90 protein-coding genes and 1 tRNA gene (2 of these 91 cut by a window edge) are annotated in these 115343 nt (G+C 36.9%); 35 read left to right on the top strand and 56 right to left on the bottom strand.

Translation table 11 applies throughout. The features are described from left to right. Positions 1-1667 carry the 3' portion of a M3 family metallopeptidase gene (locus tag FJA49_RS09715; protein WP_140000785.1) on the top strand. The gene continues 475 nt to the left of window position 1, outside the view, so 1667 of the gene's 2142 nt are visible here — the last part of the coding sequence; its start codon lies beyond the left edge, outside the window; the stop codon is at positions 1665-1667. 33 nt (positions 1668-1700) lie between these two features. Here FJA49_RS09715 and FJA49_RS09710 read toward each other — a convergent pair whose 3' ends face one another. The 5 genes from FJA49_RS09710 to FJA49_RS09690 all read right to left on the bottom strand — a co-directional run bounded on the left by FJA49_RS09710 (position 1701) and on the right by FJA49_RS09690 (position 6191). Further along, the gene (locus FJA49_RS09710; protein ID WP_140000784.1) at positions 1701-2063 is read right to left on the bottom strand and encodes a nuclear transport factor 2 family protein; all 363 of its coding nucleotides are present in this window, start codon (positions 2061-2063) and stop codon (positions 1701-1703) included. 73 nt (positions 2064-2136) lie between these two features. Beyond that, entirely contained in the window at positions 2137-3036 is a 900-nt protein-coding gene (locus FJA49_RS09705; RefSeq protein WP_140000783.1) for a pseudouridine synthase, read from the bottom strand. A gap of 62 nt (positions 3037-3098) precedes the next feature. Then, positions 3099-4058, bottom strand: coding sequence for a geranylgeranylglycerol-phosphate geranylgeranyltransferase (locus FJA49_RS09700; protein ID WP_140000782.1), 960 nt, complete (start codon positions 4056-4058; stop codon positions 3099-3101). Positions 4059-4145: 87 nt separating this feature from the next. Beyond that, on the bottom strand, positions 4146-5084 hold the full coding sequence (locus FJA49_RS09695; RefSeq protein WP_140000781.1) for a mevalonate kinase family protein: 939 nt from the start codon (positions 5082-5084) through the stop codon (positions 4146-4148). 24 nt (positions 5085-5108) lie between these two features. Continuing rightward, a complete protein-coding gene (locus tag FJA49_RS09690; RefSeq protein ID WP_140000780.1) occupies positions 5109-6191 on the bottom strand; it encodes a diphosphomevalonate/mevalonate 3,5-bisphosphate decarboxylase family protein in 1083 nt (360 codons plus the stop codon). 97 nt (positions 6192-6288) lie between these two features. On the opposite strand from FJA49_RS09690, the gene FJA49_RS09685 reads away from it, so the two are divergent. Further along, positions 6289-6768, top strand: a complete 480-nt coding sequence (locus FJA49_RS09685) for a TspO/MBR family protein (RefSeq protein WP_140000779.1) — start codon at positions 6289-6291, stop codon at positions 6766-6768. 16 nt (positions 6769-6784) lie between these two features. On the opposite strand, the gene FJA49_RS09680 is transcribed toward FJA49_RS09685, so the two are convergent. The 9 genes from FJA49_RS09680 to FJA49_RS09640 form a co-directional block, all read right to left on the bottom strand. After that, positions 6785-8011: a BaiN/RdsA family NAD(P)/FAD-dependent oxidoreductase gene (locus FJA49_RS09680; RefSeq protein WP_140000778.1), complete on the bottom strand. Its 1227-nt coding sequence runs from the start codon at positions 8009-8011 to the stop codon at positions 6785-6787. After that, on the bottom strand, positions 8008-8694 hold the full coding sequence (locus tag FJA49_RS09675) for a glycerophosphodiester phosphodiesterase (protein ID WP_233590117.1): 687 nt from the start codon (positions 8692-8694) through the stop codon (positions 8008-8010). Before FJA49_RS09675 ends, FJA49_RS09680 begins: the two co-directional genes overlap by 4 nt. 96 nt (positions 8695-8790) lie before the next feature. Next, entirely contained in the window at positions 8791-9657 is an 867-nt protein-coding gene (locus tag FJA49_RS09670; protein ID WP_140000777.1) for a cupin-like domain-containing protein, read from the bottom strand. Between the two features lie 77 nt (positions 9658-9734). Beyond that, the gene (locus FJA49_RS09665; RefSeq protein ID WP_140000776.1) at positions 9735-11171 is read right to left on the bottom strand and encodes an alpha-amylase family glycosyl hydrolase; all 1437 of its coding nucleotides are present in this window, start codon (positions 11169-11171) and stop codon (positions 9735-9737) included. A gap of 68 nt (positions 11172-11239) precedes the next feature. Beyond that, a complete protein-coding gene (locus tag FJA49_RS09660) occupies positions 11240-13084 on the bottom strand; it encodes a glycoside hydrolase family 13 protein (RefSeq protein ID WP_199758379.1) in 1845 nt (614 codons plus the stop codon). 62 nt (positions 13085-13146) lie between these two features. Next, positions 13147-15456 (bottom strand): glycoside hydrolase family 65 protein, encoded by a 2310-nt coding sequence (locus tag FJA49_RS09655; RefSeq protein WP_140000775.1) that lies wholly within the window; start codon positions 15454-15456, stop codon positions 13147-13149. 1 nt (position 15457) lies between these two features. After that, a complete protein-coding gene (pgmB, locus tag FJA49_RS09650; protein ID WP_140000774.1) occupies positions 15458-16114 on the bottom strand; it encodes a beta-phosphoglucomutase in 657 nt (218 codons plus the stop codon). Between the two features lie 4 nt (positions 16115-16118). Next, positions 16119-17465 (bottom strand): MFS transporter, encoded by a 1347-nt coding sequence (locus tag FJA49_RS09645; protein WP_140000773.1) that lies wholly within the window; start codon positions 17463-17465, stop codon positions 16119-16121. A 204-nt stretch (positions 17466-17669) separates the two neighbouring features. Continuing rightward, positions 17670-18695, bottom strand: a complete 1026-nt coding sequence (locus tag FJA49_RS09640) for a LacI family DNA-binding transcriptional regulator (protein ID WP_140000772.1) — start codon at positions 18693-18695, stop codon at positions 17670-17672. A gap of 226 nt (positions 18696-18921) precedes the next feature. Between FJA49_RS09640 and FJA49_RS09635 the strand changes: the two genes are divergently transcribed. The 5 genes from FJA49_RS09635 (at position 18922) to FJA49_RS09615 (ending at position 30473) form a co-directional block, all read left to right on the top strand. Continuing rightward, positions 18922-21870 carry a SusC/RagA family TonB-linked outer membrane protein gene (locus tag FJA49_RS09635; RefSeq protein WP_140000771.1) on the top strand — a complete coding sequence of 983 codons (2949 nt, stop codon included), beginning with the start codon at positions 18922-18924 and terminating at the stop codon, positions 21868-21870. Positions 21871-21883: 13 nt separating this feature from the next. Beyond that, positions 21884-23485 carry a RagB/SusD family nutrient uptake outer membrane protein gene (locus tag FJA49_RS09630; protein WP_140000770.1) on the top strand — a complete coding sequence of 534 codons (1602 nt, stop codon included), beginning with the start codon at positions 21884-21886 and terminating at the stop codon, positions 23483-23485. A 22-nt stretch (positions 23486-23507) separates the two neighbouring features. Next, complete coding sequence (locus FJA49_RS09625) at positions 23508-24632, top strand: SusE domain-containing protein (RefSeq protein WP_140000769.1); 1125 nt, start codon at positions 23508-23510, stop codon at positions 24630-24632. A 56-nt stretch (positions 24633-24688) separates the two neighbouring features. Beyond that, positions 24689-27589 carry an alpha-amylase family glycosyl hydrolase gene (locus FJA49_RS09620; protein WP_140000768.1) on the top strand — a complete coding sequence of 967 codons (2901 nt, stop codon included), beginning with the start codon at positions 24689-24691 and terminating at the stop codon, positions 27587-27589. Positions 27590-27716: 127 nt separating this feature from the next. Then, positions 27717-30473, top strand: coding sequence for an AsmA-like C-terminal region-containing protein (locus tag FJA49_RS09615; RefSeq protein ID WP_140000767.1), 2757 nt, complete (start codon positions 27717-27719; stop codon positions 30471-30473). Between the two features lie 100 nt (positions 30474-30573). On the opposite strand, the gene FJA49_RS09610 is transcribed toward FJA49_RS09615, so the two are convergent. From FJA49_RS09610 to FJA49_RS09570, 9 genes are all read right to left on the bottom strand, one after another. Next, positions 30574-32136 carry a hypothetical protein gene (locus tag FJA49_RS09610; RefSeq protein WP_140000766.1) on the bottom strand — a complete coding sequence of 521 codons (1563 nt, stop codon included), beginning with the start codon at positions 32134-32136 and terminating at the stop codon, positions 30574-30576. Between the two features lie 113 nt (positions 32137-32249). Beyond that, on the bottom strand, positions 32250-33155 hold the full coding sequence (locus tag FJA49_RS09605) for a hypothetical protein (protein WP_140000765.1): 906 nt from the start codon (positions 33153-33155) through the stop codon (positions 32250-32252). Continuing rightward, entirely contained in the window at positions 33142-34242 is a 1101-nt protein-coding gene (locus tag FJA49_RS09600; protein ID WP_140000764.1) for an RNA polymerase sigma factor, read from the bottom strand. Before FJA49_RS09600 ends, FJA49_RS09605 begins: the two co-directional genes overlap by 14 nt. 3 nt (positions 34243-34245) lie before the next feature. Beyond that, a complete protein-coding gene (locus FJA49_RS09595; protein WP_140000763.1) occupies positions 34246-35250 on the bottom strand; it encodes a hypothetical protein in 1005 nt (334 codons plus the stop codon). Between the two features lie 173 nt (positions 35251-35423). Further along, positions 35424-35990 (bottom strand): hypothetical protein, encoded by a 567-nt coding sequence (locus FJA49_RS09590; RefSeq protein WP_140000762.1) that lies wholly within the window; start codon positions 35988-35990, stop codon positions 35424-35426. An 81-nt stretch (positions 35991-36071) separates the two neighbouring features. Further along, positions 36072-36680 (bottom strand): MarR family winged helix-turn-helix transcriptional regulator, encoded by a 609-nt coding sequence (locus FJA49_RS09585; RefSeq protein WP_140000761.1) that lies wholly within the window; start codon positions 36678-36680, stop codon positions 36072-36074. Positions 36681-36834: 154 nt separating this feature from the next. Beyond that, complete coding sequence (locus tag FJA49_RS09580; protein WP_140000760.1) at positions 36835-37095, bottom strand: DUF2024 family protein; 261 nt, start codon at positions 37093-37095, stop codon at positions 36835-36837. 11 nt (positions 37096-37106) lie between these two features. Beyond that, positions 37107-37337: a thioredoxin domain-containing protein gene (locus FJA49_RS09575; RefSeq protein WP_140000759.1), complete on the bottom strand. Its 231-nt coding sequence runs from the start codon at positions 37335-37337 to the stop codon at positions 37107-37109. Between the two features lie 181 nt (positions 37338-37518). Further along, positions 37519-37591: transfer RNA gene (locus FJA49_RS09570), tRNA-Phe, on the bottom strand. A 99-nt stretch (positions 37592-37690) separates the two neighbouring features. Between FJA49_RS09570 and FJA49_RS09565 the strand changes: the two genes are divergently transcribed. The 6 genes from FJA49_RS09565 (at position 37691) to FJA49_RS09540 (ending at position 44061) form a co-directional block, all read left to right on the top strand. Next, positions 37691-38425: a type III pantothenate kinase gene (locus FJA49_RS09565; RefSeq protein ID WP_140000758.1), complete on the top strand. Its 735-nt coding sequence runs from the start codon at positions 37691-37693 to the stop codon at positions 38423-38425. Continuing rightward, positions 38418-39659, top strand: coding sequence for a hypothetical protein (locus FJA49_RS09560; RefSeq protein ID WP_140000757.1), 1242 nt, complete (start codon positions 38418-38420; stop codon positions 39657-39659). Before FJA49_RS09565 ends, FJA49_RS09560 begins: the two co-directional genes overlap by 8 nt. Continuing rightward, positions 39652-41043: a tetratricopeptide repeat protein gene (locus FJA49_RS09555; protein ID WP_140000756.1), complete on the top strand. Its 1392-nt coding sequence runs from the start codon at positions 39652-39654 to the stop codon at positions 41041-41043. The genes FJA49_RS09560 and FJA49_RS09555 overlap by 8 nt, the downstream gene beginning before the upstream one ends. Position 41044: 1 nt before the next feature. Next, positions 41045-41602, top strand: a complete 558-nt coding sequence (lptC, locus tag FJA49_RS09550; protein WP_140000755.1) for an LPS export ABC transporter periplasmic protein LptC — start codon at positions 41045-41047, stop codon at positions 41600-41602. Positions 41603-41619: 17 nt separating this feature from the next. Next, complete coding sequence (locus tag FJA49_RS09545) at positions 41620-41814, top strand: hypothetical protein (protein WP_140000754.1); 195 nt, start codon at positions 41620-41622, stop codon at positions 41812-41814. A gap of 153 nt (positions 41815-41967) precedes the next feature. Further along, entirely contained in the window at positions 41968-44061 is a 2094-nt protein-coding gene (locus FJA49_RS09540) for a peptidylprolyl isomerase (protein ID WP_140000753.1), read from the top strand. A 49-nt stretch (positions 44062-44110) separates the two neighbouring features. Here FJA49_RS09540 and FJA49_RS09535 read toward each other — a convergent pair whose 3' ends face one another. The 3 genes from FJA49_RS09535 to FJA49_RS09525 all read right to left on the bottom strand — a co-directional run bounded on the left by FJA49_RS09535 (position 44111) and on the right by FJA49_RS09525 (position 47594). Then, positions 44111-45025 carry a GYDIA family GHMP kinase gene (locus tag FJA49_RS09535; RefSeq protein WP_140000752.1) on the bottom strand — a complete coding sequence of 305 codons (915 nt, stop codon included), beginning with the start codon at positions 45023-45025 and terminating at the stop codon, positions 44111-44113. A 6-nt stretch (positions 45026-45031) separates the two neighbouring features. Then, on the bottom strand, positions 45032-46354 hold the full coding sequence (locus FJA49_RS09530) for a hydroxymethylglutaryl-CoA reductase, degradative (RefSeq protein ID WP_140000751.1): 1323 nt from the start codon (positions 46352-46354) through the stop codon (positions 45032-45034). Between the two features lie 286 nt (positions 46355-46640). Next, on the bottom strand, positions 46641-47594 hold the full coding sequence (locus FJA49_RS09525) for a YARHG domain-containing protein (protein ID WP_158629476.1): 954 nt from the start codon (positions 47592-47594) through the stop codon (positions 46641-46643). Positions 47595-47795: 201 nt separating this feature from the next. On the opposite strand from FJA49_RS09525, the gene FJA49_RS09520 reads away from it, so the two are divergent. Genes FJA49_RS09520 through FJA49_RS09500 form a run of 5 tightly spaced genes read left to right on the top strand, consistent with a single transcriptional unit; the run spans position 47796 to position 55888 of the window. Next, the gene (locus tag FJA49_RS09520; RefSeq protein ID WP_199758382.1) at positions 47796-49964 is read left to right on the top strand and encodes a S9 family peptidase; all 2169 of its coding nucleotides are present in this window, start codon (positions 47796-47798) and stop codon (positions 49962-49964) included. Continuing rightward, positions 49965-51476 carry a peptide MFS transporter gene (locus tag FJA49_RS09515; protein ID WP_233590115.1) on the top strand — a complete coding sequence of 504 codons (1512 nt, stop codon included), beginning with the start codon at positions 49965-49967 and terminating at the stop codon, positions 51474-51476. 18 nt (positions 51477-51494) lie between these two features. After that, the gene (locus FJA49_RS09510; RefSeq protein WP_140000748.1) at positions 51495-53639 is read left to right on the top strand and encodes a peptide MFS transporter; all 2145 of its coding nucleotides are present in this window, start codon (positions 51495-51497) and stop codon (positions 53637-53639) included. A 28-nt stretch (positions 53640-53667) separates the two neighbouring features. Continuing rightward, positions 53668-55383, top strand: coding sequence for a peptide MFS transporter (locus FJA49_RS09505; RefSeq protein WP_140000747.1), 1716 nt, complete (start codon positions 53668-53670; stop codon positions 55381-55383). Between the two features lie 43 nt (positions 55384-55426). Next, positions 55427-55888 (top strand): thioredoxin family protein, encoded by a 462-nt coding sequence (locus FJA49_RS09500; RefSeq protein WP_140000746.1) that lies wholly within the window; start codon positions 55427-55429, stop codon positions 55886-55888. Position 55889: 1 nt separating this feature from the next. Here FJA49_RS09500 and FJA49_RS09495 read toward each other — a convergent pair whose 3' ends face one another. From FJA49_RS09495 to surE, 4 genes are all read right to left on the bottom strand, one after another. Further along, positions 55890-57920 carry a ComEC/Rec2 family competence protein gene (locus FJA49_RS09495; RefSeq protein WP_140000745.1) on the bottom strand — a complete coding sequence of 677 codons (2031 nt, stop codon included), beginning with the start codon at positions 57918-57920 and terminating at the stop codon, positions 55890-55892. A gap of 36 nt (positions 57921-57956) precedes the next feature. Then, positions 57957-58643 (bottom strand): C40 family peptidase, encoded by a 687-nt coding sequence (locus tag FJA49_RS09490; protein ID WP_140000744.1) that lies wholly within the window; start codon positions 58641-58643, stop codon positions 57957-57959. 283 nt (positions 58644-58926) lie between these two features. Beyond that, positions 58927-60042 carry a lipid-A-disaccharide synthase gene (gene lpxB, locus FJA49_RS09485; protein ID WP_140000743.1) on the bottom strand — a complete coding sequence of 372 codons (1116 nt, stop codon included), beginning with the start codon at positions 60040-60042 and terminating at the stop codon, positions 58927-58929. A 27-nt stretch (positions 60043-60069) separates the two neighbouring features. Next, the gene (gene surE, locus FJA49_RS09480; RefSeq protein WP_140000742.1) at positions 60070-60852 is read right to left on the bottom strand and encodes a 5'/3'-nucleotidase SurE; all 783 of its coding nucleotides are present in this window, start codon (positions 60850-60852) and stop codon (positions 60070-60072) included. Positions 60853-61122: 270 nt separating this feature from the next. On the opposite strand from surE, the gene FJA49_RS09475 reads away from it, so the two are divergent. From FJA49_RS09475 to FJA49_RS09455, 5 genes are all read left to right on the top strand, one after another. Further along, positions 61123-63363, top strand: a complete 2241-nt coding sequence (locus tag FJA49_RS09475) for a carboxy terminal-processing peptidase (RefSeq protein WP_140000741.1) — start codon at positions 61123-61125, stop codon at positions 63361-63363. A 19-nt stretch (positions 63364-63382) separates the two neighbouring features. Next, positions 63383-64489 carry an ABC transporter permease gene (locus FJA49_RS09470; protein WP_140000740.1) on the top strand — a complete coding sequence of 369 codons (1107 nt, stop codon included), beginning with the start codon at positions 63383-63385 and terminating at the stop codon, positions 64487-64489. Positions 64490-64583: 94 nt separating this feature from the next. Further along, complete coding sequence (locus tag FJA49_RS09465; protein WP_140000739.1) at positions 64584-67226, top strand: gliding motility-associated C-terminal domain-containing protein; 2643 nt, start codon at positions 64584-64586, stop codon at positions 67224-67226. 29 nt (positions 67227-67255) lie between these two features. Beyond that, positions 67256-68191 carry a PorP/SprF family type IX secretion system membrane protein gene (locus tag FJA49_RS09460; protein ID WP_140000738.1) on the top strand — a complete coding sequence of 312 codons (936 nt, stop codon included), beginning with the start codon at positions 67256-67258 and terminating at the stop codon, positions 68189-68191. 10 nt (positions 68192-68201) lie between these two features. Further along, positions 68202-70250, top strand: a complete 2049-nt coding sequence (locus tag FJA49_RS09455; RefSeq protein ID WP_140000737.1) for an OmpA family protein — start codon at positions 68202-68204, stop codon at positions 70248-70250. A 29-nt stretch (positions 70251-70279) separates the two neighbouring features. Here FJA49_RS09455 and FJA49_RS09450 read toward each other — a convergent pair whose 3' ends face one another. After that, on the bottom strand, positions 70280-70804 hold the full coding sequence (locus tag FJA49_RS09450) for a hypothetical protein (RefSeq protein WP_140000736.1): 525 nt from the start codon (positions 70802-70804) through the stop codon (positions 70280-70282). A 91-nt stretch (positions 70805-70895) separates the two neighbouring features. Here FJA49_RS09450 and FJA49_RS09445 point away from each other — a divergent pair, with 91 nt between their 5' ends. Then, positions 70896-71732, top strand: coding sequence for a DNA/RNA non-specific endonuclease (locus FJA49_RS09445; protein ID WP_140000735.1), 837 nt, complete (start codon positions 70896-70898; stop codon positions 71730-71732). Positions 71733-71736: 4 nt separating this feature from the next. On the opposite strand, the gene rodA is transcribed toward FJA49_RS09445, so the two are convergent. Genes rodA through purH form a run of 6 tightly spaced genes read right to left on the bottom strand, consistent with a single transcriptional unit; the run spans position 71737 to position 78808 of the window. Next, a complete protein-coding gene (rodA, locus tag FJA49_RS09440) occupies positions 71737-72990 on the bottom strand; it encodes a rod shape-determining protein RodA (protein WP_140000734.1) in 1254 nt (417 codons plus the stop codon). Positions 72991-72997: 7 nt separating this feature from the next. Next, positions 72998-74854, bottom strand: a complete 1857-nt coding sequence (gene mrdA, locus FJA49_RS09435) for a penicillin-binding protein 2 (protein ID WP_140000733.1) — start codon at positions 74852-74854, stop codon at positions 72998-73000. Next, a complete protein-coding gene (locus FJA49_RS09430; protein ID WP_140000732.1) occupies positions 74851-75360 on the bottom strand; it encodes a rod shape-determining protein MreD in 510 nt (169 codons plus the stop codon). The genes mrdA and FJA49_RS09430 overlap by 4 nt, the downstream gene beginning before the upstream one ends. Beyond that, complete coding sequence (mreC, locus tag FJA49_RS09425; protein ID WP_140000731.1) at positions 75353-76183, bottom strand: rod shape-determining protein MreC; 831 nt, start codon at positions 76181-76183, stop codon at positions 75353-75355. Before mreC ends, FJA49_RS09430 begins: the two co-directional genes overlap by 8 nt. A 12-nt stretch (positions 76184-76195) precedes the next feature. Then, positions 76196-77224 (bottom strand): rod shape-determining protein, encoded by a 1029-nt coding sequence (locus FJA49_RS09420; RefSeq protein ID WP_056072239.1) that lies wholly within the window; start codon positions 77222-77224, stop codon positions 76196-76198. A 57-nt stretch (positions 77225-77281) separates the two neighbouring features. Next, positions 77282-78808 carry a bifunctional phosphoribosylaminoimidazolecarboxamide formyltransferase/IMP cyclohydrolase gene (gene purH / locus FJA49_RS09415; protein ID WP_140000730.1) on the bottom strand — a complete coding sequence of 509 codons (1527 nt, stop codon included), beginning with the start codon at positions 78806-78808 and terminating at the stop codon, positions 77282-77284. Between the two features lie 276 nt (positions 78809-79084). Here purH and FJA49_RS09410 point away from each other — a divergent pair, with 276 nt between their 5' ends. Next, complete coding sequence (locus FJA49_RS09410) at positions 79085-80335, top strand: ABC transporter permease (RefSeq protein WP_140000729.1); 1251 nt, start codon at positions 79085-79087, stop codon at positions 80333-80335. Between the two features lie 63 nt (positions 80336-80398). Here FJA49_RS09410 and accD read toward each other — a convergent pair whose 3' ends face one another. From accD to tamL, 3 genes are all read right to left on the bottom strand, one after another. Further along, positions 80399-81253: an acetyl-CoA carboxylase, carboxyltransferase subunit beta gene (gene accD, locus FJA49_RS09405; protein WP_140000728.1), complete on the bottom strand. Its 855-nt coding sequence runs from the start codon at positions 81251-81253 to the stop codon at positions 80399-80401. 70 nt (positions 81254-81323) lie between these two features. Beyond that, positions 81324-82391: a class II fructose-bisphosphate aldolase gene (fbaA, locus tag FJA49_RS09400; RefSeq protein WP_140000727.1), complete on the bottom strand. Its 1068-nt coding sequence runs from the start codon at positions 82389-82391 to the stop codon at positions 81324-81326. Between the two features lie 49 nt (positions 82392-82440). Then, the gene (gene tamL, locus FJA49_RS09395; RefSeq protein ID WP_140000726.1) at positions 82441-85008 is read right to left on the bottom strand and encodes a translocation and assembly module lipoprotein TamL; all 2568 of its coding nucleotides are present in this window, start codon (positions 85006-85008) and stop codon (positions 82441-82443) included. A 35-nt stretch (positions 85009-85043) separates the two neighbouring features. Between tamL and FJA49_RS09390 the strand changes: the two genes are divergently transcribed. Beyond that, a complete protein-coding gene (locus FJA49_RS09390; protein ID WP_140000725.1) occupies positions 85044-85769 on the top strand; it encodes a TrmH family RNA methyltransferase in 726 nt (241 codons plus the stop codon). 2 nt (positions 85770-85771) lie between these two features. On the opposite strand, the gene porT is transcribed toward FJA49_RS09390, so the two are convergent. The 9 genes from porT to FJA49_RS09340 all read right to left on the bottom strand — a co-directional run bounded on the left by porT (position 85772) and on the right by FJA49_RS09340 (position 93113). Continuing rightward, on the bottom strand, positions 85772-86476 hold the full coding sequence (gene porT, locus FJA49_RS09385; protein WP_140000724.1) for a type IX secretion/gliding motility protein PorT/SprT: 705 nt from the start codon (positions 86474-86476) through the stop codon (positions 85772-85774). A gap of 2 nt (positions 86477-86478) precedes the next feature. Further along, positions 86479-87210 (bottom strand): bifunctional demethylmenaquinone methyltransferase/2-methoxy-6-polyprenyl-1,4-benzoquinol methylase UbiE, encoded by a 732-nt coding sequence (gene ubiE, locus FJA49_RS09380; protein WP_140000723.1) that lies wholly within the window; start codon positions 87208-87210, stop codon positions 86479-86481. Positions 87211-87796: 586 nt separating this feature from the next. Beyond that, positions 87797-88279: a dihydrofolate reductase gene (locus FJA49_RS09370; RefSeq protein ID WP_140000722.1), complete on the bottom strand. Its 483-nt coding sequence runs from the start codon at positions 88277-88279 to the stop codon at positions 87797-87799. A 12-nt stretch (positions 88280-88291) separates the two neighbouring features. Further along, entirely contained in the window at positions 88292-88630 is a 339-nt protein-coding gene (locus FJA49_RS09365; RefSeq protein WP_140000721.1) for a 2TM domain-containing protein, read from the bottom strand. 71 nt (positions 88631-88701) lie between these two features. Next, the gene (locus FJA49_RS09360; protein ID WP_140000720.1) at positions 88702-89640 is read right to left on the bottom strand and encodes an energy transducer TonB; all 939 of its coding nucleotides are present in this window, start codon (positions 89638-89640) and stop codon (positions 88702-88704) included. A gap of 15 nt (positions 89641-89655) precedes the next feature. After that, a complete protein-coding gene (locus FJA49_RS09355) occupies positions 89656-90480 on the bottom strand; it encodes a thymidylate synthase (protein ID WP_140000719.1) in 825 nt (274 codons plus the stop codon). A gap of 45 nt (positions 90481-90525) precedes the next feature. Continuing rightward, positions 90526-91149, bottom strand: coding sequence for a bifunctional nuclease family protein (locus FJA49_RS09350; RefSeq protein ID WP_140000718.1), 624 nt, complete (start codon positions 91147-91149; stop codon positions 90526-90528). Positions 91150-91305: 156 nt separating this feature from the next. After that, on the bottom strand, positions 91306-92274 hold the full coding sequence (locus FJA49_RS09345; RefSeq protein ID WP_140000717.1) for an electron transfer flavoprotein subunit alpha/FixB family protein: 969 nt from the start codon (positions 92272-92274) through the stop codon (positions 91306-91308). Positions 92275-92366: 92 nt separating this feature from the next. Further along, positions 92367-93113, bottom strand: a complete 747-nt coding sequence (locus FJA49_RS09340; RefSeq protein WP_140000716.1) for an electron transfer flavoprotein subunit beta/FixA family protein — start codon at positions 93111-93113, stop codon at positions 92367-92369. Between the two features lie 209 nt (positions 93114-93322). On the opposite strand from FJA49_RS09340, the gene FJA49_RS09335 reads away from it, so the two are divergent. From FJA49_RS09335 to FJA49_RS09315, 5 genes are all read left to right on the top strand, one after another. Then, positions 93323-94507, top strand: coding sequence for an MFS transporter (locus FJA49_RS09335; protein ID WP_140000715.1), 1185 nt, complete (start codon positions 93323-93325; stop codon positions 94505-94507). Between the two features lie 154 nt (positions 94508-94661). Next, positions 94662-95639 (top strand): pyruvate dehydrogenase complex E1 component subunit beta, encoded by a 978-nt coding sequence (locus tag FJA49_RS09330; protein ID WP_140000714.1) that lies wholly within the window; start codon positions 94662-94664, stop codon positions 95637-95639. Positions 95640-95774: 135 nt separating this feature from the next. Beyond that, a complete protein-coding gene (locus FJA49_RS09325; protein WP_140000713.1) occupies positions 95775-98282 on the top strand; it encodes a DUF5686 and carboxypeptidase-like regulatory domain-containing protein in 2508 nt (835 codons plus the stop codon). Between the two features lie 103 nt (positions 98283-98385). Further along, positions 98386-98916 (top strand): inorganic diphosphatase, encoded by a 531-nt coding sequence (locus FJA49_RS09320; RefSeq protein ID WP_140000712.1) that lies wholly within the window; start codon positions 98386-98388, stop codon positions 98914-98916. 113 nt (positions 98917-99029) lie between these two features. Then, positions 99030-101474, top strand: a complete 2445-nt coding sequence (locus FJA49_RS09315) for a sodium-translocating pyrophosphatase (RefSeq protein WP_140000711.1) — start codon at positions 99030-99032, stop codon at positions 101472-101474. Positions 101475-101558: 84 nt separating this feature from the next. Here the strand turns inward: FJA49_RS09315 and FJA49_RS09310 are convergent, their stop codons facing one another. The 4 genes from FJA49_RS09310 to FJA49_RS09295 form a co-directional block, all read right to left on the bottom strand. Next, positions 101559-102137, bottom strand: coding sequence for a DUF6705 family protein (locus tag FJA49_RS09310; RefSeq protein ID WP_140000710.1), 579 nt, complete (start codon positions 102135-102137; stop codon positions 101559-101561). 11 nt (positions 102138-102148) lie between these two features. After that, a complete protein-coding gene (locus FJA49_RS09305) occupies positions 102149-103507 on the bottom strand; it encodes a hypothetical protein (RefSeq protein ID WP_140000709.1) in 1359 nt (452 codons plus the stop codon). A gap of 387 nt (positions 103508-103894) precedes the next feature. After that, complete coding sequence (locus FJA49_RS09300) at positions 103895-104509, bottom strand: deoxynucleoside kinase (RefSeq protein WP_140000708.1); 615 nt, start codon at positions 104507-104509, stop codon at positions 103895-103897. Further along, positions 104509-105300 carry a hypothetical protein gene (locus FJA49_RS09295; protein WP_140000707.1) on the bottom strand — a complete coding sequence of 264 codons (792 nt, stop codon included), beginning with the start codon at positions 105298-105300 and terminating at the stop codon, positions 104509-104511. Before FJA49_RS09295 ends, FJA49_RS09300 begins: the two co-directional genes overlap by 1 nt. Before the next feature lie 152 nt (positions 105301-105452). On the opposite strand from FJA49_RS09295, the gene FJA49_RS09290 reads away from it, so the two are divergent. Further along, positions 105453-106382 carry a GLPGLI family protein gene (locus FJA49_RS09290; protein WP_140000706.1) on the top strand — a complete coding sequence of 310 codons (930 nt, stop codon included), beginning with the start codon at positions 105453-105455 and terminating at the stop codon, positions 106380-106382. Positions 106383-106449: 67 nt separating this feature from the next. Here FJA49_RS09290 and FJA49_RS09285 read toward each other — a convergent pair whose 3' ends face one another. Together FJA49_RS09285 and FJA49_RS09280 are read right to left on the bottom strand one after the other, a co-directional pair. Then, positions 106450-107130, bottom strand: a complete 681-nt coding sequence (locus FJA49_RS09285; protein ID WP_140000705.1) for a response regulator transcription factor — start codon at positions 107128-107130, stop codon at positions 106450-106452. Beyond that, positions 107123-108715 (bottom strand): sensor histidine kinase, encoded by a 1593-nt coding sequence (locus FJA49_RS09280; RefSeq protein ID WP_140000704.1) that lies wholly within the window; start codon positions 108713-108715, stop codon positions 107123-107125. The genes FJA49_RS09285 and FJA49_RS09280 overlap by 8 nt, the downstream gene beginning before the upstream one ends. 122 nt (positions 108716-108837) lie before the next feature. On the opposite strand from FJA49_RS09280, the gene FJA49_RS09275 reads away from it, so the two are divergent. The 3 genes from FJA49_RS09275 to FJA49_RS09265 all read left to right on the top strand — a co-directional run bounded on the left by FJA49_RS09275 (position 108838) and on the right by FJA49_RS09265 (position 114829). Further along, positions 108838-109686: a GLPGLI family protein gene (locus FJA49_RS09275; RefSeq protein ID WP_140000703.1), complete on the top strand. Its 849-nt coding sequence runs from the start codon at positions 108838-108840 to the stop codon at positions 109684-109686. 34 nt (positions 109687-109720) lie between these two features. Then, positions 109721-112405: a carboxypeptidase-like regulatory domain-containing protein gene (locus tag FJA49_RS09270; protein WP_140000702.1), complete on the top strand. Its 2685-nt coding sequence runs from the start codon at positions 109721-109723 to the stop codon at positions 112403-112405. Between the two features lie 171 nt (positions 112406-112576). Next, positions 112577-114829 (top strand): hypothetical protein, encoded by a 2253-nt coding sequence (locus FJA49_RS09265; RefSeq protein ID WP_140000701.1) that lies wholly within the window; start codon positions 112577-112579, stop codon positions 114827-114829. Between the two features lie 51 nt (positions 114830-114880). Here FJA49_RS09265 and metK read toward each other — a convergent pair whose 3' ends face one another. Continuing rightward, positions 114881-115343, bottom strand: the final stretch of a protein-coding gene (gene metK, locus FJA49_RS09260; RefSeq protein WP_140000700.1) for a methionine adenosyltransferase. The gene runs 788 nt beyond the window's last position; 463 of the gene's 1251 nt are visible here — the last part of the coding sequence; the start codon falls outside the window, past its right edge; the stop codon is at positions 114881-114883.

Raw genomic sequence — 115343 nt, 5'->3', positions numbered from 1 at the left:
TGGAAAATCTGCATAAGGCTTTTGTCAGAAGTGGTGCAAATTTAGCAGCTGCTGATAAAGATAAGCTTCGTAAGATAAATGCAGAACTTTCGATGACCTCTTTAAAATACGGGCAAAATATATTGGCTGAAACCAACAAGTATGAGTTGGTAATCACAGACAAAAAAGATTTGGCCGGACTGCCTCAGGAATTGATAAATACAGCGGCAGACGATGCAAAAGCAAAAGGCAAGGAAGGAAAATGGGTTTTTACACTTTCAAATTCCAGTGTGATGCCGTTCCTTCAATACAGTTCGAACAGAAAGCTGCGTCAGGAAATCTGGAATGCCTACCAAACACGTGGCAACCACGATGATGCTTTAGATAATAAAGAAAATGCAATCAAGCTGGCCAATCTTCGAGGAGAAAAAGCAAGATTGCTAGGTTACAAATCCCATGCGGCTTATGTATTGGAAGAATCGATGGCTAAAAATCCTGGGAATGTTGCAAAACTTTTGAATGATTTATGGAAGCCTGCTTTGGCGATCGCTAAGACAGAGGCATCAGATATCCAAAAGATGATGGATAAGGATGGGGTTAAAGATAAAGTGAAGCCTTACGATTGGAGATATTATACTGAAAAAATCAGAAAGCAACGTTTTGATCTGGATGAGCAAGAGCTAAAACCTTATTTTAGCCTTGATAATGCCAGAAACGGTATTTTTCAAGTAACTGAAAAGTTATACGGTTTGAAGTTTAAACAACTGAATGATGTACCAAAATATCATGATGAAGTTACCGTATGGGAAGTTACAGAAGCAGACGGAACACACGTAGGTATCTTGTATATGGATTTCTTCCCAAGAGCTTCTAAAAGAGGCGGTGCATGGATGACATCGTACAGAAGCCAGAAAACAGTTGATGGGAAAAGAAAAGCTCCGGTGATTTCCATCGTATGTAATTTTACAAAACCAACAGGCGATACACCAGCATTGTTGACATTTGATGAGGTTACTACTTTCTTCCACGAATTTGGTCATGCTTTGCACGGATTACTTTCGAATGTTACCTATAAAAGTCTTGCAGGTACAAGCGTACCAAGAGATTTTGTAGAGTTACCATCACAGATTATGGAAAACTGGGCTGCCGAGCCAGAAGTTTTAAAAATGTATGCGAAACATTATAAAACAGGTGAAGTTATTCCTGATGCACTGATTCAGAAATTACAGAAGTCAGGAACTTTTGACCAAGGATTTGCAACAGTTGAATATCTTGCAGCTTCTTTCTTAGATATGGATTATCATACACAAACAGCTCCAATCCAATTGGATGCCAATACATTTGAGAAAAACTCTATGAAAAAGATTGGTTTGATTGATGCAATTATTCCAAGATATAGAAGTACGTATTTCAGCCATATTTTTTCTGGAGGCTATTCTTCGGGTTACTATAGCTATATCTGGTCGGGAGTTTTGGATACGGATGCTTTTGAAGCCTTTAAGACGACAAATCTTTTCAATCCGGAGAAAGCAAAATTATTCCGCAAAAATGTACTTGAAAAAGGAGGGACTGAAGATCCGATGGTTTTGTATAAGCGATTCCGTGGTGCAGAACCAAGTGTAGAGCCGCTATTAAGAAAACGTGGACTCGATAAAAAAGAAGAACCTGCTAAAAAGATTAGAGGTTAATAAAAAAAAGCCCTTGACAACAAGGGCTTTTTTTTATCCGTGATATACTCGTGAAGCGATAATCTTTCCGTTTTTTACTTCCAAAACTTCTGCTACCAGCATATCGTCTTCGCCATCAACGGTCCTTACATATTCCATAAAAACACGGTCGTTGTTAGGTGTCAGAGAAGTGACTTTATAATGCAAAGAAGGCAAGCGTTCAAAAGCATCTTTCCACCATTCACGAAGTGCTTGTTTCCCGGTTACATACCCATTGGTTTCAGGTTTCCTGATTTTTAGCTTCGGACTGAAATGTTTTGCTTCATCATCATATAGATCTAAAAGTTTTTCAAGTTGGTGTGAGTTGAACGCATCAAACCATTTAAATGCGATAGATTGCAATATTTCAGGTGTCATAGTGTTTTTTTTGATAGAGGAGCAAAGCTACAAAAACAAAAAATCCCAAACTTGATTTTGGGATTTAGTTGCATTATATATTTTTCAAATTGATAATTTCCTGTTCTGTCAGGAATCTCCAATTTCCTCTCGGGAGATTTTTCTTAGTAAGTCCTGCAAAAACCACACGGTCAATTCTTAGAACGTCATAGCCAAGATGTTCAAAAATATGGCGTACTACTTTCACATTAGCCGTACGTAATTTTAATCCGATTTCACTTTTTGGCTCATCGTCAATATAGCTGATTTCCTCAACATTAACACGATGGTTATCTATAGTCAAGCCTTTCCCGATTTTTTCCAAATCCTCGAATTTCAGGTTCTTGTCTAATGATACCTGATAGATTTTTGAAGATTTTTGATTTGGAATCGTGAATTTTCTGATCATGTCTGTATCGTTTGTAAACAATAACAAACCTGTTGTGTTTTTATCCATACGGCCTACAGGCGACAAGACAGCTTTTGTAGCACCTTTAACCAATTCCGAAACATTTCTGTGTTCAAAACCTTCATCTAAAGAGGTTGTGAAGTTTTTTGGCTTGTTTAGCAAAATGTATTCTTTCTTTTCTGGTGTCAGTAAGGCACCGTCAAAATTTACTACATCAGTTGCTTTGACAAGATATCCCATTTCAGTAACGGTAACACCGTTTACTTTTACATTTCCGGATTGTATATAGATATCAGCATCACGACGTGAACATACTCCCGAATTTGAGATGTATTTGTTCAAGCGCATTTCATCTGCTGCTTTTTGTCTTTTTGGAGCCTGGTTTGGTTTTTTCTCAGTTTTTTCAGCAGCTGCATCAACAGCTGGCTTATTTTTTTTAGGTCCTTGGGCTCTTTTTGGCAATGGCGGTTTTGATTTTCCAAAACTGCTTTTTCCTCCTGGTCTGTTTGAGGCATTGCGTCTGTTGCCTCCTTCATTCTTGTTCATTCGCGTCTAAATTTGTGCAAAGATAGCGAATTGGAGGCTTTAAAAGCCCATGGAAGTGAAAGTTAGCAAAAATTGATAGCTAAAAGGATTTTCTTTCCGTGCCAAAGTACAGCCGGTTCAATTAATACGATACAGAAAACACCTGCTACGATAATGAATTTTAATAGATTGTGAAGTTTTAGAAATTCATTACGGGTATTTGATTTCCAAAGTTTCAACAGGAAAAAAATTAGTGTCATCAGGCAGAAATAGAAATAGATGACCATATAGCCAACTTCATAAATGTCTACTAAAAGATAAACTGGAATAATGGTGAGGGTGGTCAATGCCGTAATGACTTTTTTTGATACGGATTCGCCATATACTACAGGGATTGTTTTGTAATCGCTTACAAAATCTCCTTTCATATTTTCAAGATCCTTAACCATTTCCCGAATTAGGATTAGTAAAAACAAAAAGCTTGCATGGCCAAAGATGATTCCTATTTTCTGCCAGTCGTATTCATAATATTGTCCTTTGAAAAAATACAAAAGGATTCCAAAGAACGGAAAGATGGCCAATATAGAAGCGGTAAGGTTTCCGATAATCGCATATTTTTTAAGCTTATGCGAATAGAACCAGATCAGGAAAATATAGGCTGAATAAAAAATGCTGACTCTCCAGGAAACAAAATAAGCCAGGAAAACAGCCAGGAAGTTTAATCCGAAATATACATATAGTTTAGTTTTTTGGCTCACCAGTCTATCCAACATGGATTTATTCGGCCGGTTGATTAAGTCTTTCTGCGCATCATAAAAGTTATTGATAATATAGCCTGAAGCAATACAGAAACTGGAAACTAAAACAAGAATAAAAAGATTGACATCTAAAATAACATCTAATGCTCTTGTGTTTTCCGGAGCCAATATGAATATCGCTGAAAGATACTGTGCAAGAACAATAACAGGAATATTATAGCCGCGTACTACAGAAAACAAACTGATAATTTTCATTACTAGAAGTTTGTTTTTTCTGCTTAACATGTCAGGTATACTATTTTGAGTTTGAGGTAAAAAATACTATGCCATATCCTAACGGCTTGCTTTTATGAATGGAGTGGGAGTTTTTTGTTAAAACTGATAGACTACTTCTAATTTGTAGTCTTTCAAAGCTTCTTTCGCTTTTTCATAATCATGCGTAAACCCAAGAATATAGCCTCCTCCGCCTGAACCGCAAAGTTTCAGGTAATAGTCATTCGAATCCAATCCTTTTTGCCAGATTCCGTGGAATTGTTCCGGAATCATAGGCTTGAAATTGTTTAGGACAACTTTGGAAAGCTTTTTAGTATTGGAAAGCAATGATTTGACATCGCCATGAAGGAAATCATCAATGCTGGCGTCAGTATATTTTACGAACTGGTTTTTAACCATAGCTCTAAAGCCTTTGTCTTTTAGGCTTTCCATGAAAATGCTAACCATAGGAGCAGTTTCTTTTACCATTCCGGAATCCAACAAAAATACGGCTCCTTTTCCTTCCAGACTTTGGGTAGGAATTCCGGTAGCCTCAATATTGTCGTGTGAATTGATAAGTATAGGAATGCTCAGGTAGCTGTTTAGTGGATCCAATCCAGAACTCGTTCCGTGGAAAAAAGATTCCATTTTTGAGAAAATCTGTTTCAGTTTCAGCAGCTTTTCACGTGTCAGGTTTTCAAGAACCGTGATTTTGTTTTCGGCATATTGGTCATAAACGGCTGCAACTAAAGCACCGCTGCTTCCAATTCCGTAGCCTTGTGGAATACTGGAATCAAAATACATTCCGGCTTCTACATTGCGCTTTAATAGCTCAATATTAAAAGTCACCAATTCCGGATTTTCTTGCTGCATGGTCTCAAGATAAGCCACAAAGCGCTTCAGGCTGGCATTGGATTTTTGGGCTTCATCAGTATGATTGTTATCTACTTTCAGTCCGCCATTGAAAAAATTATAAGGAATGGACAAACCTCGGGAACCTTTGTTGATAGCGTGTTCACCGAAGAGTAATATTTTTGAGTAAAATAATGGTCCTTTCATGTCTGCTTTTGAATTTTGTTAAAATTACAATTTTTTTGCGCCAAATCCAATTTCATCGCAAATATATTGCGAGTTTTGGCAAAAGCCAACTAATTCATTCTTAATTAATTCTAAAACTTCGTCTCTAACGTTTTCGGGATATAAAACGTGGACATTGGCTCCAGCATCTAACGTGAAACATACCGGAATATTGGTTTCATTTCTAAATTTCCATACTCGGTTAATGATTTCTAGCGTATTAGGCTTCATCAGTATATAATACGGCATAGAAGTCAGCATCATGGCGTGCAAGGTTAAGGCCTCACTTTCTACAATCTTGATGAATTCCTGCAAATCGCCAGATTCCAATATGGTTTTTATTTTAGACAGATTTACATGAGCCTGCTCAAATCGTTTTTCGGCATACGGATGATTGTGCATCAGGTCATGCCCAACGGTACTTGAAACTTGCTTTTCACCTTTATCAACCAATAAAATGGTATCCTGATAATTCTTGAAATTAGCATGAATGTTGCCAGAGAATTCTACTCCAAATAAGTCTGAACTTCCTTCGGTTTCTTCATGATTTCCCCAAATAACAATGTTTCCTTTTACGCTTCGACATGCACTACCCGAACCTAATCTTGCCAAGAAAGAAGCCTTTTGATTGAAGTAATCTTCAGTCATTCCAGGATTCAATTCCTTTTCAATACTCATCAGGTTTACGGCAAGAGCTGCCATTCCCGAAGCAGATGAGGCAATTCCAGAACTATGGGGAAACGTATTTTCAGTATTTATAGTGAAGTGATATTCTTTTAGAAACGGAAGATAAGTTTCGATTCTTTCAAAGAATTTCTGGATTTTTGGTTTGAAATCTTCTTTTGGTTTTCCTTCAAATGACAAGTCAAATGAAAAATTTCCATCCGGATCTTTTTTCTCAAACGACAAGGAAGTGATGGTTTTGCAATGGTTTAGCGTAAAGCTTATCGATGGGTTGGCAGGAATCTGATTGTCCTTTTTTCCCCAATATTTTACCAGAGCAATATTGCTTGGCGCACTCCATTTGAAATCTCCTTTTTCTATCGAATGGGTATATCCTGACGGAATAAAATCCTTTTCCGAAATCATAGTTTATGAATTTGTGCAAAGATACTTTTTTTGCCCAAATCGCAGTCTGCATTAGGGCTAATCTGTGAAAATAACTAATTTTGTTAAAAAAGCAAAAATGAACAGATACACGCGAATTTTAGTTTTGACAGCAACATGCCTGGCAATAGGTTATTTTTCAAGTCTGGTTACCCGACCAGCAGTAGAAAGCTGGTATCCGTTGATTGAAAAACCAAGCTTTAATCCGCCCAATTGGATTTTTGCTCCTGTCTGGACTATTCTTTATGTTATGATGGGAATAGCAGGCGGACTGGTTTGGCATGAAATTGATTCTCCCAGAAAAGAAGAAGTCAAAAAAGGCATGTTGTTTTTTGCCATCCAATTAGCGCTAAATGCGCTATGGTCGTATTTGTTTTTCGGACTCAAAAACCCGCTACTCGCCTTGTTTGAGATTGTCCTGCTTTGGCTGATGATTTATGAGACCTATGTCAAATTCGTCAAAATAAACCGGTTCTCAGGATATTTATTTATCCCGTATCTGCTTTGGGTAGGCTTTGCTATGGTATTGAATGCCAGTATATGGTGGTTAAATCAATAAAGATTGCTTTGTAGTATTATTGAGTAATCGAGTTGGCTACGATAAATCCACTAGTCCATGCATTTTGGAAATTAAATCCGCCAGTAATCGCATCAATATTGGTGATTTCTCCGGCAAAAAATAAATTTGGATGCATTTTGCTTTCCATTGTTTTGAAATTGATTTCTTTTAGGTCAATTCCTCCAGCGGTAACAAATTCTTCTTTAAAAGTACTTTTTCCATTGACCTGGAATTGTGCCTTTGTCAATTGATTTGCCAAGTTCTGCAATTGGTTTTTGGATAAATCAGCCCATTTTGTTTCTTCTGAAATTCCTGAAGCCAAAACAAGGCTTTCCCATAAACGGTTAGGGAAATCAAATGGAGACTTTTTTGATACTGCTTTTTTGGAATGTTCCAGTTTCAATTCCTTTAGGATTGATTCGGCTTCTTCTGAATCGACATCGTTGAGCCAATTGACGAAAATGGTGAACTGGTAGTTTTTCTCAAACAAGATTCGTGCTCCCCAAGCGGATAGTTTCAAAATTGCCGGGCCGCTCATTCCCCAATGCGTTACCAGTAAAGGTCCGGTTGAGGTCAGTTTGGTATCTTTGACTTTTACAGAGACTTGTGCCGAAACGCCAGGCAGTTCTTTGATGCGGGGATCTTTTATATTGAACGTAAATAAGGATGGCACCGGACTTACGATGGAATGCCCGAATTCTTGAAGCATATCCCACATTTTTGGATTACTTCCTGTTGCCAATACTAATTTTTCGCAGTAATACTGTTGGTTTTGGGTTTCAATCTTCCAGAAACTTTCTCCATCTGTTTCTGATTTATAGATGGACTGTACGCTTTGTCCGGTCAAAACCTGTATTCCTAATTTTTTTGTTGCGGTCGTAAAGCAATCAATAATGGTTTGCGATGAATTGGAAACAGGAAACATGCGTCCGTCATCTTCAATTTTTAATTCTACGCCGTGTTTTTCAAACCATTCAATTGTGTCGCCTGAACAGAATTGATGAAACGGACCACGAAGTTCCTTTTCACCACGAGGATAAAACTTTACCAATTCGTTGGGTACAAAACAGGCATGTGTCACATTGCATCTTCCACCGCCAGAAATACGGACTTTTGTCAGGACTTCTTTGCCTCGTTCCAATATGGCGATTTTCAGTTTCGGATTTTTCTCAGCACAATTAATAGCCGTAAAAAAACCTCCGGCACCTCCGCCAACGATGATTATGTCGAAATTAGTGTTCATATTCTTTCAGGGAAATCAGTAATGATTCCATCTACATTATACATTTTTACTCTCTCGATATCATCAATCTCATTGACTGTCCAGGTGTAGACCTTAAGACCTGATTTTTGTGCCTGCTGTACATTTTCTTCTGTCAAAAGACTGAAATGAGGATGTATTGCTTTTGCAGACAAAGCGGATGCCCATTCTAAGGCTTGCGCCACGCTTGCCTGAGACAATACGCCCAAATGTACTTTCGGGTTGATGATGTACATCATTTCGAGTTCTTCTCTTTGAAAGCTGGAAACAATAAAGTTTTCGTAGCCGTAGTCTTTTTCAAGAATATATTTTTCGATGAGATGCGATACAGGTTTTGCAGTTTGACGGCCTTTTAGCTCAATATTGATAAGACAGTTATTACCTGCCAATTCTATCACTTCTTCTAAAGTAGGGACTTCAATATGTTCGTTGATACGCAATGCTTTTATTTCGGAAAGCGTCAACTCAGAAATAGCTCCAGAACCATTGGTAGTCCTGTCTGCGGTAAAATCATGGATAACGACCAATTCGCCCGTCTTGCAGATATGGACATCCAATTCAATTCCGTCAGCATTTAGATCGAATGCTTTCTGAAATGAAGGAAGCGTATTTTCAGGTTCATGGCCTTTGGCGCCACGATGTCCGATATTGAGTATTTTTTTCAAGACTGACTTTTAATTGGTAAAAGTAAAGTTTTTGGCTCTGCCTGACAAAAGTTCTCTATCTTAAAAAAAATGCCCTGCGTGATACAGGGCATTTCATTATTTTTTCAACAGTTCATTGGTTCTGCGTATGGCTTCGGCATCTTTATAATCCAGCCAGGCTTGTCCTTTGCGTTTTCGCATCCAGTTGTCATAATAACGGATTACTGCAACATTCGCTAAACCTTTGAGCAGGTTGCTTGGTCTTCCAGCCAGCGAACGCAAACTTAACGAAAACCCAGGTGTTAGATATTTCATATAATGCCACCAACCTTCGGGCATATAAAGCATTTCGCCATGCTGCAGATTGGTTATGTAAGGCTTCACCATCTTGAGTGCCGGGAATTTTTCAAAATCGGGATTATCGAAATCAATATCTTCATTGCAAATCCAGGAATAAGGAAGACGGTACATGTATTTCGTTTCTTTTGGGTCAACAAGAACACATTGTTTTTTTCCTTCAAAATGGATATGGAAAATATTAGGGAAGTCGATGTCATAATGCATAAAAACTTTCGCATCTTGACCGCCAAAGAAAACCAATGGCAGGCTTTTTATCAATCGAAGTCCTAATTGAGGCCATCTCATGTCTGATTTCATAGAAGGCACATCTTTCATCAGGTTGTATAGAAAAATACGCAAGTCAGTCGGGCCTTTTTCAAGGATGTCGATATATTCTGACATCGTCATTTTGAAATCCGGCTCGTTTACTTTTTTCGTATAATCCGTTTTCCTGCTGTCATAAAGAGGTACTGTCTTATCGCCGGCTACTTCTCTCAGAAATTTGAAATTCCACTTGGAAAAAGCAGGCCAGTCTTCGATTTGGTTGGTAATTACTACAGGTTTTTGAGGCTTATAATAGTTCTCGATAAACTCTTTCTTTGTAAGTCTTTCAACCCTTTCTATTTCGATATATTCAAAGGCCATGTCTAAAAATGCTAAGTTATTTTACGGAAGTACTAAATTAGCATTTTTAAACATTCTAAATAATAATTATCACTTTTTTATTTAACCAAAATATAATATTGCCAAGGCTTGAAGTTGAACTTCTGGTCTTTGGCCAATGTTATTTTCTCACCGGTCATATAATTGGTAAATGTACCTTCGATTGGAGCCGTGAATTGTTGGTCTTTTTTAGATAGATTTCCGATAAATAAAACTTTCTGATTTTCTTTTTCTCTTTCAAAAGCAAGAACATTGATGTCGTTTGAAGTTGCCAAACGTTTGAAAGAAGCTGCGTTTTTTCCACCATTTAAGGCACTATTGTTGTTTTTCAATTCGCCTAGCTTTTCATAAATAGGGAACATTTTTGCCTTTGCTTTTGGGATTGAATCTTTTTCAAAGAATTTCAATCGGTGTTTAAGATCGTATTCCTGACCTGTATAGATAAGTGGCATTCCCGGCATCAGATAGGTAAGTGCTGTAAAAGCTTCTACACCATCGCCCATTCTTTCATATTCGGTTCCGTTCCATGAATTTTCATCATGATTTGACGTAAAGTTCATGAAAATATCATTCTTCTCGTATTCTTTCGCAATTTTATCAAATACGTTGTTCAGGTCTTTGACTGTTTTTGTTCCTTTATTAATGTCATTCATCACGTGGTGTGCTTCCCAGCCATATCCCATATCAAAAAGTCCGTCTTTTAAAAGATAATTTTTGTTGGATTCCATTAGCATAAAGACCGGTTTTGCTTTTCTTAGCTGAGGAATTGCTTTTTGCCAGAATTCGGCGGGAACATTATCGGCAACATCACAACGGAAACCGTCAATGTTTTCTTCTTTTATCCAGTATAACATTTCGTTTTCCATGGCTTTGTGAAGTTCCTTGTTGGCGTAATCCAAATGGGCAACATCAGTCCAACCCCATGATTTTCCTGTTTCCGGATTAAGCGGATCAGTTACTTCGCCTTTTGCATTTTTTTGGTAGTATTCCGGATGTTCCGTAATCCATTTATGATCCCATCCTGTGTGGTTAGCTACCCAGTCAAGGATAACATACATGCCGTTTTCATGGGCTGTTTTTACAAGATTTCTGAAATCTTCTTTGGTTCCGTAATCCGGATTGATCGCTGTATAATCTGATATAGCATAAGCGCTTCCTAAATATTTAGCCTTTTCTTTAGGATCTTTGATGTCTTCTACAGAAAGTTCTCCGGTAGCTTTCCTGTTTTTCATCGAAATAGGATAGATAGGCATCAGCCAGATGATTTTTACGCCCAATTTTTTCAATTCCGGAATGTCTTTCGTGAAAGCATTAAAAGTTCCTTCAGGGGAGTACTGGCGGATATTGGCTTCATAGATAACTGCATTTTCTGCTGTTGCATCCGTAATTGGGGCAAGAGTTTCTGTTTTTGCAGTTGTTGCGCTTTCCGTTTTTTTATCGTCTTTGCAGCTGATAAAAGCTGTTAGCGTTAGTGCTAGTAAGATTGTTTTTTTCATGGATATTTATTTTAGAGTCGCTGAGGTGCTAAGAAATAAAGGCTTTGCGTCTCTGCGTCTTTGTGAGATTATTTTAATTCTAAGATCAACACTGATTTACTATCGATAGTTACATCTTCTTTTACGTTAATCGATTTTCCAGTCAGCACATCTTTTCCTGTCGTAAAATTTTTAATGTTTTCCTGAAAACGACCTGTCTTGAATGTTTTTGCCTGAGCAGCATTGTTGATGACTACCATTACGGTTTCATTATCATCATATCTGAAATAAACATATACGTTGTCTTCCGGGATATAATGCGTCATCTTGCCGGAGTGGATAACTGATTTTCCTTTTCTCCATTGGAATAATTTTGAAGAAAAATCGAAAAACTTGGCTTGCTCTTCTGTTCTTCCTGCTTTGGTAAAGGCATTGTTTTTGTCGCCTGCCCATCCTCCTGGAAAATCCTGACGGATATCGGCATCACCTTTTGCTTTGTCTCCCGCCATTCCGATTTCTGATCCGTAATAAATTTGAGGAATTCCACGTACGGTAGCAATTATAGCCATTGCCATCTGGTATTTCTTAAAATCGTTTTTGTAGATATGGTTAAACCTTCCGGTATCGTGGTTTTCTACAAAAGTCAGAAGATTATTTACGTTAGGGTATAAGAAATCGTTAGCAAAATTATCGTAGACCTTAATCATTCCGTCATTCCATGTGGCTTTGTCTTCATTGAATACGTTCCCAAAAGCATCGTGCAATGTAAAATCCATAACGCTTGGTAGATAGGAATTATAGCTCTGTATCGCACTGATTGGGCTGTCTTTTTGCCAATACGACATTTGAGCCTGGTCGTGCATCCAGACTTCACCTACAATATTGAAATAAGGATATTCATCAGTAATGGCTTTTGTCCATTTTGCAATCCCAATTTTGTCGTTATAAGAATACGTATCAACTCTGAATCCATCCAGATCAGCATATTCAATCCACCAAATAGCGTTTTGTATCAGGTAGTTCAATACCAAAGGATTGGATTGATTCAAATCAGGCATGGAAGGAACAAACCATCCATCCATACAATTTTTGGTATCAATAGCAGAAGCATTGGTGTCAAACTGCGTTGTCATTCTATAATTGGACTGCGAAAATCCCGGGAATTGGTGAATCCAATCATAGGTTGGCAGGTCTTTATACATCCAGTGTTCTGCACCCCAATGGTTGGTCACATAATCCTTGATGAGTTTCATGTTACGCTTTTTCAATTCGGCTGAAAGGCGTACATACTCTTCATTGGTTCCATAACGAGGATCGATTCTGTATACATCAGACTGTCCGTAGGTATGATAGGAATGAACCTTATCATTGTCTTCGCAAAGCGGCGTACTCCAAAGAGCCGTTACGCCTAATTCTTCCAAATAGTCGAGGTGTTTTATGATTCCTTCGATATCTCCACCATGTCGTCCGCCTGGAAGGCTACGGTCTGCTTTTTCATTCAGCGATTTGTCGGTATCGTTGTTTGGATTTCCATTAGCAAAACGATCTGGCATGATGAGGTACATTAAATCGGAGGAATCGAAGCTTTTTCGCTGAGCCGAATTTTTACGTCTTGCTTTCAGCGAATATTTTTTTGTAAAGGCTACTTTGTTTTTGGTTTTGAATGAAAAGACAAAATCAGAAGCAGGAATATTTTTTGTGTCGATTGTAACGAAAATGTAGTTAGGATTTTCAGTTTTTACCACGTTTTTGATAACGATGTTATTAGAAACGGAGGTTTCATATTGTGCTATGTTTTTTCCGTAAAACATAATCTGAAGTTCAGGGTTATGCATTCCGGCGTACCAGAAAGGAGGCTCTATCTTATCAATTTGGGCGAAAGCCGAAACCGATAAAAGCAGCGCTAACAGGTTTAGTTTTTTTATAAAATTCATTATTTTGTTTTTAAAACCCTTTCAGAGTCGAACACTCTGAAAGGGAAGGTGGTGGTACTATATTATACGGTTACCAGAGTATTTGGTTCTACAAGGACTGCTTTTCCGTTGACATAAACGGTAAGTTCCTGAGTTCCTTCTAGTGTGAATTTTGTTTCGTTTGCATTTACGAAAACTTGCAATATCTGGTTTCTGAAATTGATTTTGAATGAATAGCCTTGCCATTGCTCCGGGATTTTTGGCTCAAAATGCAAGCTGTCATTTTTGACACGCAAACCTCCAAAACCTTCAACAATGCTCATCCAGGTTCCGGCCATACTTGTAATATGACAACCTTCTTCTACTTCTTTGTTATAATCGTCAAGATCCAGGCGAGAAGTTCTTAAGTAGAAAGTATACGCCTGTTCCATACGCCCTAAAGTAGCAGCCTGGATGGAGTGCACACATGGAGAAAGCGAAGATTCATGTACCGTAAAAGGCTCATAAAAATCGAAATGTCTTTCCAGTTGTTCTTTTGAGAAATGGTTTTCAAAAAAATAAAATCCTTGCAAAACATCGGCTTGTTTGATGTATGGAGAACGTAGGATTCTGTCCCATGACCATTTTTGGTTGATTGGTCTCTGGCTTTTATCCAAATCGTGGACTTTAACCAGTTCTTTGTCTAAAAATCCGTCCTGTTGCAGGTAAACATCGTGTTCTTCGGAATAAGGAAGATACATTTTGTCTGCTACTTTCTTCCAATTGATGATTTCTGCTGTTTCCAGTTTTGTTTTTGAAATGATTCTGGAGTAATCCGCAGCATATTCTTTCTCTACTTTTTCAATTTGTTCAACAGCATAATCAATACACCATTTTGCCAAATAGTTGGTATAGAAATTATTGTTTACGTTGTTTTCGTATTCATTCGGACCGGTAACGCCTAAGATCACAAATTGGTCTTTAAGCGTAGACAGCGTCGCTCTTTGATGCCAAAAACGGGCAATAGCAATTAATACTTCCAGACCTTTTTCAGGAATATAACTGTAATCTCCGGTAAATCGATGATAGTTGTAGATAGCAAAGGCAATGGCTCCGTTTCTGTGAATTTCTTCAAAGGTAATTTCCCATTCGTTATGGCATTCTTCGCCATTCATGGTTACCATCGGGAAAAGGGCGGCGCCGTTTGTAAAGCCTAATTTTTCACCATTCTCGATTGCCTTATCCAATTGGTTGTATCGGTAGGTTAGCAAATTTCGGGCAACCTGTTGGTCTTTTGTAGCCATATAAAACGGAATGCAATACGCTTCCGTATCCCAGTAGGTAGAACCACCGTATTTCTCTCCTGTAAAGCCTTTTGGTCCAATGTTCAGTCGAGAATCTTTGCCTAAATACGTTTGGTTTAATTGGAAGATATTAAAACGGATTCCCTGTTGTGCCTTAACGTCACCATCAATAGTAATATCCGACATTTCCCAGATTTTTGACCAAGCGTCAATCTGTTCTTGTAATAATACTTCATAACCTTTTGCATTAGCCTTAACAATGACACTTTGAGCTGCTGAGATTAATTGCGAGTTCTCATGGTTTAGTGACACGGTATAGCCACCAAATTTCTGGATAGACGATTTTTCTCCTTTTGCAGCTTCTGTCTCATAAACAAAAAGAATCTTTTCTGAAGTAGCTTCAACATTAACAGGAGTACTGTTTAGGTTCTTGCCATTCAAAAAGATGCTGTTTGACATATACGTTGCCACATTAAAATGGGTCTTGAATGTTCTGGCAACAACAAAAGCTTCATTGTCTGAATGTTTTGTGTCTAACGGTTCCCAGAATTTTTCTTCCCAGTTGGCGTCTTCGTTTTTTACTCCTGCATCAATGTATGGCTTGTAAACGATTTTTGCGTCTTTGTTTAAAGGCGTTATCTCATAATTGATGACACCTAATTCATCTGAATCCAGCGAAAGAAAACGACGGACATCAACTTTTATCTGAGTTCCGTTTTTTAGTGTGGCTTCAAAAGAACGATGGTACCATCCTTCTTTCATGTTTAATTCACGCTCAAAGTTTTTAACTTCTGTACATGTATTCAAATCGAGATTTTCACCATTGATTTCAATATCGATTCCGATCCAATTGGGTGCGTTCAGTACTTTGGCAAAATATTCCGGATAACCATTTTTCCACCAGCCCACTTTTGTTTTATCTGGGTAATAAATACCGGCAATATAGCTTCCCTGGAAAGTTTCTCCGGAGTAGCTTTCTTCGAAATTGGCACGCTGTCCCATGGCACCGTTTCCAATGCTGAATAAACTTTCGGAAGATTTTATTCTTTCTGCATCAAATCCTTCTTCTATGATTGACCAATTATTTGGTACTATATAATCTTGGTTCATTTTATCTATTCACTAAAGTTTCTATGAAATTTGTTTCTATATGGGTAAAGTCAGGAAAAATATAATCGGCTTCATGCAGAATTTTTGCTTCTCCAATCCCAATGCTAGTCATATTTGCAATGTTTGCCGCTTGTATGCCGGCTACAGAGTCTTCAAAAACGATAGCATTTTCAGGAGTGGTGTTTAATAATTCTGCTGCTCTTAGAAAAACTTCAGGATCGGGTTTGGCATTCGAAACATCATTGCCGTCGACTATAGCATCAAAATAGTGGATGATGCCTGTTTTCTCCAAGATTGGCCTTGCATTTTTGCTGGCTGAACCCAAAGCAATCAGTTGTTTTTTTTCTTTTAGGTAACGTAGGACGGGCAGAATTCCTGTAAGCAGTTCACTTTCGTCCATGTCGACTAAATAGGACAGATAGTCCTCATTTTTTTGTGTAAGCCATTTGTCTTTATCGTCTTGGCTGGCTTCTATTTTTCCTAATTGAAGGATAAGCTCTAACGAACGTACACGGCTTACGCCTTTAAGTTCTTCGTTATGTTCTGGAGTAAATTCTATACCTAGTTGGTTTGCTATTTTTTGCCAAGCCAAATAATGGTATTTAGCGGTATCGACGATTACTCCGTCTAAATCGAATATAAATGCTTTTGTTTTCAAAGTTTTATTGTTTTACGGTGTCGTCTTGATCTTTCACTCGCAACACAAAAAGTGAAGCGACAAGGAAAGCAACTCCGCTGGTTACAATGGCATAAATAGGGTTACCGCCATAGATGTATTTAACGATAGGTCCGCCAATGATGGCGTTGATGATTTGTGGAACTACAATGAAGAAGTTGAAAATTCCCATATAGACTCCCATTTTTTTAGCAGGAATTGATCCTGAAAGGATGGCATAAGGCATGGCAAGAATACTCGCCCATGCGATACCAACACCAATCATCGAAACGATTAGCCAGTTAGGGCTCGGAGCAAAATAAACTGAGATCAGTCCGATTCCTCCCACGATTAATGAAAAAGCATGTGTAGATTTTCGCCCTATTTTTTTAGCAATAGCTGGTAAAAAGAAAGCGAAGACAGCCGAAACGGCGTTGTAGACTCCAAAAATGATTCCAACCCAATCGCCAGCTTCCTGATAGGTTTTGCTGTGTGTGTCTTCTAGCGGAAGTCCGTAGATATGATGTGCTATGGCCGGAGTTGTAAAAACCCACATTCCAAATAAAGCAAACCAGGAAAAGAATTGTACCCATCCCAATTGTCTCATCGTCTTGGGCATGTTTTCGAAGTCCTTGAAAATATTCATCAAGCTTGCTTTTTCTTCTTCCTCATGAACAATTCCTTCTGCTTTATCAAATGCTTCCAGTTCTTCCGGAGAGTATTCCTTAGTAGTAGAAATGGTCCATAATACGGCTCCTACCAAAACGGCGGCACCAATAATAAAGGATAAGATCAGATGGTAAGGAACTTCGCCCGGTTCGGCTTCGCTAGAAACGCCAAACCATTTGTTTAAGGCATACGGAAGCCAGGAACCTATTACAGCACCAAATCCTATTAAAGCAGTTTGTACGCTAAAACCTAATGTTCTCTGATCGGCAGGAAGTAAGTCGGCTACTAAAGCACGGAAAGGTTCCATCGCAATATTAAACGAGGCATCCATAATCATGAGCATTCCGGCACCCACCCAAAGAGCAGGCATAAAAGCAGTCAACATAGCAGATTGTGGCATTAATATTAATCCCAGGGCCGCTAAAATTGATCCGATTAAAAAGTAAGGTTTTCTTCTGCCAAAACGTGTCCAGGTTCTGTCGCTGTAGTGGCCAATAATTGGCTGGACAATCAATCCCATTAATGGGGCAACAATCCAAAACCAGGACAGACTGTGTACGTCGGCTCCAAAGATTTGCAGAATTCTACTGGCATTTGCATTTTGCAAGGCAAATCCCATTTGTATTCCCAAATAGCCAAAACTCATGTTCCAGATATCCAGAAAACTTAATTTACGCTTTTTCATTATCGTAATTTGTTGATTGATATACGATAAGCGTTAGCAGCTTATCAAGACTTAATCTTTCGTTCGAAGTAAAAATATAAGCATTGATAATCGTTACAAATATATAGTTTTTTTATACCCGAAATTAAAATTTGAATATTTAACACTCGGTAAAAACGGAAAAATAAATTTTTATATATTTGATTTTCAGCGATTTGAATTCAACTACAACGTTGGCGTAGATTCTCGAACCACGAGGTGAGTTTCTATAACTTCTGTTTTGTAATGTTCATCTTCTTCCTCTTCTGATTCTAATCTTTCAATAAGCATTTTGGCTGCTTTTCCGCCCATTTTTATTCCGTTCTGGCTTACTGTGGTGATGCTAGGCGAAGAATATTTAGAAATAATACCATCCGTAAATCCGATGACTGATATGTCTTCCGGAACCTTAAGGTTTATTTTCTTTGCCGCTTTGATGGCAGTTACAGCGAATAATTCGTTTACAGCAAATACGGCGTCTATTTCATTAGTATTGATCAGTTCTTCAATTTGATGCTCACAGATGTCGATGTCCTCAATTTTTAATATCAGTTTAGGGTCTACGGCAATGTTGTTTGTTTTAAGCGCTTTGATGTATCCGTCTGTGCGGAGTTTCCCTACACTTACATAATCAACGGTAGTAATCAACGCAATTTTTTTGAATCCTTTGTCAATTAGATCCCGAACAGCTTCGTAGGCCGCCAGATTATCGTCAATAATAACCTTGTCACATAGTATGTCATTTGTCACGCGGTCAAACATAACGACTGGCATTCCCTGATTAATGACTTCAGTAATATGATGGAAGTCTTTTTTATGTTGGGTTTCTTTAGAAAGCGACATGATAAATCCATCAATGCTTCCGTTGGCAAGCATCTCCATGTTGATGACTTCCTTATCAAAAGATTCGTCAGATAATGTTACGATAACATTATAACCATGTTCGTTGGCTACATGCTCAATCCCGCTAATAACCGTTGCAAAAAAGTGGTGGACAATTTCAGGAATGATAACTCCGATTGTCTTGGTTTTTTTGTTCTTTAAACTTAAGGCAATCAGGTTGGGTTTGTAGTTATATAATTTGGCAAAAGCCTGCACTTTTTGGCGGGTGTCTTCACTAATTTCAGGACTATCTCTAAGCGATTTTGAAACAGTTGAAATCGATACATCTAATTCTTTGGCAATTTGCTTTAGCGTGACTTTTTTTCGCATAGTATTTAATGTCAGGTAAATATTTCTGAATAAAGATAAATTTAATTTTTATTAATAGCGATTTTCGGGTAAAAAATCTGCGTATTTACTAAAGTTTTCAACACGCAAACGTTTTCGGTTGGTGCTTTTACGAAAACGATTTTTTTCTCTAATTTATTTACATAGATTTAACATTCGAAGTAAAAATATAAGGTAAACAAACTCATTTTTAACCTAAACAAAATGTATGAAAACAATTTACAAAAAGTTGTTGCTTTTATTACTGATTCTTCCGTTTAGTGTGCTGGCACAGAACACATTAAATGGAAATGTCAGAGATGAGGTTTCAGGATTGCCCTTGCCGGGAGTCAGCGTGACTGTTCAAGGCAGCACGAATGGAGTCACAACCGATTTTGATGGAAATTTTTCACTTTCAGGAGTGAAATCCGGTGACGTAATTTCATTCTCTTTTTTGGGCTATAAATCGACCACTATAACCTATTCTTCTCAAAATACTATAAGTGTTATTTTACAGGAAGATGCTTCGCAATTGGATGAGGTTGTAGTAGTTGGATATGGTTCTGTTAAAAAGAAGGATGCTACAGGAGCTGTAGAAGTAATTTCTTCAAAAGATTTTAACCGAGGAATGAATGCAACTGCAGAAAACTTATTAAATGGTAGAGTGGCAGGTTTGAACATTACAACCGGAGGAGCACCAGGGTCAGGATCTACAATCAGGATTCGTGGAGGATCTTCTTTGAATGCTAAAAACGATCCGTTAATTGTAATTGACGGTCTTCCTTTAGATAATGAAGCAAGTGGTGGTTCAACCAGCGTACTGGCTTCTATAAACCCAAATGATATCGAATCTTTCTCTATCTTGAAAGATGCTTCTGCTACGGCAATCTACGGTTCCCGAGCTTCTAATGGTGTTATCATCATTACTACTAAAAAAGGTAGTCAGGGAGATATGCAGGTTAGCTTTAATTCGATAACTACCGTAAATACCTTGGCTAAAAAAGTAGATGTATTATCTGCTGACCAATTTAGAGCATTAGTAAATCAAGTAGGATCGCCAACACAAATAGGTTTGCTTGGTAATGCAAAAACAGATTGGCAAGATCAAATTTTCCAGACTAGTATGTCGGTTGATAATAACCTTTCTATTAGAGGAAACTTATTTGGAGTAATGCCGGCCAGATTGTCTATTGGTTATACTCAAATTCCAGGTCTTTTAAAAACAGGAGAATTTAAAAGAACAACAACGTCGTTGGCATTAAACCCATCATTCTTTGACGACCATTTGAAAATTAATTTAAATGCTAATATTTCTTGGCAAGATAACCGTTTTGCAGAAGAAGGAGCTATAGGTAATGCTTTGAGCTTTGACCCAACGCAATCTGTTTATGATCCTACTTCTTATTTTGGAGGTTATTTCGAATGGCTTGAGCCAGACGGGGACAGAGTTGTTACTGGAGCACAACAAAACCCGGTATCGCTATTGAACCAAAGAAGAAACGTTACAGACAACCGTAAAATGTATGGTAATTTCCAGGTTGACTATAAGCTGCATTTCTTTGAAGACATCAGAGCCGTAGTAAATGTTGGTTTTGATAAGCAGGACGGTAACGGAACTAATACATTGGCACCTTTTAGCCCTGCCGGTTTCCAAACAGGAAGCTATAGTGGTGGTACTTACCAAAATTTCGGTTCGCATACTTATTTTAATGAAAACAAAGAGAACAAATTGTTAGATGCCTACCTTGTATATTCTAAGGAAATAGGAAAATTCAATTTGGACGTAACAGGAGGTTATTCGTATCAAAATTTTAAATGGGTAGGTTTCTCTACAGGAAACGTTTACGACCCGAATGCACAACCAGACGTATTTACAAGACCTACAGTAAACTTGCAATCCTATTTTGGAAGAATGAATTTAGGATTTGACGACAAGTATTTACTTACTTTGAACTACAGAAGAGACGGTACTTCCCGATTCTCTAAAGAAAACAGATGGGGTAACTTCCCTGGAGCTGCTTTCGCATGGAAAATATCACAAGAAGGCTTCATGAAAAACGTAAGCTTCGTATCTGATCTTAAATTAAGATTAGGATGGGGTATCACAGGACAGCAGGATATTAATGACGGTTTCGCTTATATCGAAAGATATACTACAGGAACAACTCAGGCACAATACCAATTTGGAAACGTTTTTGTTCCGGTAGGAAGACCTGAAGGTTACAACAAAGGATTGAAATGGGAAGAGACAGAAACCAGAAACATTGGTATCGATTACGGCTTCTTTAACAACAGATTGAGAGGGTCTTTGGATTTATATGAGAAAAAATCATCTGATTTGTTAGCTATTGTTCCTTACCCTGACGGAGCAAATTTGTCTAACCAAGGATTTAGAAATTTCGGAGACTTTACTTCTAAAGGTGTAGAATTCAGCGTAAGCTATGACATCTTCCGTGGTGAAGGATTTAATTGGACTACAACATTTAATATGACCTATAATAAACAGGAAATTACAGATATTCCATCTGACAACCCTGTAGGTGATATTGACGGAGGTGGTGGAAACAAAATCCAAATCAATTCAGTTGGATACAGCCCAAATGCATTTTATGTATATGAACAAGTGTATGATGTAAATGGAAAGCCTGTTGAAGGTGTGTATGTTGATAGAAATCAAGATGGAATTATTTCGACAGCCGACCAATACAGATACAAAAAGCCAAATGCTGATTATACTTTTGGTATGATGAATAATATGACTTATAAGCAATTTGATCTTTCATTTGCATGGAGAGCCAGCTTAGGAAACTATATGTACAACAACGTTGCTTCTAATAAAGGAGTATTGCAGGCTGGTGTTCGTTACAATGATGTAATCAGTAACATCAATTCAGATTATTATAATTCAGGCTTCCAGTTAGAAGGAAACAACAGACTTTTCTCTGATTATTATATTCAAGATGCATCATGGTTCAAATTGGATAACATCACATTAGGATACACAATCCAAAACCCTTTTGCTACAAAGAAATCGAAATTTAGAGTCTATGGAGCCGTTCAGAACGTATTTACAATCACGGACTATGATGGAGTAGATCCTGAAATTTATGGAGGTATTGATAAAACTATTTATCCAAGACCGAGAATGTTTATGCTAGGATTTAATATAGATTTTTAAAAAAAATATGAAAATGAAAAAAATGTTAGACATATTAGGGAAGAAAGCGCTGCTATTGCTTGTCATTATGGCGATAGGCATTTCTTGTACGGACGATTTAGATGTAATGCCACAGGATGATGATGACTTTACAGCTGAAAAATTCTACGAAAACCCTCAAGCTTATAGAATGTTTTTGGCTAAGCTATACCTTGGGTTGGCTAAAGCAGGAAATGGTGAAGGTGACGGTGGTGAAGACTTGCAAGGAATTAGAAATGACTTCAGTCCATATTTGAGAGCATTCTATACGTTACAGCAGTTGCCAACGGATGAGTCAGTAATTGCATGGCAAGATGGTAACTTACCATCGATGAATACACAAACATGGACAAGTAACAACGAGTTCATTTACGTAATGTATTCAAGGACTTTTTACCAGATCAGTTTGGCTAATGAGTTCCTAAGACAATCAAGTCCTGATAAAGTAGGAAGCAGAAATGTGGATCCAGCTATCTTGAGTGATATGAAGTCTTATAGAGCAGAAGCCAGATTTTTGAGAGCATTGTCATTGTACCATGCTATGGATTTATTCGGGCGTGTGCCAATCGTTACAGAAAATGATCCTGTTGGATTCTTTTTTCCGCAACAGAGAGAAAAAATTGATGTTTTTAATTACATAAAAGATGAATTGATAGCTATTGATGCTGACTTGAAAGAATCAAGAACAAACGAATACGGAAGAGTTGACAAGATTGCTGCAAAAATGCTATTGTCTAAACTGTATTTAAATGCTGAGGTTTACATCGGACAGGCTAAATATGCTGAAGCTGCTGCCGCTTTAGAGCCGGTTTTAAACTCAAGCTACCAAATTGCAAACGTCCCTTACAAATATTTGTTCATGGCTGATAACGATGTGAATGGTGCTCAGAATGAGTTTATCTTTCCAGTACGTTTTGATGGCCAATATACAACCAGTGGAGGAACAAATTATTTAGTACACGCATCTATCTTAAGTTCAATGAATGCGAGTGACTTTGGAGTTGATGGTGGTTGGAAAGGACTAAGAACCAGAAGAGAATTTGTAAGCAAGTTTGCTGATGTGACAGGAGCTTCTGATAACAGAGCAATGTTCCATACAACAGGGCAGACTTTAGATATTGCAAGTATTGCTGACGAAACACAAGGATATGGAGTAACGAAATGGACCAACAAAAAATCTGATGGTTCTAACGGTTCAAACCCTTCAGGAGCTTTTGTTGATACAGATTTCCCATTATTCCGTTTGGGCGATGCTTATTTGATGTATGCTGAATTGGCTGTCAGAGGACAAGGTTCGCTTTCGCAAGCGGTAACTTATGTAAACGCTTTAAGAACCAGAGCAAATGCAGGTACTATATCTCAAGGAGATCTTACCTTGGATTTTATCTTGGCTGAAAGATCTAGAGAATTATATTGGGAATGCCACAGACGTCAGGATTTGATCCGTTTTGGGAAATTCACAGGCGGTTCTTACTTATGGCAATGGAAAGGCAACTCTGCTAATGGAGCGCCAATTTCAGATCATTTAAAATTGTTCCCAATTCCGGATAGAGCAAAGGCAGCAAACCCAACTTTACAACAAAACACAGGTTATTAATTAAAGTAAAAATCATATAGATATGAAAAATATAGCAAAATCAATAATTGCATTATTCGCAGTCCTGGCTGTTTCATGTAGCTCGGACGATGTTGAAGATAGACCAGTGATTAAAGCCATCGATGGACCAGCTTTAACAGCGCCAGATGGTGGATCTTATGTATTGAATATTGAAAGTGCCAATAATTTGGCAGAACGATTTGTTTGGACTCCTGCTAATTTTGGACAGAGTGTTGCAATCAATTATGAAATACAGCTTGATGCTGCAGATGGAGTAGATGAGTTTGCAGAGCCACGTTCATTAGGTTCAATAATTGGAGCAAATCAACTGGCAGTTTCAGTTGTATCCTTAAATACAGCTGCTATTGCTTTAGGTGGTGTGCCATTGGAAGAAAAACAATACGTAGTTAGAGTTAAAGCTAGTGTAAATGACTCTTTTGAGCCAATATATAGTAACCCTGTAACAATTTCAATAACTCCATACCAAGCTTTTGTTCCTTTACAAAACCTATATTTAGTTGGTAACGCTACCGAGTATGGATATGAAAATAATGCAGGTAACTCACCTTTGTTTAGAGATCCTGAAAATCAATATAAGTTTTATTATACAGGTTATTTTACAGGAGGGGACGGAAAAGGAATAAAAATATTGTCGGCTCTTGGCAATTGGCATCCGCAATACGGTTCAGCAGGAGATGGAATTTTGGCAGTAAGCGGCGCAGACGGAAGCAATGAGCCAGGTCCTATAGCAGTTCAGACTTCAGGATATTATGAATTAACTATCGATATTCAGGAGATGACATATACATTAGTGCCATTTACTTATGACCCTATTAGTATGCCGGTTTTTGGAAGCGTAGGAATTATTGGAGCTGGTACGCCAGGAGGCTGGGAAGCTGATACTGATATGACAAATAGCACGGCAAATCCACATTTATGGAAAATAAATGAGATTGTTATTACTCAGGCCGCTATAAAGTTCAGAGCTAATGATAGCTGGGATACACCTGGAAACTGGGGTGGAGGAACAGCTGTTTCAGGTCAGTTAGATGTTAATGGAGGAGATTTTGTTGGTGTTGAAGCTGAGGGATCCTACTCTGTTTGGTTTAATGATCTTGACAGACGTTATATTTTTATCCCGAGATAATTTAAAAAATAAAAAAGCTACCTGAATTTTCAGGTAGCTTTTTTTAATAATATGATATGAAAAAAATTACGCTATTATTTTTATTGATTGCTTCCTATGCGTGGTCGCAGCAGCAAACCGTAACCTATTCGGTCGCTCCAACGACTTTCGAAGAGAACCAATCCATTACCTTAACCTTCAACGGAAGCAGCATTAATGAAGCTACCTGGGGAGTTACAGGCAATGCGCTTTATATTTGGGCCTGGTCTCTCGATCTGAATGATCAAAATAATGCCGATTGTCCTACGAATGGAGATTGGGGAAATTCTAACGAAGCCAACCGTCTGACGTATAATTCTGCTAACGATACTTATTCGATAACTTTTGTTCCAACCGCTTTTTATGCAAGAACCGGAATAGGAAGAATAGGCTTTTTGATTAAGGCAAAAAACGGTAATGGAGACAAAAAATCCCAGGATATTCTGCTTAGAGTTGGGACTTTTCAGGTTAACCTGACAGCACCTGCTCAAAATAGCAGCACTATGCTTGCTTCGGGTTCTAACTTTACCATTACGGCTAACAATACTGGTGGAAATGCGAGTTATGTCTTAAAATCTAATGGCTCGACTATCAATACCAATGCCAGTACTGCAAGCTATTCTTATACCCATACAGCAATTACTTCAAATCAGAATTATTCGCTTGAAGTGACTCAGGGAGCTACCACAATCACAAAAAACTTTACGGTTATTATAAACCCGGGTAGTATTAGTGGAGCTTTACCAGCTGGGATGGGTGATGGTGTCAACTATAATTCGTCAGACCCAACAAAAGCAACATTGGTATTAAATGCACCAAACAAAGATTTTGTATACGTAGCAGGAAGTTTTAACAACTGGCAGCCAACAGGAGCGTATGCAATGAAAAAAGATCCGACTACAGGAAAATTTTGGATTGAATTATCTGGGTTAACTTCAGGTACTGTTTATACTTACCAATATTGGGTAGGTGACCAGACTAACCTTCCTGCTAATTCGCCTGCTTTGGTTAAAACTGCAGATCCGTTTTCAACATTGGTTCTAAGCCCGTTTGATGATCCGGAAATTGCTTCTTTAGGAGTTTATCCTAACTTGCCAGCTTATCCGGCAGGACAGGAAAGAGAAGTTTCAGTACTTCAGACCGGACCAAACGCATTTTATAATTATAACTGGAGTGCGGCGACAACTAACTTTGTGAAGCCAAGTAAAAAAGACCTGGTAATTTATGAAGTTCTGGTAAGAGACTTTGATGCGAACAGAACCTACCAGAATCTGATTGATCGTATCGATTATTTTAAAAACCTTAAGATAAACGCAATCCAGCTAATGCCGGTTATGGAATTTGAAGGCAATGAAAGCTGGGGTTATAACACGGCATATCATTTGGCCTTAGACAAAAGATACGGTACAGAAGCAAAACTGAAAGAATTTATCGATTTATGTCACCAAAATGGAATTGCTGTTATTTTTGACATTGCATTAAATCACGTTTATGGTCGCTCACCATTGGAAAGAATGTGGATGACGGATACCGACAACGACGGTTGGGCAAATGGTGTTACTTCTGAGAATCCGTATTGCAATCAAAATGCAATGCACTCTTACAGCGTAGGTCGAGATCTTAATCATTTCAACGAACCAAATAACCTTACGGGCTATTATGTACAAAGAACAATACAGCGTTGGATGAACGATTTCAAGATTGATGGCTTCCGTTGGGATTTGACAAAAGGATTTACGCAAAATTGCCCTTACACTGGAAGTGCTTCTGCCCAAGATGCCTGTACCAATAATTATCAGGCAGATCGTGTGGCTAAACTAAAATACTATGCCGATATGCAATGGGCAATCGATCCTAATTTCTATGTGATTTTTGAACATTTAGGAGCAGGTGGTTCTTATAATGAAGAAGTAGAATGGGCAAATTATAGAAAAACCGGTGATGCTGACGGAATTTCTAAAGGCATCATGCAATGGAGAAAAATGACAGATGCCTATGCAAACTTCTTAAAAGGAAACAGTGCTAACTTAGCAGGAGTTGCTGATGCAACCGACCGATTTATAGGATATGCAGAAAGCCATGATGAAGAAAGAGTAATCTACAAGGCACTTACTGAATCAGGGCAGACTAACGGTAATCTTCCAAAAACTTTGGCAAGAATGTCGGCAATGGGAGCATTGCATTTATTAGTTCCTGGTCCAAAAATGATTTATCATTTTGGAGATTTAGGCTACAACAGTTCTATTTTCACCTGTAATAACGGAACAGTCAATACACCAAATGATGCTATTTCTGGCGACTGTAAGTTAGATACAAAGCCGCAGCCACAATGGACAAACAATTGGCTTGGAGATGTTGCAAGAAAAAAAATATATGACGATTGGGCAAAAATGATCGACTTCAAAAAACGTGAAAATGTTTTTGAAAACGGAACCCATGCCTGGAATTTTTCTCAAACAGGAAGAACAAGATTGGATATCTGGACAAGTACATCACAAACAGCTGATTTGAGTTATGTTTTTGTACTGACTAATGCGACAAATACAGCTTACAATGCTCCAGCCGGTTTCCCATATGCTGGAACCTGGTATAATTTGATGGACGGTACACCAATAACAGTTACAGATGTAAACATGATTATCCCTATTGAAATTGATGGCTTCAGGATTTTTGGAAACAAGCAGGCATTGGAAAGAAATGATTTCAAGACAACGGCTATAGCTTTGTATCCAAATCCGGCTAAAGGAGTTTTCAATATCAGTAAGGACACAAAACAAGTGTCTGTTTATTCAATTACGGGTCAGCTGGTAAAAGAATTCAAGGGTGATTTTAGCAACGACTACCAATATTCAGTTGAAAATCTGAATCAAGGAATGTACATCGTGAAAGTGATAGATTCTGAAGGTCAGGAGACTACACTAAAACTGATGAAGCAATAAGATTTTTGAGTTAGTTTTAAAATTAGATTTTTAAAAAATGCCTTTTCGAGAAATTGAAAAGGCATTTTTGTTTGAAACAAGAAATTTCTTGTTAGGAAATGAAGTTTGATACTCTTATTTTTGCAGTATGAAAGTGTCGTTGAAAAAAATAGGAGTTAAAGTCCTCAAAATAACCGGAGTAACTATTGTAAGTATACTGCTGCTGATGTTTCTTTTGCCCATGATTTTTCCGGGGAAGATTGCAGAACAGGTAAAAGCATTTGCTAATAAAAAACTGGACGGTGAATTGAGCTTTACAGAATCAAACCTGTCTTTTTTTAAGCACTTTCCTTCATTGACAGTAACGTTGAACGATTTTGCATTGAAAGGTTCAGCTCCTTATAGAAATGATACACTCGTAGCAGCAAAAGATGTATCGTTTGGTATCAACCTAAAAAACCTGATTTTTGATGGAAACATAAATATTGATGAAATATATGTTTCTAAAGGTCTTATCAATGTCAAGGTAAATGAAATAGGACAAGCCAATTACAACGTATATATTTCAGATAAAGAAGAAACTCCAAAAGATACCACAGGAGCGTCCATTCGTCTTGAAAGAATCGATATCAGGAACGTAGCGCTTAAATACCAGGACATTTCTGCAAAGGTAAATCTCGAAGCCAGAGGTTTTAACTATCTGGGAAAAGGGAATCTTGACCAATCGATTTTTGACCTTTATACCGAAGCAAAAATTGAATCGCTGGATTTTGCGTTTGATGGGGAAAAATATCTGGAAAACAAAAAAATTGATGCTGATCTTATTACCAAAATCAATACCAACTCATTGTCGTTTGTCTTTCAGCAAAATGACCTGCGTATCAATAAACTGCCAGTAAGTTTTATCGGAAAGATGAACTTCCTGAAAGACGGGTATGATATTGATATAAAAATTGAATCCAAAGACAGCAAGTTGAACGATCTTTTTACAGCATTGCCACCTAAATATGTGACCTGGCTGGAAAAAACAAAAGTAAAAGGACAAACAGACCTCTTGCTTACCTTCAAAGGAAATTATAATGCATCACTCAATAGAAAACCTGATCTGGCATTTGGAATGAACATCAGAGAAGGTAATATTTCTTATAAAGATGCACCGTTTGAAACCTCAAATATTTCCTTGAAGTTTTATACCAAATTACCATCCTTAGAAACAGAAGAACTCGAGGTAAAATTAGATACGTTACATTTTAATGTTGGAAACGATTACCTGAGCGCTAAAATAAATTCAAAAGGTTTAAAAAACATTGACCTGACAGCCAATATAAAATCAAAACTGGATTTGGGCAAAGCAATGGGCGCTATGGGAATCAGCAATCTGGAACTGAAAGGAGTGCTTTTGGCCGACATCAATTCAAAAGGACAATACAATGCTGAGAAAAGACTTTTCCCGGTTACAGATGGAACAATTAATCTTCAGAACGGTTTCCTTAAAACAGAATATTACCCAAATCCAATCACGGATATTAAGTTTGTAGCTGCTGTCAAAAACACAACAGGACAATACAAAGACCTTAAAATCAATGTGACTCCGGCTTCTTTCGTATTTGAGCAAAATCCGATTTATGTAAAAGCAATCCTGTCTGATTTTGATGATGTCAATTATGATGTAGAAGCAAAAGGATCACTTGATATTGCAAAAATCTACAAGGTATTCAGACAAGAAGGTATTGATATTAGAGGTTATGCGAAAGCAGACCTGTCCTTGAAAGGAAAACAGAGCTATGCTACGACCGGACAATACAGTAAGCTAAACAACAAAGGCAGTTTGCTGCTACGTGATATAAAAGCAACTTGGGAGTTTTTTCCTAAACCGTTTTTTATTCAGGAAGGACTTTTTACTTTTCATCAGGACAAGCTGAATTTTGATAAGTTCAGTGCCAATTATGGGAAATCTGATTTTGCCATGAAAGGCCGTCTTGAAAACGCTATCAATTTCTTTTTTGAGAAAAATGCCATACTCAAAGGACATTTTGAGGTCAACTCAGGATACATTGCTGCCGATGAATTTATGGCTCAGGAACCGGTTGCTGAAAAAGGAAAAGAAGCTGAGAAAAAATCAACTCCGGAAACTAAAACTGCAGAAGCCACAGGAGTAATTCTGTTGCCGGAAAACCTAAGAGTATCGTTGTTAGCAAATGTGAAAAAGCTGGAATATGACGGACTTGTTTTGGATAATGTTACCGGAAGTACTTCTTTAGACAGAGGAAAGCTGCTTTTCCAAAAAATAGGTTTCGGAATTATTGGATGCAGAGTTGGAATTAATGGTTTTTACGACGACATTAATGCTAAAAAAGCAAACTTCGATATTCACTTCGTAGCTAAAAATTTCAATGTCAAAAAAGCATATAACGAAATAGAGATGTTCCGAAAACTGGCTTCATCAGCTGAAAAGGCAGAAGGTATTATTTCTTTGGATTATAGCGTAAAAGGCCAGTTAAATGAAGAAATGAAACCGGTTTATCCTACGTTGGTTGGAAAAGGAGTTGTTTCATTGAGCAAAGTAAAAGTTAACGGACTGAAATTGTTTAACCAGCTTAGTAGCAAAACCGATTTTGAAAGTATTGACAATCCTGATTTGAGCCAGGTAGACATCAAATCAACAATTAAAAATAATATTATAAAAATCGAGCAGACCAAGATGAAGGTAGCTCTTTTCAGATTGCGCCTGCAAGGAGAAACGAGCTTTGACGGAAAACTAAATCTTAGAATACGTGTTGGTTTGCCGCCATTTGGACTAATCGGAATCCCTGTTGTAGTAGCCGGAACACAAGACAATCCTAAAATCAAGGTATTCAGCAAGACTGGTGAGGCGATAGAAGAAACCAAACCGGAAGGTCAATAAAGGGTAATAACTTATAACAAATAACTTTGCGCCTTAGCGTCTTTGCGAACAACTATTTTCTCGCAAAGACGCTAAGGCGCAAAGCATTATAGTCAAAAAATTATAAAAGAGTCTTTTTCAATCCTTCACCTATATTTCTCCAGAAGAAATTATAGAATGATTTCTCCTGAATTCTTTCGACTTCAACTTCAGCCTCTACAACTTTTTCATCAGAATCGTTTTTTACGAATAAGTTGCCCACGGCAGAAAGCAATTTGTTCTTTTTCTTCGGATTCTTTTTCTGGTAAAGGGTGACTTTTATATCATCATATTTAATAGCAAAATCTCCTTTGGATTTTACGTCATTCCCAGTGAAATTAAAATATACTTCGTTGAGTTTTCCTTCAACAGAAGCGTTCATATAGGGTTTTGTAAAAGGCTTCAGCTTATCGGCGGGAAACTGGAATATGGTTCCTTTGATGTTAAATCCGTCTGAGGCATCCAAGACATTAAAACGCCAGTTTACTTTCATTGGCGAAACATTCATAAACTTACAATTGACGGTGATTTTTACATCAGGAAGTTTTTTATGTCCATAACCGCTATTGATATCGGTTACAAACATGTTGAACTTATTAAAAGAAAGCAATCCGGCTCCTTTTTCAAAAGTCTTTTCTTCTTCATATTCCAGAGTAGATTCCCTAATGGCAAGTGTATCCACATGAAGCGGGAATTTGATATCACGCAAAAGCTTGTTGTACAGCGGTTTTTTTGAAAGATCATCTGCTGGCATTTTCGGACGGTAAATATTAGCAAAAACCTTTTCAAAAAAGATATTGGTCGTGTTGAAATAAAAAACACTGTCTTTAAATCCCCAGTCCATATTATTTATTTTTATTTCACTGGCATTAATAGTATAAATATCTTTTTCTTTAGGAATCCTCTTGACAAATTCATGGCGGTCATATTCCGGAATCATGCGAAAATCGGCTATTTTTAAATCCGATTTATCGGTATGTATCTGTTTTGCTGTTAGATGGTAAAACTCGTTTGCACGATAATAAATACTATCACAGTCGATTTCGAAATTTTTATAAGTAAAAGGGATTTTTTCTTTTAATGTAGCATCGTCAAGCATAATACCGTCAAGCTGCATAGACAGATTGTGGACAATCAACGACGCTTTATTATCGGTCGTTGAAATGATCTGAAGGCTGGAATTTAAAAGATAAATATCCGATACGGAAATCGTATTTTTGAACGGGGCAACCACTTTGTCCCGAATACTATTGGGATTGTTTAACGCCTTGTCGTTGTCTTTAAAAAGGATAATTTCAGGCTTGTTGATGATAATCTTGTCTGCAACAATTTTTTTGCCAAACAAAATCGACCAGGCGCTGATTCCTTCTACTTTTATGCTTTGTATGGTGGTGTAGATCCCGGCCTTGACATCGGTTTTCTTTAAAGACGATTTTGGAACGATAGTAATTTCCTTAGCGGTGGCATTTCCGTCAAATAAGGCAACCTCAAGAGTTTTGTAGGTAATCTGATAAGGCGAATTGTTATTTTCGTTGATAATAACTGGCAATTGCTTTCGTATCCAATAGTTCAGGCCAATGTTCAAAATCAAGGCCAGGACTATAAGAATCCCAATTCCAATCAATGTCTTTTTCCACCAAACCATAGGGTTTTCTTTCTGTTCTGCACTTAAATATAAAAATAAAAAAGCGGGTTCAGAAACCTCAAATGATTTATTATAAGAAAATTATGATTTGTTTAAAAACTATCCACTACCAACTATAAACTATACACTAACTGAACCATAAATCTCTTTTCAGAAAACTCATTCTTCGTCTTAAAAGATTGATCCTTATCTTGATTATTGGTAAAAAGCAGGTTGTTTGCTTTTCCGGAACTAAAATGAACGGCAACAGAAAACTGTTTTGAAATAGCATACTGTACTTCGGCCAAATATCCTATTTGGAAAGCCTCAGCTCTAAATGTTTGCGTTTCATCTAAGGTTCGAGGCAATCTTCCTGATGAGCCTAAAAATTGCGATTTATAGCTGCTTGTGCTAACAAACCCGCCAATGGAAGGCATAAACTTATTTATTCTATAATAAAATTGAATTGGGATTTGCAGTTGGAAATGTTTGCTTTCAATAGACTGGAATAATTTAGGTTCGTTGTTTTTTGTGAAATAATAACCATTGAGTTCACTGCTCTTTTTGGAGGCATTAAACGAAAACGGACTTGTCCAATATAGGGCATCTATCCCAATTCCTACAGAAAAATCAGAACTGAATAGTTCCTTTCGTGTCCAAATTCCCAATCCTAACCCGACGGGATTGGGAGCATCGACCTTTTTAAACAGGCTATTGCTGGCTAAACCGAGATGCAGTTTGCCACCAAAAAACCAGCTTTGTTTTTTGTCCTTATCAATCCTTTTTTTATCAGTAATAAGAACAAGTGTATCCACTGGAATTTGGGTTTTTTTTCCGTTCTGAGACAGTTCTAATTTGTCTTTTTTGTTGTTTTCTGAAGTAAAAACTGCCTTGTCTATTTTGATCAGAGGCTTTTCAATAAAGACGGTATCGTAAACGATAACTTCTTCATAAACATAAATCGTATCTACCTTTTTTTCTTGAGAAAAGGCAAATGTATAAATGAATAAAAAAGGGATTAAGATTTTATTCTGAAACATAAATAGTGTCTTTTTTTACGATTTGCCTTTTGATGATCACTACTTTCTGAGGTTCATTTTTTACAGAATCTTTCTGTGAAATAGTAGTTGCTACTTCTGTAATCTTTTGAGTATTGTTTTTTGAAAGAGTTGTTTTTTCTTGTGTTAAAGGGAGTTTATCGATGTCTTTTGACTCAATTGTATAATCTTCATTTTTTGCCGTATCTTCCACGTTTACTATCAATTGATTAGTAGGAGTAGTGTTGGCAGATTCGAAATTTAGTTTGGGATGGTTTTTTTGCGGAACATCTTTTACATCAAAGTTGTAGGCATAAAAAGCAATTCCTATTAAACTTAAGAAACAAATACCTAGAGTTATAAATTTAGGCATAGGATTAATCTTAACCAGGCCAATAAATTGACTGGGAATGATTGCTTTATTTGAAGCAGATTCAAAGGATTGTAATGGTTTTATTTCGAAATCCTGAAACTGTTTTTTGCAAAAATTAGCAAACATTTGATTTCCAAAACCTAAAAAAAGCAAGAGCGCAATGCGGCGTTTCTTTTTCTCATCTACTGGTTTTTCTTTTATTCTTTCCAATAGAAAAAGCTGAATTGCCTTTCTGGCTCGTGATAAATGCGATTTTGAAGTACCTGCCGATATATGAAGTATCTTGCTGATTTCGCTATGTGAAAACTGATCAATAACATACATATTAAAAACGGACTTATGGTGTTCTGGCAGGCGGTCTATAGCTTCTAATATGTCGTCTCTTTCTAAATCGGCAGACAGAAGTATGCTTTTAGCGTCTATTTCGATAGTATTCATAACTGTATTTGAATCAACAATTTCATGATCCTGATGCGTTGAAAAGTTTATTTTTTTTACTTCTTTTAAATGATGGATAGCCATGTTTATAACAATCCTGCTCAACCAACCCTGTAAGGCACTTTTATCTTTTAGGGTATCTTCTTTTTGGATGGCCACAATAAAAGAATCCTGGACGATATCTTCGGCTGTAGCAACATCCTTTATATATCTGCGACAAATCCCCAAGAGTTTTGGGGATGTCTTTGTATAAATATCATTCCAGTTAATGCTATTCATAATTTAGTTTTGAACTACAAAAAGCGATAAAAATGTGCCTTGAGAATCTGGTATTTGTGCTGCCTCAACTCCATTTACAGTCAGGTAGCTAATATAGCTATCAATCCCTACCTGAGTCACTTTATAGGTATTGTTGTTTAGAATTTTAAAATCCATAATTCCGCCCAATTGAGGTTGTCCTGCATCAAACATAACCCCGTTTTTATAAATGCTCGCTACATCTGTAAGATACAGATTGTTACTTTCAAAATACATTGATGAAATGGCAGCTACAGCTGGAAAAGTAGTTTCTGTACCAGTAGTAATGTTTTTATAATAGCCACCAAAGTTTGCCGTTCCGTAGGCATATACTTCGTTATTGTTTTTAGCTAAGCCAGTTATTGTAGCAAATGGAATTTCGGTAAAAACATTGTTTGTATAATAACCATTTAAGGTTAAAGCACCAGTGCTAGAAGCGGCTATATAAACAGTATTGTTTACTGCTTTTATTTTAGGATAGTTCTGAACGTAAGCACCATAATCACGAACTACTGTCTTGACGCCATTTTTCCAATAAGCAAGGCTGTAATCCTCAAAAGTGATAATCCTTCTCTTAGTATAGCCAACAAAATAGACGTCGCTGCCAACTACTTCAAAATCAGTTATAGTCATGACCTCCTCGTCTGCTGTGCTGAGACTAGTTTTTAAATTAGTCAATACACCATTTTTCCAAAACATTGGGAAAACTTCTAAAGTAGTTGTACCAGCGCCCATACCAAGAACATATACATCATTGTTTACTACTGTAATTTTGTTAGCTATAGGAGCCGTTATTCCTCCTGATTCCAATAATACAGGTTGATTGTTTTTCCAATAACAAGCCTGGTTGTCTTTCTGGCCTGCCACATAAACATCTACAGAGTTGTTAGTTGGTACATTTGTTGAATTTGAATCTGTAACCGAATCCTCACTACAAGAAATTTGTAACAAGCCAGTACATAGAGTCAGAATAAGTAAAATCTTTTTCATAAGTAAAAATAAATTGGAGTTAATATACTTTAATTTTATGATAAGAGTGAAAAATTTGAAATGGTTGCAGTAAAAAAGTAAAATAAATGCAGAAAGGATAAAATTGTTGCTTGTGATGTGGTTGCTAAGGTTTTGGTAACAGCTTAACTACCTATATAAAATGGCTTTTGAGGTTAGTAAGTATTTCTAAAATTAGATTGTCGAATTTTAGCGCTGATTATATTTGTTATCTCAGTGCCTAATTTTGTTGCGTCTTCTTTATATAAATTATCCATCTGAAATTTTAGAATAGTTATTTCTTTGTTTAAGTACTGCAAATAATGGGTAACAACAATAAAGTCCGAACCTATCGTTCCAACTCTCCTAATTTTAATTACTTCAGTTTTCATTTTTATTTTCATTTCTTCGCTTAAAGGAATTGTTGTCCATTTTAGATTATGTCGAAATGAGATACTGTTTTCAGTGATTTTTACTTTATCGGAAATTTGTCGAATGATTATCAAAAGTGATAAGGCAAACAATGAAAGTCCAATCACAACTCCTAACAATTTTGATGTTAAGTCTGATGTTTTAATGAAGGATACAACAACCAAAAATCCACCGCCGCCCGCAAAAAATAACACTCCCCAAATTGATTTATCATTCCACCTGAATTTGTGACTTATGTCCACAGTTCTATTGTTGTCTAAAATTTTTAAACTGGCTTGGTTTGCAATTTTTGTAATGTTATTATCGATCATTATCAATTATTTGTGGTACCTCCAGGAATCGAACCAGTGACACATGAAATTTTACAGTATTTAAAAAGATGATTTTTTAGGCTAGTAAGCCATAGACTTATCATGAAATTCAGGACAATCAATGCGGATGTCCCTATCTTCTAATTTCATCACGAGCAAGTCGCAAAAGTGTTCAGAGCCCACTTGAGAATAATATTTGCAGTTATAGCAAGTCCTCTGGACATCAATAATGTTCAATCGGTTCAGTCCAATAATAAGATCGGAAATGTTTTTCCAGATAATTTCCTTATCATCATCACTGGCCTGGGAAATGATTTTAGTGACTGGGTTTGGAAAATCTTCCGTTTCGGCTACTATTTTCTTTCCGATTTCGGTAAGCAGGATTGTATAGCTTCTGGTATCATTCAAATCGGTTGATTTCTCAATCATTTTTTTGGCTTCCAAAATCCTAACGGCATCGCTTATGGTCGGCTTGGTGACATTAAATTCTTTAGCCAGATAACTTACTGTCGATTTTTCCTGCGTATGGTTGAGGATAAAGATAAGCAGCTGGATTTGGATCGGGCTTAGCGAATGTTCCTTGGCTTTTTCCCATAAGAGGGCCTTAAAAACGTGCGATAGTCTTTCCAGGCCTGCAACTATTTTGTTGTCAAGATTTTCGTTTTGCGTATTAAGATTAAAAATTGACATATGATATATTCAAAATAGTTTGCAATATTCGCCTCTGCCAAAATTAATTATTTTTGATAAGGTAGGGCATATAAACTTTATCAGGCAGTAAAAGATTAAAGTTTCACACCCAAAATATCGGATGTGAAACTTTGAGGTTCGATGATGAGATTGCTTAGCATCCTTCCATTTCGATTATGAAGTATCCTTTTTGTTCTACGCTGGCAACAATTTCTTCTGTTGCACTTTCGATATGGCAAAAATTACATTCTTTGGCCGTGAGATGCGAATTTTCTTCATTTTTTGATTTCAGATAGTCTTTTCCAAAAGCATAAATCGTTTCTAAGTCGGATATCTCATCAGGTGCAAGAATGTCAAAATGCATGATACTTCCATCTTTTTTGGTTACATAAGTATCCCAAACTGCTACTTTCATACGATTTCAAGTTATTTTAGGTCAGATAAAGCCGCACCAAAATTAATATGCAGTACGTTTCCTGTTGGCGTTACCAAAGCTGGAACTGATTTCAAGCCCGCTTTTTCTGCTTCTGCTAGCCTATCTTTTGCCTCGCCTAAATTGACAATCTCTAAGTTTGAATTGTCCAATAACGATAGGATTTCTTGTTCTGCTGTTACACAAACCGGACAACCTGCATGGTAAAAAATTGATTTTTTCATTTTTAAACTATTTAAGATTAATGCATTATTGCGAGAACAAAATTAGTAAGGAATCCTAACTAATAAATATAAATTAACTTTTTATTGGGAAAACGGCAGGATTAATAAAAGAGGATGAAATAAAAATAGGGAGAATTATAGCAATAAAAAAGCCTAAACATCATTTGTTTAGGCTTTCTTGTGGTACCTCCAGGAATCGAACCAGGGACACATGGATTTTCAGTCCATTGCTCTACCAACTGAGCTAAGGTACCGTTGCTAATGCGGGTGCAAATATAGAACGATTTTTAATTTATCCAAAACAAATTTTAAAAAAAATCAATTCGTAACTTCGCAAAAACAAACAAAAGGATATGCTTTTAGCAATTGATGTTGGCAATACTCGTATTAAAGGTGCTGTCTTTGAGAATGATACTATTTTGGAACAATTTATTTTTCTCAAAAAAGATTTTAAAAAAAATATTGAAAATATTTTAAAAAAATTTCAAAGTGTGGCCTTTTTGACCGTTGCTTCGGTCGGAAGTCTGGACAAAAATGATTTTTTAGGCTTTGGAGAAAGGCTGAAAGTTCATTTTATATCCCATGAAGATTCTTTTCCGTTTATTAATTTATACGAAACTCCAAAAACACTCGGTATGGACAGGATGGTGCTGGCTGCCGGTGCGGTTTTGCAATTTCCTGAGCAGAATAGGCTCGTTATTGATGCCGGAACTTGCATCACTTATGATTTTGTTGATGAGAATGACAATTATCTGGGCGGAGCGATATCGCCGGGCTTGCGTCTACGCTATGAAGCATTGCATAATTTTACGGCCAGGCTTCCGTTATTAGAGTTGGATAGCCCAAAAAGCATCATTGGAAATTCGACCAGCCAATCGATACATTCAGGAGTCGTAAATGGAGCCATTAATGAAATAGATGGTTTTATAAATGATTATAAACAGCATTATTCAAAATTTACGATAATTTTAACGGGCGGTGACGCAGAATTTTTGGCTAAACGATTAAAAAATACCATATTTGCCAATTCAAATTTCCTTTTGGAGAGCTTGAGCCATTTATTTCAATACAAAATCAAAAATGATTAAAAAAATTATAGTAAGCTTAGGTTTGCTTTTTTCATTAGCGTCTGTAGCACAAGAAGGATCAGCATCGCCATATTCGTTTTATGGAATTGGAGATGCAAGATTTAAGGGTACAACCGAAAACAGGTCGATGGGTGGCTTAACGATCCTGCCTGACAGTATCCACATGAATTTGCAGAATCCGGCAACATTTGCTTCATTAAAACTGACAAGCTTTACCGCTGGAGGTAGCTTTAGTGTAAGCAATCTAAAAACAAGTGAAGCTACGGCAAAAGCACAAAGAAGCACGATTGATTATTTGGCGGTTGCTTTTCCGGCAGGAAAACTAGGAGTTGGATTTGGTTTGATGCCTTATACATCTGTTGGGTACAAAATAAATTCAATCTCTGATGTTGAAGGACAGCCTAGCAGATCCTATAGCGGAAAAGGAGGGATGAACAAGGTGTTTTTTGGAGCAGGATATCAAATAACATCCAAATTGAGCCTGGGTGCTGATTTCAGCTATAACTTTGGAAGTATCGAAACCAAGAGCCTTCTTTCGCAAGATGTGCAATATGGTACACGAGAATTGAATGTGTCTGATCTGAGCGGTGTTTCTTTTAATACAGGATTGGTATTTGCAACAAAAATTAAGAAATATGATTTCGTTACAAGTGTGACTTATAGTCCGCAAGCTAATCTGAAATCAGAGAATGAAAGAAAGATTGCTACGTTGATAGGCAGCAGCCAATCTGAAATTGTAGTAGAGGAAAAAGAAATTGATGTGGCAGATTCTAATTTGAAGTTGCCAAGTAAGCTTGCTTTTGGAGCAGGTTTTGGAAAAAAAACACAGTGGTTTGTTGGAGCAGAGGTAACGTTTCAAGAGAGCAGTAAATTTGGAAGCAGATATGATGACATAACAAATGTCAGCTATGAAAATGCTACAAGATATAGTGTGGGAGGTTATTTTGTTCCGAATTTTGATTCTTTTACAAGCTATTGGAAAAGAGTTACGTACAGAGCCGGACTTAAATATGAGAATACCGGATTGGTTGTAGGCGATACTTCAATCAAGGACTATGGAATGACATTAGGATTGGGATTGCCAGTAGGCGGAACAATCTCAAACCTGAATATTGGCTTTGAATACGGAAGAAAAGGAACAACTCATTTGGGCCTTGTTAAAGAAACATATGCCAATATATTTTTAAGCTTATCTTTGAATGATAGATGGTTTGTAAAAAGAAAGTATGAATAAAAAAATCTTGCGTAGTATTAGGTCCGGAGCATTTATTTTTGCTATGCTGAGTTTTAATTTTGCTGCAAAAGCTCAAAATTCAGAATGTAAAAACAAGCTAGTCGCATTTGAAGAATTCATTCGCGAAAACAGTTATGACCAGACAATTTACAACCGCTGGAAAGAATTAAAACAACAATGCCCAACAGAAAGTGAAACCATTTATCTGTTAGGCGAAAAAATACTTAGTCAGAAAGTTGACCAGGCCAATACCACAGAAGAAAAGAGCCCGCTGATTACGGAACTTTTGAATCTGTATGATGAGCACGATAAGGTTTTTCCAAATAATAAAAAGGGAAACAGGATTAATAAAGCGCTTCTGCTTTATGGCAACAAGGCTGGAGACTCCCGTGAAATTTTTGTCTTCCTGGATAAAGCCTTTCAATTAGACAATTCTGAGTTTACCAATCCTGAAGTTCTGAATATTTATTCAGAATTGTTGATGTCTCAATACGAGAAAAAAGAAATAGAACTTACTTTAGATCAGTTTTTAACCAAACTGGATCAGATTGCCGAAAAAGTACAATCGGAATTAAAAAAATTAAATCAGGTCAAAGACAATCTGACGTTGAAATCACAGACAGAAAAATTGACAGTAGCAGAGCAGAATAGCTTGCAACAGTCAAAATTAAGTGTTAGTGAATTGACTATTGTTACAGAAAATGTAAATGCTAGAATAGATAAGTTAACCAATTGTGAGGTGTTGCTTGCATTCTACCAGAAAAATTTCGACAAAAATTCTGAAAACGCATTATGGCTCGAAAGAGCTTCAGACCGTTTGGATGCTAAGAAATGCAAATCGGATTTCTTTATCAAAGTTTCTGAAAAACTATATGCTTTGAGTCCTACGGCAAAATCGGCCTATACAATGGGAATCATTGCCAGAGGTGAAAAGAACAGACTACAGTCAATTGAATATTTTACAAAATCGGCAGAATTACAGACTGATGTAAACAAAAAAGCGGAGCTGTACTATTTGATAGCGACTACTTATGGCTATCCTGAAAAAGAAAAAGCAAGAGAATTTGCTAAAAAAGCATTGGAAGTAAAGCCGAATTTTGGGAAGTCATACATTTTTATTTCCCAGCTTTATGTCAATAGCACAAGAGATTGCGCAGCCGACAATGCTTTTGAGAATAAGGCACTCTATTGGCTTGCGGCAGAAACGGCTAAAAAAGCAGGAGCTGTTGATCCAACAATGAAAAAAACGGCCGACGAACTTTTTGCTAATTATACAAAACAAGCACCATCCAAACAGGAGATTTCTATGGCCAAACGAAAGGCTGGAGAGCAAATTTCGTTTAAATGCTGGATTGGTGAATCGGTAAGCATTCCAAAATTATAATATGATTTCTACGAGCAAGATACTATTCCCTGCCGTTTTTATTGTACTGGCTGGCTTTTTGTTTTCCTGTGAAAGCAATTTCAAGGATGTCCAGAAAATCAATGTTTCTACCTATGCCCCAATCGGTGAGGCAGATACCATCAATTTGAAATATACCGATTCAGGAAAAATAAAAGCCATATTGGTCAGTCCTAAAATGTTGGATTTTTCCAATGCAGCATTCCCTTATACCGAATTTCCTAAAGGAATCGATGTGACGCTGTATGACAATGGTGGGAAAAAGAGTTTTGTTCGTTCAGATTATGCTATAACCTACAAAGGAACCGATATTATAGACTTGCAAGGAAATGTGAAGATTACATCCGAAGATGGCAAGATTCTCGAAACTACCCAGCTGTATTATGACCAAAAAAGAGAATGGTTCTTTACCGAGAAAAAATGCAAGCTTACGTTAGGGCCTGGCAATGAATTCTATACAAAAGGATTTGATGCAAGCCGTGATTTCAAAGATATCAACGGGCAGGTGTTCTTTGGCGAAGGACAAGCAAACGATTTTTAAATTTCAAATTAATTATAATGGTTTACCTAAAATACATCCAGTATTTCTATCTTGTTGCAGCAATCCTTTTTGCAGTCGATGGTTTTGTGCAGCTTAATGCTTCTGAAAGAAATCCTTGGCTAAGTTTTTTCTTTGCAGGAATTGCACTTTTCATGTTTTTCTTCCGTAGGAGATTTGCAAAGAAATATGAAAACCCAAATAAAAACAAATAATAGCAGTTTCCTTATTTTCTTGGCTTTTTGCGGATCTTTTACAAGTCATTCAAAAAAAACTTCATCTTTATCAGAAAATATAGGTTTACTCCTTTTATTATTAAATAGATAATTGTATTTTCGCCCTCTGAATTTAAAAATTAACAATAAAAAATGGCAGTTTTATCAAAAATTAGACAACGATCATTACTTCTTATATTTGTTATTGGTTTTTGTTTATTAGCATTTGTTGTTGGTGACCTTATCAACAGTGGTGGTTTCAAACAAACATCAAAATACGTTGGAAGTATCAACGGAGAAGACATTTCATTTGAAGATTTTAGAAGTAAAGTCGATGGAGTTGAAAAAGGCGGTCAAGGAATGTCCTCGTCTCAGGCAGCAAATCAGGTTTGGGAGCAGGAAGTTTCTATAGCTTTGCTAACAGAACAATTTGAGAAATTAGGAATCAGAGTAGGTGAGAGCCAAATTTTGGATGTGCTTAAGCAAAGCCAGGATATTGGTCAAAATCCTCAATTCCAAAATGCAGCTGGCCAGTTTGATTATCAAAAATTCAAAGAATTTTTCCAATCTAATCCAGAATTAGCTCCTCAATTACAGCAAAGAGAAACTCAAGCGGCTCTTTCTGCTAAATATCAAATCTACAGCACTATGCTAAAAGCAGGTTTGGGAACTACTGAGGCTGAAGGAAAATTACAATATGAGATGGAAACTGACAAAGTAACTTTTGACTATGTTGCTTTCCCATTCTCTAACATAAAAGATAGTGATGTTACAGTTTCTAACGACGAAATTGTGGCTTACATGAGAAAGAACGAGAAAAAATTCAAAGCTGATGAAAGTCGTGAATTGCAATTTGTTATAATTGAAGACAAGCCATCTAAAGAAGACGAAGAGGAGGTAAAGAAAAACATCACAGCTTTGCTTTCTCCTAGAGTTGTTTTTAATGAAACTACTGGTAAAAACGATACTGTTAAAGGTTTCAGAGACATCACAAACAACCAGGAATTTGTTGATGCTAATTCAGATGTTAAATTCGATTCAACTTATGTAACTAAAAATAACCTGCCTGCACAATATGCAGAACAGTTATATAACTTGCCAACAGGAGAAGTTTATGGTCCATACATCTTTAACGGATACTATGCAATTAGCAAATCGTTAGGTAAAAAAGCTGGGTCTAGCGCTAAAGCAAGCCACATCTTGGTTAGCTATGCTGGAAGCAAAATTCCTAACCCTGCAATTACAAGAACAAAAGAAGAGGCTAAAGCAAAAGCGGATGACTTATTAAAGCAAATCCAGGCAAATCCAGCTCTTTTGGAATCATTGGTTGCAACAAATTCTGATGATCAAGGTTCTGTTCAAAATAGAGGAGAATATGATAACATCGTTCCTGGACAAATGGTAAAACCTTTCAACGATTTCATATTCAATAGCCCAATCGGAAAAATTGGTCTTGTTGAAACAGAATTCGGTTACCACATTATTAAAGTAATTGATAAGCGTGATGCCATCCGTTTAGCAACTATCGCACAAAGAATTGAAGCATCTGAAGCAACTAGCGATGATATTTTCAAAAAAGCAACCAAGATCGAAATGGAAGCTAAAGACAAAGATTTTGCTGCAGTAGTTAAACCTCTTGGATTGACAGTAGCATCTGCTAATGTAAAAGCTCTTGACGAAAACTTTGGAAGTCTTACGAACCAAAGACAAGTAGTAAGATGGGCTTACGATAAGAAAACTTCTGAAAGCGATGTGAAGCGTTTCAATGTTCCAAACGGAAACTTGATCGTAAAACTTAAAAAAGTAAATGAAGAAGGATTAATGCCTATTTCTGATGCAAAAGCAATTGTTGAGCCAATCTTAAAAAATCAGAAAAAGACTGAAAAGATAAAACAAATCATGAAAGGAGCTACTTTGGAAGAAGCAGCTAAGGCAGCTAACGTTTCTGTTGTTACTGCTACTGATTTGACGCTTCAAAGTCCAAACCTATTAGGTTTCGGTTCTGAGCCTAAAGTTGTAGGTACTGCTTTTGCAACTGCACCAAACAAAGTTTCTGAATTGATCGAAGGAAGAGCTGGAGTTTTCAAATTGAAAACAAAGAGCGTAGCTAAGGCACCAGCAATTAAAAACTACGATGCTTACACTGCAAGACTTAAAGCAATGAGTGGAGCTTCAATGGGAAGAATTATTCCTGCATTAAAAGATAAAGCTAAAATCGAAGACAACCGATTAGATTTCGGATTCTAGTACAAGATTTAGAAGAATAAAAAAATCCCGACTGTTAAGTCGGGATTTTTTATTTTAGAATCATTTCTTCATAAGTAAGAATGGTTGGAAATCCTTTCTCTTTGAAATACTCTGATGGGTCGTTTTTTGACAGGACCAATACAAAATCACCTCCCCAAGCACCAAGGCTTTTTACTACGCCTTTAAAGTCGCTAAAATAGGTTTCCTGTATGGTTTGCATTTCCAGAACATCACTCATGATCATTTCATGCTTTTCAATCAAATAGGCAAATGTTTTTAAGTCTTCGGCTATAAGAAGAGATTCGGTAATCTGATTTATTTTTTTGGAGGCCTCGCCAATGTTATTCTGTTTGTTATAATAGGACGCAATCGCTGCTTTGCTGCTTTGTTTCTTGTTTAGGTATACGAAATACATGTTAGAAGCAAAAGGCGGATTAAAAACGGTTTTTTCAATCCTTGGTTTCCCATCTTCCAGCCAATACAAAATAGGAGTGTCTTTTTGGGCACAGGCAATATCATAACCGCTTCCCCCAAAACTTCTGCGAAGCAATTCAAAAGCATCGATATCGAGCCATTGGGCAATATTATTAATCAAAGTCGAAGAAGTACCAAGTCCCCAAAGTTTAGGAAAGGTAAGTTCGGTTGAAATAGTATAGCCTTCAGAGTCGCCAATAAATTTTGGATTTAAAACATAAGCCTCGTGCAGGATTTCAACCAATGTTGTCTTTATCTTGTCAGCGCCAAAAGATTCTTTATTAATAATGCTTTCAAAAGAGATGCTGTCTTCAAACCAGATGCTTCCATCTTTATCAAAGCTTTTCCAATCCATCTGATTGTTTTTGCCCTTTTCGATAATAAGATTCTGTCCAAATTTTGTTGGTAGTGCTAAAGCCTTAGCACCATCCAATACAACATATTCAGCAGTAATAAGAAGTTTTCCGTTGCTATAAAATGTCTTTTTCAAGAGTATTTAGGATTTAACTTTTCTCAAATCATTTACATATTCCACGACAGCGGCATGAGAAACAGGATGGTGCTCAAAATGATTAACAATCTTAATTCTCTCTTCGTCTGTAGCTTCTAATTGGTTGATGATGTTACCAAGGTGCATTTTCATATGTCCTTCCTGTATTCCGGTTGTGGTTAGGGAACGCAATGCGGCAAAGTTCTGGGCCAATCCAACAACGGCTACAATCTGCATCAATTCTTGTGCAGAAGGTTTTTCAAGCATTTCCAAAGCCAGTTTTACCAGAGGATGCAAAGAAGTCAGTCCGCCCACGGTACCTAAAGCAAGAGGAACTTCCATCCAGAAATGGAAAATATCGTTTTCAATTTTAGCATGCGAAAGACTTTGATAGCGACCCGATTTTGAAGCATAGGCATGTACTCCGGCTTCTACGGCACGGAAATCGTTTCCGGTAGCCAAAACCACAGCGTCAATACCATTCATGATCCCTTTGTTATGGGTAACGGCACGATAGGGTTCAACTTCAGCTATCTGGACAGCCTGAACAAATTTTTCTGCAAAATCTCTCGGATTACTATTCTTTTCTTTTAAGTCGTCTACTTTACAGGAAACTTCTACACGAACAAGACAGTTGGGAACATAATTCGATAAAATGCTCATTACAACCTGAATGTTTTTTTCTTCTTCAGAAAAAAGTTCAAACGATTGGGCTTCTTTTTTTAAAGTCTTGGCAAACTGTTCCAGACAAGAATTTATAAAATTGGCACCCATGGAATCTTTTGTCTCAAAAGTTGCATGAAGCTGGAAGTAATTCGGAAGCAGGTCGGTTTTGTCTTTGAGTACGATATCCAAAATTCCACCACCACGTTTTTGCATGTTTTTGGTCATGCTCTCTGTTTCTTCAAAAAAACGGGTTTTGTTTTCATTGAAAAAACGTTCCAGTTTAGCGGCATCGCCTTTGTAAAGAAAATGAACCTGACCTATTTTTTCGGTATTGATAACAGTTGCCTTAAATCCGCCTCTTTCTGACCAGAATTTTGCTGCTTTTGCTGCTGCTGCAACAACAGAGCTTTCTTCGATTGCCATTGGAACGGTATACGATTTTCCGTTGATTAGAAAATTAGGCGCAATTCCCAGAGGTAAATAAAAGTTGGTGATTGTATTTTCTATAAAATCATCGTGCAGTTTTTGAAGCTTGGCGTCAGAATTCCAGTAATTCCTAATAATAGCTGTCGCTTCTTCCGGATTCGAAAAATATTCTCCGGCAATCCAGTTTATTTTTTCCTCTTTGGATAGTTTTGAAAATCCCGAAATGGTTTTGTTCATTATCTAGCAGTTATGTCTTTAAATAGTACTGCAAAGATACTGTTTCGAACAGTTCTTTTTAACTGTTTAAAGTATGATTTTATGTAAGGTGTTTGAATTGTTCTTTGTTGTTCTTTGAAACTTGCTGCCAAAATATTTCTAATAGATTTGGGTTTGCGGCTCTGCGACTTTGCGTGAAACAGTTGCTCGCAAAGTCGCAGAGCCGCAAAGTTCATCGAGATAAATTTCTTTTAAAGGTAAATATTTTATGTCTTTTTTAATTTAATGCGAAATCGCTACGGGTCGATTATTCCTTAATAAAAGTCATCTTTTTTGCCATTTTTTTCTGCCAGCCATACGGCAGTATAGAATGACCATTTTCGACCATCTTGTTCATCTGCTCCACAATCTTGTTTTGTATGGTTTTAGGCAGGTTGTAAAAACTGGCATCAACACTAAAATTCCGTTCATCATCTAATACTCCATTCTGAATGCGGATTGCTATTTTTTGTCCTTTATAATAGGTAAGGATTTTGATTCTTCCGTCGTCATAACCATTATAGCCATTGGTTCCATAAAAAAGCATAGGCTCGATTATCCCGTCTTGGTCAAAATCTTCAACATAGACATACTTTGTCCAAAACCAGATACTTTCTTCCTGCTCTTGTTTGTAATCGTTGGTTTCAAATGTTTTGGTCAAGATGTTGTTTTCTACTTTAAAATTAAGTGCTTTTACAGCATTATTAAAATTGCCTTCTTTTGACGGATTAATTTTGTCTTCGGTCAGGACAAGATAATACTTCCCGGATTTGTCCTGATAATCGTAAACTTTCCAGATAGAAAAATTGATACCCAATTCTTTTCGTTTTTCATTGGTAAAAATCTCTTTTATTTTTTCTTCCGATAGTGTTTTGTACTTGCTATTGGGTTCGCTGTTTAAGTTAGACTGTGAAATCTCGCTGATTTTTTTGGCGAGAATCGATATGTTTTTCTGCTCGATATCTGAAAATGCGATAGCATTATTGTTGCCAGAAGGCATATACCATGAAAATTGTTTAAAATGATTGGCATATTCTTCATTAGAAAAAGTATAGCCTTTGCGGGCATAGATTTCATTTTTTAGAAGCTTTAAGGAAGAGGCTTCCAGATTAACGATACTGCTTTCTTTGATTATTTCAGACGAACATTTGGAGCAGTCTTTGAGGTTTTGTGCATTGATTGTAAGGGAAATCAGTAAAAAGAACACTAAATATTTTTTCATTTGGGAAGAGATTTGTTCAAACATAACGGTAAAATAACAATAGAAACAGGCTGCTAGAAATTTTTTTATGAGTTTTAAACCGGAAGCATTTGAAATTTAGAGATTAATCAAAATTACAAAAATCGCATTTAACAGAAAAAATCAAGGTTTATTGCGATTTTTTCACTAAAATTGACAGTTTTTTTACCTTAGCAAAATATGATAAATTCACGAAAGATTACCGTACTGCTTTTATTTATAAGTATGTCGGTTTTTGGCCAGCAAAAAATAACTCTCGAAGAAATATGGGGAGGTGCATTTAGGGCCGAAGGGATGGACGAATTACAATCCTTAAAAAATACAAACCAATATACTGTATTGAATTTTGATAGGCCGTCCAGGAGCATGCAGATTGATCTCTATGACTACGCTACCCTGAAAAAGGTTTCCACGCTGATTGACACTAAAAATCACAAAGACCTTCCAATGATCGACAGTTATATTTTCAACTCCAATGAAAATAAAATGTTGATCGCATGCAAATCGGAGCAAATTTTCCGCCATTCTTTTGTAGCCGATTATTATTTATATGACATCCAAACCAAACAATTGACCAAATTGTTCGATTTCAAAATACAGGAGCCTACTTTTTCTCCTGATGGAAATCAGATTGCTTATGCTAAAGACAACAACTTATACGTCTACAACCTGCAATCAAAAACTACCAAACAAATTACAACCGATGGAAAGAAAAATGCCGTAATCAACGGTATAACGGATTGGGTATATGAGGAAGAATTTTCTTTTGTAAGAGCTTACGACTGGAATGCGGCAAGCGATAAAATAGCTTTTATCCGTTTTGATGAGACTGCAGTGCCTGAATTTTCAATGGATTTATACAATGAGGGACTTTATCCAACGCAGCAGGTTTTCAAATATCCAAAAGCAGGGGAAAAAAATGCTATAGCTTCACTACATGTTTATGATTTGAAAGCTAGCGCTTCAAAACAGATTAATCTGGGTAACTATAATGATTTTTATATTCCAAGAATCAAATGGACCAACGAAGCGAATGTTTTGAGTGCTCAAGTAATCAACAGACACCAGAACAATTTGGATTTGCTTTTTGTTGACGGAACTACGGGAACAGCTAAGGTAGTCCTGAATGAAAAAGATAAAGCCTACGTTGACATCACAGATAATCTTACCTTCCTAAAAGACAATAGCTTTATCTGGACAAGTGAAAAAGACGGATACAACCATATTTACCACTACGATAAGGCCGGAAAGCTGAAAAATCAAATCACTAAAGGACCATGGGAAGTTACTGCCTATTACGGTCTTGAAGAAAAATCAGGAACTATTTTCTACCAGTCTGTAGAAAACGGCTCCATCAACAGAGATATTTACTCTATAAAACTAAACGGAAAAGAGAAGAAACGACTTTCCTCTGCAACCGGAACTAATTCGGCTACTTTCAGCCCGAACTTCCAGTTTTACATCAATACCTTTTCAAATGTGTCAACTCCGGCGCAATATTCACTAAACGATGCTAAAACCGGCAAAGAAGTACAGTCGATTAAAAAGAACGAATCGCTGATTGCTAAGGTAAAAGCTTATGGTTTGCCTTCGAAAGAATTTTTTGAACTGACTACAGAAAAGGGACACAAGCTGAATGCCTGGATGATTAAACCAAAAGATTTTGATGCTTCTAAAAAATATCCTGTTTTATTGTTCCAATATTCCGGGCCAGGCTCACAGGAAGTTAAGAATAGCTGGTTAAACACCAATGATTTTTGGTACATGATGCTTTCACAACAAGGCTACATCGTAGCTTGCGTTGACGGAAGAGGAACCGGTTATAAAGGTGCTGATTTCAAAAAAGTAACTTATAAAGAACTAGGTAAATTTGAAGTTGAAGACCAGATTGATGCTGCAAAAGTAATTGGAAAATACAATTATGTTGACAGCAGCAGAATTGGAATCTGGGGTTGGAGCTATGGAGGTTTCATGTCTTCAAACTGTATTCTTAAAGGAAACGATGTCTTTAAAATGGCTATAGCTGTTGCTCCGGTAACCAACTGGCGATTCTATGATTCAGTATATACAGAAAGATACATGCAGACTCCACAAGAAAATGCATCTGGATATGATGAAAACTCTCCAATCAATCATGTTAGCAAGCTAAAAGGGAAATACCTGTTAATTCACGGGACTGCTGATGACAACGTTCACGTACAAAATACGATGCTAATGATTGAAGCATTAGTTCAGGCTAACAAGCAATTTGATTGGGCAATTTATCCAGATAAAAACCATGGAATTTATGGTGGAAAAACCAGATTGCAACTATATACAAAAATGACAAACTTTATTAAAGAGAATTTATAAATGGAAATGACCGACCCGAATACCCCCGCAGTCCAATTGCCGACTATTGAAGAGATTCAAAATTTTGAAGGAAAATACCCAAGGCAGCTATGGTATCTGTTTTTAGTAGAAATGTGGGAGCGTTTCTGTTTTTATGGAATGCGAGGCGTTTTGACTTTTTTTATGGTCGACCAGCTTTTGTTAAAAGATGATGCAGCTAATTTGCAATATGGTGCGATTCAGGCATTCGTTTATGCCTTTACTTTCATCGGTGGTATATTTGCCGACAAAATATTAGGATTTAGAAAATCGCTTTTCTTTGGCGGTATCGTAATGATTTTAGGAAACTTGCTGATAGCGTTTTCTCCTCAGGCTATGTTTTATTATGGAATTGCCTTTTCTATAATTGGTACAGGTTTCTTTAAACCGAATATTTCTTCAATGGTTGGAGAATTATACCACGAAAAAGACCCAAGAAGAGATGCTGGATACGGAATGTTTTATGCTGGAATCAATATTGGAGGGCTTTTTGGAGGAGCATTATGTATCTATTTAGGGAAATATCACTCTTGGACATTATGTTTCCTTTCTGCAGCAATTGTAATGGCTTTAGGGCTTATAACTTTTCTTGTTACTAAAAAACATTTAGGTCCTATTGGAGATTCTCCACTTTTGAATCTATCAGTAAGCAAAAGAAAAATCAGAGAAATCGCCGTATATGTATGTTCGCTACTTAGCATACCATTTATTTTTATAATGGTAAAAAATACAGACTATACAGATTATTTTATGTATACGATTGGTGCTATTGCCGTATTGTACTTCACTTACGAACTATTTAATCTGAGAAACGCCAGCTTACAGAAAAAACTATTTGCAGCGTTTTTATTCATTTTCTTTTACTTCTTGTTTAATGCAATTTATGAGCAAAGTGGTGGATCACTGTCTCTTTTTGCAAAAGACAACCTAAGTCACAATTTATTGTTTTTTTCAATTGACCCTAATATTGTAAATAACAGTTCCAATACGTTTTTCGTAATCATTTTAAGCCCGGTAATAGGTCTTTTATGGTTATGGTTAGCGAAAAAGAAAATTGAGCCAAACACGATTATAAAATTTGGAATAGGTTTCTTGTTCCTTTCGGCTTCGTTTTACTTATTCTATTATACCCGATTTTTCGCAAATTCTGAAGGTATAACTTCTTTGAACCTGTTCACTTTCGCTTATCTGGTTACTACAATCGGTGAGCTTTGCCTTGGGCCTATTGGAATGTCAATCATTACAAAACTGTCTCCAAAAAGATTGTTTGGAATGATGATGGGATTATGGTTCTTAGCAAGTGCTTTTGGTCAGTTGGCAGCTGGGAAACTAGGTGCGGCAATGTCAAAATCCAATACAGGCCATGATTTATTGTCAAAATTGCAATCCTATACAGACGGATATTATACGTTAGCAATCTATTCCTTAATTGCGGGATTGATTCTAATTGTAGCAACGCCTTTGATTAAAAAGCTAATGCAGGAAGTTAAATAATAAGAATAAAAATTTATAATGTCAGAAATCACATCCAATAACGATTTTTTCAAATCAAAAGTTTTAGGCCATCCATCGGGATTATTCGTATTGTTTTTTACTGAAATGTGGGAACGATTCTCTTTCTACGGAATGAGAGTTTTATTAATTAACTTCTTGACCATGGCAGCCATCGGAACCAATCCGGGCTGGGAATGGTCGTCAGAAAATGCCGGTGCGTTGTTTGGTACATATGCCGGACTTTTATATTTAACCCCAATTGCCGGAGGAATTATTGCCGATAAATTTACAGGCTACCGTTGGGCAGTTGTCATAGGAGCGCTTATCATGACCTTAGGACACGCTTCATTGGCAATTGAAACAGAATTTTCAATGTATTTTGGATTGGGATTGCTGGTAATTGGTACTGGTTTCTTTAAACCGAATATGACTTCTATTATTTCTGAAATGTATAAGGATTTGCCGGAGAAAAAAGACGGTGCCTATACTATTTTCTATATGGGAGTAAATGCCGGAGCTTTCTTCGGAATGATGCTTTGCGGTTATCTTGCCGAAAAAATCGGTTGGAGTTGGGGATTCGGATTAGCCGGAATCTTTATGCTTCTTGGTTCTTTGCAGTTTTGGTTGGCCAAACCATTGTTCGGTACAATTGGTGATGTTCCAAAAAAAGATAAAGTTGTAGAAGTAATCTCGCCAGACGGACAGATTGATATTACAGAACCAAAAGCTGAAGAAAAACCGGAAGACAAGCGCAATCCGTTTACGATGTTGGATAAGATTCTGATTGTTATTACTTCAATAATTGGATTATTATATTTAATTGATGATCCGGCTTCAAAAATTGGAAATATCCATTTATTACCACAGGAATTTTTAGTGTCAAAAGAGATTTTGCCAGGGTCACTAGTGATTACGATTATCGGTTTAGTATTGTTTTTATTTTTGGTAATTTCCAGAATTGCACGCTATACCAAAGTAGTGCGTCATAGAATGGTTGCTGTAATTATTTTTGCCTTCTTTACCGTTTTCTTTTGGTTGTCGTTTGAACAGGGAGCAACATCACTTGTGCTTTTTGCCAGAGATTTTACAGACAGAACCTTGATGGGCAATCAGGCAGTTATCTTTAATATTGTCAACACACTTCTTACAGTTATACCGTTAGCTCTAGTTTCATGGGTTTTGTTTCTGTTATTCAAACAAACCTCTAAAAAAATTGCTACATCAAACATTGTATTGGCATTGAGCTTTTTGGGAGTATGGGGAATTGTAGGCTGGATGCTAAACAATGATTATAATTCAAAAGCTTACGAACTAAAATATCAGGCTATTAAAACAGCACAGATTGATAAAAAAACTAAGAAACAGGCTGTTGATGAAAACGGAGATTTGGTTTTTGATTTCAATGCAGTCACAGAAACTACGGTTTTAAAGCCAACAGATGTAGTAGTTGACCAGACCGTTACGATTTCTAGCAAAGATGTGTTGAAGGTAAGCGATAAGGTTGCATTGCATAGTGAGATTGGAAATTTTGTATATCTAACGAAAGGACTAGAAACTAAAATCAGGGATGATTATAAAAAAGCGACAAAAGATTCACAAATTATAAATGCAGAAGTAACACAACTGAAAGAAAACCAGGTAGAAGTTACAGCTTCATGGTTTAGTATCTTGAATTCGTTCTTTATTATTGCTTTTGCATCGATGTTCTCTAAATGGTGGGACAGCAAGTACAACCCAAGTGCAGCCGTAAAATACGGACTCGGATTAATCATCATGGGCTTAGGGTTTGCAATTTTGGCTTATGGAGCAAGAGTTATTCCTTCAGGAGCTGAAGCAGGAGCTGTAAGAGTTAGCATGATTTGGCTTATATTAGCCTATCTGTTCCATACCTGGGGAGAATTATGCCTGTCGCCAGTAGGTCTTTCTTATGTGAGCAAATTGGTGCCTTCAAGAATGATTGCATTTATGTTCGGGATGTGGTATCTTGCGATTGCAATCGGGAATAAATTGGCAGGTTCGCTAGGAGGAATGATTGAAGGAATTACGAAAGAATACGATATGAGTACCTTCTTCCTGATCTTTACGATAGTCCCTATTGTTGCGGGATTCATTGTCGTAGCCTTAAATCCGGTGCTGAAGAAACTAATGCACGGAGTAAGATAAATATAACACTAACTTTAAACTATAATAAATGGAAACAACAGTAAAGCGATCACACCCTAAAGGACTTTGGTACCTGTTCGGAACAGAAATGTGGGAAAGATTTGGATATTATTTGATGCTAGGGATATTCTCCCTCTACATGCTCGACGGATGGAATAATGGAGGTATGGGATTTGACCCTGCTAAAAAATCTGACATTTATGGAACATATCTAGGTCTGGTGTATTTGACTCCTTTTATTGGAGGATTGCTTGCTGACAGAGTATTAGGATACAGAAAATCAATCATTATGGGAGGATTGATGATGGCAACAGGTTACTTTTTGCTTTCAATCCATAGTATAACGACTTTCTATATCGCCTTATTCTGTATTATTTTAGGAAACGGATTCTTTAAACCGAATATCTCAACACTTGTAGGTAATTTATACAGCGGTGATGATATGAAAGACAAAAAAGATGCGGGTTACAACATCTTTTATATGGGAATCAACGTAGGAGCATTTATCTGTAATTTCGTTGCTGCCTACATGAGAATCAACTACGGATGGGGGCATGCTTTTGCTGCCGCTGGAGTAGGAATGTTGATTGGTGTGGTTGTATTCTTAATCGGAACAAAACACATCAAACATGTTGACGTAATCAAGCCGGTACAAGAAGGCGATATGTCAACTGGAAAAATCTTAGGATTGACAGTTCTTCCAATGTTTATCTTTGGTATAATCGGATACATGATACCAGGGAATTTCTTGGGTTCAGATACAAATGATGCCTTCATCATTGGATGTATTCCGGTAATTGGATTCTTTATTTATTTGGCATTTAAAGCGGAGGCTAAAGAAAGCAGAGCGATTAAAGCATTATTAGCTGTATTTACCTGCGTTATCTTATTCTTTGCCATCTTCCACCAAAATGGTGATGCCTTAACAGTTTGGGCAGAAGACCATACAGACAGAAATATGCCAACTGCAGTTTCTAACGTAGCAGACAAATTGGGAATGGCACAGGTTGTTGTAAACAATGATATCGTTTCTGCAGATCAGGCTACATTTGATAAGACAATCGAGGAAATGCGTGCTAAAGAAGCAGCAATGCCTGCAGTTTCTAAAGAAGAAATTGTCGCAAAAGGAAAATATTCAAGCGAAATAGGACAGCTGGAAAAATCAAGAAAATACTTTGCAACTTTGCCTGGCGACCAGGTTCCAGCTAAAGGAACAGACTTAAAATTATATTCAACAGAGCTATACCAATCTATCAACCCATTCTGGGTAGTGGCTTTGACGCCTTTGGTAGTAGGAGTATTCAGCTGGTTGAGAAGAAGAAAAAAAGAGCCTAGTACACCTACAAAAATCTTTATCGGTTTATTAATCACTGCCTTATCAGCTTTGGTTATGGTAGGAGCTGTTTTTGCAACAAACGACCTGACTATGAAAGCAAGTTCTTGGTGGCTAATCGCTTCTTATGGTGTTATTACAATAGGTGAGCTATGTTTATCTCCAATGGGACTTTCTCTAGTATCTAAATTATCACCTCCAAGAATTACTGCCTTGATGATGGGTGGATTCTTCCTGGCAATTTCTGTAGGAAACAAACTTTCTGGGATGCTATCTTCTCTTTGGGAAGAAATGCCACAGAAAGAAAACTTCTTCTTCCTTAACTTTGGTTTGGTTTTGGCAGCGGCAATCGTATTGTTATTGATGCTGAAATGGCTAAACAGTGTTATGAAAGAAAATAATGTAGCTTAAAAACGGCACTATTTTTGAACCCAATATTAAAAACTATAAAAAAATGAAAAAATTACTTTTAGCACTATTTTTAGCTGTAGGCTCAATGGCTGCAGTTCAGGCCCAAGAAGTGAAATGGATGACATTAGATCAGGCTTTGGCGGCACAAAAGAAAAAAGCAAAACCAATTTTTATGGATGTATACACAGACTGGTGTGGTCCATGTAAAATGTTAGATAAGAATACTTTCCAAGCAAAAGAAGTAGCAGATTACATCAATGCAAACTATTATGCTGTAAAGTTTAATGCTGAAGGTGATTCAGAAGTGAATTATAAAGGCAAAAAATATACAAACCCAAAATTTGATGCTACCCGTAAAGGACGTAACGCAGTTCACGATTTTACAATGTTCTTGAAAGTACAAGGATATCCGTCAATGTATATTTTTGATAGCAAAGGAGAAGTGAAAAGTCCTATTGTTGGATACCATACTCCAGAGCAGCTATTGCCTTTGATTAAAGTCTAAGCTATTCAGACATACTATAAAATCCCTTTTCAACTGTTGAGTGAAAAGGGATTTTTTCTTTTATACAGGTTGTTTTCCAACGTTCAATATCAGTGCGATAATTAGAAGCATCAGCAATAATCATTTTTGGCGTTGCATTCCGGATAACCCTTTCAAGATTTATTTTTGGTGATTGTGACAAGATGATAATATCAGGCTGCTGGCTTTTAGGAGAAACGCCAAGGCTGTCAATAACCAAAATCTTATTCTGTTTGAAATACATCAAATTCCCGATTTTTTCTGTAGCTGTGATATGGCTGAAACTTCCAACGAGATAAGGTCTCAAAATAAAATCCATCGTTTGATCAGCTAATTTTTGATTACTAAAGACAGTTATTTCCGTTCCCTTTTTTTGAGCAATAATCGTATTTCTTTTGGCATTAAACACAATCAATTCTTCTTGCTTTTTTGAAGAGAATTCATTACCCAAATAAGCTAATTGGAATAAAATTAAGCCGACTAAAGCGAAAGAAAGTTTTTGGAAATTGGGTTTTTTGAACCAAAGTATAATGGCGAACAATAGTAGGTAGCAAGACAATAACATCTGCCAATTGAAAGAAATGTCCTGAAATACGAAAGATTCAAAAGAAGCAATCCGGTTGATTGTTTTATTTAGGATATAAAGGCTCCATTCAAGGCATTTGATAAGGAATGAGGGAACACTACTAAAAGAGGCCCATAACATCACCAAAACACCCAGTGCCATGATAACTCCCAATAAAGGAAGAACAAGCAGGTTGGTTATAAAAAACAATCCCGGGAATTGATGGAAATAATAAAGACTTAAAGGAAAAGTGCCAATCTGAGCCGCAAAAGAAACGGTAAGTATATCCCAGAAATAGTTTGCTACTCTGTTTTTAGGTTTCCATAAGGAGCTAAACAACGGCTGGAGCCATACGATAAAGAATAAAGCACAATAACTGAGCTGAAACCCAATGTCAAAAATAAAAGAAGGCTCAAAAAGTAGTATGATGAATACGGAAACAAGAAGTGTATGGTAAATATTGGTCTTACGGTGGGCATATTTTCCAATAGCTACAAAACTGAACATCACAACCGAACGTGTAACCGATGGTGAAAAGTTGGCAATTAAGGCAAAAATCCAGAGAAAGACTAAGACAATAACCAGTTTTAAAATAGTGCCCGTTCTGGTTTTTGGTAAAGGACTAAGGAGGAATCCAATAAAAAGCATCAGGCATCCCACATGGAGCCCGGATACGGATAAAATATGCACGGCACCGGCAAACTGATAATCTTTCAGCAGTTCCGGTGAAATATCTTGCTGCTGTCCTAAAATCAATGCGACAGCCACATTCAGTTCTTCGTTTCTAAATCCTGAGTCTTTAAGGTTTTGGATAATGGTGCTGCGAAAACGGGCAGCATAATACCAGATACTTTTTTCAGTTTTTGAACTTAGCTGTATTGCAGGTGCATCAGCATACATTTGTCCATAAACAGACTTATAAGCTAAATACTTTTTGTAATCAAATTGATGAGGATTGCCCGGTTCTTTGGGCTCATAGATAGTACCGGATATGAGTAGCCTACTTCCAATTTGAAACTCTTCAGGAAGATTTTGCTTTTTAATATTCAGCAAAATTTTCCCTTCGGCAATTGTTGAATCGATTGCAGTAACTTTTGCAATATAGCGATGGCTGTAGGGATTGCTTTTTAGTTTTTCAAGAAGAACTACTTCTACGGAATGATTGTGCCCGTCTAGTGTGTGCACATAATGAATCCTGGAATTTTTTTCGTTATGTACAGCATGAGTAGTACTGCCTATACAGAAAAAAACAAGATAAGTCGCATATCCAAAATAGGTCTTCTGGATAAAATCTTTTTTGGAAAGATAATAGGCAGCTCCAAAAAAAAGAGCGGCAACTCCACAACAAATCAGTGAGAGTAGTGGATTTGGTTCAAAATAAAATGCGGCGAGTATTCCTAGAACAAACCAAATGGCTATCCTAGCTAAAGGGAATTTCAATATTTTCATAATCCGAAAATACTGAAAATTTAACAAAAAGTGAAATTACTGCTGCTGAATGATTCTGTTAACCTGAGCAAATGTTCTTTTGTAGTAAGGCTCGCTTGTTGACGAAACCACAACACCTTTACTTGTTGAAGAGTGGATGAATTTAATCTCATCACCAATTTTCTCAACAACAACACCAACGTGGTTGATCACTCTTCTTCCGTTTGTTCTGAAGAAAATTAAGTCGCCTTTTTTGATGTCCTCATTATCGACTTTTTCACCAATCAAAGCCATGTCATGCGAACTTCTTGGTAATTTGATGTCAAAAAGATTGAAGACAGCGGTAACCATCCCTGAACAATCCATACCGGCTGTAGTAGTTCCACCACCACGGTATCTTACACCTAGGAAATTCATGGCATTATTGATTAATTGAAGCGAAATATAGCTTTCAGTTGGAGCAGCAGATGCGATAAGTTCCGGATCTTCCTGTTCTACGATAACAGCCTTTTTATTTTTGACAACTTTAGTGTTTTTGGTAGCGGTAGCTTTTGTTTTGTCTGCAACAGCAACAGGAGCCGAAACAGGCTTGTCTGCAGCAACAGTAGTTTTCTTTTCTACAGGTTTTTCGTAAACTCCTTTTTTAAGAGCTTCTTTTTTTGTGGTAATAATTTGCGAGTGGCCTGATGTCGATACCAATAAAAAAATTGGGAAGAACAGTAAAAAGATTTTTTTTGCAGACATATTTATTTTTTATTTTTCAGCAAAAACAAAGACTTAGGGGCGAATTTGCTTTAGATTTATTAATAAAAATTCCGGAGAATTATTCGTTTTTCAAATGCTATACGTTTAGATAAATAACGGTTTAATAATCTGATTTATTATATAACAGATTCCAAATATAATAGAAAATTCGTAAAATCAGCAAAAATCTTTTCAAGAAATTGTTGATAACTAATTTTTGGAAAGATTTTCCGGATTGTAACAGCTTGAAATTTAGCTGATTATTTTTGATGTTAAATAACTGTTATTTTTTAAGTTTATCAACAATCAAACCGGCTGTTTTCGCACTCGCACCAATACCTCCCAGCTTCTTTTCAAGAATTTCATAATCTTCTAAAAGCTTTTCCCTTTGGCTGGTCTCTAAGATTTTGTGCAGCTCTTTCTTGATTCTCTTCGGATTGCATTCGCCTTGAATTAATTCAGTCACGACTTCTTTGTCCATGATAAGATTTACGAGCGATATATATTTTAAGGTAATGATGCGCTTGGCAATCTGATAAGAAATCCAGTTTCCTTTATAGCAAACTACTTCCGGCACTTTAAATAAAGCTGTTTCTAATGTTGCCGTTCCTGAAGTTACCAGAGCTGCTGAGGCAACACTCAATAAATCATAGGTTCTGTTAGAAATAAAATGGATATTCTGGTCTTTTAAGAATTGTTTGTAAAAATCATATTCCTGACTTGGAGCACCAGCAATAACAAATTGATAGGCCGGAAAATCTTTTACAACAGCCAGCATCTCAGAAAGCATTTTGGAAATTTCCTGTTTTCGGCTTCCTGGAAGCAGTGCGATAATGGGCTTGTCGTCCAAATCAAATTCTTTTCGGAAGGACGCTTCATCAACATGTTGCCTGTTATGGATGGCATCAATTAACGGATGACCTACAAATTCTACCGGGAATCCATGCTTTTTCTCGTAAAAATCTTTTTCAAATGGAAGAATCACATACATGAAATCAACATCACGTTTGATAGCCTTGATGCGGTTTTCTTTCCATGCCCAAATCTGGGGAGAGATATAATAATGGGTAGGAATGCCTATTTCTTTTGCCCATTTGGCAATTCTCATATTAAATCCGGGATAGTCAATAAAGATGATGACATCCGGCTTGAATTTCAGAATATCGGCTTTACATAATTTAATATTATTAAGGATAGTCTTGAGGTTCATGATCACTTCTGCAAATCCCATGAAAGCCAACTCTCGGTAATGTTTTACTAAAGTACCGCCGGCTTCTTGCATTAAGTCGCCGCCCCAAAACCGGATTTCGGCATGAGGGTCCTTTTTAAAAATAGCTTTCATCAAATTGGAGCCGTGCAGGTCGCCCGAAGCTTCTCCGGCAATAATATAGTATTTCATATGATTAACAATTTAAATTGATGCAAATCAACTATTGTCATTTAGTTTCCAGGTATTAAGATTCTGTATGGCGTGATGGGCTGTCAGGTCAAATTGAACAGGAACCAACGAAATATAGCCATGTTTTAGTGCCCATTCGTCAGTGTCTTCACCATTATCTTGATTGACAAACTTTCCGGTCAGCCAATAATAATCACGACCCATTGGCGAAGTCCTCTTGTCGAATTTTTCAGCCCACATGGCTTTCGCTTGTCGGCATACTTTAATTCCTTTAATTTCTTTTTCAGATAATTTCGGGAAATTGACATTCAGGATTACACCTTCAGGTAAGCCATTTTCCAAAACTTCCAGGGCAATTTTTTTGACGAACTTTTTAACCGGTTCGAAATCGGCATTCCAATCATAATCCAATAAAGAAAATCCAATGGCAGGAATTCCTTCGATTCCGGCTTCGACAGCAGCGCTCATTGTTCCGGAATAGATTACGTTTATGGAAGAGTTGGAACCATGGTTAATTCCGGAAACACACAAGTCCGGTTTTCTTCCCAATACTTCATTAACGGCAAATTTTACGCAATCAACCGGTGTTCCGGAACAAGAATATTCAACCGGAGTATCATCTCCCTGACTTATCTTATTAAGAAATAAAGTGCTGTTGATGGTAATTGCGTGTCCTGTACCCGATTGTGGGCTGTCAGGCGCAACGACAACAACTTCGCCAATTTCTTTCATGACACTAATTAAAGCACGTATTCCTGGAGCTGAAATTCCGTCGTCGTTTGTAACTAAAATTAAAGGTTTCTTTTTCATGGGTAATTTTTTGCCTCATTTGCTATTGAAAATGAGTGAGATGTGTTTGTTTTACTGTGGAATTTCACTACAAAATGAGTCGCACAGAATACAAAAATAACCTTTTTTAAAGTTTTTCAATGTTACAAAATTGCATAACTTTGAATTTGTAAAAATAGCATTACCTGCAATGATTTAACCTTATTCCTCAATTAAAACCATCTTTAACAAAAAATTATACGGTTTAAGAAACCGTGGCATAATTTTTTCTGTAATTTAGAACAAAATTTGATGAATGCTATAATGGAGTTTATGAAAAGAAATTATAAGATAGTACTGGTTGTAGTCGCACTTTCTGCAGCCTTATGGAGCTTCGTTCCAAGAGAACTAAAAAACGACCCTGAAAAAGATAAATTACTTCTTGAGCTTTTGACATTTGTCATTGAGCGTGGACACTATGACCCTGCAAAAATTGACGATACTTTTTCAAAAGGTGTATACAAAGACTATTTGGAGGCGATAGATCCTTCGAAAAGATTTTTCCTTCAGTCTGATATTGATGAATTCTCAAAATATGAGACTAAGATTGATGACCAGATTTTAAGCAGAGACTTGACATTTTTTGATTTGACATACAATCGTTTGCTTCAAAGAATTGAAGAGAGCAAAAAATATTACAAAGATATTTTGGCAAAACCTTTCGATTATAAAAAGAACGAGACCTTCAATACGGATTATGCTGAGCATTCGTATGCTAAAAATTCAGATGAATTAAGAGAAAGATGGTACAAGCAGATTAAGCTTTCGACTTTGGCTTCTCTTACTAACAAACTGGAAATCCAGGAAGGTAAAAATGTTGCCGATAATGAAGAACTTTCTGATTTGACAGCAACAGAAAAAGCTAAAAAGGAAGAAGAGCAGAAAAAAGAGAAAAAGGAAATCGAGAAAAAACCTTTTGATGTTCTTGAAAAAGAAACCAGAGAAAGCCAGTTGAAATCCTTGAATGAATATTTCGGATTTATTAAAGATTTGGATAGAGATGATTGGTTCTCAGTATACATCAATTCTATTGCAACCCGTTTCGATCCGCATACTTCTTATTTCGCACCAGACGACAAAGAGCGTTTTGATGTGAGCATGAGCGGTAAATTGGAAGGAATTGGTGCGCGTCTGCAAAAGAAAAATGATTTTACCGAAATCACAGAATTGATTTCAGGAGGTCCGGCTTGGAGAGGAAAACAATTGGAGCCTGGTGATGTTGTACTGAAAGTAGCACAAGGTGACAAAGAACCTGTAGATGTGGTTGGAATGAGAATTGACGATGTAGTTAAGAAAATCAAAGGACCAAAAGGAACTGAAGTAAGACTTACCGTTAAAAAAACAGACGGTACGATTAAGATAATTTCAATCATTCGTGATGAAGTAGAGATTGAAGAAACCTATGCAAAATCAAGTGTTGTTGAAAAGAACGGCAAGAAATATGGAATCATCTATCTTCCTAAATTCTATATCGATTTTGAAAATCAAGATAGCCGCGATGCCGGAAAAGATATTGCTTTGGAAGTTGAAAGACTAAAACAAGCTGGTGTACAAGGAATCGTTATGGACGTTCGTGATAACGGAGGTGGTTCTTTGAAAACAGTTGTGGATATTGCAGGATTATTTATCGAAAAAGGACCAATTGTTCAGATTAAATCAGCAGGGAAGAAGAAAGAAATCCTGTATGATAAAGATGCTAAAGTACAATGGGACGGACCGTTGGTAGTTATGGTGAACAGTTTCTCAGCATCAGCATCAGAAATTTTGGCCGCAGCTATTCAGGATTATAAGCGAGGTGTAATTATTGGAAGTACGCAGACTTATGGAAAAGGAACCGTACAGAATGTAATTGACCTGAATCAGTTCTTGAGAAGCAACTCTATGGGTGACCTTGGAGCATTAAAAACAACAACTCAGAAATTCTATAGAATTAACGGAGGTTCTACTCAGCTAAATGGAGTTTCAAGTGATGTCGCTTTACCAGACAGATATTCTTACATCAAAATGGGCGAACGAGATATTGACAATGCAATGCCTTGGGACAAAATTGATGCAGCCGATTATAAAGTTTGGGACAAACAGGGTAATTTTGACCTGGCAGTTGAAAACAGCAAGAGAAGAATGGAGAAAAGCGAGCAGTTCAAACTGATTGAAGAAAATGCGAAATGGCTTAAACAAAGACAGGACGAGAAAGAATTTAGCCTGAACATTGATAAATTCAAACAAGAACAAGCTCAACTGGAAGAAAAAGCAAAAAAATACAAAGCTATTTCTAAGTATAAAAATGACTTGAAATTTACTTCCTTACCATATGAAAACGAAATGGTAAAGAATGATAATCTTTTAAAAGAAAAAAGAGATCGTTGGCATGAAAGTCTTTCAAAAGATGTTTATGTAGAAGAAGCTTTGAATGTTTTAGATGACCTGCAACCAAATGCGGTTATAAAAGGAACTGTAAACGTTAAAAAGAAAGATAAGTTGGTGAAGTCATAATTGGCTCAAAGGCATTTTAATGAATAAATCCACACAATCATTAACAGGAATAGCGCTCCAGAAATTCAAGAAGAATTTCTGGGGCGTTTTCAGTTTTGGGTTTATAGTACTACTGATGTTACTTTCAATTTTTGCCTATGTTTTAGCACCAGATAATTCCGAAAATGCCAATTGGGGTGACTTGACTATCCGGTCAGAAAAACCGGGCTTTGAAGTCAAAATTCTTTCTATTCCTCTGAAAGAACAGACGGAATCCAGTTTTTGGGATTTCCTTTTGGGACATGAACAAAAATTCTCAAAAGAACCCATTTCGGATTTCAAGTTAGAAAAAGACAAAATTGTTTATACCTTATATAATGATGATCCTAAAGTCATCATACAAAAAGAAACAACCTTACAAGATTTTCCAGGATATAACAATCTGGAAGATGTTGCAAAAGACTACATAAAAAATCAAAAGTTTTATTTAGGGACTGATAAAGCCGGCAGGGATTATTTAAGCCGAATGCTGGTAGGATCAAGAGTTTCAATCGCTATTGGTTTTGTAGCCGTTTTTATTTCTCTCGTAGTAGGACTCTTTTTTGGCGCATTGGGTGGTTATTACGGAGGAAAAGTAGACGCATTCGTTATGTGGCTTGTCAATATAATATGGTCGATACCTACCTTATTGCTGGTTATTGCAATCACTTTAAGTCTTGGAAAAGGTTTTTGGCAGGTCTTTGTAGCTGTCGGACTTACCATGTGGGTTGAAGTGGCCCGTGTCGTCCGTGGACAGATTATCTCTGTAAAGGAAATGCAATATGTTACTGCTGCCAAAGCTTTGGGATATACCAACTGGAGAATAATCCTCCACCATATCCTTCCTAATATTATGGCACCCGTTATCGTTATTTCTGCGGCAAACTTTGCCTCGGCTATCTTGGTGGAAAGCGGACTAAGCTTTTTAGGCCTTGGTGCACAGCCTCCGGTTCCTAGCTGGGGCGGAATGATAAAAGATTATTATGGCGATATTATTCTCGACAAACCGTATTTGGCGATGGTTCCCGGAACGGCTATAATGCTGTTAACCTTAGCATTTATGATGATGGGTAACGCCTTGCGAGATGCACTCGATGTTAAAAATTAATGAAAACTTAACCTGACCGTTCGTCGGATTTTTCATGTTATTAGGTCTTAGTGAAAAAAAATAGTATATTTTTACTCCAACTAAACTTGATGATATGTACTTAAAAATTACTTGCCTCCCCCGAAAGGCTGGATTTTTTCAGTTACTCTTTTTTATATTTTTACTCTTATCCTCTAATCTGGCCAATGCACAATGTGCTGGTGAAGATGCATCGATCACAATATGTAATATTCCAGATCCGGCCAATCAAAGCATCAATCTTTTCAATCTACTTGGAGGTACACCTACGCCCGGAGGAAGTTGGACAGATCTTCAGGAATCACGCGCACTAAATCTTTCAACAGGGGTTCTTAACGTTTGGGGCATTAATGAAAGCGATACCTATGTTTTTATATACACAGTAAATGACGCATTCTGCACAGATAATGTGGCAACAGTCACAGTTACTGTTGGTGGTTATGCCGGAATAAGCAATCCAAATGCTTCTGCTTGCGACGACAATAGCAGTGTCAATCTTTTCCAGTTTTTAGGAAACTTTCCAAATCCGCAATTGAATGGTCACTGGAACGATGATAGCAATAGTGGTGCTTTGAGAGGTAATTTTCTGGACGCTACAGTTTCCGGATTGGGAACTTTTTCGTTTACCTATACCATGCCAGCCATTGGGTCATGTCAACCAGTTTCAGCAACGGTTGATGTTACCGTGCATCCGGCTCCGGAACCAGGAGAACCATCAGATCTGATTTTATGTGATTCAGATGATATGTCTATCTATACCAATGTAAATCTACTGGATTATCTTTTCGGTCAGGATCCTGGTGGGAAATGGTCGGAATCCGGTACCTCGGAATTATCGAGTCCGCAAGATACTTTTATTAACGTACAGAATATCTACAATACTTTTGGCCCGGGAGAATACGGATTTACATATACCGTTCAGCCATCGCATCCGGTATGCAACCAAAAATCGGCAACAATCAAAATAATCATTGAAGAGCAATTGGATTTCACCGGCTCTACATTGGTAGTAGCGTCAGATATTTGCGAAGATGAGATAGGAAGAGCAACTTTTGTGGCAACGCTCACCCAAGGTTTAGAAAATATACCTAACGGAAGTTACAATTTGCAATACCAGATTACAGGGCCTATTCCATCTGGAAACACTATAGTTGTTCGGTTTGAAAATGGAGTCACGACTTTTCCCATTCCGGCTATTTCCTTTCCTTTGATTGGAACTTATACCGTGCGTATTATAAATATTCATGAAACTACGGGATATAATGCCTGCGATCATATTATTGGCGATATTTCAGATATTCTGAATGTATATCCTTTGCCAAAGATTAATGACGGAACACTAACAATAGAAAATACCTGCCAGGATACGGATGCCACAGTACAATTATCAGGAAATATAAACCTAACCGATGGAGATTACAGGATTACATACAATTTAAGCGGCAGCAATACTGCACCGTCACGACAGGTCATTATGACGGTTACAGGTGGTGTAGGCACTTTTATTATTCCGGGCAGTTTACTCCATAATCCGGGCAGTACAACAATAGTTATAACACACATTATTAATCTGCAGACATTGTGTGAGAATGTAGCTTCCTTATCCCAATCCTTTACGATATTCCCAAAACCCGATGTGTCCAATGTAAGAGTAGCGATTAACGATGTTTGTGAAAACCAGCCAGTAATTGCAAATTTTTCAGGATTTGGCATTCTGACAAACATGCAGATTACCTATTCGTTAACCGGAGCAAATACAGCTTCTGGAATAGTAACTATAGCAGCGGTAAATGGTTCGGCTACGTTTACGATACCTGCAAACCAGCTTTTAAATACAGGAACAACAACTTTTACAGTTTCAGAAATCGTTAATAACGAAACTTCTTGTGGAGCCTCCAACCTTTCCATAACCGACAGTTTTACAATCTACAAACTTCCTGAAATTCCTATTGTAAACACTATGGAGTTTTGCCAGAGTGAGAATGCTACCGTTGCAGACTTATTGCCAAACGGAACATCCTATATATGGTATGCTACAGAAAGCGGCACTTCACCTTTGAGCAGTGATACGGTACTGACATCAGGAAATTATTATGTTGCGGCAGTTTCTCCTTTTGGTTGCGTGTCGCAAAAAGCAATGGTTACAGTAACGATTACTGATTTGCCGGCGCCTACACTAGAAACTGATGGACAAAATTTCTGTGGTTTGGATTCGCCTGCTCCAACACTTGCTGACCTTTCAGCAAATGTGAACGGAACAGGAACGATAGTTTGGTATGATGCCCTGATCAACGGAAATCAGTTGCCAGATTCACATCCTCTACAGGACGGGACGACCTATTACGGATTTGATTCTTCAGCGGTTACCGGCTGTATTTCAGAAAATGCACTTGCGGTAATGGTTTCTTTGACTCATTGTGGTGAAGATGAATATGAACTGATGATTCCCGATGGATTTTCACCCAACGGTGACGGTATCAATGACACGTTTAATATTCCAAATATTGAATTTTTATTTCCGGATTTTACGCTTGAAATATACAATCGTTATGGAAACGTGATGTATAAAGGAAATCGCAATACGCCTGATTGGGACGGAAGAAGTAATCAGTCGACTATAATTGATGGAGTGGCTCCAAATGGAGTCTACTTCTATATCGTTAATTTCAACAAAGGCAAGAAACCTGCACAACAGGGAAGGCTTTATCTGAATCGATAATAGTCCAATCATTATTTAATCGGAACCAGATGAAAAAAATATTACTCCTTATACTTTTTACAGGCTTTTTAAATAAAGCAGTGGCCCAGCAGGATCCTCAATACACTCATTATATGTATAATTTAAGTGTAGTGAATCCGGCTTATGCAACGGCAACACCAGAAGTACTGAATTTAGGTGGATTGTACAGAACACAATGGGTAGGTGCTGTTGGAGCTCCCAAAACATTTACCTTTTTTGGACATATGCCGGCAAGCAAAAATGTTGAGCTCGGACTTTCTTTTATTTCGGATGATATAGGTGACGGAGCAAAGAAAGAAAACAATATATTCGGAGATTTTGCTTATGTACTGCAATTGAATAGCAAGCACAGGCTGTCTTTAGGAATAAAAGCTGGTGTGACTATTTTTGAAACTAACTTTAATGGTTTTGTGTTGGAAAGCGGCTCGAACGGTACTGATCCGGCTTTTGCCCAAAATATCAATAGCGTTTTCCCAAACCTTGGTATCGGGGCGTTTTATTTTACAGATAACTACTATGTCGGATTGTCAACTCCCAATCTTCTGAATACAAAACATCTTGAAGAACGACAGGGAATAAACCGTTTTGGCTCTGAAAATGTCCATGTTTTTTTTACCGGAGGTTATGTTTTCCAGATCAACGAAGACCTGAAATTAAAACCATCCTTTATGGCAAAAGGAGTTAAAGGCGCTCCGGGTGTGGTTGATGTTTCTGCAAATATTTTATTGTATGATAAGTTTGAGCTGGGTGTTTCCTATAGGCTTGATGACGCTGTCTGTGGATTGCTTAATGTAAAAGTCACGCCCGATTTAAGAATAGGATATGCGTATGATTATACCACAACCAATTTAGGACAATTCAATTCAGGAACGCACGAAGTGTTTTTGCTGTTTGACCTGAACTTTATGAAAAAAGGATATGACAAGTCTCCAAGATTTTTTTAAAATGGGAACCATGAAAAAAATAGTGTATACGCTAATTGTCATTCTTAGTCTTCAGAATGGGAATGCGCAGGATTTAAAAAAAGCAAATGCTTATTTTGAAAGGACATTCTATAGCGAAGCCATTCCGTTATATGAGAACATTATTAAAGACAATCATAGTTTTGAAGTTGTAAGCAATCTGGCGAACGCTTATTATTATACCAATGACCTAAAAAATGCCGAAAGATGGTATCGTTTTCTTTTAAAGAATTATAGTGCCGATTTTGGAGAAGATTATTATTTCCGATACATGCATTCGTTAAAAGCAATAGGGAAATATGAGGAAGCCAATGCTTTAATACGGAGTAGGATAGATCTTAATGGTAAAACGGATGAAGTTGCAGCATTTGATAAACAGCTAGCAATTCTGGAAAATATTGCAGCATTAGGAAATCGTTTTGAAATCAAAAATCTGGAAATCAATACCAAAAACTCAGATTTCGGAGCAGTCAGAAGAGGCTCGGATTTGATTTATTCATCGCCTAGAAAAGACAGTAAAGTCTATAAATGGAATAATGAAAACTATTTGGATTTGCATATAATTCCAATTGAGAATGTAAAAAAAGGCGATTCGATAGCAAAAGACTTTTCCAATTCGATAAATACTAAAATGCATGAATCGAATGCTGTCTTTACCAAAGATGGTAAAAAAATGTATTTTACCAGAAACAACTTTAACAATGGAAAAAAAGGAAAGGACCAGAAAAAAGTTTCGCACTTGCAGATTTTTAGCGCTGAATTTGAAGATGGAGAATGGAAGAACATAAAATCATTACCATTCAATAGCGATGATTATTCCACAGAACATCCTGCTTTAAGTCCAGATGAACAGACACTTTATTTTGCTTCGGATATGCCGGGAAGCAAGGGTTCTTTCGATATCTTTTCTGTAGATATTAACGAAGGAAAATTTAGCACGCCAGTAAACCTAGGTTCCGATATAAATACGATACACAAAGAGCAATTTCCTTTTATTTCAAAAGATGGCAAGCTTTATTTTTCATCTGATGGTCATGTAGGATTTGGCTCGTTGGATGTATTTGTATCTGCTAAGAACAATGGCGAATTTTCAAAACCAATAAATGTTGGTTTTCCTGTCAATTCAGAATATGATGATTTTGCTTTTACTATTGACCCGGATACAAAAGAAGGTTATTTTTCTTCAAACCGAACAGGAGGCAAAGGGAATGATGATATCTATCAGATCAATGAAATCAAACCGTTAGTTATTGAAGATTGCAAACAGTTGATTTCAGGTGTGATTACAGATGAAATTACAAAATTGCCTTTAGAAGGAGCTTTGGTTGTGCTACAAAACTCAGAGAAAATAGAAATCCAAAGAAAAATTACTGCGGCAGATGGGAAGTTCCTTTTTGATGCAGCCTGTGAATCTGCTTATACGGTTTTGGCATCCAAAGAGAAGTATACTGATAATTCCAGAAGTTTGAAATTATCCAAGGAAAGGAATAAAAACAACGATGCTTCTATGCCGTTAAAATCGGTAGCAGCGATAAAACAAGAACAGGAAATTGCCTTGCAACAAAAGAAAAAGGATGATGAAGTAGCAAAGCAAAAAGAAAAGGAATTGGCTGAAGTCAATAAAAAGAAACGTATTGAAAAGCTTCTGGCGGATGAGAAAGATGTAGTAAGAGATAAAGACAGGTTGCTGATTAAAACAGAACCTATTTACTTTGATTATGACTTATGGTATATCCGTAAAGAGTCTAAACCCATATTAAATAAGGTAATCGCCTTGATGAAAAAATATCCGGATATGGTAGTAGAAATAGGTTCACATACTGATGTACGAGGTAATAACAAATACAATCTTGATTTATCCGACAAAAGGGCTGCTTCTACAAGAGAATATTTTATAGAGCAGGGCATACCAAACAGCAGGATTTTTTCACGTGGTTATGGCGAAACGGTACAGATAGTAAAATGCATACCGGAAGAATCCTGTTCAGAAGAACAGCACGAATTAAATAGACGTAGTGAATTTGTCATTAAAGGAATATAAAAAAACCGCCTTCTGGCGGTTTTTTGTTTTTAGGATCTTACTTTGATGAGGTCAGCTTCTTCATTTTGGACTTTTAGCTCCAGTTCTTTGATTTTTACTTCCTGTTTGCTGATCTTGATTTCTTCTTCCTGGATTTCAATTGGAGTAAGCTTGCCTTTGCCTTTCTTTTTATCCAGTTTGACTTTGTTTTTCTCCAAAGATTTTTTCTCATTGGCAAGTCTTGTCTTTGCTTTTAAAACGTCCTTTTCTGCAGAAAGGATTTTTTTCTGTCTTTTTTCAAAATCATTCTTTTCACGTTCCATTTCTTTTTGAGCTTTTTCAAACTTGCGCTGTTCTTTTTCGAATTCTTTGGCTTTCTTTTCAGCTTCTTTTAATGCTTTTTCTTCAGCTTTTGCCTTTTCTTCGAGCTGAGCCTGTGTTACTATTGGCTCTTGCACTGTTGCCGTTATAGCTGCAGAATCTTTAACTGCTGCTGGAGTTTCATGATTTTCTTGGGCAGATAGTGTTTGAATTGCCGCACATAAAATTGAGGTTAAAATAATTTTGGCTTTCATAAATAATTGTAATTTAGTTAGCGATTTCGTTTGCTGGTAAATATAACAAACACCATTCTGAAAAATAAAAATATAACACAGATTTCGATAAATGACTAAAAAAACCGTTTTATATGCAATAGTATCAGTGCTTGTTGCAATTGTATATTTTTTAAAGAGCAACAACCTAAAAACGACTGGCGATAAGAAAACTTCAGAAATTTCAATTCCTGAGCCAAAAGAAGATGTAATTGTAGCTGAAGACCCGATTATAAAAGAGGAATATTTGCCTACATCCACTACGAAGCAACTGGTAGTACATCCAAATTTTACATTGTCGTATTACGAAAAATACGAACAAGCAGAATGGGTATTCTATGAAGCCAAAGCCTTTAATGCAAGAAAATCTGATTATAAAAGACCCTTTTTTATACAAGATCCTTTGGTAAAAACAGGTTCGGCAGATTGGAAGAACTATAAAAATTCAGGCTATGATAAAGGGCATTTGTGTCCGGCAGGCGATATGAAATTTTCAAAGCAGGCTTTTGACGATACTTTTTATACCTCTAATATTTCTCCGCAGAAAAAAGATTTCAATGCCGGTGTATGGAATAGATTGGAACAGAAAATACGCTACTGGGCTGATAAATACGATGGGATTTATGTAGTAACCGGAGGTGTGCTGTCTGATGGATTAAAAACTATTGGAAATGAAAAGGTAGCCGTGCCAAACTATTTTTATAAAGTCCTTTTGGATGTTGACAACGGACAATATAGAATGATTGGCTTTTTGGTGCCGCATGAAAACAGCTCAAAACCATTGTATGAATTTGTTGTGCCTGTTGATGAAATTGAGCGTATGACCGGTATAGATTTCTTTCCCGTATTGCCTGATGCTATAGAAAATAAATTAGAAAAAAGTAACGATTACAAAGCCTGGAGCTTTTAAGACTTTACCATTCATTTACCTTATTCGCATCCATCTTAATAAAAATAAATAGCAGGATACTGAAGGCAAAAAGGCTCGATCCTCCATAGGAGAAGAAAGGCAATGGCACTCCAATTGTTGGGAATAGCCTAATCAACATCGTAATATTTACAAAGAAGTGGGCAAACAGGAAGGTAGCGACACAATAGCCATAAACCCGGCTGAATTTAGTCTTCTGGTTTTCGGCTAAATAAATAATACGCAAGAAAAGAAATACGAATAACGCTATTACGATAACAGCACCTATAAATCCCCATTCTTCTCCAACCGTTGTAAAGATATAATCGGTGTGCTGTTCAGGAACAAAGCCACCTTTGGTTTGAGTACCTTCTAAAAAGCCTTTTCCAAACCATCCACCTGAACCAATAGCAATCATTGATTGATTAAGGTTATATCCTTCATTTTTCATGTCGACATTTTGCCCGAATAATACATTAATCCTGTCCTTCTGGTGGGCTTCAAGTACATTGTCATACACAAAATCTACAGAGTAGGTAAAACCGGCAATCAGAACAAAAATAATTGATGAGGCTAATGGATTTCTGTTGATTCTTTTGGAGAGTATGAATTGGACGAGTATAACGACCAAAGCTATAAGCAAGACAAAGTGCGGCTCAATAAGCAGTGACATAAAAAATAAAAGTACGGCCAGGAATCCGGTCCATAAATACCAAGCAGGCAATCCTTCACGATACAATACAAAAATCAGGGCAACAAAAATCATTGCTGTTCCTGTGTCATGAAGCAAAATAAGCAATAACGGAACGCCCATAATGGCAAAAGCCTTTAACTGGTCGTTAAAGTTTTTCAGGTTAACCTGAACATCACTCAGGTATTTTGCCAAAAGCAAGGCTGTTGAAGTCTTGACGAATTCTGAAGGCTGCAAGGTAAAACCACCTATACTATACCAGTTGGTCTGTCCCTTAATGGTTTTTCCAAAAACAAAAAGTCCGAGTAAGGACACTAATCCGATAATATAAAAGACAAAAGCGTATTTCTCATAAATTTTGGCATCGACCGTAAGAACGACCAAGACCAAAGGAACGGTAAGACAGATAAAAAGAATCTGCTTTCCGTAAATCTGACTGATATCAAAAATAGAGGTCTGCTCCAATGGCAATGAAGCAGAGTAAATGTTGAGCCATCCCATGATTACCAAGGTGATAAACAGGAGTATGGTAATCCAGTCGATATTACTTGTTACGCTTTGGTTTTTCATTTACTATTTATTGATTTATTCGGAATGGCTGGCCGCTGGTTACTTTTGCATATTCACTTTGAAGGCTTCCTTCCAGCATTCGTTTCTCTAAGTCAGTACGCGTAATTTTTCCACGAAGGTATTTTTCCAACATTAAACTGGCAATTGGTCCAGCCCAACGTGCTCCCCAATATCCGTTTTCTACGAACACGGCAATGGCAATTTTTGGATTGTCTTTTGGCGCAAAGGCAACAAAAATAGAGTGGTCAGTAAGCTGTGTAGTTACGCCATTAATTTTTGTTTTATTTTCTGCCGTTCCTGTTTTTCCACAAATATCGATTCCTTCTACTCTTAGAGAACGAGCGGTTCCTTCATTATAAACAGCAAAAAGACCTTCGATTACAGGCTTGAAATACTGTTTGTCAACAGTAGTGACATGCTTGGTCGTATACTTTTTATCAATCGTGTGATTCTTGATTTTCTTGATGATATGAGGCGTATAATAGTAGCCTTCATTAGCCACAGCTGCCATCATATTCGCTAATTGTATCGGAGTAGTAGAAACTTCTCCCTGACCAATAGAATTGGAAACAATAGTTGTACTTCTCCAGCCTCCATTTGGATACCAGCGCTTATAATATCTTGAATCCGGAATATGTCCTTTTCTTCCTGCCGGAAGGTCATAACCCATAAAGTTTCCTAATCCAAAACTCTTTAAGTGATTACTCCATGCATCAACACCATAAGTAGGTTTTGGATATTTGTTAATCGTTCTCATGAAAACATTCGCAAAATAGGTATTGCAAGAATGTGCGATTCCGGTATGAAGATTATTATCGCCGGCATCGTGACATTTCATAAAGGCGCCACGACCATAGGAAAACCCATGACTACAATGGAAAGTCATATTCTCGTCAATAACTTCTTCCTGTAAGCCAATTAGTCCTGTCATGATTTTGAAAGGCGATCCGGGCGGATATTCAGCTAAAAGTCCTCGGTCAAACAAAGGCATGGCAAGTGTGTCCTGACTAAGTTTTAAATAATTTTTCGAACGGTCTCTTCCCACCAAAATAGCAGGGTCATACGATGGTGCAGAAACCAAAGCTAGAATTTCTCCTGTTTTTGGTTCTAAGGCAACAATTCCACCACGCTTGTTTATCATCAGCGACTCACCGTATTTTTGAAGCTCGATGTCTAATGAAAGCGTAACATCTTCACCTTGTACGGCAATCGTGTCATAAATACCTTCTTTATACGAACCAATATCACGGTTAAAACGGTCTTTCTGGATGTATTTTACTCCCTTAGTCCCACGAAGAAATTCTTCATAGACTTCTTCAACACCTTGCTTTCCAATTAAATCACCACTTTTGTAGTACGGATTCTTCTTGATGATGGCATCGTTTACTTGTGCGATATATCCAAAAACATTGGCAGCAGCATTGACCTGATAATCCCTGAGCGAACGTTTCTGTATATAGAATCCCGGGTATTTTCTGATTTTTTCCTGAAAGCCGGCATATTCCTTTTTGTTTAGTTGAGGTAAGAATACAGACGGAAGTCTTGGACTATAGATGGTCGCTTTTTTGATTTTGGTTTCGTATTCTTCTTGTGTAATCTTTAAAAGCTTACAGAATTCCGGAATATCAATATCCTTAACATCTTTTGGGATAACCATGACATCATAAGAGGGCTGGTTTGCAACCAAAAGAACACCATTCCTGTCAAACATATAGCCACGTTCAGGATAGTCGTATTTTATCTTAATCGCATTATTGTCAGACTTTTTGATAAAGGAATCGTCAATAATTTGAAGATAAAAAAGCCTGGCCACAATGACAATTGCAGATACAATTATTAAAGTTGGAAGAAGAACTTTTCTCATCTTTTGGCGTTAGGCTTAAATATATAAATAATTACGATACAGAGTATTAATGTGAAAATCGAACTGAACAGGGTTCGCAATAAAATATTAAATATAAAACTCAGCTTGAAAATTTCTAATAAGAACAGTATAATATGATGTGTAAATACTGAAATCAAAAGAAATGAAAACCGTTCAGGAGTCAGCTTGTCATTAATCTTTACAGTCTGATACTCATAACTCACTCCAAAAGAAAACTTGAAGAAAGTTGGTCTTACATAGGCCAGGATAACGCAGGCAGTGGCATGCACGCCTCCGGAATCGCAAAACATATCCATAATAATACCCAGTAAGAAACTTGCCAGTAACAATCCGGCTCTGTTTCCATTTACAGGATAAAGAAGAATGAATAAGATGTATGGATATGGATTTACATAACCCCAGAAGTCGATTTCATTAAAAACCAATACCTGTGCTGCAAGCAAGAGTATAAATCGGGCGATATTTAATAATAGCGTACTATTCATTTTTTACTTCCGTTTTAGCCTCTAATTCTTCAATTTCTTTTCGTTCATAATTTTCAAGCACATATACATGGCCAAGATTAGTCATGTCGTTGAAAAGTCGTATGTTCAGGGTAAAGTAATTTGTTTCTTTGTCAGTATAAATCTTATCAATCACACCAATATTTATGTTTGGAGGGAAGGTAACGGATTCATTTCCGGTTACAATCGTGTCTCCTTTTCGAACATTAGCCAATCGAGGCACATCGATTAGTTGTACGTAACCCGTGTTTTTTCCATCCCAGCGCAATGTTCCAAAATGGTTTGATTTCTTGATACGGGCATTAATTTCTGATTTGACATTCAAAATACTGATAACCGTAGCATAGTTTTTTGAAGTGTGTTCTACAATTCCGATAATTCCTAAACTGTTAACCACTCCCATATCTGGTTTTATTCCGGCTTTAGTTCCGGCATCTAATGTCAGGTAATTCTCTTTTACGTTATAGGAGTTTTTAATGACCTTGGCTTGAACGATATTGATATTCCCGTAACCTTTTAAACTATCTCTGACTACTATTCCGGAAGAATCCTTAGCATTAAAAAGCATTTTTTTGAGATACGCATTCTCTTTAGCAAGCTGTTCGTTCTGGGTTTTTAGATTCAGATATTCCTGAACATTATGGATTCTTTCATAGACTCCACCAGTAATAAAATTAGCAGAAGTCACCGCCTTGCTTCGATGATAGGAATGAGATTGTATGGTAAGCACTAACGAAATGCCCAAAAGCAGCAAAAACAGCAACCTGTTGCTGTTTTTAAGTATAAAATTAAATATTTGCTGCATGAACTATGCTTGTTATTTTATTAATATGCTTCTGAATTTTGGGATGTTTTTAAGTGCCATTCCCGTCCCTCGGACTACCGCTCTCAATGGATCTTCTGCGATGTATACCGGAAGGTCGGTTTTTTGTGAAATTCGCTTGTCTAATCCTCTCAGCATTGAACCTCCTCCTGCAAGATAAATCCCTGTATTGTAAATATCGGCTGCCAATTCCGGTGGTGTTTGTGACAAAGTCTCCATAACGGCATCCTCAATTCTTTGAATGGATTTGTCTAAGGCTTTGGCAATTTCTCTGAAAGAAACCTCTACCTGTTTTGGTTTTCCAGTCAGCAAATCACGACCTTGAACCGACATATCGTCTGGCGGGCTTTCCAAATCTTCGATGGCAGCACCGATCTCAATTTTTATTTTTTCAGCAGTACTTTCTCCAACGAAAAGGTTGTGCTGAGTTCTCATGTAATAAACGATGTCATTGGTGAAAACGTCACCCGCAATCTTTACCGATTTATCACATACAATTCCTCCAAGAGCAATAACCGCAATTTCAGTAGTACCACCACCTATATCAACAATCATGTTTCCTTTTGGCTGCATGATGTCAACTCCAATACCGATAGCCGCAGCCATTGGTTCGTGAATCAGATACACTTCTTTACCGTTAACACGTTCAGCCGATTCTTTTACCGCTCTCATCTCCACTTCCGTAATTCCGGATGGAATACAGATTACCATTCTCAAAGCAGGCGTAAATAATCTTTTCTTTAACGCAGGAATACTTTTTATAAACATACTGATCATCTTTTCAGATGCATCAAAGTCAGCAATAACCCCATCTTTCAAGGGCCTTATCGTTTTTATGTTTTCATGGGTTTTACCTTGCATCATGCTTGCTTCTTTACCAACGGCAATAATTTTGCCGGATACTCTGTCGCGAGCTACAATTGATGGGCTGTCTATCACAACTTTGTCGTTGTGAATAATCAGGGTGTTAGCGGTACCAAGGTCGATCGCAATGTCCTCGGTCATGAAATCAAAAAATCCCATAAGTAAATTTAGGGTTTAAAAATGTTTATAAAATTTTAACATGCAAAGTTACATAATTTAATGTTTGAAATGACGAGTTCCAGTAAATACCATTGCAACTTTATTTTCGTTGCAATAATTGATACTTAATTCGTCTTTTATAGAGCCACCTGGCTGAATTACAGCAGTAATTCCGGCGTTATGAGCAATTTCTACACAATCAGGGAAAGGGAAAAATGCATCACTTGCCATCACGGCACCTTTCAAATCAAAATTAAAACTATTTGCTTTTTCTATTGCTTGTTTTAAAGCATCAATACGTGACGTTTGTCCTGTTCCTGATGCGATAAGTTGTTTGTTTTTTGCCAATACGATTGTATTTGACTTTGTGTTTTTGCAGATTTTTGACGCAAACAACAAATCTTCAGTCTCTCCTGAAGATGGGGGAGTTGTAGTAACGGTCTTTAAGTGCTCTTTATTGTCTGTTACATTGTCTTTATCTTGCACTAACAAACCATTCAGACAGGTACGAACCTGTTTCTGTGGTAGTTCGATATCGTTTTGGACTAAAATAATTCTATTTTTCTTTTCAGATAGTATCTCAATCGCAGCTTCGTCATAGCTTGGAGCGATGACAACTTCGCAGAATAGCTGGTTGATTTCTTTTGCCGTATCCACATCGATTTTTCCATTAGCAATAAGAACACCTCCAAATGCAGAAGTAGGATCGCCTGCTAATGCATCAAGATATGCTTCTTTCATCGTGTTTCTTGTTGCCAATCCGCAAGCATTGTTATGCTTTAAGATAGCAAAAGTTGGATTGTCTTTTTTGAATTCCAGGATAAGGGTTACGGCTGCATCAACATCTAGAAGATTGTTGTATGACAATTCTTTTCCGTGCAGCTTTTTGAACATGGCGTCAAAATCTCCAAAGAAAAACCCTTTTTGGTGGGGGTTTTCTCCGTAACGCAAGATTTGTCCATTCGCAACGCTTTCTTTATAAACCGTATCGTCGGTGTTGAAATAATTAAAAATAGCCGTATCGTAATGAGACGAAACGTGGAACGCTTTTGTAGCGAAAAGTTTTCTGTCTTCTAATGTCAGCGCTCCGTTTTGCTTAGTGATTACATCTAAGAAATCTGCATATTGGTCAACTGAAGCTACAATTACAGTGTCTTTGAAGTTTTTTGCAGCAGCACGGATTAAGGAAATACCACCAATATCGATTTTTTCGATGATATCGGCTTCCGAAGCACCTGAAGCTACCGTTTTTTCAAAAGGATATAAGTCAACAATTACCAAATCGATTTGTGGAATCTGGTATTCTTCCATTTGCTGAACATCACCTTCATGGTCTTGACGGTTTAGGATACCGCCAAAAATTTTCGGATGCAATGTTTTTACCCTGCCTCCTAGAATTGAAGGGTAAGAAGTTACATCTTCTACAGGCACTACAGGTATTCCTAGATTTTTGATAAAATCTTCTGTTCCTCCGGTAGAATAAAAGGTTACATTTTGCTCATGCAGTTTTCTCACGATTGGCTCCAGTCCGTCTTTCGAAAAGACTGAAATCAAGGCCGATTTGATAGTTTTTGAAGTACTCATTGTGTAGTTGTGTTTAAAGGTGCAAAAGTAGTTATTGTAACTTTAACTATAAAACAATAAATACATGTTTTTTAGGTTTTTTTCAATATTTATTTCGAGTGGCAGTTTAGGCTTTTTGAAGCTGTTTTTGTGCTCAAATTTGTGTTTGGGAAATTTTGTTTTAAAGGTTTGGGAGGAATACATCCTTATCGTTTTTCTTTTAACAAGAAATGTAGAAGTTTTTTTAGGAAATTGTATTAAAATTACTGAATTTTACAGAGACTCAAATTCAGCTTTATGGTTGTATATCTACGCTTGCTGCGAGAAAGTTTTGGCTTTGCCCTGAATGCGTTACGCAATAATAAATTGCGGACCATTCTTTCGCTTCTTGGTGTGACCATAGGGATTTTTTCTATCATTGCCGTACTGTCGGCAGTTGATTCTTTAGATAGGAAAATTAAAGAGGACATGAGTACTTTGGATAAAAACACAATGTATCTGAAGCGTTTTTCTTTTGGTCCTTCTGAGGTACCTCGTTGGAAAAGAGAGCAATATCCGGATGTTACTTATGAAGAATTTGATTATCTCAAGAATGCGGTCAATGGTATGGATAAGTCAACCTATCAGCTGTTTACCAAGCGTGAGATTATCAAATATGATGATAAGACCGTTAGTGATGTGAATATTGTTCCGGCCACTTATGAATTTGTTGAAATCCAGCCGCAGAAAATAAAAGAAGGTCGTTTTTTTAATGAATCGGAATCCAATTCAGGAACCGCAGTTGCTTTAATTGGTTATGAGGTTGCGAATAGCCTTTTTGGAAATAGTGACCCTATAGGAAAAAAAATCAGGTTGTACGGACAACGATTTACGGTAATCGGCGTGTTGGAAAAACAAGGACAGGGAATGTTTGGCGATAACAATGATATCTCAGCTTTTATTCCGGTCAATTTTTTAAGAAATAAGTTTGGAGACCATAATGATTCTATGACGCCTATCATTATCATCAAGCCGAATCCGGGAGTTGATATTGATGCATTTAAAGGCGAAATCATTCAAAAATTACGCAATAAGAGAGGGTTGAAAGTAGGAGATGACGATAACTTTTTTATTGATGTCTTGTCAGGTTTTACAGATCTCATTGATGGAATAGTAAGCGGAATGAATGTTATTGGATGGTCTATATGTGGCTTTTCGCTTTTAGTTGGCGGATTTGGAGTAGCCAATATTATGTTCGTGTCAGTAAAGGAGCGAACCAACCTGATTGGGATTCAGAAATCTTTGGGCGCAAAAAATAAATTTATCTTATTGCAATTCTTGTTTGAAGCCATCATATTGTGTTTGATGGGCGGAATTATAGGCTTATTATTGGTTTGGGGCTTGGCTGCTTTATTAACCAATGTGTTGGAATTCAAGTTTGTGCTTGGATTTGGAAATATAGCACTTGGAACCAGTCTGGCGGCTGTTATAGGCTTGGTATCCGGAATATTGCCGGCTATTTCAGCTTCCCGATTAGATCCGGTTGAAGCCATCAGAACAGGAATGTAAAAGCAAAAAAATAGATATAAAAAAATCCCGATGTTTTCATCGGGATTTTTTTGTCTTAATTTCTTATCGGATAGGATTGTTAAGAATCAAATCCAAATATAAGTTGATCTTGTTTTTTAGCTCTTTTCTAGGCGTTATAAAATCTAAGAATCCGTGCTCTAATACAAATTCAGCAGTCTGGAAACCTTCTGGAAGATCTTTTCCTGTAGTGTCTTTTACAACACGAGGTCCTGCAAATCCAATCAATGCTCCTGGCTCAGATATGTTCACGTCACCCAACATGGCATAAGAAGCTGTTGTTCCTCCCGTAGTAGGATCTGTACATAACGAGATGTATGGGATTTTAGCTTCAGCCAATTGTGCTAATTTTGCAGAAGTTTTTGCCAACTGCATCAAAGAATAAGCAGCTTCCATCATTCTGGCTCCTCCTGATTTTGAAATCATTAGGAAAGGAATGTTGTTTTTGATAGAATGGTCAATTCCTCTTGCGATTTTTTCACCCACTACAGCTCCCATAGAACCGCCAATAAAAGCAAAATCCATACAGCAAACTACCAGGTCTTTTCCTTTTGATTTTCCTACAGCTGTTCTTACCGCATCTTTCAGCTTGGTTTTTTCCATAGCATCTTTCAGACGGTCTGAATATTTTTTAGTATCCACGAAATGTAATGGATCCTTTGATGTCATCTTAGCATCCAGTTCTTTGAATTCGTTATTGTCGAACAAAATTTCGAAATATTCCTTGCTCCCAATTCTAACGTGAAAACCATCTTCTGGGCTCACATATAAATTTCGTGCTAATTCATCTGCATCTACGATTTTTCCGGTAGGCGACTTATACCAAAGTCCCTTAGGAACATCTTTCTTGTCTTCTGTAGCGGTTGTAATTCCTTTTTCTGTTCTTTTAAACCAAGCCATAATATTTTTTAATTATGAATTATAAATTATGAATTAGGGATAACGCAATTCGTAATTTGTAATTTTGAATTTATAATGTATTTACGTTGTTCAGGTCTTTGAAAGCCTGCTCTAATCGGGTATTGAAAGTAACTTCTCCTTCACGAATCCATTTTCTTGGATCATAATATTTCTTATTTGGAGCTTCAGGCCCTTCCGGATTTCCGATTTGTGTTTTTAAATAGTCAACATTCTTAACGATATAGTCTCTGATTCCTTCCGTGAAAGCAAACTGCAAGTCAGTATCGATATTCATCTTGATAACTCCGTATCCAATAGCTTCTCTGATTTCTTCCAAAGTTGATCCAGAACCTCCGTGGAATACGAAATCTACAGGATTGTGTCCTGTGTTGAATTTGTTTTGTACGTACTCTTGTGAGTTTCTAAGGATTTTTGGCGTAAGCTTTACGTTTCCTGGCTTGTATACGCCGTGAACGTTTCCAAAAGCAGCTGCGATGGTAAATCGCGGGCTGATTTTTAGAAGCTCTTCATAAGCAAAAGCTACTTCTTCAGGCTGCGTATATAATTTTGAGCTGTCTACATCAGAATTGTCAACTCCGTCTTCTTCTCCACCTGTGATTCCAAGCTCGATTTCAAGAGTCATTCCTAATTTAGACATTCTTTTTAAGTATTCTTTGCAGATTTCGATGTTTTCTTCAATCGGTTCTTCTGACAAATCAATCATGTGAGAGCTGAAAAGTGATTTTCCTGTTTCAGCAAAATGTTTTTCAGAAGCATCCAAAAGTCCGTCAATCCAAGGTAATAATTTTTTTGCACAGTGGTCTGTATGCAAAATAACAGTCGCTCCATAAGCTTCTGCCAATGTGTGGATGTGTTTTGCTCCTGCAATGGCTCCTGCAATAGCTGCTTTTTCGTTTTCGTTAGATAAACCTTTTCCAGCATTGAAAATAGCACCTCCATTAGAGAACTGGATGATAACCGGAGCTTTTAACTTTGCAGCAGTTTCTAAAACGCCATTGATTGTGCTTGAGCCAGTTACGTTTACAGCAGGCAATGCAAAACCTTTTTCTTTTGCGTATTTAAAAATCTCTTGTACTTGATCACCGGTTGCAACTCCAGGTTTTATATTATGAGCCATTGTGTTTTTTGTTTAGAGTTAAAGGATACAAAAATAATAATTTCTGAAATTAGAATGGGTAATTAATTCCAATATTTAATACGGAGTGGCCTAAATTGTAATCTTTAAACCATCGGTTTCCCACTTCTTTGGCAGGGTCGTAGGTCTTGAAGCCTATATCCAGACGGATAACGAAGAAGTTGAAATCATATCGAAATCCAAAGCCGGAACCCACCGCAATGTTTTCTAAAGAGCGTATTCCTGTGAAAGTAGATTTTGGATCTTTCACATTATCCAATACGTTCCAGATGTTTCCAGCGTCACCAAAAATGGCTCCATTTAGTTTTCCTAGCATTTTGAATCGAAGTTCTGCGCTATATAAAATCTTTAAGTTGGCTTCGTTAAAGTCGTTGATACTTCCGCTGCTACCAGGCCCTAAACCATAAGATTGCCAAGCTCTGTTGTCATTGGAACCACCTGCAAAATAACTTCGGGAAAACGGAATGTTGTCTGAATTGCCATAAGGAATGGCAATTCCGAAAAAGGCTCTCATAGCTAGTACTCTGTTACCGGATAATCCCCAGTGTTTTATAAAATCAAGTTCTCCTTTTATATATTGTGAATATTCAATTTCGAGTATAGTTTTATTACCCAAAGCATTTTTAGGCTGCTTGGCGATATCTGAAATTAATCCTAAAAAGTTTCCGGCCGACTCTATTTTTGTCTTGAAAATCCAGAAATTATTGTCAAGTAGGTCGGTTTTTGTGTTTTTGGTAAACGTATAACTGGAAGCAAAAATCAGGTTGTTTTCGGTTAATCGGTCTTTTCTTTCAGAAATACTTTCTATAACTCTTAAGTCTTCAGGACTTGTTGTGATTGTTGGATTAGGGCCGGTCACATCCTGAAGGAATCCATTGGTACCGGATTCAATAATCAGATTTCCGCTGGCATTGAAATAATCAGGATTAACCTGGCTTGCATAATCCCTGGCTACGTCATTCAATCTTCCGTAAGACGAACGATACACATTAAAATAGTTTGCCTTATTGATGTTTTTTACATATTGGATGTTGAATAAGTCAAAACGGGAAGTTGTGTTTCGTTTTGGCGTCCAGGTATAATACATCGAAGCAGTCAGATTCTCCTTGTCCAGACCTATGTTCTGCTGTTTTGCAAAACCAAGGCTGAAAATAGTGTTAGGAATCATGTTTTTCGCAATAATCTTGTCCGTATTAAAAGGAGAAAAGAATCGCGGAACATTTAACTTAACATCGGCACCATATTCTGATAAATTGAAAAATACGTTGTTTGGATTGGCAATTCCTAAATCTGTTGAGGAACCAATATTCCCCCTAAGCGAAAGCTCTAATGTTTCCGCACCTCGGAAAAGGTTACGGAATGTTCCTGTCATGCTGCCCGAAATACCAAAGTTCTGAATATTGGAATGCGTCACGTCGGCTGAAGCACCAAAGCTAAATTTCTTTCGGGGCGTCAGGTAGATATTTGCAATAAGTGAAGATTCGTTAACATCTGTTGAATCTTCTACAAATTGAATGTTTGGGTAATTGAAAACACGGAGGTTGTTCAGTGACCTGGAGGTTGCAGTCCTTCGGAAATCGGCATAAGTACTTCCTTTTGAAATAAAAATAGCATCAGTCAGCGCTTTAGGTCTGTAGCGCAGCTTGTCCTTGCTGTAAATATTAAAGTTGTTGTAAGTAGCACTGTCAGCAACTTTAATCCTATTATTGTTAGAAGGACTGTCTGTAAAAATATTTACTTCGCTAATTTTATAAAGCTTGAAAGGCTTTGTGATAGTAGTGTCTCCAACTCGTACATTTCGGTCGGATATCTTCAGGTTTACATTGGTTTTATGGTTTGTGTCAATAGAGTCACAAACAAAATTAATGTTTGTAGGCTGAAAATAATACGCTCCGTTATTTCTGAAGTTTGTGGTAATACGCTCACGCTCGGCCTCAAAGTTTACAGATTTGAATTGTTGTCCAGGTATAACAAGCGTTTTGTTTTTGTTTTTTTCATACAACGAATCCAGTGCTGGTGTTTTGATTTCTCTGGAAAGAGAATCAATAATATAGGGTTCTCCTGTAGTTACGGTATAGTGTATTTGTCCTTTTTTATTAGGAAGCGTATCTATTTTATAGGATGTTTTTGCATTAAAAAAACCGTTATTGAAATAGTAGGCACGTAATCTAGCAGTCGATTTCTTGGCTCTTGCTTCATCAATAATCACAGGAGGTTCACCAGTTCTTTTTAAAAAGTTATGGATGCCGGAATAAAAAAAGGAGTTTCCTAAACGTTCTACCTGTTTCTTGGAAAGTAATTTAGAGAGGCGTTCGTACTTTTTTGGATTGGCTTTCATTTTTGCCTTAAAAGAAGAATCCGGATTTTGTTTTGCAAGATTGTATAAATTCAATCGTAAATTATATCCCAAAATGGTACTGTTGGGCTTTTGGTATAGAAGATTGTTGATCGCCTCATCTTTTGTGATCTGATCATTTACGAGAATTTCATTCTTTGTTAAAAGTCTTTTTCCTTCCGGAACTCTTTTTACAGTGTTACAGGCGGCAAATATGATTCCTATTAGAATAAATAGTGATATTTTTGTACTTATCTTTTTCAAGTGTCGGGCATATTTAATTCAAAAATACATTTTTTATGGTTAGCAAAAACCAAATAAAATTAATAACGAGCTTACAGCAGAAAAAATTTAGAAAAGAGCATCAATTATTTTTTGCCGAAGGGAAAAAAGTGATTCAAGAACTGATCCATTCTAATTTTTTTCTGGAAAATTTGTTCACAACTACGGCATCTTTCCCGGAGGTAAATCCAAAGAAGATACTGCCCATTTCTGAAAGCGAACTGAAAAAGATCAGTGCCTTGACCACGCCTAATGACTGCCTTGCCGTTTTTAGGATGCCGGAATCTAAAAGTATAAGTGAAACAGGATTAATAGTTGCATTGGATGATATTCGTGACCCTGGAAATTTAGGAACTATCATACGTTTATGTGATTGGTTTGGCATTTCCGAATTGGTCTGTTCTGAGGAAACGGTTGATATTTATAATCCTAAAGTGGTACAGGCTACTATGGGGTCGATTGCACGAGTGAACGTTACTTATGTGAATCTTGAAAAGTTTATAGCTGAAACGACTTTGCCTGTTTTTGGTACGTTTATGGACGGCGATAACATTTATAAGTCTGAACTTCCAAAAGAAGGTGTCATTGTTATGGGCAATGAAGCTAACGGAATTTCATCTCAAATAGAAAAAGCGGTCAATCATAGGATTGCTATTCCAAGATTCGGAAATCTGCAACAGACAGAAAGCCTGAATGTGGCTACTGCTACCGCTATTATCCTAAGCGAATTTAAAAGGAGCTAAGTTTATTGGAAAGTAAAATTGATAAAAACGCCTCGGGTTTTCATTGATGACACGTTTCCTGTCCATGGGCTGTTTGGATCGTTGTCACGAATCAATTCATCATCCAGTCCAAATACGCCTCGAATAGAAGGAGAAAACTTGAAATATTCTAAATATAAATCAACACCAAATCCTAATTCGTAGTTATTCGTCCATTGTTTCATTCTGAAACGGTTGTTTACGTTGTCTTCTTTTGATTTTGAATTACTGCCCAGGTTTAAGGAAGTTGAAAGACCGCCAACTAAGAAAGGACGAACGTTTCCGGTTCTCAAAGAAGAAAACTTTAATAATAAAGGGAAATGGATATAAGTTGATTTTACCTGTCTTAATGCGTCGCTCTGATCTTCAAAACCGGTAAATTGCAGATCCCTCTGTGTATAATATAGTCCCGGTTCAAAACGAAGGTCAATATATTCATACAGTCTTAAGTTCCCTATAAGTCCTACGTTAAATCCCGTAGTTCCTTTTACCTGAATGTCTTTGCCGGGTTGCTTGTAATCCAATTTAAAGTCATAAGCATTGAATCCAAGGAAGTAGCCCCAATGAACACGCTGCTTATCCCAGTTTTCTAAATTGATAATAGGATCTTTGCTGAACAGGTTGGTGCCGAATTGCGCCTGACTATTCAGAGAAAAAGCTAAAAGAAGAATCGCAAATATTTTTTTCATATTTATTTCTTAGACGCAGAATAAATTGTTGCAACTCCAAAAGTTTGTGGTTGATCTGCAACTTCTATAAACCCAATTTTTCTCAAAATATTGTTCAATGCTTCGCCAAAAGGGAAAACTGAAGCTGATTCTGAAAGATAGCCATAGGCAGCATTGTCTTTTGAAAACAGCTTTCCTATAAGCGGAAGGATCTTTTTTGTGTAAAAACTATAGAATTGTTTGTAAGGAGATTTTGTTGGATTGGAAGTTTCCAAAATGACAAAAACACCGCCCGGTTTAAGAACACGGAGGATTTCCGAAAGTCCTTTTTCCAGGTGTTCAAAATTTCGGACACCAAAGGCAACAGTAATAGCGTCAAAAGAATTGTCCTCAAAAGGCATATTTTCAGAATCTGCCTGAATCATTTCGATTCTGTTAGACAGGTTCTTGGCTTCGATTTTTTTTCTTCCAACTTCCAGCATTCCTGCAGAAATATCAAGGCCGATTATTTTTGAAGCATTGGTCTGCGACATCAATATGGCTAAATCTCCTGTTCCGGTAGCAATATCCAAAATAGTTTCCGGTTTTTTTGAGGCTACAATCTTTAGTACTTTTTTTCTCCATTTGATATCGATACCAAAAGAGATGACACGATTTAATCCGTCGTATTTTCCGGAAATCGTATCAAACATTTGTTCAACCTGCTCTTTTTTTCCTAAAGACGAACCTTTATAAGGAGTGACGTTCTCTGACATTTTCAATAGTTTGCGCAAAGATAAACTATTATAGTTGATAACAAAAAACATCAATTTAATATGCGTTCAAGTTATTTTAAGAAAAGATGAACAAAGGGTCACTAAATTAGGTTAGAAAAAAATTTACCAAAATTAGGCGATTGCGCTGCATTTGTATATTGTGCAATTTTACAATGTTAAACATAACAATTCAATCTCATGTTTTCAAGGTTATTAATAGCAGAACTGAAATGGGTACTACTGGCACTAGCTATCTCATTTTTTCTTGTGAACAGTATCGACGGTGGCGTTTTTCGAAGCGACACTGAAATTGGGGTGCCACAAACGTTCTTAGGGTTAAATTTGTTTTTGGAAATTTTAGTTTTTTTCGTTTTTAGTACCTTTGTGGTATTTGGTATTAAAGGCTTTTTTGAGATGTATTCTCGAAAATTTGCCAATGTCATTATCTTCATCTCTGGAGTCTTGATGGCGGCACTAATATTTATTTTAAGTTATCAGATACTGTCTATAGAGTAGTTGTTTTCTGAGAAAATAGCATTGAATAGTTTAACTATGAACATCCTGAAATTTTTCAGGATGTTTTTTTTTATTTTCTTGTGAAAGTCTGAAAACTGAAATCAACCTTGTGTTTTTCATCTGCTGGATGGTATTCTTCAGAAATCAATTCCCATTCGTTACGGTTTATTTCAGGAAAAAACGCATCGGCTTCAAACGATTCGTGAACTCTTGTGAGCTCGATTATATCGGCAAACGGCATTCCGAGGTTGTAGATTTCGCCTCCACCAATAATAAAAATATCTTCTTCTTTAGGGCAGGCAGCAATAGCGTTTTCCATGCTATCAACAACAATACATCCTTCTTGAGTATATCCTTTCTGACGGGTAATGATTACATGTGTACGGTTAGGTAAAGGTTTTGGGAAGCTTTCAAACGTTTTTCTTCCCATGATGATGTGGTGTCCGGTAGTGATTTCCTTAAATCGTTTGAAGTCGTCCGGTAGGTGCCAAAGCATGGCATTGTCTTTTCCAAGGGCATTATTTTCTGCAGCAGCAGCAATTAGGGTAATCATCAGGAAGGTATTTTAAGATTGTGGATTGTTGTCAATTTTTGACTGCATTTGCTGTATTTTTCGTTCTTGTTTTGCGACCAGCTTATCGATTTGGGATCTTTCCCAGTTTTTGTTCATAAAGCTATCAGTGATAAATACTCGTATAAAATGAAGAACAAAGATAAATGCCCAGATAATGATGGCCCATAAATCCCAATTGGAGCCAGGATAAAAATCGAGGTCTAATACTCTGTGAATGATGAGGAAAAAAATACTTCCAACAAAGAACAGGATAAAGTGGAAATACAGACGTTTTTTCTGTTTCATCCTGCGACGGGCATATTCGTAGAGTTCGTGTTGGTTATTTTCCATACGATAGAAATTTGATTTTAAAGATAAGACTTATTTTTAAAATTTAAAAAAGCTGCAGGAGAATGTTTTTATTACTCAACGTGAATAGCTATTGGGAGAGCTAAAGAGGCTCTGGCGGTCATGCCTCTAATTTTTCCTGGTTTCCATTCGTTATACTTTTTTATAATTCGTTTGGCTTCCCTATCTAATTGCCCACCTAAACCTTTTAGTATTTTTATACTGGTAACCGATCCGTCTTTTTCAACGATAAAACTCACTATGATTTTGTCGTTGATAGGAGTGATGTCATCCTCGATATGAAAATTTGTGGAAACAAATTTATAGAAGTTTGGCATTCCTTTAGTAGGTTCCGGGTTTTCAAAGATTTCACGATATGGGTATTTTTGAGAATCGGAATCTGTACTTTCACCAGAAACAAGGTCTCCTTCTTTATAAAATTCTATAAAAGTAGCTTTTGTTTTAGTGTTGCTGCCTTTCCATTCGCCTTCCTTAAGACCATTTTTTATTTTGCCGCTCGATTTTCCACCATACATTTCCTCTTCATAGGTGCCATTTCCGTTTTTGACAGTCTGTTTTCCTGTGGCATCATAAAATTGACTGATTTTTAAATTCCCGACTGTTTTTTCTTTTTCAAAATACAGGGCATCCATTTGCAGTTTTCCATTTTCATACCATGTTTTGTGAGGACCTGTAGGATTTGAATTCATATAATTTCCTTCACTTTTTTTGTTGCCGTTTTCGTAGTATGTTGTAAATTTTCCGGTTATGTTAAAACCAAGGCTATCGATGGTTTTTCCTTCTCCGTATAGTTTTCCAGAACGATAATAATTCCGTATCTCATAGGACTCGCTGGGAATATTGTAGTTTTTTACAATCCTGTAGTATTTATAATCTTCTTTAACCGTTGGGTTTTCTAGTGAATCTAAGAAAGTCTTTTTGTCTTTGACGTCTTGTGCCAATAGAAATATAGGCATCATTAAAAATAACGCCGAAAGTATAGCTGATTTCATAAAATGCAAATTAATTTAAATAGCAACCGCTCCTTTTATATGAGGATGCGGCTCATAGCCTTCTAAAGTAAAGTCCTCAAATTTGAAGTCGAAAATGTTTTTGACTTCTGGATTCAGGATCATTTTTGGTAAGGGTTTTGGATCGCGGGAAAGTTGCAATTCCAATTGTTCTATATGATTGTTGTAGATATGTGCATCGCCAAAAGTATGGATGAAATCTCCAGGTTTCAAATCGCAAACCTGAGCAATCATAAGGGTTAATAGCGCATAAGAGGCAATGTTGAAAGGCACTCCTAAAAAGATATCGGCACTTCTTTGGTAGAGTTGGCAGGATAATTTACCATCTGCTACGTAAAACTGAAAGAAAGCGTGGCAGGGTGGAAGTGCGACTTTTCCGTTGGCAACATTTTCAGCAAAAGACTTTGAAGTGTCTGGCAAAACAGATGGATTCCATGCAGAAACCAGCATTCTTCTGCTGTTTGGGTTGGTTTTTAAAATCTCAATCAGCTCTGTAATCTGGTCGATTTCCTCGCTGTTCCAGTTTCTCCATTGATGGCCATAAACCGGACCAAGCTCGCCATTTTCATTTGCCCATTCATCCCAAATTTTTACGCCATTTTCATTTAAATAGCCAATATTGGTGTCGCCTTTCAAGAACCACAATAGTTCGTAGATGATCGATTTAAGATGCAGTTTTTTGGTGGTGACCATAGGGAAACCTTCAGACAGGTCAAAACGCATCTGATAACCAAAAACGCTTTTTGTACCGGTTCCGGTTCTATCTCCTTTTTGTGTCCCTGTTTCAAGAACATGCTTTACTAAATCTAAATATTGTTGCATCTTTCTAGGCTTTAGGCGGTTTTAATACGTTGTAAAGAAATTCAATTAAGATTCTCTTTTGCTAATTTCATCTCGAATTTTAGCGGCCTTTTCATAGTCTTCATTCTGTACGGCTGTTTCCAGCTGTTCGTGCAATTCAGACAGGCTAAGTTTTGCATAGGCATCACTTGCTTCGTTAGATTCTTCCATACCAAATGTTTCAGGATTGGAAAGAACATCTTCTATTGAATCTTGATTCTCGCTTTCCTGTGGATTTGTTTTTAAGAAAATCCCGGCCTTGTCTAAAATGTTTTTATACGTAAAGATAGGAGCGCTAAAACGTAGTGCCAAAGCGATGGCATCGGATGTTCTGGCGTCTATGATTTCCTCGATCTTATCTCTTTCGCAGATGATACTTGAATAAAAAACACCGTCGACAAGCTTATGAATAATGACCTGTTTTACTATAATATCGAACCTTTCGGCGAAATTTTTAAACAAGTCATGAGTTAACGGCCTTGGCGGCTTTATCTCTTTTTCTAAAGCAATAGCAATTGATTGAGCCTCAAAAGCGCCAATTACAATTGGCAATTTTCGCTCTCCGTCCACTTCATTTAAAATCAGCGCATAAGCGCCATTTTGTGTTTGGCTGTATGAAATTCCTTTTATGGTTAGTTTTACTAAACTCATTTATAAGGTCTATGTTTGTTTGTTGTTTTTTAAAAGGCTTGAACTGAATCTTTCGATATTCAAAGGGCAAAAATAATAAAAAAAAGGGCTATCTAAATTTGGATATTCCTATCTAAATTTAGATAGCCCTAATATGGGCACAATTTAAAAAATTATTTACGAATTATTTGCCTTGAATTCTTTTAATTTTTCCGTGAGTTTCGGAACGATTTCAAAAGCATCTCCAACTACACCGTAATCGGCTACCTTGAAGAATGGTGCATCTGGATCCTGGTTGATAACAACTTTCACTTTAGAAGAGTTGATTCCCGCAATATGCTGGATAGCTCCAGAGATACCAATTGCAATATATAAGTTTGTGGCAACAGGTTTTCCTGTTTGTCCAACGTGCTCACTGTGAGGTCTCCATCCTAAGTCAGAAACTGGTTTTGAGCAAGCTGTAGCAGCACCTAAAACGGCAGCTAAATCTTCAAGCATGCCCCAGTTTTCAGGTCCTTTTAATCCTCTACCTCCAGAAACTACAACCTCTGCATCAGCAATGGTTACTTTTCCGGTTACTTTTTCAACATTTTCAACTTTTACTCCAAAATCAGCATCACCAATTGATGGAGCGAAATCTTCCTGAGCAAGAGAAACAGCATTTTCGAAAACTCCATAAGAGTTTTTAGCCAATCCTAGAACTTTTACATCTGTATTGATTTCTGTAATGTTGAAAGCTTTGTTTGAGAATGCATTTCTTCTAACCTGGAAAGGAGAAGTGCTAACTGGTAATCCTACTACGTTTGAAGCGTATCCTGCATTTAGAGAAACAGCAACAAGAGGAGCCAGGTATAAGCTGTCTGTTGTAGAAGAAAGCAAGATTACTTTTGTGCTTTCTTTTTGAGCAGCTTGTTTGATAACGTCGGCATAAGCCTTAGCTGTGAATTTTGATAATTTATCGTCGTTTACTTTCAGTACCTTATCGACTCCGTATTTTGACAATTCGGAAACGTCTCCGGCATTGATAGTTACAGCTGTAACGGTTGTGCCTAAAGATTCTGCAACTTTTTTACCGTAAGAAGCTAACTCGAAAGCTACTTTCTTGAATTTTCCTTCTGCAGATTCTGCGTATATTAATATTGACATGATAATTTATGATTTGTGATTTATGATTTGGAAAGGCAAATCCTAAAACGTTATTTTTAATTTTACTAAAATCTGAAATCTAAAATCTCAAATTATATAACTTTTGCTTCGTTGTGCAATAGGTTGATAAGTTCATCCAGGTTATCAGGGCTGATTAATTTTACCGCTGATTTTGGAGCTGGCTTTTCAAATTTTACTGCTTTAGTAGTAGTATCAGCTGCAACCGGCTCAAGTATTGTCAATGCCTTTGTTCTAGCTGTCATAATTCCTCTCATGTTAGGAATACGAAGGTCTTTCTCTTCAACAAGTCCTTTTTGAGCACCAATAATCAATGGCAATGTAGTCGCTACAGTTTCTTTACCACCATCAATTTCACGTACTGCTTTTGCATTGTTTCCTTCAACTGTCAGGCCGATGCAAGAGTTTACGAAATTTGAGTTTGTCAGTCCGGCAATCATTCCTGGAACCATACCTCCGTTGAAATCCAAAGATTCTCTTCCAGCGATTACCAAGTCATAACCTCCGTTTTTAATTACTTCTGCCAATTGTTTTGCTACGAAGAAACCGTCTGTAGGATTTGCATTTACTCGGATAGCTTCGTTTGCTCCTATTGCCAATGCTTTTCTAAGGGTTGCTTCGGTTTCAGGTCCGCCAACGTTAACTACAGTAACATTAGCACCTTGTTGTTCTTGGAACCATATAGCTCTTGTCAAACCAAATTCATCATTTGGGTTGATTACAAATTGTACTCCGTTTGTGTCAAATTCTGAATCGCCATTCGTAAAGTTGATTTTTGAAGTAGTATCAGGAACATGACTGATGCAAACTAATATTTTCATTTTATGTAAAATTATAGTGTTGATATTTAAGGCTCCGAAATTAAGGATTATAATTTAAATAAAAAACTATGCACGCATAATATTTTAATATTTTTTCCTCAACTATTTCGTTTTCGTTGCAGTTTGGGAGATTTTAATGAAAAATTGAGAAAATCTTTAACAGATAGCTCCCGTTATGTTTGGTATCTTTGCATCCTTAAAAATGCCTGATGGATACTTCTGTAAATAAGCCCAATTCTATATATAATGTTCATTTTGGATTAGTCTGCCTGAGTTCTTTGCTGTTTTCAGCAAGTTTTAATATGCTGATTCCGGAATTGCCGGAATATCTGAGCAGCATGGGAGGCGCTGAATACAAAGGACTTATTGTGGCGCTTTTTACTTTAACAGCTGGTATTTCCCGTCCTTTTAGCGGTAGGCTGACAGATACTTTGGGCCGGGTTCCTGTAATGGCGGTAGGTTCGATAGTGTGTTTTGTTTGTGGTATTTTATATCCGATTTTGACAACGGTTTCCGGTTTCCTTTTCTTGCGTCTGATTCATGGTTTTTCGACAGGATTTAAGCCTACGGCAACTGCGGCGTATGTGGCCGATATTATCCCAAGAGAACGCTGGGGTGAAGCACTTGGAATTCACGGATTGTGCTTTAGTACCGGTATGGCAATAGGTCCGGCAATAGGAAGTACAATCAAGCTGCATTTTTCTATGGACATGCTGTTTTATGCTTCTTCCGTATTTGCGCTTTTGTCTATTGTTATCTTGATGAACATGAAAGAAACCCTGAAACACAAGCATCGTTTCAGCCTGCATATTTTGAAAATTTCCAGAAAAGATATCATAGCAAAAGAAGTACTTCCTGCAGCGGTTGTGACTTTTCTTTCCTATATGGCATATGGTGTAATTTTAACGCTGATTCCGGATTGGAGCCACCATTTAGGAATAGCCAATAAGGGGCTGTTTTTTATGGTATTTACGGTAACCTCATTATTAATCCGTTTTGGTGCTGGAAAGGCCTCGGATAAATACGGCCGCTTAAAGCCTATGGGAATTGGCCTGACCATTCTGATTGTTTCTTTATGCGTTATTGCTTTTAATCAGTCGATTGCCGGACTGCTTGTTGGAGCTGCCTTATTCGGAATTGCAACTGGAATTGTTTCTCCTGCCTTGAATGCCTGGACAGTCGATATGAGTTTTCCGGAACATCGCGGCAAAGCCATGGCTACTATGTATATTGCCCTTGAAGCCGGTATTGGTTTAGGAGCCTTGTTTGCAGGATGGATTTACCAGGATGTGATTGCTAAAATTCCACTTATTATGTATTTGAGTAGTGGAATGACATTTTTGGCTTTGGTTTACGTCGCATTTCGTGTTAAGAAAGATAAGGCTACTGTTTAAGATAACGGTTAATAAAGCAGACTATATCGTTTTCGTGGAAAAACTGTACAACCAGAAAACAACAATTAGTAATTGATTATTATAATTTATTCGATTTAGTAGTTTAAAATAATTATTTTTGCCTTTCAATTTTAAGAAGATAATAAAACATAATATGAGAACAATCCAGTTTAGAGAAGCAATCTGCGAGGCGATGAGTGAAGAAATGCGTCGTGATGAATCTATATATTTAATGGGTGAAGAAGTTGCCGAATACAACGGTGCTTACAAGGCCTCAAAAGGAATGTTGGACGAGTTTGGACCAAAAAGAGTAATCGACACTCCGATTGCTGAGCTTGGTTTTGCAGGTATTGCAGTAGGTTCTGCAATGAACGGTAACCGTCCGATTGTAGAGTTCATGACATTTAACTTTTCGTTGGTAGGGATTGATCAGATCATCAACAATGCCGCTAAAATGCGTCAGATGTCGGCTGGACAATTTCCAATGCCGATGGTTTTCAGAGGACCTACAGCTTCAGCTGGACAGTTAGCTGCAACGCACTCACAGGCTTTTGAAAACTGGTTTGCTAACACTCCGGGATTGAAAGTGGTTGTTCCATCAAACCCTTATGATGCAAAAGGATTGTTGAAATCGGCAATTCGTGATAATGACCCGGTAATTTTCATGGAGTCTGAGCAGATGTATGGTGACAAAGGAGAAGTTCCAGAAGGAGAATATACAATTCCGCTAGGTGTTGCTGAGATCAAAAGAGAAGGAGCGGATGTAACTATCGTTTCTTTCGGAAAAATCATCAAAGAAGCGTATGCTGCAGCTGAAGAATTGCAGAAAGACGGAATCTCTTGTGAAATCATCGACTTAAGGACAGTTCGTCCAATGGATCACGATACAATTTTAAAATCGGTTAAAAAAACAAACAGATTGGTAGTATTGGAAGAAGCTTGGCCATTTGCAAGTGTGGCTTCTGAGATTACTTACATCGTTCAGGAAAGAGCTTTTGATTACCTGGATGCACCAATCCAGAGAATCACAACTGCTGATACGCCAGCTCCATATTCTCCGACATTGCTTAAAGAATGGTTGCCAAATGCGGACGATGTTGTTAAAGCAGTAAAAAAAGTAATGTATAGATAGGTTTTCCTATCCTTTTAGATACCAGATTTTCCGAATAATCAAAAAATCGGAATATCAAGAAATCAAATAATCAAATTGATTATATTTGGAACTTCATCAGACTGATTCTGATGAAGTTTTTTTTTGCAGCACAATATGACTAAGAAAATATTTGTAAGCCTAAGCTTCTTCTTTTTTTGTATAAACTTCCTGAACGCCCAAACTAAAGTAAGCGGAGTTGTTTATGATGAGTTCAAGCAACCGCTTCCTTATGCGAACGTAGTTTTCAAAGGAACCACAGAAGGAATTATCACCAACGAAGAAGGAAAATTTTATTTGGAATCCAAATCAACTCAGAGTGCCATAGTGGTAACATTTGTGGGGATGGAACCGAAAGAAGTTCCAATTGATAAAGCGGTAACCTACAATATGGAAATTAATCTGGGTGCTGGAAAAATGCTGAATGAAGTCGTTATTTATACCGGAAAGACTTCAAAAAAGAATAATCCAGCTATCGATATCCTTAGGAAAATCTGGGCACGCAAAAAGAAAAATGGATTGCGCCAATTCAAGCAATACCAGTATGACAAGTACGAAAAAGTTGAATTTGACCTGAATACAATTGACAGTGCCTTGATGAAAAGCAAACTGTTTAGAGGAATGGAATTTGTTTTTGAACAAGTCGATACTTCAGATGTGACAGGAAAATCATACTTGCCTATCTTTATTAATGAAGCTTTAAGCCAGGTATATGGTGACAATACCAACGGAAAGCTGAAAGAAATTACTAAAGCCAATAAAAACTCCGGATTTAGCAATAACCAGCAGCTCATCGCTTTTATAAAAGATTTGTATGCGGAATATGATATCTACGATAACTACCTGAAATTTTTTGATAAAGATTTCGTGAGCCCGCTATCAAGAACCGGAATCAATGTCTATAATTATGTACTGCATGACAGTACTTATATTGATAAGAAATGGTGCTATAACATCGTGTTTTATCCTAGAAGAAAAAACGAACTTACTTTTAAAGGAGATTTCTGGGTAAACGATACCACATTTGCCATCAAGAAAATCAATCTTACAGCAAGCCGTGGTGCCAATATCAACTGGGTTAAGGAAATCTACATCGAGCAGGAATTTGAAGTACTGAATGACTCTGTCTTTCTGCTTACAAGAGACCATATGATGTCTGATTTTGCTTTTTCTAAAAAAGATAAATCCAGAGGAGTATATGGAAAACGAACGACACTTTTCAGAAATCATAAATTCGATATCAAAAAAGAAGATAAGTTCTATAAAGAAGATGTCAACTTCTATGACCCGGAAATCTATGCCAAAACGGATGAATATTGGAACGAAAACCGTTTTGAAAGCCTGAACAAGGATGAAAAAGGTGTCTATAAGATGCTAGATACACTTAAGACGGTCAAGAAATTCAAAAGGCTTTACAATCTCGTCTCCATATTGGGAAGTGGTTACATCGAAATGGATCATTTTGATTACGGGCCCATCTTCTCCACATTCGGATATAACGATGTAGAAGGAATCCGAGTCAGGACAGGAGGTAGGACCTATTTTGGGCCAAACGATACATGGCGTATTCAGGGATATACCGCTTATGGATTTAAAGACAACCAGTTCAAATATGGTATTTCCGGAAAAGTATTACTGGATAAGAATAACCGATTTATAATTTCAGGAGGAAACCGGCGTGATATCGAACAGATTGGCGTTAGTCTTACGACTTCTAACGATCTTTTAGGAAGGAGCTTTGCCTCGTCTTCCTTATTTGCAAGTGGAGATAACAGCAAGCTGACCTCGGTCAACCTGACTAATTTTTCTGCTGAGGTCGAACCTTTGAAAAACCTGGTATTCCAGGCAGGAATGTCTTATAGGACCTTAAAATCAGCATCGCCAAGCACATTCAGTTTGGATTATTATAAAGTTTTGCCGGATTTGCAAACTCCGCAAGGTGTCATAGAAAGCGAAGTCAAGCAATATGAATTCAATGCTTCGATTGATTATATGCCAGGTAGAAGGCCAATCGGATTTGGTGTGGAACGTACCAATGTAGATTCAAATTTTGCCCGACTGTATCTGAGTTTTAGTCAAGGGATAAAAGGAATTTTCGGAAGCGATTTCGATTATGAGAAAGTACAGTTTTATTACAGACAGCCACTATTGGTAGGAGGCTTTGGAAGACTTTTTACCACTTTAGAGGCAGGAAAGATTTTTGGAACAGTTCCTCTTGGATTGATGGGCGTCGTGCCAGGAAACCAGTCGTTCTTTATCATTGACAATACCTATAATCTCATGAACTATTATGAGTTTATGGCCGACGAATATGTTTCGCTCCATTTTGAACACAACTTCAATGGAAGGTTATTTGCCAGAGTTCCTTTCCTTCGCAAGTTGAACTGGAGAGAAATTATCGGAGTCAAAGGAGTATATGGAACAATTTCAGATGCAAACAGAGCAATAAATGCTCAAACAGCTATACCTTACAGAGCACCAGAAGATGTATATTGGGAATACCATGCAGGAATTGGCAACATTTTCAAAGTATTGCGTGTTGATTTTGCCTGGAGAGGTAACTATCTGAACCTTCCTGATGCCAATAAATTTACCGTAAAGGCATCTTTTGGATTCTATTTTTAAGAAATCCTTATTTTTAAATTGTTTGTATGCGTTTTTATTGTTTCAATGTATCTTAATGCTTATTTTTGCACCCGCTAAAATATAAGAGAAACAAATTTAGAATATGAGTGCAGCTAAGCAAAAATCTTTTGATGTATTGATCGAAATACCAAAAGGAAGCAGAAATAAATACGAATACGATTTCAAACTGAAAAAAATACGCTACGACAGAATGCTATTTTCTTCGATGATGTATCCAGCAGATTACGGATTCATTCCAGAAACTTTAGCATTAGATGGTGATCCATTGGATGTATTAGTGTTGGTTACAGAGCCTACTTTCCCTGGTTGTGTAATGGAAGTAAAACCAATCGGTGTTTTCCACATGGCAGATGAAAAAGGACCAGACGAAAAAATTATCTGTGTTCCGGTTTCTGACCCAATTTGGAATAAATTGAATGACTTGAGCGATATGAATCCGCATATGTTGAAAGAAATCGAGCATTTCTTCCAGGTATATAAAGATTTGGAGCAGAAAAAAGTTGATGTAGAAGGATGGGGTGATGTAAATGAAGCAAAAGAAATCATCGAAAAATGCGTTGATCGTTTTGAATCTTTAGAAAACAGACCGGAAGAATTATTTAGCATTAGATAATCGAATTCCTAAAAAATTATTAAAAAAGCAATATTCAATAAAGAATATTGCTTTTTTATTTATGTTGGTTTCGTTACATTTACACTTATTAACCAAAACCAACAAACTTTAATATGGAGTCAATAATGATTTATGTGCCGGCAATACTCGCTGTAGTCGGACTTCTTTTTATGGCGATTAAAAGATCTTGGGTTTTAAAACAAGATCCTGGAGATGGAAAGATGAAAGAAATTTCAGAATACATCTACGAGGGAGCTTTAGCCTTTCTTAAAGCAGAATACAAATTATTAACTTTTTTCGTTATTGGCGCTAGTATCGCATTAGCGGCAATCACATTTTTACCCGGAGCTACTACTCACTTATCTATAGTGATTGCGTTTATTTTTGGGGCTGTATTTTCTGCTCTGGCAGGAAACATGGGAATGAAGATTGCTACAAAAACAAATGTCAGAACGACACAGGCAGCTCGTACGAGTTTGCCACAAGCATTAAAAATATCTTTTGGCGGTGGAACGGTAATGGGACTTGGCGTTGCAGGTCTTGCTGTTTTAGGTCTTACCGCTTTTTTCATTTTCTTTTTCCATTTCTTTATGAACGGACAATGGGTTGAAGGAATCTATGATGGAGAAACAAGGACTGCAAATGAATTAATGACCATCTTACTCGAAACTTTGGCAGGATTCTCTCTTGGAGCAGAATCGATTGCTTTGTTTGCCCGTGTAGGTGGTGGAATTTATACAAAAGCTGCCGACGTTGGAGCGGATTTGGTAGGAAAGGTAGAAGCCGGTATTCCGGAAGATGATCCAAGAAATCCAGCCACAATTGCCGATAACGTAGGAGATAACGTTGGAGACGTTGCAGGTATGGGAGCCGACTTGTTCGGATCGTATGTAGCAACCGTTTTAGCGGCAATGGTTTTAGGAAATTACGTAATCAAAGATATGGGCGGAATCATTACGGGTGATAAATTCGGAGGAATAGGCCCTATACTTCTGCCAATGGCAATAGCTGGTGTTGGAATCATTATTTCAATCATCGGTACAATGCTGGTTAAAATTAAAAGCAATGACGCAAAAGAAGCTCAGGTTCAAGGCGCACTAAACGTTGGTAACTGGGTTTCTATCGCATTGATTGCTGTAGCATGTTTCTTTTTAGTTACATGGATGCTTCCAGCAACAATGAAAATGAAATTCTATGGTGAAGGTTACCATGAAATTTCTTCTATGAGAGTTTTTTATGCGACTTTGGTCGGATTGTTCGTAGGAGCTGTAATTTCTTCCGTTACCGAATATTATACAGGATTAGGTAAAAAGCCAATCCTGGCTATCGTACAGAAATCTAGTACAGGAGCAGGAACAAATATTATTGCCGGTTTGGCAACAGGTATGGTCTCTACATTCCCAACCGTATTGTTGTTTGCTTCTGCAATTTGGGCTTCTTATGCTTTTGCAGGTTTTTATGGAGTTGCTTTGGCAGCTTCTGCTATGATGGCAACAACAGCAATGCAGCTGGCAATTGATGCTTTTGGTCCTATTTCAGATAACGCTGGAGGAATCGCTGAAATGAGCGAATTGCCAAAAGAAGTACGTCAGCGTACCGATATTTTGGACTCAGTAGGAAATACGACTGCGGCTACCGGAAAAGGTTTTGCTATTGCTTCAGCGGCCTTAACATCATTAGCTTTATTTGCGGCTTACGTAACCTTTACAGGAATTGACGGAATTAACATCTTTAAAGCTCCCGTTCTGGCGATGCTTTTTGTTGGAGGTATGATTCCTGTTGTGTTCTCTGCATTGGCAATGAACTCCGTTGGAAAAGCAGCGATGGATATGGTATACGAAGTAAGAAGACAGTTTCGTGAGATTCCAGGAATTATGGAAGGAACAGGAAAGCCGGAATATGCAAAATGTGTGGACATTTCGACAAAAGCTGCCTTAAGAGAAATGATGCTTCCGGGAATATTGACTATAGGATTTCCAATTGCGATTGTTCTTTTAGGAAAATTGGTTTATCCTGAAAACAATCAACTAATTGCAGAAATGCTTGGTGGATATATGGCTGGAGTTACCGTTTCCGGAGTATTATGGGCGGTTTTCCAGAATAATGCAGGTGGTGCTTGGGATAATGCCAAAAAATCATTCGAAGCAGGCGTCATGATTAACGGAGAAATGACATATAAAGGCTCTGATGCGCATAAAGCGGCAGTAACGGGTGATACGGTTGGAGATCCATTTAAAGATACATCTGGGCCTTCTATGAACATTCTGATTAAGCTTACGTGTTTAATTGGTTTGGTAATCGCTCCTATCTTGGGTAGCCATGATGCAAAACCTGTAATTGATGATCTTGAAGGAATTGAAATCGTTCTTGATGAAACGACACCGGCACCTGAAGTAAAACAATCAACAAAGGAAATCAGGATTGAATCTGTAAAAGATGCCGACGGTAAAGTAAAAGCTACTGTTACAACTGTTACAGATTCAGCTGAAGCCGTTGAGGTTTTTGAAGGAACCGAAGCAGAAGTAGCTGCAAAGATTGAAGCCTACAAAAAGAAATAAGCTTTATAAAAAAGAAAAAGCCTTCCAAATTGGAAGGCTTTTTTTATGTTTTAGTATTACGAAGTCTGAACTAAATAAAGTATTTCATTGCTTAGTCAGTATTATATCATTAGGGATTATAAAACTAGGATTGGATTGTGTGATATCAAGCGAGCCTCCTTCTGGTACTAATGTACCCCTTGGACCTTCATTGTTTTTTAAGGTAAGTTTCATTTGGGTCGTACTGCCTGGCAAAAATTCAAAAAACGCTCTGCATTCATCTTTACGAAGTCGCACATCCTTAAAGCTAAACATAATCTGAGTTTCATATGGGCAGCATGAATACATGGGATGTAGATCCGGATTGGGATCTGAATTCTGACTTATCGTATTGACTATAACTCTACCATTAGAACTATAGCTATAGTCGCCAATCATAAAGTCACTATAATTATTATATTCAGAATCAAGATAACGTGTAATCTTTTGAAGTTTGAAAGTTACACTTTTTCCGGCATCGACCCATACCCAAGTACCCACAAACTTATCAAAATCTCCGTTAATATCTTTAATGTAGCTTCCAGATGGCAGATCCGATTGTGAATCCAAATTTTTAATATCAACAATTTGTGCCTGAGAAAGGAAAGATGTAATAAGCATCAGAATCAGAAATATATTTTTCATAATATGTTTTTTTAGTTGCATGTTGTAGAAATCACTTGGTTGTTTGCGTAATCTAATCTTTTCCATTGGGTAAAATCTGAATTTCCTGAAAATAAAGCAGTCCCCATATTTAATTCAGTTGCCATTTTCAAAAAACCTTTTTCATTTTCCAAAGCACTGTTAGATGTACTTATATTATATTTTTCTATATATTTAAGAATCAATTTTTGTTTTCCATTTTCTGTTGATAAATGTTTATTTCCAAAGGCTATAAATTGAGTTCTGTCAGCAATAGTCATCAAATATCTAGTGCCAGATTTTGTCACTAGTCCGCTGAAAAAATCATCCGTAATCCCTGGGTCTTTTAATTTTTGATATATATCAACAAGGTCATCAACACTATATACTGATAATAAGCTATTATAATGGCTGTGCATTGTTCCTAACAGCGTATTAAAATAACCGTATTCAACCTGAGGTTTACTTATAGTTCCATTCATTTCGATAAATTTAAACAGGCTGGGAGGTTGTGAATTTAGATCAGGGTTTTCATAAGCTGTAAAAATTTTTTCAAACCTATATTCAGTTGCCTGTAACAAGTTATTCATTTTCTGCCTGAAAAGTACATCTTCTGCCAGTTTTTTAACCTTATTGCATTCTTTTTTAGGGTTTTGGAGTATGGGAAGAGCAACGATTACTTCGTCCTCAGGATTCGGAGCACCACCTCCACCGTCTCCTGGTTGTATAGGTTTGGTGAATCCACCATCATCATGACCCTCTTCATCTTTGCCACAGACTCTTTCGCTGCTTGTTTTGAGACATTGTGAGCAAAGATCACAGGTACCATCAGCACATTTGCCCCTGCCGTTGCAGTTAATAACCCATGTGAAAATCGTGCCACAGCCCGTTCCTCGTCCAGCACTGGCATAGATTTCTTTATATCCTGTTTCTTTCGGGTTACCGGCAGCATCAATAGAAAAAGTAGACTCTATAATCATGTCTAGCCAATTTCCTTTTTTATCATATACGATTAAATAAAACCGGCGATCTTCTTTTTCTCCTTCTTTGGGAGTTATCCGGAATGAATATGCTGTTTTTCCATAAGCTACTGTCTGGGTAATATGGTCAGTATCCACAATAAAATCATCGGGAGCATTGCCTTCACTGGAGCGTAGTGCCACAAAATCCTCACTGTTTTCTGGAAGCTTAAAAGTGGTTTTGAAATCGGCAAGTCCTGTAAGTCTTTTGAATGTCGAAAAGGACACATTTGTTATCTGCTCGCTATTCTGCTGTTTGTTTTCTGGAATAGGAATTTGATCAGTCTGGCAACCTAGAAATAAGAATATCCCGCAAATCAGGATATAAAGGGAGGGTTCAAGTTGTTGTTTCATATATTTATGGTTTTTACTTAATCTGTTTGGTGGTAGCTAAAATCAAAAATAAATAAAAAAACAACAAAAATTAATTAATAACACAAAATATTTAAAAAAATCCCATAATTGTGTTAAATTGTCGATGACTGTAATATTGAAACGAATTTTCCACACTAATTTTAATCTAAGAAACAATAAAGATATAGTAGGTTTTTATTTTAGATAGAATAATCCAATCGCTTAAAGGTTTTTCAATAATAATGGTTTTCTATTTTTTCTGTTATTTAAAAAAAGATATGTAAATAAAAAAGCCTACACTTTTAGTGTAGGCTTTCTCTATGATTTTGTCTCGGTCTTTTAAATAAGTCGATTTTGTATCAGCATATTTTAGGGCTAACTCAAAGATTAAAATAATCCGTTAATTTCGGCATTGATTCGGTTAATGATACCCCCTAAGTCTTCTGGATTGTCTACAAAATTGATATTGTCAACATCAATAATCAGAAGCTTTCCATTAGTATAGCTTTGGATCCAAGCTTCATATCTTTCATTCAAACGACTAAGGTAATCGATAGAAATAGAGTTTTCGTATTCTCTACCACGCTTATGGATTTGGTTCACCAGATTCGGAATAGAACTTCTCAGATAGATTAGCAAGTCCGGACCTTCTACCAATGATTCCATCAATTCGAAAAGCGATTTGTAGTTGTTGAAATCACGATTGGTCATCAATCCCATGGCATGCAGATTGGGAGCGAAAATATGCGCATCTTCATAAATCGTTCTGTCCTGAATGATGTTTTTTCCGCTTTCGCGTATCTGAAGTACCTGTCTGAAACGGCTATTCAAGAAATAAATCTGAAGGTTGAACGACCAACGTTCCATCTGATGGTAAAAATCATCAAGATAAGGGTTGTCTACTACGTCTTCAAAGTGCGGTTCCCATTTAAAATGTTTTGCTAACAATCGTGTTAGTGTTGTTTTTCCGGCTCCAATATTTCCTGCTACTGCTATGTGCATTACGGTAATGTGATTTTATATTGACTGATTTCGTTTTCGGTAAAAATAGATAAAATTTGGTCTTTAAAAGAAAAATGACTGAAGCTTTTTTCTTTTAATTGGATTGGCGATAACGACTCGTCTTCTAAATTATAGAGAAACAATCCATTATCGATTTTCATCAAAATTTGTTTTGGAGAAACAACCTGCAACTGATTGTAATCGGGAACATGCCCAAGAAAATTCACTTTCCCAAACAGATTCGAAACATACAAGTTTTGCTTAGTGTCGATCCAGTAAAAATAGTTGTAATCTGATTGATAGAATTTTACGTTTTCTTTAAAAGATGGAGTTATTGATTGAAAAGTGCTTTTCTGGATATCAAACAATCCTAATTTTTGGCTCAGCATATCATATACCCACAATCTGTTTTGCGATGCAAGGCTCACAGCTTCCGGATTTAAGGGCGTTTGCAGCTCAGAAAAATTAATTCTTGCGGTTTCATTCAGCTGATTATCCAGTAAAACAACTGTTGTAAACTGTTTGTAAAACAGAACCAGCTGTAAAGGATTTTGCAGATCGACCTGGTGAATTTTGCCTAAGGAAACATTTTTGTAAAAATACACATGATTCGGACTGGTCTTCTTAAATTCATTCTGGTTGATAGAATAGAAATTCCCGAAGTTGTCTTTTCCGATATACTGTCCCGTTTCCCATTTTTCTGCATTAGAAAAAAAAGGGATAATGCTTGGCTGCTGTGAGAATGCCAATACGGGAATAAGAATCAGGGCTATAAAAATAATTTTTCTCATAGTAGGTGCCAATTTACGAATATCCTTTCAGATGTTGGTCTTTATACAAATATTTAATATTGTGTTCAAATGGCAAGGTTAAAATTATTTAACAAAAGCTTTGTAGCAAATATTGTCCAAATCCGTCATATTTGTATACTAAATTTTGTTTTATGAAAAAACACCTGATTTTTTTAATGATGTTGGTTTCAATTTCCAACTCTTATGCTCAAAAACAACAAGGAACTTCTGCTATGGGAACTCAGGAATTTCAAGGAATGGCAGTCTATGAATCTAAAACGAGCACGCCTGATATGAAATCAAGATTTTCCGGGAATAGAGAAATAACACCGGAAATGCAGAAGTCTATTGAAGAAAGGATGAAGAAAATGCTGGAGAAAACGTTTATTCTAAATTTCGATAAGGCTGCTTCAATCTATAAGGAAGATGAGAGATTAGATGCTCCGGGTCAAAATAATGGTGGATTCCGAATGATGTCTTCCATGATGGGAGGCGGAGGCACTTACTATAAAAATGTAAAAGAAAAGACATTCTCTGTCGATAAAGAATTTATGGGGAAAGAGTTTCTGGTAAAAGATACGTTGCCAAAACTGCAATGGAAGCTAGAAGGCGAAACCAAGCAGATTGGCGGTTATACATGTTATAAAGCTACTGCAGTAAAACAAGTTGCCCGTTCGGATTTTAGAAACTTCAGACAGAAAAAACAAGAAGAGACAAAAGAAGCAAAAGACAAAAAACCGGAAAAAACGGAAGATAAGAAAACCAATTTCATGGATGACTTTGAAATGCCAAAAGAAGTGAATGTTACGGCTTGGTATGCGCCGGAAATTCCTGTCAATCAAGGGCCGGAAGGTTACTGGGGATTGCCGGGACTGATTCTGGAAGTCAGCGATGACAAAACGGTAATCTTATGTTCGAAAATTGTGCTTAATTCAAAGGAAAAAGCCGCAATCAAGGCGCCATCAAAAGGCAAAGTTGTTACGCAAAAAGAATATGATGAAATTGTAACTGCAAAAATGGAAGAAATGCAAGAACAATTTAGAAGAGGCGGCGGCAGACAGGGAATCAGAATAGGAAATTAATTTTATAAAAAACGTTTAAAAAAACATAGGCTGTGATTGCAGTCTATGTTTTTTTTATGTACAGTGATTATGTAATCAATTTATAGCCTTGGCTTCGAACATTTATAATCTGGATGTTTGGGTCAAGGCTAAGTTTTTTTCTCAATTTTGTAATGAAAACATCCATACTCCGGCCGTTAAAAAAATCATCATCTCCCCAGATTTTTTTTAAAACAAGAGAACGGTCTAATATGTCGTTCTTATTTTCTATTAAAAGATGAAGCAGTGAGGCTTCCCTGTGTGTAAGGAATTGTATGTTGCCTAAATAATCAAGAGTCTGTTTGGTTTGGTTGAAAATATAATTGCCTATACTGATATTCTCATCGTTTTTTTCTAATTGGATTCTGCCTAAAAGCGCATGGATGCGGACAATTAATTCCTCCATACTAAACGGCTTTTTCAAATAATCATTTCCTCCTAGTTGGAAACCATCAACCACATCTTGTGTCTGCGATTTTGCAGTAAGAAAAATGATGGGTGTTTTTTTGTCCAGTTTTCGGATTTCCTTAGCCAGCGTAAACCCATCCTTTTTTGGCATCATAACATCCAATACTAAAAGCTCTGGTTTTTCTTTAGAAAAAGCTTCAAAAGCCTCTTCTCCATTTTTACATGAAAAGACTTCGAAATTCCGTGTTTCCAGACTCTCTTTTATGATTTGGGCGAGGGCAGGCTCATCTTCTGCCAGTATGATTTTTATTTTGCTAGACATCAGATAATTTTATTTTAAAAATAGTCAGTTCCTGGCTTGAAAGCAATTCTAATGTGCCGCCATGTTTTTCTATGATTTTTTTAGAATAATAAAGCCCTATTCCAAATCCTTTTACATCATGCCTGTTTCCTTTTGGGATTCGGTAAAACTTGTCAAAAATCTTTTCTCTCTGGTCTTTTTCGATTCCCTGACCATTGTCCTGTACCATAATTTCAAGAGTATTGGCAGCATATTTTAAATGGACATCAATTATGTTACCTCCGTATTTAAAGGCATTATCAATCAGGTTGGAAAGCGTATTTTCAAAATAGAAAGGATCAATTTCAACAATAAGCTGCTCCATATTAGAATGGAAGGACATGTTTTTTTCAGGATGAATCACCTTGTGCTTTTCTACAAGATTCCGTATGGTTGAAACGATGTTGGTTGGCTCTTTATGAAGCAAGAGTTTATCCGTGTCTAAAGTGGCTGTTTCTAAAAGCTTTTCTACCATAATTTCCAGCTTTTTTAGTTGCTGGTTTGAAATGTCAAGATAACGATTCGTCTTTTCAGTGTCGTTTACCGCATTAAAATTCCGGATACCTTCAATAGCAGTAGCAACCGTTGTAATTGGCGTCTTGAATTCATGGGTGATATTACTGATAAGGTCATTTTTAATTTCATCTACTTTTTTCTGTTTATTGATTGTTTTTAATAAATAAAATAGACAGCCAATTATTGATAATGAGAGAAGAAAAGAAAGAATGATTTCTACCATACTGCGTTTTAAAATCTCTACTACCGGATTTGAAAATAGTAGTTTCAACTTCTGGCTTGGAGGAAGAAATGTAGAATTAGAAGTTGTACTCAAAGGAAAATGACTGTTTTTGTCCAAGTGGTAATTCTGAAATACGGTATCTGTTTTTAGATGCTGCATTCCGTATTGGATAGTGATGTCTTTTCGTGCCAATTCTTTGTCCAGAGTTTTGCTTACTTTATCAAATTCAATTGAATCGCGGGTCAGCGAAATAAGGATTTTATTGGTAAAACTTTGGATTTTTGAGACGCTATCCATGGCCCGTCTTCCTGTAAGAACTTTTACTTCAGAAAGCTTTCCGGGCCCTAGTCCAAAAGGCTTCCTATGCATTTCGGTGGTTTTGCCTTTTATCGTTTTTGGGCTTTCAGGTTTTGGAGAATCTATAAAGTTGATTTCTTGTTTTGATGCATTTCTGGAATTGTTGATTTTTATGACAGTAGTCATTTTTGGCGAATCATCTTCAGTGAAAGTGCTTGACGCAATTACCCTTTCCGCAGGTTTTATTTTTTTGTGTGTAAGTGCCTTGATAAAAACGGAGTCGGAAATAATATTCTGTACAAAATTAGGGTCCTTGATAGAATCATTTCCAACAAAAGTCATGAAGTCGGTTTTTACATCTTCTGCATAATAATGCTCTACGCTATTGTCAAAAGCAATCTGTACATCATTAATGAGTCGTTGCTTATTTTCAGCATAGTTTTTTATATTCCAGTAAATCTGCAAACTGATTGTTGCAATGATGGTTACGGAAATAAAAAATAAAATGTATTTATAATTCTTTGATTTCATTTTTCAAAAGTATAAACAAAAAGCATTGAAAAAATGCCGTTAACAATCGTTAACGTTGGTTAACTGAAAATAAGATTTCATGTGGTTTACTTTGTATCATTAATTAAAAAAAACCAACGAACATGATAAAATCAGCAATTACTGCAGCAATAGTAGCAACCCTTTTTTCTTTCCAACTGATGCAGGCCCAGGAATTTACCGGACGGGCAACATACCAGACAAAAACAATAATGAATGATATACAGATAAGTGGCTCAAACATGACTCCTGATCTGCAAGCCTCACTTGAAGAAAAATTGAAAAAAGGTTTTGAAAAAACCTATGAATTGAGTTTTAATAAAACGGAATCGGTTTATGAAGAACCACAAAGATTGGAATCTCCAAGCGGTTCGTCAGGAGCAAAAATGGTAGTCGTGAATACCAGTTCATCAGGGGATGGCAAATCGTATAAAAATATAAAAGATAAAACTGTGCTTTCTGAAGAAGACTTTTTTGGAAAAGAATTTCTAGTGTCAGATTCTTTACCAAAATGGGATTGGAAGCTGGTGGACGAGACTAAAAAGATAGGAAACTTTACCTGCTATAAGGCTATAGGTGTAATTCCTGTCTCTAAAGAAGACTTAGAGGCTTATGAAAAAATGAAGAATAAAAAAAGTGAAAGCAAAACAGTATTGTTTACTGTAAACGAACCTAAAGACAGAACGATAACGGTTTGGTATGCACCAGAAATTCCGGTAAGTCATGGTCCGGGTGAATATTGGGGATTGCCGGGTCTAATCATGGAAGTAAACGATGCGAAAACAGTAATATTATGCTCTAAAATTGTATTGAATCCAAAAGATAAGGTGGTGATCAAAATGCCAAAAAAAGGAAAAAAAGTAACAAAAAAGGAATATGAAGCACTAATTGAAAAGCAAATGGAAAGTATGAAGGATTCGAAGGGCAACATCCATATTAATTTAGGCAATTAATCATTAGTTTTACACATCCAATTTCTCTTACAATATGAAAAAAATACTATTCCTTACATTTCTATTCCTTTCCATTTCAGGATATTCCCAGAATATACGTTTTTCAGGTATTGTAGCTGATGCGAATGCTGTTGGTTTGGAAATGGCTAATGTCATGGCTGTTAATCAGTCTACAAAAGCAATGGATTCCTATGCCATTACAGACGATAAGGGAAGATTCCAATTGTCGCTCAAAGCCAATACTGTTTACAAGATAAAGGTTAGCTATATTGGTTATCAGGCAAAGGAAGTAGATGTGCAGACACAATCTGAAAACATGGTTCAGACACTTGTATTGGAACAAGGAGTTGATTTGGATCAGGTAGAAATTGTACAGGAAATGCCGGTTTCCATAAAAGGCGATACCATTGTCTATAATGCTGATTCTTTTAAAACGGGCACCGAAAGGAAGTTGGAAGATGTTTTGAAAAAACTCCCTGGAGTTGAAGTAAATGCCGATGGCCAAATTGAGGTTGAAGGGAAGAAAGTTCAGAAACTGATGGTAGAAGGCAAGGACTTTTTTGATGGGGATACAAAATTGGGAGTGAAAAACATTCCTGCAGATGCTATTGATAAAGTTCAGGTATTGCGAAATTACAATGAAATTGGGGCATTGAAAGGTCTTGAAAACAATGAAGAAAATGTGGCAATGAACATCAAACTGAAAGACGGGAAAAAGAATTTCTGGTTTGGTGACATGAGTGCAGGAATAGGTATTGGACATGAAGACAGCCGTTATATTGTAAATCCGAAGCTGTTTTATTACAACCCAAAATACAGTATCAACCTCATTTCCAATTTCAATAATATAGGAGAATTACCACTAACCATACAAGACTATTTTAAATTCACCGGTGGTTTTAGGGGCATGATGCAAAAAGGAGGAAGCTCTTTTAACGTTTCGTCAAATGATTTGGGCATAGCCATGCTAAGAAACAACAGAGCAAAAGAAATTGAAACTAAATTTGGAGCGACCAACTTTTCGTATAATGTCACTAAAAAATGGAGCCTGAGCGGTTTCGCAATTCTTTCTTCCTCTGAAACAGATTTAGAAACCCGATCCAGAAGTACCATTCTTGAAACTGGCGTGAGGCAGAAAAACGAAGAAATAGCACACCAGAAAAGCAATCTGGGATTGTTTAAGTTTAGTTCGAGCTATAAGCCCAACACAAAACTGCAGTTTGACTATGATGTCTTGATGAAACAGTCAAAACAGGATGAGAATAATAATTTATTAAGGGAGTTCACGGTCAATGATGTTACTTCTGCAGAAGATATCTATACAAAGAAAAAACAGAATCCAACCTCAATAAATCAAAATGCAAGTTTGTATTATACGGCAAATGATAAAAATGTTTTTGCCTTTGAAATGCAGCATCTTTATCAGGACGAAGATCCTTTTTATAATGCCAATTTAATGACTCAGCCTTTTGCCTTGTCGGGTTATGTGGAAAATCAGGATAGAAATAATTTAAACCAAAGCCGTTTTGTAAAAACCAATAAACTTGATGCAAAACTAGATTATTACTATATGGTTACGCCAAAAAGCAACATCAATGTGACTTTAGGAAATACCAATTCGCATCAGAATTTCAATTCGAGCATTTTCCAAATTTTGGACAATGGCAATAAGAACAATCTTGAGGCACCAGAAAACAATAACAAAGTAAGCTATGATTTTAATGATGCTTTTTTAGGACTGCATTATAAATTCCTGACAGGAAAATTCACTTTTACTCCGGGATTCAGCACGCACTATTACACTATGGATAATGCACAGTTAGGGACAAACTACAAACAAAATTTTTCCAAGATACTACCAGATTTTTATGCCCTGTATCAGATTAAGAAATCAGAAACGCTGACATACACTTTTGCACTGACAAATAATTTTACAGACATCAACAATCTGGCAATGGGCAATGTGCTTTCAGGCTACAGCAGTTTGTACAATGGAAACAGATTCCTTGAAAATTCAACTTCACAATCACATTCCTTGAGATACTTTAAATACAGTATGTATAATTTGGAAAACATCTTTGCGAACATCTCATACAGCAAAGTAACCGATGCCGTGAAAAGCAGAATCGTTTTTGATAATGTAAACCAAACGTTGGCTCCCTATAATTCAAATCTGGCTGACGAAACGATTGCTGCCAATGGTGCCTATGGACGTTCTTTCTTGAGATATTATAAAGCTTCAGCGGGTATTGGATTCAACTGGTCGAAATTTAATAACATCCAGAACGGAAATGTAAGAACACAGGAAAGTATCATGCAGAATTATACACTAAAAGCCTCGACAAACTATAGAGACTTGCCTAATCTTGAAGTGGGATATAATTTTGTAATCAATGATTATGCAGGCTCAAAATTCTTTACCGACAGGCCATTTGCTAAAGTAGATTATTATTTCCTGGATAGTTTTTCTTTTGTGGCGGAATATGAATTCTATCACTATTATAACAGCAGCAAGACAGTAGAAAACGAATATGATTTTCTAAATGCCAGCCTGATTTACCAAAAGAAAGACAGCAAGTTTGAATATAAAATCGGGGCAACAAACTTATTAAACACCAGATCACTGAATGATGACAGTTTTAACCAATATCGTACTACTACATCACAGTATAGAGTTCAGCCAAGATATCTGATACTGACATTAAAATACAATTTATAAAAATACAATTTCAGTCAGGCTATAAGCTTAAGGCAGTTGGGAGTTTTGAGTTAGTTACTCCTATGCCAGATATATAGCCAGACTGAAATATAATCTTCTATTTTTGGTAAGAGGTAGATTTGCTGAAAAAATCAATTAAATTTGTAAGACAAATCAATTAAAAAGCCAAATATGAAGAACTACACTCTGGGATTATTATTGTTCCTTTCTGCATTTGCTTATTCACAGAACAAATTTGAAAAAGCGACCTATACTTCCACTACGTTTGGACAGTACATCAAACTGAAGCTGCTTGATAATAACCAATATGAATTTGTTCTCTTTTATGGGGATTATGAAGTTAAGAATGATACGTTGCATTTCAAAAACAATTATTCGAGTGGGCCTGATTTTGGAGTTGTTTTTTCTTCAGACGCCAATCCAAGTTCAGGGAAAATCAAGGTAAATATAAAGGGAACTTCGGTTTATTATTCAGGAATATATATTGGTACCCAGTCAGGCAAAGCAGAGCCGGATTATAAGATTGTTTCTGAGTTGATAGGTGAGTTAAAAGCTGATGATGAGGAAGCGAACTTTGAAATCAATAAGGCAGAATATCTTTATCTGGCAAGAGAAGATTATAACGGAGAAACATCCCTATATAAGTATGCCCTGCCAAGAAATATCAATGAAATCAAAATTGAATACACGCCTAATTATTTATCGAAAGTAGACCTTAAGGGCTATATTAATGAAAAAAACGAATTGATAGTTTCTGAAAATAATAAGAATCCATTGACTTTTGTGAAAGGACAAAAACCAGAAGTAACGGAAACTAAAGAAAAACCAATAGAAACGATAAATAAAAAGAATTGGACTTTTCCAGGCAAACCAGATATTTATGGTTATGGTGCTGTAGACAGTACGGCTGTAGCAACAGTATCAAATTTTAAATTGGCGGTACAGGACAACCTGAAGAAAGCATTAGAGGCAACTAAAAGCTCACCACAGAAATTTTTGGTGGTTTCGTATGATCCGGATAATAAAAATGCGAAGAACTTTTTTGATGTATTCATACAAAATCAGGAATACAATATAGGAAGCTATAGTTCTTATGGGCAGGTTGCAGATTATGACAAGTATAATTATTATTTAGCAACGGTAAAAGACGAGTCTTGGGCGAAAAAGAATGTAATGTTTAAATCCACAACCCTAGTTATGGATGCGGATGGAAATATCTTGAGCCAGACTGAAGGAAGTTTACCAGAAAATGCCGGCCTTTTTGATGTCTATTATGGTTCGATAGGGGAAAAGCTGAAGTATGTAAAAGCAATGGTGGACCTGAATAAGGTTTTGGATTCCAAAAAAGCGAAAGATTCTGAAATCGTAAAGAAACTGTTGCCGCTTTCAGATGAGAATCTGTATAGCTGGTCTATTGAACCGCCAGTAAAAGTGGCTGTTGGTTCTGAGGAACCGCCTTCGCCAGTGAAGGTAGATACCATAGAAGAATATCCAAATTATGAAAATCAAACAGCCTATACGAAAGTAAATTTTGATAAAAAGAAACTGCTTTCTGCCTGGGATAGAATTGTCAATAGCCATGCAAAAGATAAAACGCCAGACATGGATTTTGTGAAAATTGCATTAGCCGAAGTGCAAAACAGAGGATTTTATTATAAAATTTATAATGAGGAAAGACCGTTTGATGAAACCAACTTTAAAGCCATTGATTATCTGTTGAAACATTATGATGCGATTCTTGAAGAACAAAAAAAGACATCCAAACAAGGAGATGCGGCAGATTATTATGCGGATTATACCCCAACAATAGAAACGCAACTGCCATTAGCCATTTCTGGTGGTATTTCTCAAATTGGAGAGAATACTGATGAGAAATACAGAAATAGGGTAATGGATGTTTATAAAAAAGTAATCGCAAAAAAACCTCAGGACTATACTACGACTCTAGGATATTTAAGACTTTTGCAAACAATTGCTGAAGCTCAGAATAAAGAAAATCCGTTTGTAACTGAATATGACGCTTTCTTCAAGGAAGCATTCAAAGGAGGCAAAAACGAAATCGAAATTTTAGATGATCTATACACTTCTTCTCAGAATAAAACGGATTATTCGTATAGCGACTGGACAAGCTTTAAGTACTCTTTTTCTAATGCTTCTAACGAAGCAGCCTGGTTTGTGGTTAAAAAAGGGAAGGATCCGGAATCTATTAAAAAGGCAATTCAATGGTCTGAATCCAGTTTAAGGATTGAAAAAAACAGCCCGTATTATTTAGATACTCTGGCTCAGCTATATTACAAAAATGGTGAGAAGCAAAAAGCAATAAGAACACAGGAACTGGCATTAAAATTTTCTGATATAATAGGAGAAGAAACAAAGGCCGAAATGGAAGCTGTTCTTGAAAAAATGAAAAATGGAACCTATTAAAAATAAAAAACCATCCTGAAAAGGATGGTTTTTTTATACCAGGGCTAATGGTTATATTACAAAAGCGGCTTTAACTTTATCAACAAAATCAAGCTTTTCCCAAGTGAATAGTTCAACTGTAACTGTTTTCTCTTCTCCGTTTGGAGTTTTGAAAGTTTTAGTCACGGTTTCTGGTTTTCTTCCCATGTGTCCGTAAGCTGCAGTCTCGCTATAAATAGGATTTCTTAATTTCAATCTTTGTTCAATGAAATACGGTCTCATATCGAATAACTCTTCTACTTTTTTAGCAATCTCTCCATCAGTAAGATTTACTTTTGAAGTGCCATAAGTATTGATATAAATTCCCATTGGCTTAGCAACTCCAATAGCATAAGAAACCTGAACTAAAATTTCTTCAGCTACACCAGCAGCTACTAAGTTTTTAGCAATATGACGTGTTGCATAAGCAGCACTTCTATCTACTTTACTCGGATCTTTTCCAGAAAAAGCACCACCACCGTGAGCACCTTTTCCA

Source organism: Flavobacterium microcysteis, assembly GCF_006385255.1.
Classification (GTDB): Bacteria; Bacteroidota; Bacteroidia; order Flavobacteriales; family Flavobacteriaceae; genus Flavobacterium; species Flavobacterium microcysteis.
The sequence above is the reverse complement of the archived record's forward strand: the minus strand, read 5'-3'. Positions and strand labels throughout refer to the sequence as shown.

Coding starts and splice junctions, on each gene's coding strand:
- FJA49_RS09710 (WP_140000784.1), bottom strand. CDS start 2,063: ATGACACCTGAAATATTGCAATCTATCGCATTTAAATGGTTTGATGCG.
- FJA49_RS09705 (WP_140000783.1), bottom strand. CDS start 3,036: ATGAACAAGAATGAAGGAGGCAACAGACGCAATGCCTCAAACAGACCA.
- FJA49_RS09700 (WP_140000782.1), bottom strand. CDS start 4,058: ATGTTAAGCAGAAAAAACAAACTTCTAGTAATGAAAATTATCAGTTTG.
- FJA49_RS09695 (WP_140000781.1), bottom strand. CDS start 5,084: ATGAAAGGACCATTATTTTACTCAAAAATATTACTCTTCGGTGAACAC.
- FJA49_RS09690 (WP_140000780.1), bottom strand. CDS start 6,191: ATGATTTCGGAAAAGGATTTTATTCCGTCAGGATATACCCATTCGATA.
- FJA49_RS09685 (WP_140000779.1), top strand. CDS start 6,289: ATGAACAGATACACGCGAATTTTAGTTTTGACAGCAACATGCCTGGCA.
- FJA49_RS09680 (WP_140000778.1), bottom strand. CDS start 8,011: ATGAACACTAATTTCGACATAATCATCGTTGGCGGAGGTGCCGGAGGT.
- FJA49_RS09670 (WP_140000777.1), bottom strand. CDS start 9,657: ATGGCCTTTGAATATATCGAAATAGAAAGGGTTGAAAGACTTACAAAG.
- FJA49_RS09665 (WP_140000776.1), bottom strand. CDS start 11,171: ATGAAAAAAACAATCTTACTAGCACTAACGCTAACAGCTTTTATCAGC.
- FJA49_RS09660 (WP_199758379.1), bottom strand. CDS start 13,084: ATGAATTTTATAAAAAAACTAAACCTGTTAGCGCTGCTTTTATCGGTT.
- FJA49_RS09655 (WP_140000775.1), bottom strand. CDS start 15,456: ATGAACCAAGATTATATAGTACCAAATAATTGGTCAATCATAGAAGAA.
- FJA49_RS09645 (WP_140000773.1), bottom strand. CDS start 17,465: ATGAAAAAGCGTAAATTAAGTTTTCTGGATATCTGGAACATGAGTTTT.
- FJA49_RS09640 (WP_140000772.1), bottom strand. CDS start 18,695: ATGCGAAAAAAAGTCACGCTAAAGCAAATTGCCAAAGAATTAGATGTA.
- FJA49_RS09635 (WP_140000771.1), top strand. CDS start 18,922: ATGAAAACAATTTACAAAAAGTTGTTGCTTTTATTACTGATTCTTCCG.
- FJA49_RS09630 (WP_140000770.1), top strand. CDS start 21,884: ATGAAAAAAATGTTAGACATATTAGGGAAGAAAGCGCTGCTATTGCTT.
- FJA49_RS09625 (WP_140000769.1), top strand. CDS start 23,508: ATGAAAAATATAGCAAAATCAATAATTGCATTATTCGCAGTCCTGGCT.
- FJA49_RS09620 (WP_140000768.1), top strand. CDS start 24,689: ATGAAAAAAATTACGCTATTATTTTTATTGATTGCTTCCTATGCGTGG.
- FJA49_RS09615 (WP_140000767.1), top strand. CDS start 27,717: ATGAAAGTGTCGTTGAAAAAAATAGGAGTTAAAGTCCTCAAAATAACC.
- FJA49_RS09610 (WP_140000766.1), bottom strand. CDS start 32,136: ATGGTTTGGTGGAAAAAGACATTGATTGGAATTGGGATTCTTATAGTC.
- FJA49_RS09605 (WP_140000765.1), bottom strand. CDS start 33,155: ATGTTTCAGAATAAAATCTTAATCCCTTTTTTATTCATTTATACATTT.
- FJA49_RS09600 (WP_140000764.1), bottom strand. CDS start 34,242: ATGAATAGCATTAACTGGAATGATATTTATACAAAGACATCCCCAAAA.
- FJA49_RS09595 (WP_140000763.1), bottom strand. CDS start 35,250: ATGAAAAAGATTTTACTTATTCTGACTCTATGTACTGGCTTGTTACAA.
- FJA49_RS09590 (WP_140000762.1), bottom strand. CDS start 35,990: ATGATCGATAATAACATTACAAAAATTGCAAACCAAGCCAGTTTAAAA.
- FJA49_RS09585 (WP_140000761.1), bottom strand. CDS start 36,680: ATGTCAATTTTTAATCTTAATACGCAAAACGAAAATCTTGACAACAAA.
- FJA49_RS09580 (WP_140000760.1), bottom strand. CDS start 37,095: ATGAAAGTAGCAGTTTGGGATACTTATGTAACCAAAAAAGATGGAAGT.
- FJA49_RS09575 (WP_140000759.1), bottom strand. CDS start 37,337: ATGAAAAAATCAATTTTTTACCATGCAGGTTGTCCGGTTTGTGTAACA.
- FJA49_RS09565 (WP_140000758.1), top strand. CDS start 37,691: ATGCTTTTAGCAATTGATGTTGGCAATACTCGTATTAAAGGTGCTGTC.
- FJA49_RS09560 (WP_140000757.1), top strand. CDS start 38,418: ATGATTAAAAAAATTATAGTAAGCTTAGGTTTGCTTTTTTCATTAGCG.
- FJA49_RS09555 (WP_140000756.1), top strand. CDS start 39,652: ATGAATAAAAAAATCTTGCGTAGTATTAGGTCCGGAGCATTTATTTTT.
- lptC (WP_140000755.1), top strand. CDS start 41,045: ATGATTTCTACGAGCAAGATACTATTCCCTGCCGTTTTTATTGTACTG.
- FJA49_RS09545 (WP_140000754.1), top strand. CDS start 41,620: ATGGTTTACCTAAAATACATCCAGTATTTCTATCTTGTTGCAGCAATC.
- FJA49_RS09540 (WP_140000753.1), top strand. CDS start 41,968: ATGGCAGTTTTATCAAAAATTAGACAACGATCATTACTTCTTATATTT.
- FJA49_RS09530 (WP_140000751.1), bottom strand. CDS start 46,354: ATGAACAAAACCATTTCGGGATTTTCAAAACTATCCAAAGAGGAAAAA.
- FJA49_RS09525 (WP_158629476.1), bottom strand. CDS start 47,594: ATGAAAAAATATTTAGTGTTCTTTTTACTGATTTCCCTTACAATCAAT.
- FJA49_RS09515 (WP_233590115.1), top strand. CDS start 49,965: ATGGAAATGACCGACCCGAATACCCCCGCAGTCCAATTGCCGACTATT.
- FJA49_RS09510 (WP_140000748.1), top strand. CDS start 51,495: ATGTCAGAAATCACATCCAATAACGATTTTTTCAAATCAAAAGTTTTA.
- FJA49_RS09505 (WP_140000747.1), top strand. CDS start 53,668: ATGGAAACAACAGTAAAGCGATCACACCCTAAAGGACTTTGGTACCTG.
- FJA49_RS09500 (WP_140000746.1), top strand. CDS start 55,427: ATGAAAAAATTACTTTTAGCACTATTTTTAGCTGTAGGCTCAATGGCT.
- FJA49_RS09495 (WP_140000745.1), bottom strand. CDS start 57,920: ATGAAAATATTGAAATTCCCTTTAGCTAGGATAGCCATTTGGTTTGTT.
- FJA49_RS09490 (WP_140000744.1), bottom strand. CDS start 58,643: ATGTCTGCAAAAAAAATCTTTTTACTGTTCTTCCCAATTTTTTTATTG.
- lpxB (WP_140000743.1), bottom strand. CDS start 60,042: ATGAAATACTATATTATTGCCGGAGAAGCTTCGGGCGACCTGCACGGC.
- surE (WP_140000742.1), bottom strand. CDS start 60,852: ATGAAAAAGAAACCTTTAATTTTAGTTACAAACGACGACGGAATTTCA.
- FJA49_RS09475 (WP_140000741.1), top strand. CDS start 61,123: ATGAATGCTATAATGGAGTTTATGAAAAGAAATTATAAGATAGTACTG.
- FJA49_RS09470 (WP_140000740.1), top strand. CDS start 63,383: ATGAATAAATCCACACAATCATTAACAGGAATAGCGCTCCAGAAATTC.
- FJA49_RS09465 (WP_140000739.1), top strand. CDS start 64,584: ATGTACTTAAAAATTACTTGCCTCCCCCGAAAGGCTGGATTTTTTCAG.
- FJA49_RS09460 (WP_140000738.1), top strand. CDS start 67,256: ATGAAAAAAATATTACTCCTTATACTTTTTACAGGCTTTTTAAATAAA.
- FJA49_RS09455 (WP_140000737.1), top strand. CDS start 68,202: ATGAAAAAAATAGTGTATACGCTAATTGTCATTCTTAGTCTTCAGAAT.
- FJA49_RS09450 (WP_140000736.1), bottom strand. CDS start 70,804: ATGAAAGCCAAAATTATTTTAACCTCAATTTTATGTGCGGCAATTCAA.
- FJA49_RS09445 (WP_140000735.1), top strand. CDS start 70,896: ATGACTAAAAAAACCGTTTTATATGCAATAGTATCAGTGCTTGTTGCA.
- rodA (WP_140000734.1), bottom strand. CDS start 72,990: ATGAAAAACCAAAGCGTAACAAGTAATATCGACTGGATTACCATACTC.
- mrdA (WP_140000733.1), bottom strand. CDS start 74,854: ATGAGAAAAGTTCTTCTTCCAACTTTAATAATTGTATCTGCAATTGTC.
- FJA49_RS09430 (WP_140000732.1), bottom strand. CDS start 75,360: ATGAATAGTACGCTATTATTAAATATCGCCCGATTTATACTCTTGCTT.
- mreC (WP_140000731.1), bottom strand. CDS start 76,183: ATGCAGCAAATATTTAATTTTATACTTAAAAACAGCAACAGGTTGCTG.
- FJA49_RS09420 (WP_056072239.1), bottom strand. CDS start 77,224: ATGGGATTTTTTGATTTCATGACCGAGGACATTGCGATCGACCTTGGT.
- purH (WP_140000730.1), bottom strand. CDS start 78,808: ATGAGTACTTCAAAAACTATCAAATCGGCCTTGATTTCAGTCTTTTCG.
- FJA49_RS09410 (WP_140000729.1), top strand. CDS start 79,085: ATGGTTGTATATCTACGCTTGCTGCGAGAAAGTTTTGGCTTTGCCCTG.
- accD (WP_140000728.1), bottom strand. CDS start 81,253: ATGGCTTGGTTTAAAAGAACAGAAAAAGGAATTACAACCGCTACAGAA.
- fbaA (WP_140000727.1), bottom strand. CDS start 82,391: ATGGCTCATAATATAAAACCTGGAGTTGCAACCGGTGATCAAGTACAA.
- FJA49_RS09390 (WP_140000725.1), top strand. CDS start 85,044: ATGGTTAGCAAAAACCAAATAAAATTAATAACGAGCTTACAGCAGAAA.
- porT (WP_140000724.1), bottom strand. CDS start 86,476: ATGAAAAAAATATTTGCGATTCTTCTTTTAGCTTTTTCTCTGAATAGT.
- ubiE (WP_140000723.1), bottom strand. CDS start 87,210: ATGTCAGAGAACGTCACTCCTTATAAAGGTTCGTCTTTAGGAAAAAAA.
- FJA49_RS09370 (WP_140000722.1), bottom strand. CDS start 88,279: ATGATTACCCTAATTGCTGCTGCTGCAGAAAATAATGCCCTTGGAAAA.
- FJA49_RS09365 (WP_140000721.1), bottom strand. CDS start 88,630: ATGGAAAATAACCAACACGAACTCTACGAATATGCCCGTCGCAGGATG.
- FJA49_RS09360 (WP_140000720.1), bottom strand. CDS start 89,640: ATGAAATCAGCTATACTTTCGGCGTTATTTTTAATGATGCCTATATTT.
- FJA49_RS09355 (WP_140000719.1), bottom strand. CDS start 90,480: ATGCAACAATATTTAGATTTAGTAAAGCATGTTCTTGAAACAGGGACA.
- FJA49_RS09350 (WP_140000718.1), bottom strand. CDS start 91,149: ATGAGTTTAGTAAAACTAACCATAAAAGGAATTTCATACAGCCAAACA.
- FJA49_RS09345 (WP_140000717.1), bottom strand. CDS start 92,274: ATGTCAATATTAATATACGCAGAATCTGCAGAAGGAAAATTCAAGAAA.
- FJA49_RS09340 (WP_140000716.1), bottom strand. CDS start 93,113: ATGAAAATATTAGTTTGCATCAGTCATGTTCCTGATACTACTTCAAAA.
- FJA49_RS09335 (WP_140000715.1), top strand. CDS start 93,323: ATGGATACTTCTGTAAATAAGCCCAATTCTATATATAATGTTCATTTT.
- FJA49_RS09330 (WP_140000714.1), top strand. CDS start 94,662: ATGAGAACAATCCAGTTTAGAGAAGCAATCTGCGAGGCGATGAGTGAA.
- FJA49_RS09325 (WP_140000713.1), top strand. CDS start 95,775: ATGACTAAGAAAATATTTGTAAGCCTAAGCTTCTTCTTTTTTTGTATA.
- FJA49_RS09320 (WP_140000712.1), top strand. CDS start 98,386: ATGAGTGCAGCTAAGCAAAAATCTTTTGATGTATTGATCGAAATACCA.
- FJA49_RS09315 (WP_140000711.1), top strand. CDS start 99,030: ATGGAGTCAATAATGATTTATGTGCCGGCAATACTCGCTGTAGTCGGA.
- FJA49_RS09310 (WP_140000710.1), bottom strand. CDS start 102,137: ATGAAAAATATATTTCTGATTCTGATGCTTATTACATCTTTCCTTTCT.
- FJA49_RS09305 (WP_140000709.1), bottom strand. CDS start 103,507: ATGAAACAACAACTTGAACCCTCCCTTTATATCCTGATTTGCGGGATA.
- FJA49_RS09300 (WP_140000708.1), bottom strand. CDS start 104,509: ATGCACATAGCAGTAGCAGGAAATATTGGAGCCGGAAAAACAACACTA.
- FJA49_RS09295 (WP_140000707.1), bottom strand. CDS start 105,300: ATGAGAAAAATTATTTTTATAGCCCTGATTCTTATTCCCGTATTGGCA.
- FJA49_RS09290 (WP_140000706.1), top strand. CDS start 105,453: ATGAAAAAACACCTGATTTTTTTAATGATGTTGGTTTCAATTTCCAAC.
- FJA49_RS09285 (WP_140000705.1), bottom strand. CDS start 107,130: ATGTCTAGCAAAATAAAAATCATACTGGCAGAAGATGAGCCTGCCCTC.
- FJA49_RS09280 (WP_140000704.1), bottom strand. CDS start 108,715: ATGAAATCAAAGAATTATAAATACATTTTATTTTTTATTTCCGTAACC.
- FJA49_RS09275 (WP_140000703.1), top strand. CDS start 108,838: ATGATAAAATCAGCAATTACTGCAGCAATAGTAGCAACCCTTTTTTCT.
- FJA49_RS09270 (WP_140000702.1), top strand. CDS start 109,721: ATGAAAAAAATACTATTCCTTACATTTCTATTCCTTTCCATTTCAGGA.
- FJA49_RS09265 (WP_140000701.1), top strand. CDS start 112,577: ATGAAGAACTACACTCTGGGATTATTATTGTTCCTTTCTGCATTTGCT.